General features: G+C 68.6%; 90 protein-coding genes. 61 read left to right on the forward strand and 29 right to left on the reverse strand.

The window, feature by feature from the left end; genetic code table 11:
- From D7X99_RS17400 to rplQ, 31 genes are all read left to right on the forward strand, one after another.
- A partial coding sequence (locus D7X99_RS17400; protein WP_249347450.1) for an EF-Tu/IF-2/RF-3 family GTPase occupies positions 1-443 on the forward strand: 443 nt, incomplete at its 5' end.
- Between the two features lie 195 nt (positions 444-638).
- Positions 639-947 (forward strand): 30S ribosomal protein S10, encoded by a 309-nt coding sequence (gene rpsJ / locus D7X99_RS17405; RefSeq protein ID WP_002633608.1) that lies wholly within the window; start codon positions 639-641, stop codon positions 945-947.
- A gap of 51 nt (positions 948-998) precedes the next feature.
- Complete coding sequence (gene rplD, locus D7X99_RS17410; protein ID WP_120574790.1) at positions 999-1,622, forward strand: 50S ribosomal protein L4; 624 nt, start codon at positions 999-1,001, stop codon at positions 1,620-1,622.
- Positions 1,619-1,912, forward strand: a complete 294-nt coding sequence (locus tag D7X99_RS17415) for a 50S ribosomal protein L23 (RefSeq protein WP_120574789.1) — start codon at positions 1,619-1,621, stop codon at positions 1,910-1,912. Before rplD ends, D7X99_RS17415 begins: the two co-directional genes overlap by 4 nt.
- A 37-nt stretch (positions 1,913-1,949) precedes the next feature.
- Positions 1,950-2,795 (forward strand): 50S ribosomal protein L2, encoded by an 846-nt coding sequence (gene rplB, locus D7X99_RS17420; RefSeq protein WP_120574788.1) that lies wholly within the window; start codon positions 1,950-1,952, stop codon positions 2,793-2,795.
- 13 nt (positions 2,796-2,808) lie between these two features.
- The gene (gene rpsS / locus D7X99_RS17425; protein ID WP_014395864.1) at positions 2,809-3,096 is read left to right on the forward strand and encodes a 30S ribosomal protein S19; all 288 of its coding nucleotides are present in this window, start codon (positions 2,809-2,811) and stop codon (positions 3,094-3,096) included.
- 35 nt (positions 3,097-3,131) lie between these two features.
- Positions 3,132-3,476: a 50S ribosomal protein L22 gene (gene rplV / locus D7X99_RS17430; protein ID WP_014395865.1), complete on the forward strand. Its 345-nt coding sequence runs from the start codon at positions 3,132-3,134 to the stop codon at positions 3,474-3,476.
- Between the two features lie 41 nt (positions 3,477-3,517).
- Positions 3,518-4,180 carry a 30S ribosomal protein S3 gene (rpsC, locus tag D7X99_RS17435; RefSeq protein WP_120523546.1) on the forward strand — a complete coding sequence of 221 codons (663 nt, stop codon included), beginning with the start codon at positions 3,518-3,520 and terminating at the stop codon, positions 4,178-4,180.
- A 64-nt stretch (positions 4,181-4,244) separates the two neighbouring features.
- Complete coding sequence (gene rplP / locus D7X99_RS17440) at positions 4,245-4,664, forward strand: 50S ribosomal protein L16 (protein WP_014395867.1); 420 nt, start codon at positions 4,245-4,247, stop codon at positions 4,662-4,664.
- A 73-nt stretch (positions 4,665-4,737) separates the two neighbouring features.
- Positions 4,738-4,944, forward strand: coding sequence for a 50S ribosomal protein L29 (gene rpmC, locus D7X99_RS17445; protein ID WP_014395868.1), 207 nt, complete (start codon positions 4,738-4,740; stop codon positions 4,942-4,944).
- A gap of 83 nt (positions 4,945-5,027) precedes the next feature.
- Positions 5,028-5,354, forward strand: a complete 327-nt coding sequence (gene rpsQ / locus D7X99_RS17450; protein WP_169821648.1) for a 30S ribosomal protein S17 — start codon at positions 5,028-5,030, stop codon at positions 5,352-5,354.
- A 65-nt stretch (positions 5,355-5,419) separates the two neighbouring features.
- The gene (gene rplN, locus D7X99_RS17455; RefSeq protein WP_014395870.1) at positions 5,420-5,788 is read left to right on the forward strand and encodes a 50S ribosomal protein L14; all 369 of its coding nucleotides are present in this window, start codon (positions 5,420-5,422) and stop codon (positions 5,786-5,788) included.
- 42 nt (positions 5,789-5,830) lie between these two features.
- Positions 5,831-6,160 carry a 50S ribosomal protein L24 gene (rplX, locus tag D7X99_RS17460; RefSeq protein ID WP_120523543.1) on the forward strand — a complete coding sequence of 110 codons (330 nt, stop codon included), beginning with the start codon at positions 5,831-5,833 and terminating at the stop codon, positions 6,158-6,160.
- Between the two features lie 176 nt (positions 6,161-6,336).
- Entirely contained in the window at positions 6,337-6,990 is a 654-nt protein-coding gene (gene rplE / locus D7X99_RS17465) for a 50S ribosomal protein L5 (RefSeq protein WP_014395872.1), read from the forward strand.
- A gap of 24 nt (positions 6,991-7,014) precedes the next feature.
- A complete protein-coding gene (locus tag D7X99_RS17470) occupies positions 7,015-7,200 on the forward strand; it encodes a type Z 30S ribosomal protein S14 (protein WP_014395873.1) in 186 nt (61 codons plus the stop codon).
- Positions 7,201-7,368: 168 nt separating this feature from the next.
- Entirely contained in the window at positions 7,369-7,767 is a 399-nt protein-coding gene (gene rpsH, locus D7X99_RS17475) for a 30S ribosomal protein S8 (protein WP_120552131.1), read from the forward strand.
- Positions 7,768-7,831: 64 nt separating this feature from the next.
- Positions 7,832-8,398, forward strand: a complete 567-nt coding sequence (rplF, locus tag D7X99_RS17480; RefSeq protein WP_120574786.1) for a 50S ribosomal protein L6 — start codon at positions 7,832-7,834, stop codon at positions 8,396-8,398.
- Between the two features lie 108 nt (positions 8,399-8,506).
- On the forward strand, positions 8,507-8,863 hold the full coding sequence (gene rplR / locus D7X99_RS17485) for a 50S ribosomal protein L18 (protein WP_120567151.1): 357 nt from the start codon (positions 8,507-8,509) through the stop codon (positions 8,861-8,863).
- Between the two features lie 22 nt (positions 8,864-8,885).
- Positions 8,886-9,407, forward strand: coding sequence for a 30S ribosomal protein S5 (gene rpsE / locus D7X99_RS17490; RefSeq protein ID WP_014395877.1), 522 nt, complete (start codon positions 8,886-8,888; stop codon positions 9,405-9,407).
- A 2-nt stretch (positions 9,408-9,409) separates the two neighbouring features.
- On the forward strand, positions 9,410-9,679 hold the full coding sequence (gene rpmD, locus D7X99_RS17495) for a 50S ribosomal protein L30 (protein ID WP_120532358.1): 270 nt from the start codon (positions 9,410-9,412) through the stop codon (positions 9,677-9,679).
- 16 nt (positions 9,680-9,695) lie between these two features.
- Positions 9,696-10,223, forward strand: coding sequence for a 50S ribosomal protein L15 (rplO, locus tag D7X99_RS17500; RefSeq protein WP_014395879.1), 528 nt, complete (start codon positions 9,696-9,698; stop codon positions 10,221-10,223).
- Between the two features lie 131 nt (positions 10,224-10,354).
- Positions 10,355-11,701, forward strand: a complete 1,347-nt coding sequence (secY, locus tag D7X99_RS17505; RefSeq protein ID WP_121778770.1) for a preprotein translocase subunit SecY — start codon at positions 10,355-10,357, stop codon at positions 11,699-11,701.
- Between the two features lie 90 nt (positions 11,702-11,791).
- Positions 11,792-12,442, forward strand: coding sequence for an adenylate kinase (locus D7X99_RS17510; RefSeq protein WP_121778771.1), 651 nt, complete (start codon positions 11,792-11,794; stop codon positions 12,440-12,442).
- A 101-nt stretch (positions 12,443-12,543) separates the two neighbouring features.
- On the forward strand, positions 12,544-13,302 hold the full coding sequence (gene map / locus D7X99_RS17515) for a type I methionyl aminopeptidase (protein WP_121778772.1): 759 nt from the start codon (positions 12,544-12,546) through the stop codon (positions 13,300-13,302).
- 150 nt (positions 13,303-13,452) lie between these two features.
- Positions 13,453-13,671, forward strand: coding sequence for a translation initiation factor IF-1 (gene infA, locus D7X99_RS17520; protein ID WP_002614803.1), 219 nt, complete (start codon positions 13,453-13,455; stop codon positions 13,669-13,671).
- Positions 13,672-13,738: 67 nt separating this feature from the next.
- The gene (gene rpmJ / locus D7X99_RS17525) at positions 13,739-13,855 is read left to right on the forward strand and encodes a 50S ribosomal protein L36 (RefSeq protein ID WP_002633586.1); all 117 of its coding nucleotides are present in this window, start codon (positions 13,739-13,741) and stop codon (positions 13,853-13,855) included.
- Positions 13,856-13,910: 55 nt separating this feature from the next.
- Entirely contained in the window at positions 13,911-14,294 is a 384-nt protein-coding gene (gene rpsM, locus D7X99_RS17530) for a 30S ribosomal protein S13 (RefSeq protein ID WP_120621643.1), read from the forward strand.
- Between the two features lie 75 nt (positions 14,295-14,369).
- Positions 14,370-14,810 carry a 30S ribosomal protein S11 gene (gene rpsK, locus D7X99_RS17535; protein WP_014395884.1) on the forward strand — a complete coding sequence of 147 codons (441 nt, stop codon included), beginning with the start codon at positions 14,370-14,372 and terminating at the stop codon, positions 14,808-14,810.
- 69 nt (positions 14,811-14,879) lie between these two features.
- The gene (rpsD, locus tag D7X99_RS17540) at positions 14,880-15,506 is read left to right on the forward strand and encodes a 30S ribosomal protein S4 (RefSeq protein WP_120574782.1); all 627 of its coding nucleotides are present in this window, start codon (positions 14,880-14,882) and stop codon (positions 15,504-15,506) included.
- Positions 15,507-15,723: 217 nt separating this feature from the next.
- A complete protein-coding gene (locus D7X99_RS17545) occupies positions 15,724-16,746 on the forward strand; it encodes a DNA-directed RNA polymerase subunit alpha (RefSeq protein ID WP_120574781.1) in 1,023 nt (340 codons plus the stop codon).
- A gap of 192 nt (positions 16,747-16,938) precedes the next feature.
- Positions 16,939-17,358, forward strand: a complete 420-nt coding sequence (gene rplQ, locus D7X99_RS17550; protein ID WP_120567144.1) for a 50S ribosomal protein L17 — start codon at positions 16,939-16,941, stop codon at positions 17,356-17,358.
- Between the two features lie 128 nt (positions 17,359-17,486).
- Here rplQ and D7X99_RS17555 read toward each other — a convergent pair whose 3' ends face one another.
- The 3 genes from D7X99_RS17555 to D7X99_RS17565 form a co-directional block, all read right to left on the reverse strand.
- Positions 17,487-18,047 (reverse strand): hypothetical protein, encoded by a 561-nt coding sequence (locus D7X99_RS17555; protein ID WP_169831930.1) that lies wholly within the window; start codon positions 18,045-18,047, stop codon positions 17,487-17,489.
- A gap of 132 nt (positions 18,048-18,179) precedes the next feature.
- Positions 18,180-19,544: a lipopolysaccharide assembly protein LapB gene (locus tag D7X99_RS17560; protein ID WP_216671851.1), complete on the reverse strand. Its 1,365-nt coding sequence runs from the start codon at positions 19,542-19,544 to the stop codon at positions 18,180-18,182.
- A gap of 25 nt (positions 19,545-19,569) precedes the next feature.
- Positions 19,570-20,367: a 1-acyl-sn-glycerol-3-phosphate acyltransferase gene (locus D7X99_RS17565; protein WP_121778820.1), complete on the reverse strand. Its 798-nt coding sequence runs from the start codon at positions 20,365-20,367 to the stop codon at positions 19,570-19,572.
- A gap of 208 nt (positions 20,368-20,575) precedes the next feature.
- Here D7X99_RS17565 and D7X99_RS17570 point away from each other — a divergent pair, with 208 nt between their 5' ends.
- The 3 genes from D7X99_RS17570 to D7X99_RS17580 all read left to right on the forward strand — a co-directional run bounded on the left by D7X99_RS17570 (position 20,576) and on the right by D7X99_RS17580 (position 24,165).
- Positions 20,576-21,190, forward strand: coding sequence for a deoxynucleoside kinase (locus D7X99_RS17570; protein WP_121778775.1), 615 nt, complete (start codon positions 20,576-20,578; stop codon positions 21,188-21,190).
- A complete protein-coding gene (locus tag D7X99_RS17575; RefSeq protein ID WP_121778776.1) occupies positions 21,187-22,362 on the forward strand; it encodes a DUF2314 domain-containing protein in 1,176 nt (391 codons plus the stop codon). The genes D7X99_RS17570 and D7X99_RS17575 overlap by 4 nt, the downstream gene beginning before the upstream one ends.
- Before the next feature lie 66 nt (positions 22,363-22,428).
- Positions 22,429-24,165: an FHA domain-containing protein gene (locus D7X99_RS17580; protein WP_121751550.1), complete on the forward strand. Its 1,737-nt coding sequence runs from the start codon at positions 22,429-22,431 to the stop codon at positions 24,163-24,165.
- A gap of 6 nt (positions 24,166-24,171) precedes the next feature.
- Here the strand turns inward: D7X99_RS17580 and D7X99_RS17585 are convergent, their stop codons facing one another.
- Positions 24,172-25,098 carry a DMT family transporter gene (locus D7X99_RS17585; RefSeq protein WP_121778777.1) on the reverse strand — a complete coding sequence of 309 codons (927 nt, stop codon included), beginning with the start codon at positions 25,096-25,098 and terminating at the stop codon, positions 24,172-24,174.
- 192 nt (positions 25,099-25,290) lie between these two features.
- On the opposite strand from D7X99_RS17585, the gene D7X99_RS17590 reads away from it, so the two are divergent.
- Positions 25,291-26,208 (forward strand): pseudouridine-5'-phosphate glycosidase, encoded by a 918-nt coding sequence (locus tag D7X99_RS17590; RefSeq protein ID WP_121778778.1) that lies wholly within the window; start codon positions 25,291-25,293, stop codon positions 26,206-26,208.
- A gap of 13 nt (positions 26,209-26,221) precedes the next feature.
- Here the strand turns inward: D7X99_RS17590 and D7X99_RS17595 are convergent, their stop codons facing one another.
- Positions 26,222-26,716, reverse strand: coding sequence for a GAF domain-containing protein (locus D7X99_RS17595; protein WP_121778779.1), 495 nt, complete (start codon positions 26,714-26,716; stop codon positions 26,222-26,224).
- A gap of 73 nt (positions 26,717-26,789) precedes the next feature.
- On the opposite strand from D7X99_RS17595, the gene D7X99_RS17600 reads away from it, so the two are divergent.
- The gene (locus tag D7X99_RS17600; RefSeq protein ID WP_121778780.1) at positions 26,790-27,521 is read left to right on the forward strand and encodes an NAD-dependent deacylase; all 732 of its coding nucleotides are present in this window, start codon (positions 26,790-26,792) and stop codon (positions 27,519-27,521) included.
- A gap of 10 nt (positions 27,522-27,531) precedes the next feature.
- On the opposite strand, the gene D7X99_RS17605 is transcribed toward D7X99_RS17600, so the two are convergent.
- A complete protein-coding gene (locus D7X99_RS17605) occupies positions 27,532-28,713 on the reverse strand; it encodes a two-component regulator propeller domain-containing protein (RefSeq protein ID WP_233613472.1) in 1,182 nt (393 codons plus the stop codon).
- Between the two features lie 444 nt (positions 28,714-29,157).
- Between D7X99_RS17605 and D7X99_RS17610 the strand changes: the two genes are divergently transcribed.
- Positions 29,158-32,211, forward strand: coding sequence for a poly(A) polymerase (locus D7X99_RS17610; RefSeq protein ID WP_121778782.1), 3,054 nt, complete (start codon positions 29,158-29,160; stop codon positions 32,209-32,211).
- A 15-nt stretch (positions 32,212-32,226) separates the two neighbouring features.
- Here the strand turns inward: D7X99_RS17610 and D7X99_RS17615 are convergent, their stop codons facing one another.
- Positions 32,227-33,408 (reverse strand): DUF6068 family protein, encoded by a 1,182-nt coding sequence (locus D7X99_RS17615; protein ID WP_121778783.1) that lies wholly within the window; start codon positions 33,406-33,408, stop codon positions 32,227-32,229.
- A 375-nt stretch (positions 33,409-33,783) separates the two neighbouring features.
- Between D7X99_RS17615 and D7X99_RS17620 the strand changes: the two genes are divergently transcribed.
- Genes D7X99_RS17620 through D7X99_RS17630 form a run of 3 tightly spaced genes read left to right on the forward strand, consistent with a single transcriptional unit; the run spans position 33,784 to position 36,161 of the window.
- A complete protein-coding gene (locus D7X99_RS17620; protein WP_121778784.1) occupies positions 33,784-34,557 on the forward strand; it encodes a zinc-dependent metalloprotease in 774 nt (257 codons plus the stop codon).
- A 3-nt stretch (positions 34,558-34,560) separates the two neighbouring features.
- A complete protein-coding gene (locus D7X99_RS17625) occupies positions 34,561-35,361 on the forward strand; it encodes a serine protease (RefSeq protein ID WP_121778785.1) in 801 nt (266 codons plus the stop codon).
- Between the two features lie 23 nt (positions 35,362-35,384).
- Positions 35,385-36,161 (forward strand): zinc-dependent metalloprotease, encoded by a 777-nt coding sequence (locus D7X99_RS17630; protein ID WP_121778786.1) that lies wholly within the window; start codon positions 35,385-35,387, stop codon positions 36,159-36,161.
- 30 nt (positions 36,162-36,191) lie between these two features.
- Here the strand turns inward: D7X99_RS17630 and D7X99_RS17635 are convergent, their stop codons facing one another.
- Positions 36,192-36,824, reverse strand: a complete 633-nt coding sequence (locus tag D7X99_RS17635; RefSeq protein ID WP_120593986.1) for a TetR/AcrR family transcriptional regulator — start codon at positions 36,822-36,824, stop codon at positions 36,192-36,194.
- Positions 36,825-36,920: 96 nt separating this feature from the next.
- Between D7X99_RS17635 and D7X99_RS17640 the strand changes: the two genes are divergently transcribed.
- The 9 genes from D7X99_RS17640 to D7X99_RS17680 are packed head-to-tail and all read left to right on the forward strand — an operon-like array spanning position 36,921 to position 49,289.
- Positions 36,921-38,615: an acyclic terpene utilization AtuA family protein gene (locus tag D7X99_RS17640; RefSeq protein WP_121778787.1), complete on the forward strand. Its 1,695-nt coding sequence runs from the start codon at positions 36,921-36,923 to the stop codon at positions 38,613-38,615.
- 36 nt (positions 38,616-38,651) lie between these two features.
- On the forward strand, positions 38,652-39,818 hold the full coding sequence (locus D7X99_RS17645; RefSeq protein WP_121778788.1) for an acyl-CoA dehydrogenase family protein: 1,167 nt from the start codon (positions 38,652-38,654) through the stop codon (positions 39,816-39,818).
- 11 nt (positions 39,819-39,829) lie between these two features.
- A complete protein-coding gene (locus tag D7X99_RS17650; RefSeq protein ID WP_120589271.1) occupies positions 39,830-40,708 on the forward strand; it encodes an SDR family oxidoreductase in 879 nt (292 codons plus the stop codon).
- A 1-nt stretch (position 40,709) separates the two neighbouring features.
- Complete coding sequence (locus tag D7X99_RS17655) at positions 40,710-42,326, forward strand: acyl-CoA carboxylase subunit beta (protein ID WP_121778789.1); 1,617 nt, start codon at positions 40,710-40,712, stop codon at positions 42,324-42,326.
- A gap of 11 nt (positions 42,327-42,337) precedes the next feature.
- Entirely contained in the window at positions 42,338-44,350 is a 2,013-nt protein-coding gene (locus D7X99_RS17660) for an acetyl-CoA carboxylase biotin carboxylase subunit (protein WP_121778790.1), read from the forward strand.
- Complete coding sequence (locus D7X99_RS17665; RefSeq protein ID WP_121778791.1) at positions 44,347-45,120, forward strand: enoyl-CoA hydratase family protein; 774 nt, start codon at positions 44,347-44,349, stop codon at positions 45,118-45,120. The genes D7X99_RS17660 and D7X99_RS17665 overlap by 4 nt, the downstream gene beginning before the upstream one ends.
- Before the next feature lie 55 nt (positions 45,121-45,175).
- A complete protein-coding gene (locus tag D7X99_RS17670; RefSeq protein ID WP_121778822.1) occupies positions 45,176-46,786 on the forward strand; it encodes an AMP-binding protein in 1,611 nt (536 codons plus the stop codon).
- Positions 46,755-47,450, forward strand: a complete 696-nt coding sequence (locus D7X99_RS17675) for a pilin (RefSeq protein WP_121778821.1) — start codon at positions 46,755-46,757, stop codon at positions 47,448-47,450. The genes D7X99_RS17670 and D7X99_RS17675 overlap by 32 nt, the downstream gene beginning before the upstream one ends.
- 45 nt (positions 47,451-47,495) lie before the next feature.
- Positions 47,496-49,289, forward strand: a complete 1,794-nt coding sequence (locus D7X99_RS17680; RefSeq protein ID WP_171805222.1) for a Vps62-related protein — start codon at positions 47,496-47,498, stop codon at positions 49,287-49,289.
- Positions 49,290-49,291: 2 nt separating this feature from the next.
- Here D7X99_RS17680 and D7X99_RS17685 read toward each other — a convergent pair whose 3' ends face one another.
- Together D7X99_RS17685 and D7X99_RS17690 are read right to left on the reverse strand one after the other, a co-directional pair.
- Positions 49,292-50,719: a hypothetical protein gene (locus D7X99_RS17685; protein WP_121778792.1), complete on the reverse strand. Its 1,428-nt coding sequence runs from the start codon at positions 50,717-50,719 to the stop codon at positions 49,292-49,294.
- 188 nt (positions 50,720-50,907) lie between these two features.
- A complete protein-coding gene (locus tag D7X99_RS17690) occupies positions 50,908-51,108 on the reverse strand; it encodes a hypothetical protein (protein ID WP_121778793.1) in 201 nt (66 codons plus the stop codon).
- 905 nt (positions 51,109-52,013) lie between these two features.
- Here D7X99_RS17690 and D7X99_RS17700 point away from each other — a divergent pair.
- Positions 52,014-54,611 (forward strand): DEAD/DEAH box helicase, encoded by a 2,598-nt coding sequence (locus D7X99_RS17700; RefSeq protein ID WP_216671850.1) that lies wholly within the window; start codon positions 52,014-52,016, stop codon positions 54,609-54,611.
- 23 nt (positions 54,612-54,634) lie between these two features.
- On the opposite strand, the gene D7X99_RS17705 is transcribed toward D7X99_RS17700, so the two are convergent.
- Entirely contained in the window at positions 54,635-55,495 is an 861-nt protein-coding gene (locus D7X99_RS17705; protein WP_121778795.1) for a haloalkane dehalogenase, read from the reverse strand.
- Between the two features lie 151 nt (positions 55,496-55,646).
- On the opposite strand from D7X99_RS17705, the gene D7X99_RS17710 reads away from it, so the two are divergent.
- Entirely contained in the window at positions 55,647-56,555 is a 909-nt protein-coding gene (locus D7X99_RS17710) for a LysR family transcriptional regulator (RefSeq protein ID WP_121778796.1), read from the forward strand.
- A 3-nt stretch (positions 56,556-56,558) separates the two neighbouring features.
- On the opposite strand, the gene D7X99_RS17715 is transcribed toward D7X99_RS17710, so the two are convergent.
- The 3 genes from D7X99_RS17715 to D7X99_RS17725 form a co-directional block, all read right to left on the reverse strand.
- The gene (locus D7X99_RS17715; RefSeq protein ID WP_121778797.1) at positions 56,559-57,242 is read right to left on the reverse strand and encodes a hypothetical protein; all 684 of its coding nucleotides are present in this window, start codon (positions 57,240-57,242) and stop codon (positions 56,559-56,561) included.
- Positions 57,243-57,388: 146 nt separating this feature from the next.
- Positions 57,389-57,877, reverse strand: a complete 489-nt coding sequence (locus tag D7X99_RS17720) for an SRPBCC family protein (RefSeq protein ID WP_121778798.1) — start codon at positions 57,875-57,877, stop codon at positions 57,389-57,391.
- Between the two features lie 5 nt (positions 57,878-57,882).
- Entirely contained in the window at positions 57,883-58,218 is a 336-nt protein-coding gene (locus D7X99_RS17725) for a helix-turn-helix transcriptional regulator (RefSeq protein WP_121778799.1), read from the reverse strand.
- A gap of 148 nt (positions 58,219-58,366) precedes the next feature.
- Between D7X99_RS17725 and D7X99_RS17730 the strand changes: the two genes are divergently transcribed.
- Positions 58,367-59,956: an endo alpha-1,4 polygalactosaminidase gene (locus D7X99_RS17730; RefSeq protein WP_158627023.1), complete on the forward strand. Its 1,590-nt coding sequence runs from the start codon at positions 58,367-58,369 to the stop codon at positions 59,954-59,956.
- Between the two features lie 40 nt (positions 59,957-59,996).
- Here D7X99_RS17730 and D7X99_RS17735 read toward each other — a convergent pair whose 3' ends face one another.
- The gene (locus D7X99_RS17735; RefSeq protein ID WP_121778801.1) at positions 59,997-60,737 is read right to left on the reverse strand and encodes an endonuclease/exonuclease/phosphatase family protein; all 741 of its coding nucleotides are present in this window, start codon (positions 60,735-60,737) and stop codon (positions 59,997-59,999) included.
- 96 nt (positions 60,738-60,833) lie between these two features.
- Positions 60,834-61,769: a bestrophin family protein gene (locus tag D7X99_RS17740; protein ID WP_121778802.1), complete on the reverse strand. Its 936-nt coding sequence runs from the start codon at positions 61,767-61,769 to the stop codon at positions 60,834-60,836.
- Positions 61,770-61,891: 122 nt separating this feature from the next.
- Here D7X99_RS17740 and D7X99_RS17745 point away from each other — a divergent pair, with 122 nt between their 5' ends.
- Entirely contained in the window at positions 61,892-63,022 is a 1,131-nt protein-coding gene (locus D7X99_RS17745; RefSeq protein WP_121778803.1) for a hypothetical protein, read from the forward strand.
- Positions 63,023-63,028: 6 nt separating this feature from the next.
- Here the strand turns inward: D7X99_RS17745 and D7X99_RS17750 are convergent, their stop codons facing one another.
- Both D7X99_RS17750 and D7X99_RS17755 read right to left on the reverse strand, forming a co-directional pair.
- Positions 63,029-63,931, reverse strand: a complete 903-nt coding sequence (locus D7X99_RS17750) for a nucleotidyl transferase AbiEii/AbiGii toxin family protein (protein WP_121778804.1) — start codon at positions 63,929-63,931, stop codon at positions 63,029-63,031.
- Positions 63,928-64,518, reverse strand: a complete 591-nt coding sequence (locus D7X99_RS17755) for a hypothetical protein (RefSeq protein ID WP_169824891.1) — start codon at positions 64,516-64,518, stop codon at positions 63,928-63,930. The genes D7X99_RS17750 and D7X99_RS17755 overlap by 4 nt, the downstream gene beginning before the upstream one ends.
- 221 nt (positions 64,519-64,739) lie before the next feature.
- Here D7X99_RS17755 and D7X99_RS17760 point away from each other — a divergent pair, with 221 nt between their 5' ends.
- Both D7X99_RS17760 and D7X99_RS17765 read left to right on the forward strand, forming a co-directional pair.
- A complete protein-coding gene (locus tag D7X99_RS17760; RefSeq protein ID WP_121778806.1) occupies positions 64,740-65,084 on the forward strand; it encodes a hypothetical protein in 345 nt (114 codons plus the stop codon).
- A gap of 62 nt (positions 65,085-65,146) precedes the next feature.
- Positions 65,147-66,271 carry a YgcG family protein gene (locus D7X99_RS17765; protein WP_233613473.1) on the forward strand — a complete coding sequence of 375 codons (1,125 nt, stop codon included), beginning with the start codon at positions 65,147-65,149 and terminating at the stop codon, positions 66,269-66,271.
- Positions 66,272-66,285: 14 nt separating this feature from the next.
- Here the strand turns inward: D7X99_RS17765 and D7X99_RS17770 are convergent, their stop codons facing one another.
- Positions 66,286-67,044, reverse strand: coding sequence for a 2OG-Fe(II) oxygenase (locus D7X99_RS17770; RefSeq protein WP_121778808.1), 759 nt, complete (start codon positions 67,042-67,044; stop codon positions 66,286-66,288).
- 71 nt (positions 67,045-67,115) lie between these two features.
- Positions 67,116-67,484 (reverse strand): hypothetical protein, encoded by a 369-nt coding sequence (locus tag D7X99_RS17775; protein ID WP_120574737.1) that lies wholly within the window; start codon positions 67,482-67,484, stop codon positions 67,116-67,118.
- A gap of 132 nt (positions 67,485-67,616) precedes the next feature.
- On the opposite strand from D7X99_RS17775, the gene D7X99_RS44280 reads away from it, so the two are divergent.
- Positions 67,617-67,745, forward strand: a complete 129-nt coding sequence (locus D7X99_RS44280; RefSeq protein WP_255429414.1) for a hypothetical protein — start codon at positions 67,617-67,619, stop codon at positions 67,743-67,745.
- A gap of 98 nt (positions 67,746-67,843) precedes the next feature.
- The gene (locus D7X99_RS17785) at positions 67,844-71,521 is read left to right on the forward strand and encodes an ELWxxDGT repeat protein (protein WP_121778810.1); all 3,678 of its coding nucleotides are present in this window, start codon (positions 67,844-67,846) and stop codon (positions 71,519-71,521) included.
- 7 nt (positions 71,522-71,528) lie between these two features.
- Here the strand turns inward: D7X99_RS17785 and D7X99_RS17790 are convergent, their stop codons facing one another.
- Positions 71,529-72,356, reverse strand: coding sequence for a macrolide family glycosyltransferase (locus tag D7X99_RS17790; RefSeq protein ID WP_233613475.1), 828 nt, complete (start codon positions 72,354-72,356; stop codon positions 71,529-71,531).
- 31 nt (positions 72,357-72,387) lie between these two features.
- Here D7X99_RS17790 and D7X99_RS17795 point away from each other — a divergent pair, with 31 nt between their 5' ends.
- Positions 72,388-72,561, forward strand: coding sequence for a hypothetical protein (locus D7X99_RS17795; protein ID WP_121778811.1), 174 nt, complete (start codon positions 72,388-72,390; stop codon positions 72,559-72,561).
- A gap of 27 nt (positions 72,562-72,588) precedes the next feature.
- Here D7X99_RS17795 and D7X99_RS17800 read toward each other — a convergent pair whose 3' ends face one another.
- Positions 72,589-72,960: a hypothetical protein gene (locus tag D7X99_RS17800; protein ID WP_121778812.1), complete on the reverse strand. Its 372-nt coding sequence runs from the start codon at positions 72,958-72,960 to the stop codon at positions 72,589-72,591.
- 2 nt (positions 72,961-72,962) lie between these two features.
- Positions 72,963-73,670 carry a hypothetical protein gene (locus D7X99_RS17805; RefSeq protein WP_121778813.1) on the reverse strand — a complete coding sequence of 236 codons (708 nt, stop codon included), beginning with the start codon at positions 73,668-73,670 and terminating at the stop codon, positions 72,963-72,965.
- A gap of 519 nt (positions 73,671-74,189) precedes the next feature.
- Here D7X99_RS17805 and D7X99_RS17810 point away from each other — a divergent pair.
- A complete protein-coding gene (locus D7X99_RS17810) occupies positions 74,190-75,293 on the forward strand; it encodes a hypothetical protein (RefSeq protein ID WP_233613478.1) in 1,104 nt (367 codons plus the stop codon).
- A 54-nt stretch (positions 75,294-75,347) separates the two neighbouring features.
- Here D7X99_RS17810 and D7X99_RS17815 read toward each other — a convergent pair whose 3' ends face one another.
- Positions 75,348-76,598, reverse strand: coding sequence for an MFS transporter (locus D7X99_RS17815; RefSeq protein WP_121778824.1), 1,251 nt, complete (start codon positions 76,596-76,598; stop codon positions 75,348-75,350).
- 103 nt (positions 76,599-76,701) lie between these two features.
- Here D7X99_RS17815 and D7X99_RS17820 point away from each other — a divergent pair, with 103 nt between their 5' ends.
- On the forward strand, positions 76,702-77,682 hold the full coding sequence (locus D7X99_RS17820; RefSeq protein WP_233613480.1) for a LysR family transcriptional regulator: 981 nt from the start codon (positions 76,702-76,704) through the stop codon (positions 77,680-77,682).
- A gap of 8 nt (positions 77,683-77,690) precedes the next feature.
- On the opposite strand, the gene D7X99_RS17825 is transcribed toward D7X99_RS17820, so the two are convergent.
- Positions 77,691-78,821 carry a class I SAM-dependent methyltransferase gene (locus D7X99_RS17825; protein ID WP_121778816.1) on the reverse strand — a complete coding sequence of 377 codons (1,131 nt, stop codon included), beginning with the start codon at positions 78,819-78,821 and terminating at the stop codon, positions 77,691-77,693.
- An 18-nt stretch (positions 78,822-78,839) separates the two neighbouring features.
- Complete coding sequence (locus tag D7X99_RS17830) at positions 78,840-79,352, reverse strand: endonuclease V (RefSeq protein ID WP_233613481.1); 513 nt, start codon at positions 79,350-79,352, stop codon at positions 78,840-78,842.
- 183 nt (positions 79,353-79,535) lie between these two features.
- On the opposite strand from D7X99_RS17830, the gene D7X99_RS17835 reads away from it, so the two are divergent.
- A complete protein-coding gene (locus D7X99_RS17835) occupies positions 79,536-79,994 on the forward strand; it encodes a hypothetical protein (RefSeq protein WP_233613482.1) in 459 nt (152 codons plus the stop codon).
- A gap of 34 nt (positions 79,995-80,028) precedes the next feature.
- Here D7X99_RS17835 and D7X99_RS17840 read toward each other — a convergent pair whose 3' ends face one another.
- From D7X99_RS17840 to D7X99_RS17850, 3 genes are all read right to left on the reverse strand, one after another.
- Positions 80,029-81,264 carry a hypothetical protein gene (locus D7X99_RS17840; protein WP_121778818.1) on the reverse strand — a complete coding sequence of 412 codons (1,236 nt, stop codon included), beginning with the start codon at positions 81,262-81,264 and terminating at the stop codon, positions 80,029-80,031.
- Between the two features lie 58 nt (positions 81,265-81,322).
- On the reverse strand, positions 81,323-81,613 hold the full coding sequence (locus D7X99_RS17845) for a hypothetical protein (protein ID WP_147476173.1): 291 nt from the start codon (positions 81,611-81,613) through the stop codon (positions 81,323-81,325).
- A gap of 165 nt (positions 81,614-81,778) precedes the next feature.
- Positions 81,779-86,358: non-ribosomal peptide synthetase (locus tag D7X99_RS17850; RefSeq protein WP_147476174.1), on the reverse strand; the 4,580-nt coding region annotated here is incomplete at its 5' end.

Genomic DNA, 86,358 nt, shown 5'->3' on the forward strand with positions numbered 1-86,358 from the left:
TGCGCGCGACGCAGAAGACGGTGGTGACGGGCGTGGAGATGTTCCGCAAGCTGCTGGACGAGGGCCGGGCGGGCGACAACATCGGCGCGCTGGTCCGTGGCCTCAAGCGCGAGGACATGGAGCGCGGTCAGGTGCTGGCGAAGCCGGGCAGCATCACGCCGCACACGAAGTTCAAGGCGCAGATTTACGTGCTGTCGAAGGAAGAGGGCGGCCGTCACACCCCGTTCTTCAAGGGGTACCGTCCGCAGTTCTACTTCCGCACCACGGACGTGACGGGCACGGTGAAGCTGCCGGACAATGTCGAGATGGTCATGCCGGGCGACAACATCGCCATCGAGGTGGAGCTCATCACCCCGGTCGCGATGGAGAAGGAGCTCCGGTTCGCTGTTCGTGAAGGCGGCCGCACGGTGGGCGCGGGCGTTGTGGCGGAAATCATCGCGTAGTATTCAGCCCACCAGCTCTCCGGAAGGCCTCTTGTGGGTGCTTCCGGGGAGCCGGTGGAAATCCAGTTGCAACCCATGGGGTGTGGTGGTACACACCGCGCCCCTTCGTTCCGAAGAAACGGTTCTCTGAAATCCAGGCGTTGACGGGCGTACCGCCTCACGGTTCCCAGAGGTCGTTCAAAGAGGTTCTTGCGAATGGCGACACAGAAGATCCGCATCCGGCTGAAGGCGTACGACTCGAAGCTCCTGGACCAGAGTGCTGGGGAGATCGTCGAGACGGCCAAGCGCACGGGCGCCAAGGTGGCCGGTCCGATCCCCCTGCCGACGCGCATCAACAAGTTCACCGTGTTGCGTTCGCCGCACGTGGACAAGAAGAGCCGCGAGCAGTTTGAGATCCGCACGCACAAGCGCCTGCTCGATATCCTCGAGCCGACCCAGCAGACGCTGGACGCGCTGATGAAGCTGGATCTGTCTGCCGGCGTTGACGTCGAGATCAAGTCCTAGGAAGCGGGATGGCGTCGGAGTGGTTTCACTCTGACCCCCGAGGAAAGTGCCATGGCGAAGTTTGACGTAGTCGACCTGGATTTGAAGAAGGTGTCGGAGATCGAGCTCTCCGACGAGATCTTCGGCGCCGAGCCGAACACCCACCTGTTCTACGAGGTGGCGAAGATGCAGCAGATCAACCGGCGCCGCGGCACGGTCGGGGTGAAGAACACCTCGCTCGTCAGCGGCGGCGGCAAGAAGCCCTGGAAGCAGAAGGGCACCGGCCGTGCCCGCCAGGGCTCGATCCGCGCTTCCCACTGGGTGGGCGGCGGCAAGGCGATGGCCCCCAAGGCCCGTGACTACTTCTACCGGCCGCCCCGCAAGGTCCGTCGCGGTGCCCTGCGCGCCGTGCTGTCTCTGCGCGCCCGGGAGAAGCAGCTCATCATCCTGGACGGCTTCAAGCTGGACGCCCCGAAGTCCAAGCAGGCCTTCGAGGTGCTCACCCGCCGCCTGAAGCTCCAGAACGCGCTGATCATCGACGAGCGCGGCAACACGAACCTGCACCGCAGCGTGCGCAACCTGGCGAAGTTCGACGTGCTGCCGCCCGAGGGTCTCAACCTCGAGTCCGTGCTCAAGCACTCGCACGTCGTCCTGACTTCCGCCGCCGCGAAGGCGCTTGAGGGGTCCCTGTCATGAATCTGAACGACGTCATCAAGGGCCCGCTCATCACGGAGAAGCTGGACAAGGCCCGTGAGAAGTTCCGCCAGTACTCGTTCATCGTGGACCGCAAGGCCACGAAGCACGACGTGTCCCGCGCGGTCCAGTCCCTGTTCAAGGTCACGGTGGAGGCTGTTCGCACCAACATCGTGCGTGGCAAGACGAAGCGGGTGGGCAAGAGCATCGGCCAGCGCCCCAACTTCAAGAAGGCGGTCGTCACCCTCAAGGAAGGTGACAAGATCGAACTCTTCGAAGGGGGAGCGGTCTGACGCCACTGGCGACAGATCCGCCTGAGAGGAACACACCATGGGCATCAAGAAGTACAAGCCGACAAGCGCCGCCCGCCGTCTGATGACGGTGTCCGACTTCGCGGACATCACCAAGGACTCGCCGGAGAAGGCCCTTACCGAGCCGCTCAAGCGTTCGGGTGGCCGCAACGTTCACGGCCACATCACCCGTCGTCACCAAGGTGGCGGTCACAAGCGTCGCTACCGCACCATCGACTTCAAGCGTCGTGACAAGGACGGCGTGCCGGCCAAGGTGGTCGCGGTTGAGTACGACCCGAACCGCACGGCCAACATCGCCCTCCTGCACTACGCGGACGGCGACAAGCGCTACATCCTGGCCCCCGTGGGCTTGGCCGTGGGCGACACCGTGTTCGCCGGTTCCACCGCCGACATCCGGCCGGGCAACAGCCTGCCGCTGCAGAACATCCCGGTGGGTACGGTCATCCACAACGTGGAGCTGAAGCCGGGCCGTGGCGCCCAGGTCATCCGCTCCGCGGGCACCTCCGGCCAGCTGATGGCCAAGGAAGACCGTTACGCTCAGGTCCGCATGCCTTCCGGCGCTGTGCGCAAGGTGCTCATCGAGTGCCGTGCCACCGTCGGCCAGGTGGGCAACATCGAGCACGAAATCATTCGCATCGGTAAGGCGGGTAAGAGCCGCTGGCTGGGCATTCGTCCCACCGTCCGCGGTCTGGCCATGAACCCTGTCGACCACCCGCACGGTGGTGGTGAGGGTAAGTCCGGCCAGGGTAATCCGCACCCGGTGTCTCCGTGGGGCAAGAAGACCAAGGGCCTCACCACGCGCACCAACAAGCGCACCGACAAGTTCATCGTGAGCGGCCGCCGCCAGGGCGCGCGCAGCCAGTAAGAGGATTTGAAACATGGCTCGTTCGATCAAGAAGGGTCCGTTCGTCGACGATCACCTCCTCAAGAAGATCGAGGGGATGATTGCGGCGAACAAGAAGGCGGTCGTCAAGACCTGGTCCCGGCGCTCCACGATTCTCCCTGAGTTCGTGGGTCACACCTTCGCCGTGCACAACGGCAAGAAGTTCATTCCGGTGTTCGTGACGGAGAACATGGTGGGCCACAAGCTCGGCGAGTTCGCTCCTACGCGCACCTTCGGCGGGCACTCGGCGGAGAAGAAGGTCGCCAAGGCCCCGGGCAAGTAGCCCGTACCTACGCCTGAGAGCCTGAGGAGATGACCATGGAGTCGACTGCACATCTGCGTCACCTGCGCATGAGCCCGCGCAAGCTGTCCCTCGTCGCGGCGCTCATCCGGGGCAAGCCCGTCGAGGCCGCCCTGAACATCCTGAAGTTCACCCCGCGCGCTGCTGCGCGGCCGGTGGAGAAGCTCATCAAGAGCGCCGTTGCCAACGCGACGGACCTGTCCAAGGGCCAGGTCGACGTGGATACCCTCTACGTCAAGACCATCTCCGTGGACCAGGCCGCGACCCAGCGTCGGTTCATGCCGCGCGCCATGGGGCGCGCGACGCCCATCCAGAAGAAGTCTGCCCACGTCCACGTCGTGCTGGCCGAGGCCAAGAAGTAGGACCCGTCGGGCCCTGCCCGGACGCACCAAGGAGATTCAGTTTGGGACAGAAAGTACATCCGATTGGGTTCCGGCTCGGCGTCATCAAGACCTGGGACTCCAAGTGGTTTGAGCACAAGAACTACGCTCAGTGGCTCCACGAAGACATCCGCATCCGCGAGTTCGTCAAGAAGTCGCTGAACCACGCGGGCGTGTCGAAGGTGGAGATTGAGCGCGCCGCCAACAAGGTGAAGGTCAACGTCCACACCGCGCGTCCGGGCATCGTCATCGGCAAGCGTGGTGCTGGCATCGAGACCGTCAAGAAGGACCTCCAGCAGTTCACCAAGAACGAGGTCTTCCTGAACATCGTCGAGGTCCGCAAGGCCGAGACCGACGCGCAGCTCGTGGCGGAGAACATCGCCACGCAGCTCGAGCGCCGCATCGCCTTCCGCCGCGCCATGAAGAAGGCGCTGCAGACCGCGATGAAGTTCGGGGCCAAGGGCATCCGCGTGGCCTGCTCTGGCCGCCTGGGTGGCGCCGAGATGGCCCGCTACGAGTGGTACCGCGAGGGCCGCGTGCCCCTGCACACCCTCCGTGCGGACATCGACTTCGGCTTCGCCGAGGCCAAGACGACCTACGGCAAGATTGGCTGCAAGGTCTGGATCTGCAAGGGCGAGGTCCTCCCCGGCAAGGGCGGCCAGGCCCCCATGCCCACCAACCGGTAAGACGCCCCTGTGGGGCGGGCCCTAAGAAGCCCGCCCTGCACGGAAGGCACGAAGGACATCGACCATGCTTCAGCCTGCTCGAACCAAATACCGCAAGATGCAGAAGGGCCGCATGTTCGGCTCGGCCCACCGCGGCAGCGATCTCACCTACGGTGAGTTCGGCCTGGTGAGCCTCCAGCCGGGCTGGATCACCTCGCGCCAGATCGAGGCGGCCCGTATCGCGATGACCCGCCACGTGAAGCGCGGCGGCAAGATCTGGATCCGGATCTTCCCGGACAAGCCCATCACGAAGAAGCCCGCCGAAACCCGTATGGGTACCGGTAAGGGCGGCGTGGAGTACTACGTCGCGGTCGTCAAGCCGGGACGCGTGCTCTACGAGATGGAGGGCATGACGCAGGAGATCGCCACCGGTGCGCTGAAGCTGGCGCAGGCGAAGCTGCCGGTGCTCACCAAGATCGTGCGCCGCAGCGAGCTCTCGCTGTAGTCACGCACCGCCGGGACGGGCGCTCCACCTGGTGACAGGGGAGGGCGCCCGCATCCCGCGCCGAGGAGACCAAATGGCGACTGCGAAGGAATTGAAGGAACTGTCGACGGACGACCTGCAGAACCGCGCGAAGGAACTGCGCGATACGCTGGTCCAGGATCGGCTCAAGCGTCGGACCGGCTCGCTGGACAGCCCCGCTGAGGGCGTGCAGCACCGCCGTGATCTGGCCCGCATCCTCACCGTCCTGGGCGAAAAGGCCCGGGCCGCGAAGGCGGGGTAGTAGTAGCAGTGCATCCGCGGGCATCCGGGCTCACCCGGGTGTCCGTGGCCATCCGGGCAGAGGGCCCGGGTGCATGACAGACAGTGAGAACCAACATGGCTGAAGCGACCGAAACGCCCGCTGCCGAGACCTCCACCCGGGGTCGTCCCAAGACCCGCGTGGGCATCGTCACCTCCAACAAGATGCAGAAGACGGTGGTCGTCACCGTCCAGCGTCGTGCTCCCCACCCGAAGTACGGGAAGATCATGAGCCTGCGCGAGAAGTACAAGGCGCACGTCGAGGATCACGACTACCCGAAGAAGGTCACCATCAACGAGGGTGACCGGGTGCGCATCGCCGAGACCAAGCCCGCTTCGAAGGACAAGCGTTGGCGCGTGGTCGAGGTGTTGGAGAAGAGCAAGAACGTCTAGGTAGGTCACACCGCGTCCGTGCGCCATGAAGCGCGTGGACGGGTTCGAGCAAGAGGAGACTTCACATGATTCAGATGCAGAGTGTGCTCGATGTGGCCGACAACTCGGGCGCCAAGAAGGTGTTTTGCATCAAGGTTCTCGGCGGCTCCAAGCGCAAGTACGCCTCCATCGGCGACGTCATCGTCGTGTCGATCCGCGAGGCCCTGCCCAACTCCAAGGTGAAGAAGGGTGACGTGGCCAAGGCCGTCATCGTCCGCACCCGTCGCGAGGTGGGTCGTGCGGATGGCAGCTACATCAAGTTCGACGGCAACTCGGCGGTCCTCATCAACAAGGACCTGGAGCCCATCGGGACGCGCATCTTTGGGCCGGTGGCCCGTGAGCTGCGTGCCCGCAAGTTCATGAAGATCATCTCGCTGGCGCCCGAGGTCCTCTAAGAGGACGCAGGCCTGACGGCGAACAGCCAGAGTGAGGAAGCCATGCAGAAGCTGAAAGTCGGTGACACCATCCAGGTCATCTCCGGGTCTGAGCGCTCGGAGAAGACGCCGGCGACGAAGCGCGGCAAGGTGCTGAAGGTTGACCGGGAGGCGGGCCGCGTGACGGTCGAGGGCCTGCGCCTGGTCAAGCGCCACATGCGCAAGACGCCGCAGAGCCCCGAGGGCGGCATCATCGAGAAGCCGGGCACCATCGCGCTCTCGAACGTCCAGGTGGTCTGCGCCAAGTGTGACAAGCCGACCCGCGTCGGCATCCGCAAGGAGGGGGAGTCCTCCAAGCGGTTCTGCAAGCAGTGTGACGCCCTGATTGACTAGGGGGCGGTGTTCGGGCATGTATGCGCGCCCCTTGCCCCACCTAGTGGTGGGGCAGGCGGGCGTGCACGTCCAGGGAGCTGAAATGGTTGAGCTCTCCGGGTGTTTCCACGTTCTAGACGCAGGACTGATCGGACGCGCTGGGTCCATGACGGCGCCCCGAAGCAGGGGAATGAAAGATGGCTGACGAGAAGAAGGCCGACTCGAAGGAAAAGAAGAGCAAGAAGCGCGGCAAAGAAGAAGCCAAGAAGGTCGGCTTCGCCGCGAACATCGAGGAGGGCCTGAAGGCCCGCTCGGCGCGACTCAAGGACCGCTTCCGCGCGGAAGGCGTTCCTGCGCTGATGAAGGAACTGGGGCTCGGAAACCCCATGGAAGTGCCGCGGCTGGAGAAGATCGTCGTCAACATGGGTCTGGGCGAGGCGCTCGCCAACAACAAGATCCTGGAGTCGGCGGTGGACCAGTTGGCTGCCATCACCGGTCAGAAGCCGGTCGTGACGCGTGCGCGCAAGTCCATCGCGAACTTCAAGCTGCGCCAGGGCCAGGCCATCGGTGCCGCCGTCACGCTGCGCGGCGACCGCATGTTCGAGTTCATGGACCGCCTCATCACCGTTGCGCTGCCTCGCGTGCGTGACTTCAAGGGCGTGTCCCCCAAGGCCTTTGACGGGAAGGGTAACTACACGCTCGGCGTGCGTGAGCAGATCATCTTCCCGGAAATCAACTACGATCAGATCGAAAAGGTGAAGGGGCTCAACATCAGCTTCGTCACCACCGCCCGGAACGACGAGCAGGGCCTCGCGCTGATGCGTCACTTCGGCATGCCGTTCCGTCAGTAACCGAGCCCAGGACTCCCATCGATCATGGCCAAGCTCTCCAAGATTGCCCAGGCAAAGCGCAAGCTGAAGTTCCCCGTGCGTCAGTACAACCGCTGCGGTCTCTGCGGTCGTCCTCGCGCCTTCCTGCGCAAGTTCAAGATGTGCCGTATCTGCCTGCGTCACCGCGCCCTGCGTGGTGAGATTACCGGCGTCACCAAGTCGTCCTGGTAGGCGTCGGATCCGGAGCACCGTCCCTGTCCTGAAGAGGGCAGGGCGGTACCCGATTGAAGTGGAAGAGAAGTAGCGGTCGTCGCGAACCCCCGGGATGGGCCCGGCAGGCGCGGTGGTCGCGAACGCGGTGTGTCCCAAGGGGACCGCTGCTTTGCTTGAAGGTGCTTCATGCCGGTCAATGATCCCGTCGGCGACATGCTGACCCGCCTGCGCAACGCCTCGCGTGCGCGGCACGACAAGGTCGTCATCCCCCACTCGAAGCTCAAGGTGGAGATCGTCAAGGTCCTCAAGGACGAGGGCTACATCGGGGATTTCGCCATCCACGAGGTCGCGCCCCAGAACGAGATCACCGTCCAGTTGAAGTACGGCCCGGACCGCAGCCCGGCCATCACCGGCATTCGCCGCGTGTCGAAGCCCGGCCTGCGTCGCTACGTCGCGGTGCGCGACATCCAGCCGGTGCTCGGCGGCATGGGCATCTCCATCCTCTCCACCTCGCGCGGCATCCTGGTGGACACCGAGGCCCGGAAGCAGAAGGTCGGCGGCGAGCTGCTCTGCACGGTCTACTAGCCAGGAGCCTGGGTGAGGCGCCCCGTGAGGAGCGCGCCCCGGGCGACGACAGCACGAGGCAATCATGAGTCGGATTGGAAAACTGGCGATCAAGCTTGGTGACAAGACGAAGGTCAATGTCGCCAACCAGCAGGTCAACTTCGAAGGCCCCAAGGGCAAGCTGTCCGTCAAGCTCCCCGCCAAGGTGAAGGTGGAGGTCAAGGACGGCCAGGTGACGGTGCAGCGCGAGGATGACTCGCGTGAGGCCCGCAGCCTGCACGGCCTGACGCGGACCATCCTCGCCAATGCGGCGAAGGGCGTGTCCGCAGGCTTCGAGCGGCGTCTGGACATCCGCGGCGTTGGTTTCCGCGCGGAAGTGAAGGGCAAGGCCATTCACTTCTCGCTCGGTTACTCCCACCCGGTGGTGTTCAACCTGCCGGAGGGCGTGACGGCGGAAGTCGACAAGACCTCCCGTACCGAGGACAGCCTTCCCACGGTAGGGCTGACGCTCCGCTCGGCGGACAAGGAAGCCCTGGGCGCCACGGCGGTGAATATCCGCTCGCTGCGTCCGCCGGAGCCCTACAAGGGCAAGGGCATCAAGTACGCCGAGGAGCGCATCCGTCGCAAGGAGGGCAAGACCGGTACGACCTAGTCGTCGCCGCGTCTTCGCCGAGCATTCAACCCCGCCGGGCCTTGAGGTCTGGCGGAATCATCCGGCGGCGGAAGGCCGCATCGCCGCCGGACGGAAAAGGAAGCAGCCATGTCCAAGACTGTCGAGCAGCGCCTCAAGAGGAAGAACCGCATCCGCAAGAAGCTCTCCGGAACCACGGAGCGTCCGCGGCTGTCGGTCTACAAGAGCCTCAAGCACATCTACGCGCAGGTGGTGGACGACTCCACCGGCCGCACGCTGGCGTTCGCGTCGTCCCTGTCCAAGGAGCTGAAGGGCAAGGACGAGGGCGACAAGAAGGCCGACGCGAAGCGCGTGGGCTCCCTCATCGCGGAGAAGTGCAAGGCCGCCAACGTCGATGCGGTGGTGTTCGACCGCAACGGCTTCCCTTACCATGGGCGCATCGCTGCCGTGGCTGACGCCGCGCGCGAGGCCGGCCTGAAGTTCTAGGTACCAGAAAGGAATTCCTCAAGTGGCAACTCCGATCAATCCGAACGATCTGGACCTGACCGACCGCGTGGTGAACATCAACCGCGTGGCCAAGGTGGTGAAGGGTGGCCGCCGGTTCTCGTTCGCCGCGCTTGTCGTGGTGGGCGATGGCAACGGGCACGTGGGCGTGGGCCTGGGCAAGGCCAACGAAGTCCCCGAGGCCATCCGCAAGGGCGGCGAAAACGCGAAGAAGAACCTGTTCCGCGTTCCTCGCATGGGCCACACCATCCCGCACGAGATCCTGGGGCACTTCGGTGCCGGCTGGGTGCTCCTGAAACCGGCCTCCGAAGGTACGGGCGTCATCGCCGGTGGCGCGGTGCGCGCGGTGCTGGAGGCGGCGGGCATCCGCAACATCCTGACCAAGAGCCAGGGTTCGCGGAATCCGCACAACGTGCTGAAGGCCACGGTTGCGGGCCTGAAGCTGCTGCGTAGCGCGGAGCAGGTCGCGCGGCTGCGTGGCAAGGACGTCGAGACCCAGAAGCTCGCGGGCGAGGCGAGGGGCTAGTCATGGCGCTCAAGGTTAAGCTGACGAAGAGCTTCTCGGGGTCTTCCGAGGACATGCTGGCCACCATCAAGGGCCTCGGTCTGAAGAAGTTCGGCGACGAGCGACTGTTGAAGGACACCCCGGCGGTGCGCGGCATGGTGTTCAAGGTGAAGCACCTGGTCTCCCTGGAGACGGTCAGCCAGGAGGCCCCGGCGCCCAAGCGCCGCAAGCCCCGGAAGATTGTCGCCCGGGACCGCGCCCTGGAGCGCCTGGCCGCCAAGGCCAAGGCCTGAGAACTGAGGATCCAACATGAGCATCCTGACCAATCTGAAGCGCCCTGAGGGCTCCTGGCACCGCAAGAAGCGCGTGGGCCGTGGCCAGGGTAGCGGCCTGGGCAAGACGGCCGGCCGCGGTGGCAAGGGCCAGAAGGCCCGCTCCGGCAACATGCGGTTCGAGGGCTTCGAAGGTGGCCAGAGCCCGCTGCAGCGCCGCCTGCCGAAGTTCGGCTTCAACCCGCCCAACCGCACCACCTACGCGGTGGTGAACCTGGGCGACTTGGAGCACACGTTCGACGCTGGCGCCACGGTGGACGAGGCCGCGCTGAAGCAGGCGGGCCTGGTCAAGGGCCGTTATGATGGCGTGAAGGTCCTGGCTCACGGCGAGCTCGCCAAGAAGCTCACCGTGAAGGTGAACAAGGTGTCCGCGGCAGCTCGCGAGAACATCGAGAAGGCGGGCGGCTCCGTCGAGGAGCTCCCCCTGGTGGCGCACAAGCCGGAGTCGGCCGCCAAGGCCCACGCCGGCAAGGGCGTCAAGGCTCCTCGCCAGCCTCGGGCGTAGGCGTGACCGGCGCGCATCACGCTGTTGTGGTGCGCGCCCCCAGCCTTGTGTAGGCTTCCGCGCCCCTTTCCGGAACCGGAGAGGGGCGTTTGTTGTTGCTGGCAGAACCTCTTGAAGAGGATGGCATTACCGTGGCCCTGAACGCCTTCGCCAACGTCTTCCGCATCGCGGAGCTGCGCAGCCGGCTTGCGTACACGCTCGTGCTGCTGTCCGTCTACCGGATCGGCATCTTCATCAACACGCCGGGCGTGGACCGCTCGGCGATGAACGCGTTCATGGACGCCCAGAAGCAATCGGGCGGCCTCGTGTCGCTGTTCAACCTCTTCTCCGGCGGCGCGCTGGAGCAGATGTCCATCTTCGGTCTGGGCATCATGCCGTACGTGAGCGCCTCCATCATCATCCAGCTCCTGGCTGTGGTGGTGCCCAGCCTTGAGCGCCTGCAGAAGGAAGGCGCGGCAGGCCGCCAGAAGATCAACCAGTACACGCGCTACGGCAGCATCGCGCTGTCCATCGTGCAGGGCGTGGGCATCTCGCGGTGGCTGGCCTCGCTGGGCCGCTCCGACGCGGGGCAGGGCGGCTTCAACCAGGTGGTGGTGCCCAACGACAACCTCTGGTTCACCTTCATGACGGTGGTGAGCCTCACGGCGGGCACGGCCTTCATCATGTGGCTGGGCGAGCGCATCACCGAGCGCGGCATCGGCAACGGCATCTCGCTCATCATCTTCGCGGGCATCGTGGCGCGCGTGCTGCCCGGAGCGAAGACGCTGCTGGACCTGACGACGCAGGAAGTGGTGAACGTGGCCGCGGTGCTGGGCCTGCTCTTCTTCATGCTCCTCATCATCGGCGTGGTGGTCTACGTGGAGCGGGGCATGCGGCGGGTGCCCATCCAGTACGCCAAGCGCATGGCGGGCCGTCGCATGTTCGCGGGCCAGGCCACGTACTTCCCCATGAAGGTGAACGCCTCGGGCGTGATTCCCCCCATCTTCGCGGGCGCGGTGCTGTCCTTCCCGGCGACGCTGGGTGCGTGGTTCCCCTTCCTGCAGGGCTTCCAGCGCAGCATCGAGGGCAACCTCTGGGTCTACAACGGCCTGTTCGTGCTGCTGGTGGTGTTCTTCTCCTACTTCTACACGGCGCTCACCTTCCGGCCGGATGACGTGGCGGACAACATCAAGAAGCAGGGTGGCTACATCCCCGGCATCCGCCCGGGCCGTCAGACGGCGGAGTTCATCGAGCGCACGCTCAACCGCCTCACGTTCGGTGGCGCCATCTACCTGGCCATCATCTGCGTGATTCCGTCCGTCATCAGCAGCGTGCTCGGGGTTCGGTTCACCTTCGGCGGCACGGCGCTCCTCATCGTTGTGGGCGTGGCGCTGGACACGGTGCAGCAGATCGAGGGCCACCTCATCAGCCGCAACTACGAAGGCTTCGCGGGTCCGCGCGGTCCGCGCATCCGCGGCCGGGTTCGCGTGGCGGCCTGACAGCGGTCGGTTGTGTTCCGGGCGCCTCTCCCCAATGGTGGGGAGGGGCGTCTCGTCGTTCAAGGGTGGACGTAGGTACAAAGGAGCGACATGAACCTCATCCTCTTGGGGCCGCCGAACGCCGGGAAGGGAACCCAGGCGAAGAAGCTCTACGCGGACTTCCAGATCCCGCAGATCTCCACCGGCGACATCCTCCGCAAGGCCGTGAAGGATGGCACGCCGCTGGGCAAGGTGGCCGGGCCGCTGATGGCCGCTGGGCAGTACGTCCCGGACGATGTCGTCATCGGCATCGTGGAGGAGCGGCTGAAGGAGTCGGACGTGGCCCAGGGCTTCGTGCTCGACGGCTTTCCCCGCACCCCGGGACAGGCGGACGCGCTGGACCGGATGCTGGAGCGGTTGGGCAAGCAGCTGAACGCGGTCGTGTCGCTCGAGGTCCCTCACTCGACGCTGGTCGAGCGTGGCTCCGGCCGGCGCGTGTGCCCCAATGACGGGTCCGTCTTCCACGTCACCCAGAGCCCGCCGAAGCGCGCGGGCCTGTGCGACAAGTGCAGCACGGAGCTCGTGCAGCGTCCGGATGACACTCCAGAGGTCATCGAGAAGCGCCTGCAGAAGTACGACGCGGAGACCTCCCCTCTGAAGAACTTCTACGCGAAGAAGGGGCTGCTCAAGAGCGTGGACGGCGTCGGGTCTCCAGAGGGCATCTACGAGGAGATCAAGAAGGCCGCTGGCCGTCCTGCCTGAGCCTTGGGCAGCCAGCGAGGCATAGGCAGGGCCGGTCCGGACTGCCGCCCCTCCGGTCACGGGTTCCCGACAGAGCAGCAGGCCGGTAGGGAAAGGGGCGAATGAACCCCGTGGAGATCAAAAGCCTGGATGAGATCGCCCTGATGCGGGAAGCGGGGCGGATCGTCTGTGAGATCCTGGACGAATTGGAGAAGGCGGTGGCTCCCGGTGTCTCCACCTGGGAGTTGGATGCCCTGGCGGAGCAGCTCATCGCCAAGAAGGGCGCCCGGCCGGCGTTCAAGGGCTACCATGGCTTCCCGGGTGTCCTCTGCGCCTCCGTGAACCAGGAGGTCGTCCACGGCATCCCCAACCGGAAGCGGCGGCTGGTTGCGGGGGACCTGATGAAGTTGGACTTCGGGGTGGTCTACCGCGGCTTCTTCGGGGACTCGGCGCGGACGGTGCCGGTGGGGAAGGTGACGCCACAGGCCCAGTCCCTGGTGGACGCCACCCGACAGTCCCTGGAGAAGGCCATCCAGGTGATGCGGCCGGGCAACCGGATTGGTGACATTGGTCATGCGGTGCAGAGCCACGTGGAGGCGCGGGGGTTCTCCGTGGTCCGGGACTTCACGGGGCACGGGATTGGCCGGAAGCTGCACGAGCCGCCGCAGGTGCCCAACTACGGGCAGGCGGGATCAGGGATGAAGCTGCGGCCAGGCATGGTCCTGGCGGTGGAGCCGATGGTGAACCAGGGGACTCCCGACGTGGAGGTCCTGGAGGACGAGTGGACGGCCGTCACCGTGGACGGCAAGTTGTCCGCCCACTTCGAGCACACCATCCTGATCTCAGAGCGGGGGCCGGAAGTGCTGACCCGGCTTCGATGAGGGCCCCCTGCCCCAGGGTGAAATAGGGTGATGTCAGAAGGTGTTGATAGAGGTCCAGATTTCAGATCGCGCGGCGCTTGCTACTTACGGACCAAAGTGTTATCCCGCCGCGCTTCCAGAAGGTTCGTGGTCCGGGAAGAAGGTTGACGCTTGCCGAAGGATGATTCCATCGAAGTCGAGGGGACCGTTATGGAGCCCCTACCGAACGCGATGTTCCGCGTGGTGCTGGACAACGGCCACAAGGTGCTCGCGCACATCTCGGGCAAGATGCGGATGCATTTCATCCGCATTCTCCCGGGCGACAAGGTGAAGGTCGAGTTGTCGCCGTATGACCTGACCCGTGGACGGATCACGTACCGGGCCAAGTAATTCGCGCCGGCCGCCTGTGCGGACCGGCTGTTGTGCTTTTCTCCGCTGAAGGAAGGAAGTTCGCTCCATGAAGGTTCGGGCGTCCGTCAAGAAGATCTGCGACAAGTGCAAGGTTGTTCGCCGCAAGGGCATCGTGCGCGTCATTTGCGCCTCCAACCCCCGGCACAAGCAGCGCCAGGGCTAAGAGTCCTTAAGGGACTCTTGCCTCAGACCAACTCCACAACGAAGGAAGACCGAAGATGGCTCGTATCGCCGGCATCGATCTGCCGCCCAACAAGCGTGCGGTGATCTCGCTTCAGTACATCTACGGGATCGGTAACAAGACCGCGCACGACATCATCGAGGCGGCGGGCATCGATCTCACCACCCGGACCAAGGACCTCACCGAGGACCAGGCTCGAAAGATCCGAGAGATCATCGAGGCCAACTACAAGGTCGAGGGTGACCTCCGGCGCGAGGTGACCATGAACATCAAGCGGCTGATGGACCTAGGTTGCTACCGGGGTCTGCGTCACCGCAAGGGTCTTCCGGTCCGCGGCCAGCGCACCCACACCAACGCGCGCACCCGCAAGGGTCCCAAGCGCGGCATCGTTCGCGCGAAGCCGTCCGCTCCGGCCCGCTAAACCCTCTGGCGCCCGCTGCCTCGCTTCGTGTGAGGCGCGGGCGTTGATCACCTACTCCCAGGAGCAGCGATTCACATGGCTGACGAGATCAATACCGCCGCCGCGCCGGCCGGTGCCGAGGGTGGCGAGACCCCTGCGGCGAAGAAGAGCAAGCGCAAGGGCAAGAAGAACATCCTCAACGGCGTGGTCCACATCCAGTCCACGTTCAACAACACCATCATCACGATCACGGACGTGTCCGGGAACGTGATCTCCTGGTCGTCGGCCGGGGCGCGCGGCTTCAAGGGCAGCCGCAAGTCCACGCCGTTCGCGGCGCAGGTGGCCGCTGGCGACGCCGCGGCGAAGGCGATGGAGCACGGCCTGAAGACCGTGACGGTGTTCGTGAAGGGTCCGGGCGCGGGCCGTGAGTCGGCACTGCGCGCGCTGGCCGCCGCCGGCCTGAAGATCAGCCTCATCCGCGACGTGACGCCCATTCCGCACAACGGCTGCCGTCAGCCCAAGCGCCGCCGCGTCTAATTACCGCTTCGGGCCGGGGACCCGCCTCGCGGCGGGCCCGGCTCCAGACCATCTGCAAGGAGAGTTTCCGTGGCTCGTTATACCGCGAGCGCCTGCCGTATCTGCCGGCGCGAGAACCTGAAGATGTACCTCAAGGGCGACCGTTGCTACACGGACAAGTGCGCCATTGAGCGCCGCCCCTATCCCCCCGGTCAGCACGGCCAGGGCCGCGTGAAGTTCTCCGGCTACGGCGTGCAGCTGCGCGAGAAGCAGAAGGTCAAGCGCATGTACGGCCTGCTCGAGAACCAGTTCCGCGGGTACTACCACCGCGCGTCCGCGGCCAAGGGCAAGACGGGTGAGAACCTGCTGCAGCAGCTGGAACTCCGCCTGGACAACGTGGTGTTCCGCATGGGCTTCGCGGACACGCGCAACGAGGCGCGCCAGCTGGTGCGTCACGGTCACTTCCAGGTCAACGGCCGCCGGGTGAACATCCCGTCGTTCTCCGTGAAGCCGGGCAGCGCCGTGGAAGTGGTGGAGAAGAGCCGCAAGGTGCTCCGCATCTCCGAGGCGCTGGAGACGGTGGACCGCCGTGGCGTTCCCCAGTGGATTGACCTGGACAAGAAGTCGTTCAAGGGCACGGTCAAGACGGTCCCGAACCGCGAGGACCTGACCATGCCCATCCAGGAGCAGCTCATCGTCGAACTGTACTCGAAGTAAGCAGGGGTGCAGGGCCCGCTTCGGTGGGCCCCTCCCGCGGTGGACGCCCTGGCCGACGAGGCCGGGGCGTTGTCGCTTTGTCGCCTGTCGTTTCGTCGCCTGGAGGCCGCGTTCTGCGCGCGCCGGGCGAGGTTGTTAGCAGTCCCCCCGCGTGCCCGTCCTCCCGTCAATCTGGCGGGGAAGTGGGTGATGGCGCACGACCAGAGGAGCCGTCCCCATGGCCGACACGTTTGTTGCGAAGAACTGGCGCGACCTCATCAAGCCGCGCCGCATGGAAGTGGACCAGGACTCGCTGAGCCCCACGTACGGCAAGTTCGTGGCGGAGCCGCTGGAGCGCGGCTTCGGGACGACGCTGGGCAACTCGCTGCGGCGGGTGCTGCTGTCGTCGCTGCAGGGCGCGGCCATCACCTCCGTGAAGATTGAGGGCGTGGACCACGAGTTCACGACCATCCCCGAGGTGGCCGAGGACGTCACGGACGTCGTGTTGAATCTGAAGGAGGTCCTCCTCCGGATGCACACGAACGAGACGAAGACGCTGCGCATCGAGGTGGAAGGCCCCAAGGAAGTGAAGGCGGGCGACCTCATCGCGGACCAGGACGTCGAAATCCTGAACCCGGGTCACCACATCTGCACCGTGTCCGAGGGTGGCAAGGTGCGCATGGAGCTGATGTGCCGCCGCGGCCGTGGCTACGTGCCGGCGTCCACGAACAAGGTGGCGGGCGCGCCCATCGGGACCATCCCCATCGACTCGCTCTTCTCGCCCATCCGCAAGGTGAACTACCAGGTCACCAACGCGCGCGTCGGTCAGGTCACGGACTTCGACAAGCTGTCGCTCGAGGTCTGGACGGACGGCTCCGTGGTGCCGCAGGACGCGGTGGCGTACGCGGCGAAGATCATCAAGGAGCAGCTCACGGTGTTCGTGAACTTCGACGAGACCGAGGAGCCGGTCGTCGCCGAGGCGCCGAAGGAAGAGGCCAAGCTCAACGAGAACCTGTTCCGCTCGGTGGACGAGCTGGAGCTGTCGGTGCGTTCGGCCAACTGCCTGCAGCAGGCGAACATCAAGTCCATCGGTGACCTGGTCCAGCGCACCGAGGCGGAGATGCTCAAGACGAAGAACTTCGGCCGCAAGTCTCTGAAGGAGATCAAGGAGATCCTCGCGGAGATGGGTCTGTCCCTGGGCATGAAGCTGGAGAACTGGCCGCCGAAGAACGCGCCGGCTCCCGCGGCTCCCAAGGCCTGAAGCGTCGTTGTTTCCTGAAGCACCTGCCTTGGCTTCCCACCGACACGGCTTCACGGTGGCGCGAAGGCAGGGGGCCCTGGTACACAGGGCCCGATTCAACGGCGGCCCCCGGTGTCGGGGCCGTCCTTCCCACCCGGTACCTGATACGGCCGGAGTGGTGGGGTTCTCAAGACGAGGCCCCGGAGCACGCGCATGCGCCACAAGGTCGGACAAAGGAAGCTGCACCGCACCACGAGCCACCGTCTCGCGATGCTGAACAACATGGTCACGTCCCTGCTGGAGCACGGGGCCATCCGCACCACCGTTCCCAAGGCGAAGGAAGTCCGTCCGCTGGCCGAGCGCATCATCACGCTCGCCAAGCGTGGTGGCCTGTCCAACGTGCGCCTTGCTGCCCGCACCGTGAAGGACCGCACGGTCCTCCAGAAGGTGTTCAGCGAGTACAAGGAGCGTTACGCCTCCCGTCCGGGTGGCTACACCCGCATCGTGCGCCTGGGCTTCCGCCGGGGCGACGCCGCGGAGATGGCCCTCATCGAGCTGGTGGATCGTCCCGCGAAGGCCCCGGCCGCCGCTGAGACGACCGAGGCTCCCGCCGAGGCGAAGACCGAGGGTTGAGCCGTTCCCCGCCGCCCGGGTCTCACGTGAGTGAGGCCTGGACGGGCTGAAGAAGCACCGAGGGCGCCTTCCTGCTTCAGGAGGGCGCCCTTCGTGTTTCCGGCGTCTGGAGGGGCGCCCGGGGCGGGCTACTTCTTCGGCGCGAGGAGGCGCTGCCACTCTTCCTGGAGGGAAGGCGTGAGGTCGGCCTTGTCGTCCGCGCTCTTCATCGTCAGCGCCTGGAAGCGCAGGTCCGCGGGCGCGGCGCCGCCGGTCTTCCCCAGGAGCTGCTTGGGCGTGATGGTGACGAAGTTGCCGGGCTGCACTTCCGCCACCACCGCCTTGTACTCGTTGTTCACGGTGATGATGACGTCGCGCCAGACGTCCTTGCTCTCGTTCCAGATGGTGACGGAGGGCCGGTCCAACTTGTCGCTGAGCACCAGGCGCGCGTCCATGTCACCCGTGTCCAGGGATCTGCCCGGGCACGCGATGCCGAAGCTGGCGACGGACAGGATGAGCCAGCCCGCGACGATGCCGGCCTTGTACTTGAAGAAGCGGTTGCTCGCGCGGAAGTCCGCGAACTGCTCCTTCAGGATGGAGAAGGCGTTGAGGACGACGTTGGACGTCTCCGCGGCGACGCGCTTGCCCAGGGGGCCTTCCGGCTTCGGCTTCTCCAGCGGGGCCATGCGGGCGGCGCTCACGGCGCGCATGCCGGGGCTGGTGGCCGCACGGGGCTGGGTGCCGGGATTGGACGGCGTCCGGGGCGGCGGGGTGCTGGGAGGGGCGGGTTTGCGCGCGTCGCTCATCGGAGGCGGAGTGTAGAGGGGCCGGTGCGCCGGTGGCTACTGGCCCTTGAGCACCTGCAGCGCCTTGCTGGCCACCGCGTTGTCGGGCTGGGTCTCCAGCACCTTCCCCAGCCAGCGCTCCGCTTCGCTCGCGGCCTTCTGGCGGTCCTCGGGGCGGCGGGCCTTCTGGGCCTCCTCGGTGTAGAGCAGGCCCAGGCGCAGGGCGAACTCGGTGTTCTCCGGGTCCTTGTCCGCCACGGCCTTCAGCTCGCGCTGCGCGGCCGTGTAGTCCCCCTGCAACTGGTACACGAGCGACAGCTTGCCGCGCGCGGCCGCCGAGTCCGGCGCCAGCGTCACGGCCACCTGGAAGGCCTCCTTCGCGGTGTCCAGGTCCCGGGCCTCCAGGCGCATGTCGCCCAGGCGGAACCAGGCCAGGTCCAGCAGCGGGTTGAGCGCCGCGGCCTTCTCGAAGGCGGTGCGCGCCGCTTCCGTGCGCTGGCGCGACAGGTACAGCTCCCCCAGGTAGAGCTGGTTCTTGCCGTCCTGGGGGGCGCGCTCGATGGCCTGTTTGAATTCGTCCACGGCGCGGCCGGCGTCATCCAGGCGCTGGTAGGCCAGCCCCAGGAGGGCGTGCACCACGGCCAGGTCCGGGTAGTCGTGGAGGATCTCCTCGAAGGCGATGAGGGCGTGCTGGGGCGCGTCCAGCTCGTGCAGGTAGCGCATGCCCTCCTCGAGCTTCGCCTCCGCCGCCTTGGGGAAGTTCTGGAATGGGTCCGCCAGCGGGTTCATCAGCGCCCGTGCGGTGGCGACCTCCGCGGGGGTGGGGCTGCCGCGCACGACGGTGCCCAGGGCCTCCACGGCGCCCGTCGTGTCGCCTGTGCGGGCCAGGGCCTTGGCCAAGGGCAGCTTCCAGCCCGCGCGCTCCGGGGCCATCTCCACGGCCTTGCGCAGCGGGCCCAGGGCGGCGGCGTACTGCTCCGACTCCAGGCGCGCCACGCCCAGGCGGTAATGGAACTCCGCGGTGGTGGGGGACAGCGCGATGGCGCGCTCGAAGGCGGCCACGGTGGGGGCCCCCGCGTCCCGGGCCCGCGAGAAGAGCGTCAGGCCCAGCATGTACTGGTCCACCGCGCGCTCGTCCTTCGCGATGGCCTGGCGCAGCTCCTCCGCCCAGGCGTCCGCGCGGCCGGCCTTTACCTGGGCCTCGGTGAGGGCGCGAGCGACGTCCACGTCGTCCGGCGTGCGCGCGTGCAACTCCCGCAGGAGCTTCACCGCCTCATCCGGCTGGTTGCCGTCCAGGTAGGCGCGCGCCTGGGCCTGGGGAGACAGCGCGGGGGCCTGGGACTGGCCATGGCCGCAGCCGGTGGCGAGCAGCCCCAGCCCCAGGAGGGCGGCGGGCCAGCGGAGCGTGCGGAGGCGGTTCAAGGGAAGCGTCTGGGGCACGGGGAGCTCAGGAGGCCTTGGTGGTGACGGAGGAGGTGCGTTGGGCGACGCCCTCGCGGTTCGGCGCGGCGACGGCGGTGTCCGGGTCACCGCCCTTGCCGCCCAGGGAGAGGCTGTCGGCGATGATCTGTTCGCGCACGGCGCGGGCCAGGCCCTCGCGGTCGTTGTCCGCGAAGCCGCTGGTGTCGATGGGGCGGCCAATCTTCACGCGCACCGGGCCGGGGGTGATGTTCCACGAGTTCTTGGGCATCACGTCGTCGGTGCCCTCGATGGTGACGGGGCAGATGGGCACGCGGGCCTTGAGCGCGAGCGCGAAGGGGCCCTTCTTGAAGGGCAGCACGCGGCCGTCCGGGGAGCGGGTGCCCTCCGGGTACAGGAAGATGCTGGTGCCCGCGCGGATCTTCCGGGCTGCTTTTTCAAGCGACGCGATGGCGGACGAACGGTCTCCGCGGTTGATGAAGACGTGGCCCGCGAGCCAGAGGTACCAGCCGATGAACGGCACGAAGCGCAGCTGCGACTTGGCGACGAAACGGAAGTCTACCGGCACGGCGAAGAAGTGGGCCGGGATGTCGAGTGAGGACATGTGGTTGCCGACGTAGATGGTGGGCCGCTTCGGGTCCACGTTCTCCCCGCCAATGACCTCCAGCTTCGCGCCACCGGCCCACAGGAGCACGGGCGACCAGATCCATCGGGCGACCCATACCGAGCGCGACGGGTTGAGCGTCACCAGCATCGCGAGGCATGCGAGGGTGAAGCTGATCGGGGACCACACCATGACCACCAGGATGCACCACAGCTTGCGCAACATGCGTCGCCTTTCCTCCTACCGGGGGGCCTGAGCGCCGGAAGGGCCCCGGGGGTGCCGCTCACCGGTCGGGCAGCCAGGCGGCGCGGCGCAGGCGCCGGCTCCTGGACGTGCGGAACGGGGCGGGGGCATGCACTTTATCTACCATGGCTCCCCCTGCCATTGTTTCTGGTGAATGCCGCTCGCCGGGGTTACAAGCAAGGGTGGCGTGGCCAGGAAAAAGTTCATCGCCATCGCGGGCAACATCGGAGCCGGAAAGACGGAGCTCACGTCCTTCCTGTGCCGGAAGTACGGCCTCACGCCGTCCTTCGAGCCCAATGACCAGAACCCCTATCTCGCGGATTTCTACAAGGACATGAAGACGTGGGCGTTCCGCTCACAGCTCTTCTTCCTGACGCACAAGTTCCGCCTGCACCGGGAACTGGAGCGCACGCCGGGCACCGTGCTCCAGGACCGGACCCTCTATGAGGACGCGGAGATCTTCGCCAAGAACCTGCACCGGCAGCGGCTCATCGACAAGCGCGACTGGTCCACCTACTGGGAGCTGTACCAGAGCATCTCCCAGTCGCTCCGGCCGCCCGACCTGATGATCTACCTGCGCTGCCCGGTGATCACCCTGAAGGAGCGCATCCGCCTGCGCGGGCGGACCATGGAGAAGGACATCCCGACCGCCTACCTGAAGCGCCTCAACGCCCTCTACGAGGAGTGGTTCGAGGGCTATTCGCTGTCACCGGTGCTGGTGCTGGGGACGGACAAGCTGGACTACCTCACCAACCTGGTGGACCGCGTGGACCTCTTCCGACAGATAGAGAAGCACCTGTGAAGGAGGTCTACGTCCTGGCCACCGAGCAGTCCGTGCCGCCAGCCCTGGACGCATTGCGCGCGGCGTTCGCGACGGACGAGGTAGAGTTCGTGCCGCACGAGGGCGACTGGGGCTTCACCGTGCGGGCGGATGGCTCGGAGGTGAAGGTGGTCCTCAAGCCCCTGAGCGACGGCCGGCCTCGCGTCCCCCAGGAGCTGTTCAGCGGCAGCCCGGAGGCCTTCGCGCGCGTGGAGAAGTCGCAGGCCTGCTACGCGTTCCTCCTGGAGCCGGGCGGCGCGCAGCCCACGCTGCCCGTCTTCGAGGCGCTGTGGACCGTGCGCACGCTGATGGAGCAGGCGCCGGGCGTGCTCGTGGACCTGACGGCGTTCAAGCTGCACGAGCCCGAGGACGTGGTCGAAATCACCGAGCTGGACTTCGACATCCGCGACCACGTGCACCTGCACGCCATCGAGCTGGCGGAAGGGGACACGCCGCTGTGGGTGCACTCGCACGGGATGGAGAAGTTCGGCGCGCGCGACGTGGAGATCTTCCACCTGGGCGAGGGCGACCTGCTGGCCGCGGAGAGCTTCCTCCACGAGCTGTGCACGGACCTGGCGTTCGCGCAGGGGCCGGCGCTGCGCTCGGAGGTGGCCACCAGCGAGGGCCAGAGCTTCACCCTGGTGCCGTCGGAAGAGGCCCGCGCGAACCTGCTGGGGGTGCCCCTGGATGCCTTCGATGGCCACGAGGGGCTGTTCCTCACGGTGGTGTCGCTCCTGGGCCGGCACAACACGGCGGAGCTCCTGTCGACGTACCGGGAGCGCTTCGCCAAGGAGCCGGCCGAGCAGACCCAGGCCATGCACGAGGAGGCGCAGGCGCTGTTGCCCGCGTTCCTGGCGCGCTTCCAGCGCAAGGGGTTGATGGAGCCCCTCACGTTCCTGGTGCGGGCCCCCTTCGAGACACACCCGGAGGGCGAGGTGGTGGTGGAGAACCTGTGGCTGGAGGCGGTGGCCCGGGACGAGGGCTCCGTCGTGGGCCGGCTGGTGGATGGCGCGGTGCACACCACGGAGTGGCGCAAGGGGGCCCACGTGGAGGTGGAGGAGAAGCAGATCAACGCCCTGGCCATCGCCCGAGAGGGCCGCGCGCTCAACGAGTCCGAGCTGCGCGCTCTTTTGAACGCCGAACGTCCCATGTAGCGCTGCGCGTCCAACCCGACGCGTCTTGCGGGCGCCCCGAGGGGCGCTGCTAGGCTGCCCGTCCGCATGCCGGCATTGCTGCTGCTCACAGGCCCGTCAGCGGGGCGCCGGTACGAGGTCGTCTCCCAGCTGACCCTCGGCCGCAGTCCCTCCTGCGACATCCCGCTGGAAGACGACCAGGTGTCGCGCCGCCACGCGCAGCTGTTCCTGGACACCGTCGCGGGACAGGTGCGGCTGCGCGACCTGGGCTCCACCAACGGCACGCTCCTCAACGGGCAGCGGCTGGCGCTCCAGGAAGAGGCGGTGCTGCGGCCGGGTGACCGGATGCGCGTGGGCGCCACCATCGCGGTGTACGAGCCGCCGCCGGTGTCCATTGTCGACGAGCCCTCCGGCGTGGTCGCTCCGGAGCCGGCGCACGTGCCCATCGAAGAGGTGCTGCCGCACGTGGGCGCGGCAGCGGCGATGTACTCGGCGGGGACGGCGCTGCTGGGGGCCACCAGCGAGGCCATGGTGCTGCGGCGGCTGTCGGAGGAGATGGCGCACGCGCTCAACGCGGACCGCGCCGCGGCGCTCCTGAGCGGGCCGGAGGGGCTGCGCACGGCGGCGGTGTCCGGCGCGGCTTCCGTGGAGGTGCCTCGCGCGCTGGTGCAGGCGGCGCTGGAGCGCAAGGAATTGGGGCGCACGGACACGGCGCTGTGCTCGCCGCTGGTGGCTTCGGGCGGGATGCCCTTCGGGGTGCTGTACGTGGAGCGCGAGGAGTCGCCGTTCACCGAGGGCGAGGGCCAGTTGCTCGCGTCGCTGGGACGGCTGGGTGGCGAGGCCTATACGGCGGTGCGCTCTCGCGGCGAGGCGGAGGCCGCGGAGACGCCGTGGGTGACGCCGCTGGGGACGTCGCGGGCGTTCCGGGGCGTGGTGGAGGAGGCTCGGCGGGCGGCGGGCAGCGCCGCTCCGGTGGTGCTGCATGGCGAGCCGGGCACGGGCAAGGCGCTGCTGGCGCACTTCCTCCATGGGAAGTCTCCGCGTGCGCTGGGGCCGTGGGTGACGGTGGAGTGCCGGCAGTCCCTGGAGGCGGTGGAGGTGGCGCTCTTCGGCCGAGCGGGCGCGCCCGGCCAGCCTCCGGTCACCTCCGCGGTGCTTCGCGCGGACGCGGGCACGCTGCTTTTGCGCCACGTGGAGGCGCTTCCCCGGCCGGCGGCGGAGCGGCTGGCGCGGATGCTGGCCCGGCGCGCGGCTCCGGCGCGGCAGGGCGGAGAGGAGCCCGTGGACGTGCGCATCGTCGCCACCAGTGGCTCGCCGGTGTCGCGGCTCGCTTCCCGGGGAGAGTTCGACGCGGCGCTGGCCCGGGGGCTTACGGGCTTCGAGCTGGAGGTCCCGCCCCTTCGCGAGCGGCGGGGGGACGTGCCGGTGCTGCTGGAGCACTTCGCGTTGCGCGGTGCCCGGCAGGGCGGGCGGGAGGCTCCAGTGCTGGGACCCGAGGCCCGGCGCCTGCTGGCGGAGTATCCGTGGCCGCAGAACGTGCGCGAGCTGGAGTTGGTCGCGGAGCGGCTGGGACGCGTGTACGCGGCGGGCCACGTGGGCATCCCGCAGCTGCCTCCAGAGGTGCGCGAGGGCGCGGTGGGGCAGGCGCCTCGCACGTTGCAGGAGCAGGTGGCCCGCCTGGAGCGCGACGCCATCGCGGAGGCGCTTCGCGAATCCGGATGGAAGAAGGTCCGCGCGGCCGAGTTGCTGGGCATCAGCCGGCCCACGCTCGACCGGAAGATGGAGGAGTATGGGCTGACGCTCGAGCGGGGGACTCGCGGCTGAGCGCGGTCAGGCCTTGGTGATGACGCTGTCCTTGCGGCGGCTGATCAACACGCCCGTGAGGATGAGCGCCGCGCCGAGCATCTGGAACAGGGTGGGGCGTTCACCGCGGACGGCCCAGGCGGTGAGGGCGGCGACCACGGGGATGCCGGTGCCGTAGAGCGTCGTGCGGTTGGTGCCCACCTGCTGCACGCTGCGGAACCACACGAAGTACGCGAGCACCAGCGGCACCAGCGCCGAGTACACGAGCGCCACCCAGCCCGCGGCACTCACTCGCGACGCGTCCATCGCGACGACCTGGGACGCGCCGGCCAGCACAACGCCCGGAGCTCCCGTGAGCATGGTGATGGCGGTGACGCGCAGCGCGGAGATGCCTTCTCCCACGGCTCGCGTGCCCACCGTGTAGATGGACCAGCACAGCGAGCTGCCGACAATCAGCGCGTCACCTGTCCAGGTCTCCGCGCCCAGGTTCGGACCTCGCGCGCCGACGACCAGCAGCGTGCCCACCACCGCGAGCGAGAGCCCCGCGACGACCGGGCGCCGCAGCCGCTCGATGCCCAGCGCGGCACCCAATGCCGCCGTCACCACCGGGCTCACCGCCGTGAGCATGCCGCTGTTGGCCGCCGTGGTGCGCGAGAGGCCTTCGATGAAGCACAGTTGGTACAGCGTGTTGCCCACGAACCCCAGCGCGGTGAGCCGCAGGAACGTCTTCCACGGCATCGGCTTGTGGCCTTCCACCGCAAGCAGCACGAGCCCCATCGCGAGCGCCGCGAGCCCGAAGCGCAGCGACATGAAGGCCCGCGCCGGCATGCCCTCCAGCGCGTCCTTCACCAGGGTGTAGTTCGTCCCCCAGACGACCACGACGGCGATCATCGCCAGGTCGGAGGCGGAGAGGAGACGGGCAGGCGCTGCGACCGCGGGCGACGAGGTGCTCACGGCGGCGGGGCATAGGGCGGCGCGAGCCCGGATGCAACCGACGGAGCTGCAACGAACACGCGGGGCCGCGCCGCTTCCCTGTCCGGTGACACGCACGCGCGGTGCTCCGGGCCGCGTGAGGCGATGTCACGCCGACGTTTCCCCACGCCCGTGCTTGTCCGGCCGCCCGGGCCATGGCGTAAATGCCCGTCCATGGACTTCCGCTATTCGGACGAGGTGCGGCGCGCGAAGGACTCCGGGCAGCCGCTGGTGGCACTGGAGACGAGCGTCGTCGCGCAGGGCCTTCCGTACCCTGACAACCTGGCTGCTGCTCGCGCGTGCGAGGAGGCCATCCGCCGCGCCGGCGCCGTGCCCGCGCCCATCGCGCTCGTGGACGGCGAGGTGTGGATTGGCCTGGAGGACGCCACGCTGCGCCGCCTGGCCGAGGGCAAGGAGAAGCTCCTCAAGGTGGGCTCGCGCGACCTGGCCGTGGCGGTGGCCACCCGCGCCAGTGGCGGCACCACCGTGAGCGCCACGTGCGAGCTGGCCGCGGCGGCGGGCATCCGCATCTTCTCCACCGGTGGCATCGGCGGCGTGCACCGGGGCGCTTCCGAGCACTGGGACATCTCGCAGGACATCGCGGCCTTGTCTCGCTACCCCGTCGCCGTGGTGTGCGCGGGGGCCAAGTCCGTGTTGGACCTGCCCAAGACGATGGAGCTTCTGGAGACCGCGGGCGTGCCCGTCATCGGTGTGGGCACGAACGAACTGCCGTCCTTCTACAGCCGCGAGTCCGGCCTCTCCCTGGAGCACCGCGCGGACGACGCGGAGACCGCCGCGCGCATCGCCCATGCACGCTTCGAGATGCTGGGGCAGGGCGGAGTGCTCTACACCGTGCCGCCTCCGGTGGAGGCCGCGCTGCCTCGCAATGACGTGGAGCTGCACATCGCGTCGACGCTGGCGGATGCGGACCGGCAGGGCGTTCGCGGCAAGGCCGTGACGCCGTTCCTCCTGGGCGAGATGGCGAAGCGCACCGGGGGCAAGACCCTCAAGACGAACCTGGCGCTCCTGGAGAACAACGCGCGCTTCGCGGGGGCGCTGGCCGTGGCCTACGCCCGTCTCTCGAAGCGCTGAACGCCGCGCGGAATCAGGCCGTGCGGTGCTGGAACCAGGACATCAGGTCCTCCAGCGCCGCGCGGTCCACGTCGTCGAAGGTGTTCTTGTGCTCGGAGTCGATGTCGAGCACGGCGAGCAGCTCGCGGTTGCGCCCGTACACCGGCACCACGATTTCAGACGCGGAGCGGCCGTCGCAGGTGATGTGACCTGGGAAGGCGTGCACGTCCGCCACCACCACCGTCTCGCCCTTCGCCGCGGACGTGCCGCACACGCCCTTTCCGAAGGTGATCTCCAGGCACCCGAGCGTCCCCTGGTAGGGGCCCACGCGCAGCAGCTTCCCGGGCGTCACGACCCGGTAGAAGCCGGTCCACAGGTGGCCGAAGGCGTTGTGCAGCAGGCAGCTCATCGTCGCCATCGCGCAGATGTCGTCATCCACGCCTTCGAGGATGGCGAGCGCGTGGGTCTTCAGCTCTGCGTATGCCTCTGTCTTGGGCTGACCGCGCAGATCCAGGGTGACTTCGGCCATGATGGGGTCCTCTGTCAGGAATTCCGACCCGCCCCTTCTAACAACCCTCGTGCCGGCTGGCACTGGAGGTCGTGTGGAACCGCTCGTCCTGGATTCGAAAACCCGCCTGCTCGTGCTCACCGGTGCCGGAGTCTCCGCGGAGAGCGGGGTGCCCACCTTCCGGGGCATGAACGGGCTGTGGGAGAACCACCCCGTGGAGGCGGTGGCGTCCCCGCAGGGCTTCGAGACGAACCCCGCGCTCGTCTGGCGTTTCTACTCGCAGCGTCGGACGGGGGCGGCGGACGTGAAGCCCAACCCGGGCCACGACGCGCTGGTGCGCTGGGAGCAGCACCTGGGTGACCGCTTCCTCCTGACCACGCAGAACGTGGACGGCCTGCACACCAAGGCGGGCAGCCAGCGCGTGGTGGACATGCACGGCAACCTCTTCCGCACGAAGTGCGCGGACTGCCAGCGTGCGCCTTTCGCAGACACCTCCGTGCACCCGTCGGGCACGGTGCCGAAGTGCGACGGCTGCGGAGGCCGGCTGCGGCCGGACATCGTCTGGTTCGGGGAGATGCTGGACCCCAAGGACCTGGCTCGCATTGGCGAGTTCATCACGCGCAACGACGGCACGCGGCTGGTGTTCCTGGCCGCGGGCACGTCCGGAGCGGTGTGGCCCGCGGCGGGCATCGTGGACGAGGTGCGCTCCGTGCGCGGGGACACGTGGCTCGTGAACTACGAGTCCGCCGCGAACACGGAGCGCTTCCACCACTTCGTGCAGGGACAGAGCGGACAGGTGCTGCCCACCCTGGCGAAGCTCGCCTGAGGGCCTGGGCTTACGGTCCCCGGAGGACCTTGAGCCCCTTGTCGGTGAGGACGAGCAGCATGCTCGGCGTCACGGTGGGTTCGTAGACCATCTGCAGCACGCGCTGGCCGGACACATCCCGCACCTGGGCCAGCGTGGTGCCGTCCGCTTCCAGTCGCCAGAGGCCGGTGCCGTCCGTGCCGATGTAGAGCGCGCCGTCGTCCGTCGCCTTGAGCGAGCGGATGCGGTTGGTCGGCAGCCCCGCGAGCTTCGACCAGCTTCCCGTGGAGCGGTTCTTCGGCGTCAGCGCCCAGACGCCGTACTGCTCGCTGCCCAGGTAGTAGCGGCCCGAGCGGACCTGTTCGAAGGCGCGCCAGTAGTCGTCGGTGGTCTGACCGTTGAGCGCGTCGTTGTAGCTCTTGAACGACCAGGGTGTGGGGCCTTCCCAGGTTTGCTCGCGGTCCCAGTCCTCCAGCTTGGGGCTGGGCACGAGCACGCCGACCATCTGCTCGTTGGCGACGAGGACGTCACCGTTCTGCCCGATGCCCAGGCCGTGCATGTAGGGGCACTGCAGCGAGCCCCATTCCGAGCCGTCCTCGAAGAGGTACCAGCCCGGGTGGCGGTGGCTGTTGTACGTGAGCCCCTGGACGCGCGTCACGCCGTGGTTGGTGGTGATGTAGAGGTCGCCACGGTCGCGGCCGCGAGTCACGCGAGCGCAGTTGAGGACGGAGCGGTCCTCCTCGTAGTGGAAGTCATTGGTGTTGTGGATGCCCGCCTCGCGGCCCGCGTTCGACGCGCCGGTGGTGCGCCAGAGGTGCTCCTCGAGTTTGACGCTGCCGTCAGTCTGGAGGCGGACCGCGTCGAGGTCTCCCTTCCGGTACTCGGCGAAGCGCTCGGCGGAGTAGCCCGCCTCGCCTCTCCAGGGGATGTACGTGCGTTGCTCGATGCCCTCGGCGCGCTTCATCTCGTTGGCGGAGTAGCCCACGTACGCGCGTCCGGCTTCACCGCCGCAGATGACGGTGGAACCCGTCGCGAGCGTGTCCGGGCCGAATGGCTCCGCCGCCTGCCCGACGTTGGAGCTCCACGTGGGCCGGGTGTCGCCCGGGCGCAGCACGCCGATGCGGCGGCCGTCCAGGAGCCAGATGTTGAGGCCTTCATCAACGCCGACGCTCTGGGGAGTGCCGGCGCCGAACGAGCGCGTGTAGTCGAGCACCGCGTCCGTGGGCCAGGGCCCTGCGTCGGGCGTCTCGCCGGTGCCGGCATCGGGATCTGGCGGCGTCCCCGCGTCGGGAGTTTCTCCGGCATCAGGTGTCCCGCCATCTTCATCTGGAGGGAGCGTGCCGGCGTCCGGAAGGGAACCCGGAGGGGGGAGCGAGGGAACTTCGTTTCCATCGGACGGATCCGTGACGGGCCCCTCCTGCGGATCGATTGTCGGGGATTGGTCGCTGCAACCCACCGATAGCAAAGACATGAACACCAACCCCGCCCCCACCACGCCTGCGCGAATACCCATTCCGTGTCTTCCTCCATGAGGGCTTCATGGCAAGACATGGGCCAGCGTGTTTCGCGTCAGGCTCGTTCAATTCCTCGCGTCAACGCGGCGCGTGCGCGGCCCATCTTGGCGTGCCTTCCAGTACCCTTCGCCACGAGCCCCGCCATGTCCCAGGAACGCTTCACGACCAGCCGCGAGGTGTATCACCGGATCCGGTGGGACTCGCGGCATGACGCCCGCGAGTTCGTCGTCGGTTACGACGCTCACCGCGGCGCGCTGGAGGAGATGCCCTTCGAGGCGTTCGTCCCCGACGGCGAGATTCCGTGGCACCGCGTCTGGTACTTCAAGCGGGGGACCCTGGTGGTGTGGGACCGCAAGGCGCGCATTGATCTCCTGAGCAACGCCCGTCCCACAGAAGAGACCGCGCCACCCCAGCCCGTCACGGTGCCGGGGTTCACGCCCTTGCCCTCATGGCGGTACGACGCGCGCTCGGGAGCGTGGACCCAGGCCTCTCGTGAGCCGGGCCACGCGCTTCCCACCGCGGCGGCGCTCACCGTCGCCACCTTCAACGTCCTCTTCGACCTGTACGACGCGCAGTTGCTGGCGACCGAACGCAGGATCCCGGCGGCGCTCGCGCTGCTCCGTGAGACCAACGCGGACGTCATCGCGCTCCAGGAAGTCACCCCGTCGTTCCTCAAAGCGCTGCTCTCCGAACCCAGGGTGCGCGAGCACTATTGGATGTCTGAAGGGCCCGGCGCGCAGACCGTGACGCCCTACGGACAGGTGCTCCTGTCGCGCGTGCCGATCGCCTCCTTGTGGCAGCGCGTCTTCTCCCGCGACAAGCGCATCATCGCCGCCGAGCTGCACCTGTCGGGCGGAGCGCTGTGGGTGGCCACTCCGCACCTGACGAGCGACCGGGATGCGTCCGGAGCCTCCGCGCGCGCCGTCCAGGTCGAGGCCCTCCTCGAATGGGCCCGCGTGCTCGGCTCCACGAGCGAGACCGAGGCCTCGGACCTGGTGCTGGCCGGTGACTTCAACTTCGGTGACGGAGCTCCAGAAGCGGAGTCCTTCGCGCGCGCCGGATTCGTGGATGCGTGGTCCTCGCTGAGACCTTCGGAAGCGGGGGAGACGTTCAACCCCCGGTTGAACAGCCTGGCGGCGCTCACCACCGTCTCGGGAACGTTGCGACGGTTGGACCGGGTGCTGGTGGCGTCTGCTTCAGGCCGACTCGCTCCTGAGTCCGTTGAACTCTTCGGCGAAGCACCCCTGGCGGGACTTCCCGGGCCTGGCGGACAGGCCCTCTTCGCTTCGGATCACTTCGGCCTGCGCTGTGTCCTGCGCCGTAAGGCTATCGAGTCTCGCGAGGCGCCCTCCACGGCGCTGGTCCATCACACGGCCCTGGTGCTCATCCCTCCTGACGACGTCTGGGGCCCCATCCAGGCGCTGCGCAAGAAGCACGACGCGAAGTTCCAGCGGTGGATGCCTCACATCACGCTGCTGTATCCCTTCGTTCCGGAAGAGGACTTCGAGACGGCGGAAGCCATCCTCCTGGATGCCCTCCAAGGCGTCGAACCCTTCGACGTGACGCTCTCCACGTTCGGCCACTTCGAGCACCGCGCCAATGCGACAGCGTGGCTCCGCCCTGACGACCAGCCCTCCGACGCGCTGGCGGCCCTGCACGCGAAGCTCGTGGCGGCCCTTCCCGAATGCGCCTCGTCCGCTCACGGTGGCTTCACGCCCCATCTCTCCGTGGGACAGCTCCCGCTCTCCGCGGACATCGTCCGCACGCTCGGCGAGTGGCAGCGCGCATGGCGGCCGCTGAAGTTCCGCGTGGGCGAGCTCTGCCTCATCCGGAGGAAGGGTGACACGCCCTTCGAGGTCATCCGGCGCATTCCCCTGGCACAGGCGCCCCGCGCAATCCCGGAGCACGAAGACGCTCCGCTGCGCGATGCACTGGCTTCCATCGGCGCCGCCGAGTCACACGAAGGACACGCCGCCAGGACCGCGGCGGTGGAGCAACTGCGTCAGCATTGCGAACGGATCGGCGCCACGTTGCATCCGTATGGCTCCTATCTCCTGGGTACGGATGGCGCGGGCAGTGACGTGGACGCGGTCGCCATCGGACCGGCGAGCCTGTCCCGCGATGACTTCGCGCGAGCGCTCCTCCAGGAACTGGCACCGGGCACTGCCCGCTATGTGGCGGACGCCGCCATCCCACTGGTGAAGCTGTCCCTCGGAGGCGTGAGCTTCGACCTGGCCTATGCGAGCCGTCCGGAGGGCGTGCCCCCGGAGGATCCCCTGACGCTGATCGAGCAGCACGGCGAGCGGCTCGACCCCGCGGGCCTCCGCGCAGTGCTGGGCCTGGCGGACACGTTGGGCCTGATGGACGCCGTCGCCCGTGACGCCGAACGGACCGCGCGGTTCCGGACCCTGATGCGCGCGGTGAAGACCTGGGCCCGGGCCCGGGGCATCTACTCGCACGCGCTGGGCTACCTCGGCGGGTTGTCGTGGACGCTGCTCGCGGCCTGGGCCTGCACCCGCGCGACTCCGGATGCCATGCGGTCCGACGCGGCGCTGCTCGCGCACTTCTTCGGAACCTTCGCCTCCTGGCCTTGGCCGCAGCCCGTGACGCTCACTCCCGAAACGGCGCGCTACCGGCCCGAAGGAAAGCGCGACCTCCTGCCCGTCATCGCCCCCGCGCTCCCTGCTCGAAACACCGCGCGCAACGTGTCGCGGTCCACCTACCGCGTCATCCGGGAGGAACTGCTCCGTGCTCGCGAGCTCGTGGCCAAGGCCCGGGCCTCACGCACGCCTTCCGCCTGGGCGGCGCTCTTCCAGCCTCTGAGCGCCAACGAGGCTCCACCCGTCGCGTTGCGCCTGTCCGTCGATGCGCCCACCGCCGAGGACCGGGAGGTCGTCGCGGGGTGGATCCTCGGACACGTCACGGCCCTGGTGTATCGGCTGGAAGGAGACCGTCGTCTCTCCGTGCGCCCGCTGCAACCCGCACAGGCTTCAGGAGCGCTGCTCATCGGTCTGGAGGTGCGTGAAGCGCGGGACGCGGCTGCGTTGTCCTGGCATCCGTCCAGTCCGTTGTTCGCGGCCGTGGAGGCCTTCCGCGCGTCGTTCCAGGAATGGACGCACCGCCCATCCGGCGCGGTGCTCCAGGTCGAATGGATACGTGGCAATGACAGCGCACGGAGCGACACTCCCGCTCCGTGACGCGTGTCACCTGCGTTACTTCTGTCCCGCGAGCCACGAGCCCCAGCGCACGATCTTCGTGCCGCCCTCGGGCACGTTCTTACCGCCCGGCACCACGCGCTCGGTGGTGTTGGCGAGCGGCTGGAAGCGCGCTTCATACGGCAGGCCCGCGAGCCCCGGCGCCCACGGGTCGGCCGCGTAGGTCTCGGAGAAGGCGCGCTGGGTGCCTTCGACGTCCTCGCTGCTCTGGGTGATGAGCGCCGGCACGCCGTGGCCCTCCGCGCTGAACGTGCCCCGGGTGCCGTTGGCCGCGGCAGCAGGCGGCCAGTCCTCCGTGAACACCACCTCCGAAGGGATGCCCATCAGCAGCTCCTCCAGGGGCTCCGGCTCGGCCTGGGAGAAGTCGGAGCAGGGGACGGCATTGGCTTCGACGGGGCCCTCGGTGCGCAGGAGGTAGCCGCGCTCCGCGGTGAAGCACACGCGCTGCACGCCGGGGCCAGGACCCACGTCCACGTATCGCTCGTAGTACGCGCCCGGGCCCAGGGGCCGCTCCAGCGCGGGCACCGGGGCGCTGGCATCGGCCGAGCCCTCACGGACCTCTTTCAGCTTCAGCTGGTGTCCGCCCGGCACTCGGAAGCCGGCGGACTCCGTGCCTGCTTCAATCAAGCCGCGGGTGAGGTACAGCGGGCCCGGCGCATTGGCATACACGCGCGTGCGCAGGGGACCATCGAAGGAGCGTTGGTCGGTGACGTAGCGCACGGCCTCCCAGTTGCGTCCCGCGCTGGAGGCGACCTCCGCGGTGGCCGTGCCTCCGTGCGGCACGTCGAGCGCGCGAGTCATGTCCGCGCGCACGGGGATGATCAGATCCTTCGCCAGCTTCGCCTGGGGCAGCGGCTTTCCGCCCTCATCGCTGTAGGCCGCGCGCACCCAGACCCAGGGTTGCTGCACGGCCACCACTTCCAGCGTCAGCTGTCCCTGGACCGTGCGCGCGGTGCCGCCACCGCGAGGCTCGGGACCCCGCGTCGCACTGAAGGAATAGGTGACGCGGTCTCCCACGCGTGCTCGCGACCAGGCCTCGGAGGCCTGCACGGACGCCGTGTCATGGGATCGCGTGTCGGATGCGGAAGGGCCGCTCGACTTCGTGCTCTCGCAGCCGGGGAGGAACGACAGGGCCGCACCCAACAGCGCGGCAAGGGGAAGGGAAGGGCGCATGGTCATGGGGACGGGAAATACCGGGAGTGGATTCAATTCGCAGCTATCGCACGTTCAGTGAGGATTTCCGGAATAGTGGGAGTAAATCCGACCCCGGGGAGGGTGACTGATGAGAAGACACCCCTGTCCGAAAATCAGTGAATCCCAGGGTGACGCGTAAAAACTCTGTCACAACAGTCACTTGGCGTTCCAAGCGTCACGTAACGTTACGCTCACATTCTTGGAAGCTGGAGTGCTGGCGCTCCAAGCAATTCAACAAAACCGGGTTATTCCCTCTGGAGCACGGCTGGCCCGGCAGTTGCTCAGTGGCTGGGCAAGCTGTCCGCGGCTGACGGGAAGGTCAGGCGGCAGCGGATCTCCCCCGAACCAGAGGAACGACGAATGTTCAAGAAGGCGGCAGTCCTCGTGGCGAGCTGTGGTGCGATGCTGTCTGGCTGCGGTACCGACCTGGAGACCGAGAACCAGGAGATCATCTCCAACCTGGTCGAGGCCGGTTTCCCCGCGGACGACATCATGGTCGCCGAGGGTCAGGTGTACGTGGGCCGTGACGCGCACGTCACCCTGGAGGCGTCCCGCGAGATGCTCCAGCCGGCGAGCAAGGAGACCCAGGAGCAGTACCGCACGACGAACGTCGTCAGCTCCACCAAGACGAAGATCTGCATCAACCCCACGTCCACGTTCAACAGCTACACCCGCCTGAGCCAGGGTCTGGATCTCGCGATCCAGAACTACAACCAGCGCGGTCTGAGCTTCACGATGGCGCGTGGCCCCACCACGGGCTGCAGCGCGAACATCACCGCGACGGTGACCTCCGGCGCCGGCGGCTCCGCGGGCTTCCCGTCGGGCGGCAACCCCTACGGCACCATCAACATCGGCACCAGCCTGAACACCTACAGCGTGGACGTGAACGAGCACGTCATCACGCACGAGCTCGGCCACTGCGTCGGCTTCCGTCACTCGGACTACTACAACCGCGCCATCAGCTGCGGCGGCGCCGCCAGCAACGAGGGCACGGCGGGCGTGGGCGCCATCCTCATCACCGGCACCCCGAGCACCGCGACGGTCGGCGGCTCCATCATGAACTCCTGCTTCCGCTCGACGGAGACGGGCGAGTGGACCAGCTCCGACATCACGGCGCTGAACGCCATCTACTAAGCAATGGCGTTGCGACCCCTTGAGTCCTTCATGAGTCCGAGGGGTCGCATCCTCGCGGGCACCTTCATCCTCCTGGGCCTTACGGCCTGTGGAAAGGAAGAGGTGCCCGCGGATTCCCATCCGGTGGTGTGTGAGAGCCCCGCGGCGTCGCGGGTGCGCCAGCCTCCGGAGGTTCGTGGCCAGACGCAGTGTGGCCCGACCGAGAACTTCACTCCCATCAACAGCTACCAGGGCGAGTTCGCGGACGTCGCGCAGACGGTCGAGGACGCGGTCGTCCTGATTGACGGGCGCTGCACCGGAACACTGATTGAAGCGAGCGCGGGTCCCGTGGTGGTGACGGCGGGACATTGTGCCTCTCTCGGTGACCGGCCGCTGCTCGTCTTCAACTTCGAGGACCAGGCCGACGGAGACCCGCTCATCACCGAGGGCACCGTCATCGAGCAGTCGCTCGAACCCGACTACGCGCTCATCCAACTGGACGTGATTCCCCAGGTGACGCCGGTCCTGCTTTCAGCCGTTCCCAGCGAGCGGCTGGCCATCATCCAGCACCCCCGGGGCAAGCCCAAGGTCATCGCCGAAGGCGACTACCTGGATGCCTGCGACTCGCTGGTCTACTACGTGGACCTTGACACCCTGGTCGGAAGCTCCGGCGCGGGCGTGCTCAACCGTCAGGGCCACCTGGTGGGCGTCCACACCGACGGCGATTGCGACGCGACCGGCCGCGGCGCCAACCGGGGTTGGACGATGGAAGCGATTGTCGCTGCGTCCCCGTACCTGGTGGACGCCGACATCGTCGCGCGCTGAAGCCAGACCGAGGGGAGACGACCATGTTCAAGAGAGCGGCGGTGCTCGTGGTGGGCTGTGGTGCGGTGCTGTCCGGTTGCGGGACCGACCTGGGGCAGGAGCACCAGGAGACCATCTCCAACCTGATCGAGGCGGGGTTCCAGGCCCGCGACATCAAGGTCGTGGACGCGTCCGTCTACGTGGGCGGCGATGCGCAGGTGAGCGTCGAAGCGTCCCGCGAGATGCTCCAGTCCGGTGGGGACAGCGAGGAGCAGTACCGGACGACGAACGTCATCAACAAGGCGGTCGTGAGGAAGATCTGCATCAACCCCACGTCCGCGTTCAACACCTACAGCCGCCTCAGCCAGGGCCTCGACCTGGCCATCCAGAACTACAACGCCCTGGGCCTCTGCTTCACGATGGTGCGGGGCCCGACCACCGGCTGCAACGCGAACATCACCGCGGCGACCGCGGCGGGCATGGCCTACAACTCGGGCTACCCCTCCGGCGGCCTTCCCTACGGGACCATCAACATCGGTACGGGGTGGAACACCTCGCCGCTCGACACGGTCGAGCACATCATCACCCACGAACTGGGGCACGCGGTCGGCATGCGCCACTCGGACTACTACTCCCAGGTCATCAGCTGCGGAACGGGCGGCAGCGAGGGCACGGCGGGCGTGGGGGCCATCCTCATCCCCGGCACGCCCTCCACGTCCTACGTGAACGGGTCCATCTTCAACGCCTGTCTCCCGGCGAACCCGACCGGTGAGTTCACCAGCACGGACATCACCGCGCTGAGCTACCTCTACCGCTGCTGAGCCTGACAGGACGTCAGCGCGAGACGAGGCTCAGTCCGCCTGCGTCGCGCGCTTGGGCGTGAGCTGCGCTTCGAGCGTCCGCGCCCAGTGGGCCAACACCTTGCGGCGCCGGGCCGTGTCGTCGTGGAGCAGGTTCGCCAACGCGAGGCCGCGGAGGAGGTCCAGCGTCGCACGCACGGCGTCGCGGACGTCGCGGTCGCGCTCATCGAGCCCCAGCAATTCGACGGTGAGCCGGTGCACCTCGCGGCCGACGTGCGTCTCCAACGGCAGCAGGATGGCCTTCAGCTCTTCATCCGCCACGGCCGCCACCCAGAGGTGCGTCGCGGCGGTGAAGAGCGGGCCGGCATAGACGTCGTGGAGCAGGTTCAGCAGCGGCTCGACGCGCCGCCGGCTCTCCGGCAGGCCCTTCGCGCGCCGCACCAGCTCCTCGACCTGCTGGCGGAAGACGTGCTCGACGGCGGCCGTGACCAGGGCCGCGCGCGTCGGGAAGTGGTGCTGGCAGGCGCCGCGTGACACTCCCGCGCGCTCCGCGATGGCGCCCATGGTCGCCCCCGCCCAGCCCTTCTCCACCAGCACTTCGATGGCGGCCGTCATCAGCTTCTGCCGCGTCACCCGGCTGCGCTCCTGCTCCTGCCGTGTCGTTCCGCTCGCCGTGCCGCTCATGCGGCCACAGTGTTGCGACGGGAAGAAAAAAGCAATCGTGATTGCTTTATTCGGAGGTGGGGGACAGACTCGCCGCTCCCTGGCTCAGGAGGTGCGATGGACGCGCGTTCGCTGCGTATCGGCAATGCATCCGGCTTCTACGGCGACCGCTTCTCCGCGTTCCGGGAGATGTTGGAGGGCGGTCCGCTGGACGTCCTCACCGGCGACTACCTGGCGGAGCTGACCATGCTCATCCTGGGCCGGGATCGGCTGAAGAACCCGTCCAGCGGGTACGCGAAGACGTTCCTGCGCCAGTTGGAGGGGACGCTCGGCCTCGCGGTGGAGCGCAAGGTCCGCATCGTCGCCAACGCCGGGGGCCTCAACCCGGAGGGGCTCGCGAACGACCTGCGCTCGCTCGCCACGAAGCTCGGGTTGACCGTCAACGTCGCGCACGTCGAAGGCGATGACCTCGTCGGACGCGCGGACGAGCTGGGCTTCGATCAGCCCCTCACCGCGAATGCGTACCTCGGTGGATGGGGCATCGCCGCGTGCCTGGAAGCAGGCGCGGACATCGTCGTCACGGGGCGCGTGACAGACGCATCGCTGGTCGTCGGCCCCGCGGCCGCCCACTTTGGATGGAAGCGCGACGACTGGGACCGCCTCGCGGGCGCGATGGTCGCGGGCCACGTCCTGGAGTGCGGAGCCCAGGCGACCGGCGGCAACTTCGCGCGCTTCGGTGAAGTCGACGTGCGCCGGCCCGGCTTCCCGCTCGCGGAGATCTTCGCGGATGGCTCCAGCATCATCACCAAGCATCCGCACACCGGCGGCGCCGTCACCGTCGACACCGTGAAGGCCCAGCTCGTCTATGAGATTGGCGGTGCCCGCTACGCAGGCCCGGACGCGACGGCGCGCTTCGACACCATCGTGGTGGACGCCGACGGCACGGACCGGGTGCGCCTGTCTGGCGTGCGCGGTGAGCCGCCTCCTCCGGACGTGAAGGTGTGCCTGAATCGGCTCGGCGGCTTCCGCGGCGAGGCCCAGTTCATGCTCGTTGGCCTCGACATCGAGGAGAAGGCCGCGCTCGTGCGCGCGCAGCTCGACGCGACGCTCAAGCCCCGGCCCGCCGAGGTCCTCTACACGCTCGCGCGCACCGACCACGCCGACGCTCCGAGCGAGGAGCAGGCGTCGGCGACGCTGCGGGTCACCGTGAAGGATGCCGACCCCAAGGTCGCCGGCCGGTCCTTCAGCGGCGCCGTGGTGGAGCTCGCCCTGTCCAGCTACCCCGGCTTCTTCCTGCCCGCGCTGCCCGGCGACGCTTCGCCCTTCGGCGTCTACACCCCGGCCTATGTGGATGCGCGCAAGGTGCCGCACGTCGCGGTGCTCCCGGATGGCCGGCGCATCGACGTGCTGCCGACGGAGGCGACGCGGGGGCTCGAAGCAGTCTCCGCGCCGTCGCTGCCCGCGCCGCTTCTGGCGGGCCCCACCCGGCGGGTGCCGCTCGGTCAGGTAGCCCTGGCGCGCAGCGGAGACAAGGGCGGGGACGCGAACATCGGCGTCTGGGTCCGCACCGACGAGGCCTGGAGCTGGCTGGTGCACACGCTCACGGAGGAGCTGCTGCGCACGCTGCTTCCGGAGGCTCGCGAGCTCAAGGTCCAGCGCCACGTGCTCCCGAACCTGCGCGCCCTGAACTTCGTCGTCGAAGGCCTGCTCGGCGAGGGCGTCTCGTCGTCCACCCGCTTCGACCCGCAGGCCAAGGCGCTCGGCGAGTGGCTTCGCTCGCGCCACGTCGACGTCCCTGAATCGCTTCTGTAGCGCCTTCGCCCGCGCCCGCGCCCACCGAGGAAGCCCATGCAGCAGACCCAGGAACACCGCGCCATCCGCCAGACCGTCCGCAAGTTCGTGGAACAGGAGCTGAACCCGCACATCGACGCCTGGGAGGCGGCGGAGATCTTCCCGGCGCGGGAGGTCTTCAAGAAGCTGGGCGAGCTCGGGCTGCTCGGCATCACCAAGCCCACGGAGTTCGGCGGGCTGGGGCTGGACGCGTCGTTCTCCGTCGCCTTCGCGGAGGAGCTGGGCCACTGCACCTGCGGCGCGCTGCCCATGGCCATCGGCGTCGTGACGGACATGGCGACGCCCGCGCTCGCGCGCTTCGGCAGCGATGCGCTGCGACGGGAGTTCCTGGCGCCCACGCTGACGGGCGAGCGCGTCTGCTCCATCGCGGTGAGCGAGCCCGGTGCCGGCTCCGACGTGGCGAGCGTGACGACCACGGCGCGCCGTGATGGCGACGACTACGTCATCGACGGCAGCAAGATGTGGATCACCAACGGCATGCAGGCCGACTGGGTTTGCCTGCTCGCCAACACGGGGGACGGGCCCGCGCACGCGAACAAGTCGCTCATCATCGTGCCCATGGACTGCCCCGGCATCACGCGGTCGAAGATCCGCAAGCTCGGCATGTGGGCGTCAGACACGGCGCAGCTCTTCTTCGACGGCGTGCGCGTCCCGGCGCGCTTCCGCATTGGGGACGAGGGGCGCGGCTTCGCGATGCAGATGCAGCAGTTCCAGGAGGAGCGGCTGTTCGTGTCGGCGAGCACGCTGGTCACCTTCGACCGGCTCATCGCGCAGACGGCGGAGTACACGCGGCAGCGCAAGGCCTTTGGCCAGTCCATCCTCGACAACCAGAGCGTGCACTTCCGGCTCGCTGAGTTGCAGACGGAGGTGGAGTCGCTCCGCGCGCTCATCTACCGGACCGTCGCCATGTACATCGAGAACAAGGACGACCCGGAGGTCGTGAAGCTCGCCTCGATGTGCAAGCTCAAGTCGGGCCGGCTTGCTCGCGAGCTCGTCGATGGCTGCCTCCAGTACTGGGGCGGCATGGGCTTCACCTGGGACAACCCCGTCGCCCGCGCCTACCGGGACCTGCGTCTGGGGTCCATCGGCGGCGGCGCCGACGAGGTGATGCTCGGAATCATCAGCAAGGCCATGGGAACGCTGCCCCGCAAGGCGCGCGGCTGAGGAGCAATACGATGGGATACCGTTCAGTCTTCGCCCCGAACTCCTTCGCGGGCCGCACCATCATCGTCACCGGCGCCGGCAGCGGCATTGGCCGGTGCACCGCGCATGAGCTGGCGTCGCTCGGCGCGCACATCGTCCTCGTGGGCCGCAAGACGGAGAAGCTCGAGAAGGTCGCTGGCGAGCTCTCCGCCGAGGGCCACGCGTCCACGCAGCACGCCGTGGACATCCGGGACGAGGCCGCGGTGCGCGACATGGTCGCCGCCGTCGTCCAGAAGCACGGCCGCATCCACGGGCTCGTGAACAACGCGGGCGGGCAGTTCCCGTCGCCGCTGTCGCAGATCTCCAAGAAGGGCTTCGAGGCGGTCGTCTCCACGAACCTCACCGGCGGCTTCCTGGTCGCGCGCGAGGTGTTCACGCAGTCCATGAGCGAACACGGCGGCGCCATCGTGAACATGCTCGCGGATGCCTGGAACGGCATGCCGGGCATGGGGCACTCGGGCGCGGCGCGCGCCGGCATGTTCAACCTGACGCAGACGGCCGCCGTCGAGTGGGCCGCCTCCGGCGTGCGAGTGAACGCCGTCGCGCCCGGCTGGGTGGCCTCCAGTGGCCTGGACACCTACGAGGACCCCTTCGTCCGCGAGATGATCCCCTTCCTGCGCAAGCAGGTGCCCCTGCACCGGCTGGCCACCGAGGCGGAGGTGAGCGGCGCCATCGTGTTCCTGCTCTCCGACGTGGCGGCGTTCATCACCGGCGAGGTCATCCGCATCGACGGCGGAGCGTCCTGCAACACCAAGGCGTTTCCGCTGTCGGAGCACGACAACTCGAAGCCTTACGACGGGTTCCACCTGGCCAAGGGGCCCGCCATCCTCGACGGCCCGAAGGAGAAGTGACGTGCCCACGCTCGTCTCCCAGGTCGAACCGGCCTCCGCCACCTTCACCACGCAGCGTCAGGAGATGCTCGCCCGCGTCGCGGAGCTGCGCGCTATCGAGCAGAAGTCGCGCGACACCGAGCAGCTGGCTCGGGACAAGTTCAAGCAGCGCGGGCAGCTGCTCCCGCGTGAGCGACTGGCGCTGCTGCTCGACCGGGGCTCGCCCTTCCTGGAGCTCTCCACGCTCTGTGGCTACAAGCACCACGACGACAGCGATGGCTCGCTGGCCGGTGGGAACACCCTCATCGGCATCGGCTTCGTGTCTGGCGTGCGCTGTCTGGTGTTCGTGAGCAACTCCGCCGTGAAGGGTGGCACGGCGACGCCCTGGGGTGTCCAGAAGGCGCTGCGTGCGCAGGAGATTGCCCTGCAGAACCGGCTGCCCGTGGTGTCGCTCGTGGAGAGCGGCGGGGCGAACCTGCTCTACCAGCAGGAGATCTTCATCCCGGGCGGGGAGACCTTCTACAACCAGGCGAAGCTCTCCGCTGCCGGCATCCCCCAGGTCACCGTCGTCCACGGTTCGAGCACGGCGGGCGGCGCGTACATTCCGGGCCTGTCCGACCACGTCGTCATGGTGCGCGGCAAGGCGAAGGTGTTCCTCGCTGGCCCGCCGCTGCTGCTCGCGGCCACGGGCGAGGTCGCCACGGACGAGGACCTGGGCGGCGCGGAGATGCACACCACCGTTGCTGGAACCTCCGACCACCTCGCGGAGGACGACGCCGACGGCATCCGCATCGCGCGGGAGATTGTCGCGTCGCTCGGGTGGAATGACGCCCTGCCGGCGTCCGCGCGCCCCGCCTTCGAGTCGCCCCGCTACGCGGTGGAGGAGCTGTGCGGCGTCGTGCCCATGGATCACCGCAAGCCCTACGACTGCCGCGAGGTGATTGCGCGGCTCGTGGATGGCTCGGACTTCTCGCCGTTCAAGGACGACTACGACGCGCTCACTGTCTGCGGCTGGGCGCGCATCGAGGGTCGGGCGGTGGGCCTCATTGGCAACAATGGGCCCATCACCGCGAAGGGCGCGACGAAGGCGGGGCAGTTCATCCAGCTCTGCTGCCAGGCGCGCACGCCCATCATCTACCTGCAGAACACCACGGGCTACATGGTGGGCACGCAGTCGGAGCAGGGCGGCATCGTGAAGCACGGCGCGAAGATGCTTCAGGCCGTGGCCAACGCGACCGTGCCGCAGATGACGCTCCTGCTGGGCGGTGCGTTCGGCGCGGGCAACTACGGCATGTGTGGACGCGCGTTCCACCCGCGCTTCATCTTCGCCTGGCCCAACGCGCGCACGGCCGTGATGGGCGGTGAGCAGGCGGCGAAGGTGCTGACCATCGTCGCCACGGAGAAGGCCCGGCGCGCGGGGCTGCCGCCTGACCAGGAGTTCCTGGACGGGATGGCGAAGCCACTCATCGAGCAGTTCGACCGCGAGTCGGATGCCTTCCAATGCAGCGCGCGGCTGTTCGACGACGGCGTCATCGACCCCCGGGACACGCGGCGGGTGCTCGGGTTCATCCTGGCCACGTGCGACGAGGCTTCGCGCCGCACGCTGTCGCCCAACTCCTTCGGCGTCGCTCGGCTGTAGCGAGGGGAATCATGAAACGCATCCACAAGGTGCTGGTGGCGAACCGGGGTGAGATCGCCGTGCGCGTGCTGCGCACGTGCCGCCGCCTCGGACTGCGCACGGTCGCGGTCTTCTCCGACGCGGACCGCGATTCCCCGCACGTGCGGCTCGCCGACGAGGCCATGCACCTGGGGCCTCCGCCCGCGAAGGAGTCCTATCTCTCCATCGAGCGGGTCCTCGCCGCGGCGAAGGCATCCGGCGCGGACGCCATCCATCCCGGGTACGGCTTCCTGTCGGAGAACGAGGACTTCGCGCGTGCATGCGCGGGGGCCGACTTCGTGTTCGTCGGGCCGCCCGCGGAAGCCATCGAGCTGATGGGGAACAAGCGGCAGGCGAAGCTGCGCATGCAGGCCGCGGACGTGCCCTGCATCCCCGGCTATGAGGCGGCACGCCCTGGCGAGTCCCTCGAAGACGAGGCCCTGGTCCGCGAGGGTCAGCGCGTCGGGTTCCCCATCATGGTGAAGGCGGCGGCGGGCGGTGGCGGGCGTGGCATGCGGCTCGTCCGCGAGCCGGGCGCGCTGCTCGACGCCATCCGCTCGGCGCGTTCGGAGGCGACGAATGCCTTTGGCAGCGGCGAGCTCATCCTGGAGCGGGCCATTGAAGGCGCGCGTCACGTGGAGGTGCAGGTCTTCGCGGACGCGCACGGCAACGCGGTGCACCTGGGTGAGCGCGACTGCTCCGTCCAGCGCCGGCACCAGAAGGTGATTGAAGAGAGCCCGTCTCCAGCAGTCACGCCCGAACTGCGCGAGCGCATGGGGTCCGTGGCGGTGCAGGCCATCCGCGCCATCGGGTATCGCGGCGCGGGGACCATCGAGTTCCTCCTGGCGCCGAACGGCGACTTCTTCTTCATGGAGATGAACACGCGCCTCCAGGTGGAGCACCCGGTGACGGAGCTCATCACCGGGCTCGACCTGGTCGAGTGGCAGCTGCGCGTCGCGGACGGCGAGCCGCTCCCGCTGATGCAGTCGGAGGTCACCTGGCGCGGGCATGCCATCGAGGCGCGCCTGTGCGCGGAGGACCCGTCCAAGGGCTTCCTTCCACAGACGGGCCGGCTCCTCGCTTGGGAGCCACCGGCGGGGGAGGGCATCCGCGTGGACCATGGCGTGCGTGAAGGCCAGGACATCACGCCGTTCTATGACTCCATGCAGGCGAAGCTCATCGCGTACGGACCGGACCGCGAGACGGCGCGTGAGCGACTGGCCGCGGCGCTGCGCGAGCTGACGGTGTTCGGCGTCACGACGAACAGTGCGTTCATCCAGCACGTCCTCGGACACGAGGCCTTCCGCTCCGGCCGGTACGATACGGGCTTCGTCGGCGCGCACACGCCGCCGGAGACGCTGCAAGCGCTTGGGAAGGTCTCCCTGGAGGACCAGGCCATCCTGGCCGCCTTGCTCTTCCACGACGACGCGCAGGCGCTCGCGCGGAAGGGGGGCTTCGACGCGACGCTCACGGGCTGGAGCAGCTCCTATTCCCTTCCGGTGCCGGTCAGCCTGCATGACGGTGCTTCTGAGTTCCGCGCCTCGGTGCGCCCCGTCGCTCCGGAGGCCTACGAGGTCCGCGTTGGCGACACCTCGTTCGCGCTCTCCCTGCGCGGCCTCGGTGCCGAACGTGCGGAGGTGGAAGTGTCGGGACGCCGTCGCGCGGTCCGCTACCGCCGCGCGGGTGGCACGTTGTGGTGCTCGCTGGACGGCATCACGCGCCAGCTGCGTGACGTCTCCTTCCGGCTGCCCTCCGAACGCGAGCGCGCCAGCGACGGCCGCCTGCGCGCGCCCATGGATGGCCGCATCATCCGGGTGAGCACCGAGGTTGGCGCGACCGTGAAGAAGGGCGACGTGCTGGTGGTGCTCGAAGCGATGAAGATGGAGTCGTCCCTCATCGCGCCCACGGATGGCGTGGTCACGGCGGTGAACGTCACGGTCGGGGCGCAGGTGCCGGCACGGCATGTCGTCGCGGTCGTCTCCCCCGCAGCGAAGGAGGCAGCATGAGTGAAGCACCGCTCGTCCGGTACGAAGTCTCTCGTGGCGTCGCGACCCTGACGCTCGACTCGCCGCGCAACCGCAACGCGCTGTCGCGGGCGCTCGTCACGCAGTTGCTGGAGCGGCTGAACGCCGTGGGCGCCGACCCGGAGGTGCGCGCGGTCGTCCTCGCGGCCACCGGTCCCGCGTTCTGCGCTGGGGCGGACCTCTCGGAGATGGCGGACGGAGGCGCCGCGAAGGCGCCGGGCGTGCTGCTCGACGTGCTGCGCACGATCGTGACGCTGCCCCAGCCTGTCGTCGCGAAGGTGGCGGGGCAGGTGAGGGCGGGCGGTATCGGCATCGTGGGCGCGTGTGATGTGGCGGTCGTCGCGGAGTCCGTGAAGTTCGCCTTCACGGAGGCGCGCATTGGTGTCACGCCCGCGGTCATCTCCCTCACCACCCTGCCGCACCTGACCAGCCGGGCGGCGAGCCGCTACTTCCTCACCGGTGAGGCCTTCGACGCGACCGAGGCCGCGCGCATCGGGCTCGTCACCACCGCGGTGCCCGACGCGTCACTGGATGGCGCCGTCGAGCAGATCCTGGAGACCTTCCGGGTGTCGTCTCCGCAGGGCCTGCGCGAGACCAAGCAGTTGGTGGCCTCTGGCCTGCGCGCGCGCATCGATGCCGGGGGCGCCGAGATGGTCGCGCTCTCCGGCCGGCTGTTCGCCTCCGAGGAGGCCCAGGAGGGGATGCTCGCCTTCCTGGAGCGCCGGCCTCCCGCCTGGGCCGCGCCGAAATAGGCTGCGGGGGCACCCGGTTCGACCCGACGCCCGAACGGGCGGAATGGAGCACACGATGTCCGCGATCCAGGCACCTCGGTCCCCCCGCATCAGCCGCGTCTCGCTGGGAGACGTCGTCCACCGGTCTGCATTGCGGTGGCCGGAGCGGACGGCGCTTGTCGACGGGGACCTCGAGTTCTCCTACGCGGAGCTCGACCGGCGCTCGAACGCGTTCGCGCACTACCTGCTCTCGCAAGGGCTGCCCCAGGGCGCGCGCATCGCGACGCTCTGCGGCAATTCGGCGCAGATGCTCACCGCGTTCGTGGGCATCTACAAGGCAGGGCTCGTCTGGGTGCCCATCAACACCGGCCTCTCCGTGGAGGCCGTCCAGTACATCGTCGAACACGCCGAGGCGACGCACGCCGTCGTCGACGCCGAGCTCCTCGCGAAGCCCGGGCTGCGGGCGATGCTCGATGCACTGGGCACCCGCATCATCGTCTGCGTGCCGGAAGGTCAGGCGGCGCCGGGCGGAGACACGGTCGCGTTCCTGGACACGCTGGAGGGGCAGCACGGCACGCTGCCAGAGGTGGACATCCAGAGCGGCCAGCTCGCGCAGATCATGTACACCAGTGGGACCACCGGCCAGCAGAAGGGCGTCATGCATTCGCATGCGTCGGTGCACGCGGCGCTGAGCGGGAACCTGTTCGAGCTGGGCATGCGGCCGACGGATTCCACGATCTGCGTGCTCCCGATGTTCCACTGCGCGCAGCACGCCATCGTGATGACGTTCCTGCTGGCCGGGGCGACCGTCGTCGTGCGGCGGGCCTTCGACCCGGGCGCGATGCTCGCGACCGTCGAGCGGCGCGGCATCACGTTCCTGCTGGGCCTGCCGGTGATGTACGGCGCGATGCTGGCGCACCCGGCGCGTCCGGCCACGAAGCTGTCCAGCCTGCGCCTGTGTCTTTACGTGATGGCGCCCATGGCGCGCACGATGCTCGTGGAGCTCATCGAGCACTTCTGCCCGGGCGGCTTCGCGCTCGCGTCGGGGCAGACGGAGATGTACCCGGCGACGACCATGTTCAAGCCGGAGCAGCAGCTCAAGCGGTTCGGCTCGTACTGGGGCGACTCGGTCGTGACGAACGAGACGGCCATCATGGACGACGAGGGCCGGCTGCTCGGGCGCGGCGAGGTGGGGGAGATCGTCCACCGCGGGCCCAACGTGATGCTCGGCTACTACAAGGACCCGGAGGCGACCGCGCGGGCGAGCGCCTTCGGTTGGCACCACACCGGCGACCTGGGCATGTTCGACGCCGATGGCCAATTGCTCTTCGTGGACCGCAAGAAGGACATGATCAAGACGGGCGGAGAGAACGTCCCGTCCATCAAGGTCGAGGAGGTCCTCCTGCGTCACCCCGCGGTGCTTCAGGTCGCGGTGGTGGGTCTGCCGCACTCACGCTGGGCGGAGGCGGTGACGGGCTTCGTCGTGCTCAAGCCTGGCGTTTCCGCCACGGAGGCGGAGATCAACGCCCACTGCCGCCAGCACCTGGGTGGGTTCGAGGTGCCGAAGGCCATCGTCCTGCTCCCGGCCATGCCGCAGACCAGCACGGGCAAGGCCCAGAAGTTCGTGCTCCGTCAGCAGTACGCCCGGCACTACGATGCGGGGCGTGACGACCCACAGACCCCCTGAGTCCGCCGCGCCGAAGAAGACCGTCCTGCCCGGAGTCGCACTGGGCTTCACCATCGCAGGCCTGTGCGTCGTCTGTCTGTGGCCGGTAGGGCTCGTGCTGGCCATCCTGGCGATGGTGAAGACAGGCAAGCCGGAGCACGCCGGGCGCAGGGGGCTCGCCATCGCAGCACTCTGCGTGGCGGGGTTGGGGCTATTCACCATCGGCATCCAGGCAGCCATCGCCATCCCCAACTTCATCCAGTTCCAGGCGCGCTCGAAGCAGGCGGAGTGCAAGATGAACCTTAGGTCGATCTTCACCGCTGCGAGGGTGAGCATGGTGGACGAGCAGCCCCTGGGCAGCTTCGAGGCGATGGGCTTCGAGCCGGGACCGCGCAATCGCTATGCCTATGTGCTGCGGATGCCGGAGGACGTCTTCCCCGTGGCAGGAGACTTCCCCGCGATCGATCCGGCTGAAATCCAGGCGGCGCTTGCGCGGGCGGGAGTGAAGCCCGGCGTGGAGGGGACCTGTCCCGACTGCGTCGTGACGGCCGCGTGCGTGGGCAACGTGGACAACGATGACACGCTGGACGTGTGGAGCGTCTCCACCGTCAACCGCACGGCCGCCAACGGCGAAGCCATTCCCCTCGGAGCCCCGTACAACCACGTGAACGACGTCCGGCAATAGCAGTCCCGGAGTAGGGTCCTGGGTTTCCTCCTTCCCCAGGTATCCATGGACCTCCGGCGATTCCTATCCCTCGTCGCGTTCGCCACGTCTTCGCTCGTGGCGAACGCAGCCCACGCGAACACCGTCTACGGCTTCTGGCAGGGCTCGGGAGGACAGAGCCCCTCCAGTCCGGGCAACCGGGTGTTCCTGCTGGATGCACAGACGTCCAGCAACCCGGTGACGTTCACGCTGACGTCGTCCGCGGATGCCTGGCTGTACCTGCTGGATGCGAACGGCACCGTCCTCGCGCAGGACAACAACGGCGGTGGCGGTACGAACTCGCGCCTGGTCGTCACGCTGGCCCCGGGCAGCTACCAACTCGTCGCCGCGACCGCGCTGTCGGGCCAGAGCGCCGAGTTCACCCTGGCGTCGGACTCCGGGGTGCTGCGCCATCCCAAGGCGCTGGAGGTCCGGCCCACGAGCCGCTTCAGCTGGATCTACGACGATCACGGCACCGGCGCGACGAACGACATCGCCGTCTGGCGCCCGGACCTCTCCCAGACGCCGGGCTTCTTCTCGCTGGGCGACGTGGCCATGCCGAACCGGGGACAGGCGCCCGCGACGACGTTCGTGGTTCGCGGCGAGGGGGACCTGCTCGCGCGTCCGTCCAACTACAACTGGATCTGGGACGACTCCGGCTCCGGTGGAACGCACGACGTCTCCTTCTGGGAGCCGGTCGCGCCCGCGGGCTACACCTGCCTGGGCCACGTCGCGGTGCTGGGCTACTCCAAGCCCTCCACGGACCTCATCCGCTGCGTGCGGAGCGAATACGTGCTGCCCGCCAATCCCGCCTGGGTGTGGGACGACAGGGGCTCCGGCGCGGACGACGACATCGGCGTGTGGCAGGCGGCGGCGCGCGACCACCGAGGCCTGCCCGCGTCCACCTTCGTCTCCCGCCCCAGCCACGGCGACACGGGTGGCAACCGCTACTGGGTCCTCAACAAGAGCGCCACGTCCAACGCGGAGCTGCGGGGCCTGCCCGTGGACGCGCAGATGGTGGCGGCGTTCGCGCCGCGCGTGTGGCTGCATCCGGACGAGGCCTACTTCCCGTCCTCCACTCAGTTCCACCTGGCCAACGTCCACGAGGAGAACGGCCACCTGGTGACGAACCAGGCGCTGGGCTGTGACTCCTGCACGGATCCGCAGTTCCTGGACGGCCAGCGCCCCAACCAGACGCCGGTGCCCGTCTACGCGCAGGTCATCACGCGCACCCAGGGCGGTCTGCCGACGAACGTGACGGACGTGCTGTATTGGAGCTTCTACCCCTACAACAATGGCAAGCGCGTGTGCATTGGCTGGTATTCGCCCTGGGGCTGCGTGGGCGGCTACTCCACCTTCGGCAACCACGTGGGGGACTGGGAGCACCTCACCGTGCGCTTCATCGACGGGCGCCCCGCGCAGGTCTACCTGAGCCAGCACGCGAACGGGCAGACCTTCACGTTCGGCGACAAGGCCGTGTTCCTCAGCGGCTGGCATCCAGAGGTGTTCTCCGCCAATGGCTCGCATGGCCTCTACCCGGACGCCGCGCGGCACATCTACGAAACCATCTTCAACGGCGACTTCCTGGCGGACGACACCGGCGCCGGGCTCGCGTGGGACACCTGGAGCAACGTGGTGATCATTCCATGGCAGCCGGCGGGGACGTACACGGGGTCGCTCGCCTGGATGAACCTCACGGAGTACTGGGGCAACCCCGAGTCCGGCTGCGACAACCCGACCGGCTACTGCGTGAACAGCGGTGGCCCCTCGCCGCTGCGCAACCGGTCGGTGTACCAGCCGGACTACATGACCCTGGAGTAGTCCTAGCGTCTGCCCAGGAGGCCGAAGGGCTTCCACTCCAGGATCTTCAGGTCGAACCCCGCCTGGCGCTTCTCGGCGATCCAATCCTCGAGGGCGCTCAGGGCGGAGGCCTCGTCATCGAAGTCCTGGCGCTCGTCGTCGCGGGTGACCAGCGTGGTGCCGTCCACGATGGCCGACGTGTACTCGTTCTTCGGTCCGCCGTACTTCGCGAACTCCCGTTCGAGCGGGCCCCGGCCGGGAACCACGGTCGTGACGCGCAGGAAGTCTCCTTCGTAGCGGGCCTCCAGCCGCCGCACCTCCTGTGCGGCGGCGTCGGAGGTCTCGAAGGCGAAGCGGAACGTGCGCATCGACCCGTTGTTGAGTCCCGCGTGGAACTGCACGATGGCGCCGAAGCGTTCGATCTCAATGAAGAGGTCGCCCCGCTTGCGCCAGAAGGTGACGCGCTCCGAAGCCCGCTGCTTCACGTCGAGCTCCGGGGGCGTCCCCTGTCCGAGGAACTGCTTCCCGTCGAAGATGTGCAGGGGCAGGCTGCTTGGACGCATCAGCCACACCTCGCCCGTCTTGCGCTGGGCGTAGACGACGTCCCTCGCGCGCGCGTTCTTCGACGCCTGGGCCGCGATGCCTGCGATGTCCAGGCCTTCGAGCTCCTCGGCGGTGGGTTCATCCGGCTCGCGGACCTGCTGGGGCTGGAGCGTGTCCGTGAAGACGGGCTCGCCCTCGTGGATGCGCTTGAACAAGGCGTTGTGGTGGATCTCCCCCAGATCGAGGTTCCACAGCTCGGGGCGCAGGAAGGTGGACGCGAGCGAGGCGGCCTCCTCGCCGGGGCGGCCGTTCTCCAGGTGCTGCTCGGTGTGGGTCTCGCCGTAGCAGGTGACGTCGTGATCGTTCTCGTCGAGGAAGCGCGTGGTGAGGTCACCCGCCACGACGAGGCTGTCGTCGTTGTAGATGCCCTGGATGGCGTCCCGGACCACGAGGTCGCCGAGCACCAGGAAGTTCCCAGACGTCTGGAGCCCCCATGCCGTGCAACGGCCCACGACCACCACCGTCGAATCCGGTCCGCAGTCCTCCAGCACGCCCGCCACCTCCAGGTCCCCGAGGACGACGAGGGGCGCGGTGACACGCAGCAAGCCGGCGGCCCGCGCGTTGCCCGTGATGACCCGGACCTCGGAGAGGGTCCCTTCGAGCACCGAGTCCTCGGGCGCCAGCAGCTCGCGCATCACCAGGGCCGCGAAGCCGATGGGCGACAGGGGGCCGGGACATAGCGCCTCCGCGACCTGGGACGGAGACCGCTGCGCGTCCTTCCGAAAGACAGCGGCGAGGTCCGAGACCGAAGGCTCACCGTGATGGGAGAGCGCTTCGAGGACGGCGCCTTCGAGCCGGGCGCGCACGGCCTCCGCGCGGGAGACGAACTCATTCTGGCACAGGCTCATGGCCGCGCATGCTACCCAGGTGCCCGGCCGGATGCCGCGCGAGAAGTTGCTTCGGTGAGTTCTCGCGACAGGGCGTGGTGGTGCACGGCCTTCGCTGTTTTCATGCGGGGCTCTGGCCGTTTGTAACCGGGCGAGGCGGGTACGTCCGGGCCCCGTGATGGGCCCGGACGCGGTTCATCCGCTGCGGCCTACTGGCAGATGGTTTCGTCCGAACACACGCACTGCCCACCGCCCGCGCCGCCACACTGGCGGAAGCACGAGCAGTCTTCGTTCATGCAGATGTTGGAGCAGAGGCCAATGGCCTCGGAGTTGGTGGGCATCAGCGCCCCGACGGCGCCACCAGCCACGACGCCCATCATGAACACGAACTTCGCGATTCCCTTGCGCATGTACGACCTCCCGGGTTGAACGGCCCGTCCATTCTAGAGACGAGTCCTCGATTGGACGAGGCTCGACACCCAGGGCCGGGAGCCGGTGCCTACGCCCCTTCGATGAAGCCTCCCCGTCTCATCCGAGGTGTGCCTTCCCGACCTCGCACCCATCCCCAAGGTCAGTGGCTCCCGAGGAGCTGTTTCTCGACCTTCCCCCGGGCCGGTGAGGGAGGTGCATGCAATGAAGGCATTCAAGGCGGTACTGCTGGGAACGCTCGTGTCGGCGCTGCTCGTTGGCGCGGGGTGCAAGACCACGAAAAGTGAGGGGATCGGCACGGGTGGCTCCGGAACGATGGAGCCAGGAATCGGAGGCAGGACGAACGTCGGAAGCTCCAAGGAAACGGAGGGATCCGAGACGGGCTCTGGCGACGTTGGCGGATCAGGTGCAGGGACGAACCAGGGGACGGGTGGTTCCAGCACGGGCGGCAGCTCCACCACCGGAGGTACCTCTAGCGGAGGTGGTACGAGCAGCGGCTCAAGCACTGGCAGCTCGGGTGATTGTGGCCCCGGTGGGAGTGGTTCGAGCACTGGCGGCTCGGGCTCGGGCTCGGGTGGCTCGGGCTCGGGTGGCTCGGGCTCGGGTGGCTCGGGCTCGGGTGGAGGCGACATGAGCCGCTGACCCTGACGCGCCGGGGACGCGCGATTCGCGTCCTCGGCTCTCATGTGGGTTGAGGGCATTGCCATGGGGCCAGGCGCCCGTGTGATGCCTGAAGCCCTGGCGTGCGCGGCTGCCTGCCTCGTTCTGACCGGTCCCGGACGCATCTAACGCTTCCCCGGGACACCTCCCGTGCGTATCACTGGCCTTCGTGCGCACGCCCACCGACCGTTACCTGCCACCTCCCGTTGACGCTTCCTCCTCCACGATGCTCCCTCGCGGGCGGGTGGTGGTCATCGCGCCCACGCGCGCCGCGTGCGAGACCATCGAGCTGGCGCTCGGGCTGGAGCTGCGCACGTACCTGGGAGAGCACCACGGCGAGCACCTCCTCGCGCTGGCCCGGAGCGGGCAGGGGTTCGGCATCGTCGCGGGCACCGGCACGGGCAAGACGCTCGCCATCCGCCCCATCGCGGAGGAACTCACGGGCCGGCGGCCCCTTCGGGTGGCGGTGGTCAACCGCGAGCGGGAGGCCACCGCGGAGACGCCGCTCGCGGACGTGGCCATCGTCACCACCGGCATCGCGCGGCGCTGGTTCCAGGGAGGCGCCATCCGGCGTGAGGACACGCTCATCGTGGATGAGATCCACCAGACCTCCGCGGAGCTGGAGCTGTGCCTGGCCCTGGGCAAGCGCTTGGGCTGCCGCTTCATCTGGCTGTCCGCCACGGTGGACCCGGCCTTCTACGCGCGCTACCTGGACAGCGCGGACGTGCTCCAGGTGTCCACCTTCGATCCGGGCAAGGGGGCCCAGGTGGAGGTGGAGCGCCGCAAGCCGCTGTCCTTCCTCGACGACGCCTTCCTCCAGGACGTGCAGCGGCAGGGGCGTGGCGTGGGCGTGTTCCTGGCCACGCGCGCCGGAGTGGAGGAGGCGGCGGCCCACGTGCGTGCACGCACAGCCGACGTCCATGCCGCGCACTACCACGGCGGCGAGCCGCTGCGGGCCATCCGCCCCTTCCTGGAGGGCACTGCGCCCCGGCCGTTCGTGCTCACGATGACGGCGGCGGGGCAGAGCGCGCTCAACGTGCCCGGACTGGACACCGTCGTCATCGACGACCTGCGCTTCACGAACGTGGTGGAGGGCGGGCGCAACGTCCTCACCCGCGTGCACCTGGGCAACAACGAGCTGCTGCAAATGGCGGGGCGCGTGCACGGACGCGTGGCGGGCGGGCGCGTCTTCATCCTCAGCGACCGGCTGATCCACTTCGCCTCGCTGCGGCCCACCGAGCCTGAGTTCCAGCTCGCGGGCGAGCCGGAGCGGGTGGCGCTCACCGCGGCGGCCTTGGGTGTGCGGGCGGATGAGCTGGACCTGCCCGTGCCGTTGGACCGCGCCGCCTATCGGAGGGCGCTCGCGAAGCTGGAGGCTCGCGGCATCGTGGACGCGGACGGACGGTTGTCCGCCTATGGCCGGGCGGTGGAGGCCCTGCCCGTGGAGCGTCCGTGGGCGGAGCTCATCGTCAACGCGGAGGACGCGCTGCTGCCGTTCCTCGCGGTGTGCAGCGCGGTGGAGTCCCTGCACCGGATGACGCGCGAGGAGCGGAATCTGGAAGAGGTGCTCGTGCAGGGCAGTGACCACCTGACCGCGTACAACCTGTACGCCGAGGCCTTCCGGGTGGCGGGCACGGTGGGGGAGGTGCAGGGGCTGCCGCGCCACGTCTTCGACCCGGAGAAGCTCGCGGCGTGGGCGGAGGGGAGAGGCGTGCTGGTGAAGGCCCTGGAGGACGCGGCGCTCGCGATGGCGAGCGTGTACCGGAGCGTGGGACTGGCGCTGCCCGCACGCATGCCGTTCGCGAGCTCCAGCATCCACCATCGCTTCTGCGACCTGCTCGCGCGCTTCATGCCCTTCGACCTGGTCATCGACGAGCGCACGTCCTGGGGTGAGCTCACCCGCGTGTCGAAGACGAGCGTGTGCGGCAACCTGGGCGCGGTGGCGGGCACGCTGCGCTACTTCGCCGACCGCAATGGCGAGTCGCAGGGCGCCATCGAAGGCACCCAGCTGCCCCAGTCGCTGCTGCGCCGCTACGCCCAACGTCACGCGGTGGCGCCCGTGTATGACGTGCGCTTCCGCTCGGTCGTGCTCGTCAAGCGGCTGGACTACTTCGGCTTCACGCTGGAGCAGGAAGTGGACGTGCTGCGCGCCTGGGGGCCGGAGCTGGCCACGGCGGCCCGGCACGCGCTCGCGGAGGCACTGGCGCGGGGCGAGGCGCCGCATCCCGCGGTGGACCGGCATCGGGTCGCCATCGCCGAGGTGCGCGAGCTGTGGCGGCGCTCGGGGGGAATCACCGCGCCGCTGGGGCATCCCGAGCTCACCGCGCTCTACGAGGCGCAGCTCGATGGCGTGGACACGCTCGATGACTTCCGGGAGCGCCCGCTGCGGCTGGACCTGGACGCGCTCGTGCCGCCCGCGACGCGCCGGGCACTCCTGGCGCTCCCGGACAACGTGGAGGTCCGCGAGCAGGCGGTGCCGCTGGAGTACGACGTAGAGGAGCTGTCGGACGGGGCCCTGCGGGGCGTGGTGCGGCTGCTCCTGCCGGAGAAGCTCGCCCGCACGTTGGTGGAGGAGGAACTGCCGGTGCTCGACCGCCCCCAGCGCTTCAGCGTGGCCCGGGGCCGGCGGGGCGTGCTCCAGGCCCGCTCGCTTCTGGAGCTCCAGGACCGGCTCGACCAGCCCTGGATGCCGGACGAAATCGCCGAGGCCACCCGCGAGCGTCGGCCCCAGGTGCAGGCCCCGGAGCGTGAGGGCAACCGGGGCCATCACGGCAAGGGCTCAACGTACGGAGGGCGGCGGGGAGGCGGCAGGCGGAGGCGCTGACCAGTCGCACGAGCCCGGGTTGCTCACAAAGCGGAGCGGTCCATCCAGGCCTGGAGTGCGCGCACGATGTCCTCCGGCGCGTCCTCCGGCGCATGGTGCCCCGCGCGATGGAGCGGGACGATTTCGAGGGACTGGAGATTGGCTCGCGCCCACTCGACGATGCTCGGCGCGTTGAGCCCCGTGTCGCCGAACGTCAGCAGGAGCACCGGCTTCACGGACGGCTGCGCGAGCCACGCGTCATAGTTCTCAACCACCGCGGCGACGTCAGCGGGCTCACCATCGATTGGAATCTCCCGAGGCCACTGCAGCACCGGGCGTCGCGACGCCGCGTCTGGATACGGGGCTTGGTAGATGGCCCGATCACCCTCCGCGAGCCCGCGCTGGACGCCGTTCGCGAAGGACTTCTCGAGGAACGCGTTCTGTTCGAGCACGAGCTGCTCACCGGCCCCTGGCGTGCGCAGGGCGCGGAACAGCTGCTCGCCCTGGGGAGGCCAGTCGCTCCAGCGCATGGGGCGGAGGAACGTCTCGAACACGGCTACGCCCCGCACGCGGTCCGGATGCCGCCGCGCCCAATCCAGGGCCAGCACACCGCCCCAGTCGTAGCCGACGAGCACCACGTCCCGCAGGTCGAGCGCGTCGAACCACGCATCGAGGTACCTCGCGTGGTCCTCGAACCGGTACGGGATGTCTGGCTTGCCCGAATCCCCCATGCCGATGAGGTCGGGCGCGAGGCAACGGCCCCGGCCGGCGAGCGGCGGAATGACGTTCCGCCACACGTGTGAGGACGTGGGGTTGCCGTGAAGGAACACGATGGGCGAGCCCGTCCCGGCCTCGCGGTAGGAGATGAACGAATCCAGGACCTGGATCTGGTGAACCATGGGCATGGGAGTGCTCCGGGAAGGAAGCGGTGGAGAGGCGTGGCATGCGATGAGCACGCCCGCGACGAGACAGCCGAGCAGTCTGTGCATGCACCCATGATGGGGAAGGGGACACCTCCCTGGTAGTGATGGTTCGTGAGGTCTAGGCTCACCAACCGTGAGCATTTCGATCGCCGCCCTCGACCTCAACCTCCTCCTGGTGCTCCACACCGTCCTCACCGAGCGCAGCGTGGTGCGCGCGGCCGAGCGGCTCCACGTCACGCCCTCCGCCATCAGCAACAGCCTGGCGCGCCTCAGGTCCGTGGTGGGCGACCCGCTGGTCACGCGCAAGGGCCGTGGCATCGTCCCCACGCCCCGCGCGCTCGCGCTGGCTCCCGCCATCGCCCGAGGCCTGCGCGAACTGGAGTCCGGGCTGCAAGAGGCCCCCTTCGAGCCGGCCCGCTGCACGCGCACCTTCACGCTCGCCGTCGCCGATGCGGGGCAGGTCACATGGGGACCGCGAATCGCCGCCCGGATGGCTGGAGAGATGCCGAACGCGCGCCTCTCCGTGGTCGGCATCGCTTCGCTCGTGGCGCTCGGGGACCTGACCTCGTCACAGGTCGACCTGCACATCGGCCTCGCCGGGCGGGGCGCGGGTCTGCACATCGAACCGCTGCTGGACGAGCGCACCGTCCTCGTGGCCCGCGACCACCCTGGACTCACGAAGCGCCTGTCCGCGCGTGCGCTCGGTGCGCTCCGTCACGTGGGCGTGGAGATGGTCCCGGGCAAGGGCTTCCGGGACCTCGTTGGCGCCGCGTACGCACGCGCGGGCATCCGCCGCGAGGTCGCCATGACGGTGCCCTCGTTCCTGACGGCGGCGGCAATCGTGGCCGCGACCGACCTGGTCGTGACGTTGCCGGCGTCACTCGTCGCGGCGCAGGGAGCGCGCCTGGGCGTTCGCTGTGTCAACGCGCCGGTCCCCGCGCACACCGTCAAGATGGCCCTGTGCTGGCACGACCGAACGCATGCGGACCCAGCGGCGAGGTACTTCCGTGAGCTGGTCCGGCTCGCGGTCCTGGCCGCGTGAGCATCAGAAGCTGAAGCCCACCCGCAGGATGTCCATGTTGATGTCCACGATGCGCCCGTTCCTGCGCGTATCACCCCACGGCAGGCTGTACTGGCCGCCGAGGTCCAGCTCCTTGCGCTGCTGGTTCCAGCTGTAGCCCACCGCCGCGCCGAGCACCGCGGCGAGATAGAAGTTCGTGCGTGCGAACGTCTTCCGGTAGCCCAGGTCCAGGCCCAGGGTGAGCTGGCCTCCCGTCGTGCTTCGATTGGCGGGCTCGCCCTTGTCTGCGTCGGGCCGGTCCTTCTCGTTGCTCACCATGCCGCTCAGCTTGGGCTGGAGGAAGAAGCCGTCGCCCCGTGCGCGGGGCCATGGCGTCCAGGCCACGCCCGTGGAGACCGTGAGCGCCCGGCCCGTGCCGCAGTTGCCGATGTCATCCGTGCAGCGGCGGCGCGCGTACCGGGGCGTGACTTCAATGACCAGGTCGGTCTGGTCCGACAGCTGGAGGTTCGTGCCGACAGGGAGCGCCACGTGGAGCGTGCCGCCCACGAGTGGCCCCGTCAGCAGGAGGGAACCGGTCACCAGCGGCGAGATCCAGAGCGCGTGCGCGGGCCGCTCTCCCACGGAGGGCCGCGGCCCCGGCGGCTCCACGGCCTGGGCCTGGGTCGCGGTGAGGAGAAGGAGCACCGGAATCAGCATCGCCTTGTTCAACGCATGCCTCCTGCTGCGAATGGGGACGGATCCTTGCTGGAGCAAGGGTCGTTCCACCCGCGTGGATGAGGCCCGCTCAGAGTGCCTTCGCGCCCGCGCACGACAAGGTTGTCAGAGCTCGCGCCCGCGGATGCCGGACACAGGTGTCACACGCGCCGTTCGGCGATCGCCGCGAGCTGCGCCGTGACGGTGCCCCATCCTTCGTGGAAGCCCAGGTCGTGGTGCATGTTTCTGTCCGCGCTGTTCTTGTGCATCACGTGGGCGCTGTAGTCGGTGCCCTGCGGATGATCCTTCAGCGTGATGATCGCGGTCATGAGCGGCATGCCGGACACGTCCGCGGGCCGCCAGCCGGCGACCATCACGTTCGTGAACACGATGCGCTCGAGCGAGTCGACGGCGAGGAAGCACGCGCTGAGGTGAGGCCCGAAGTCGCTGGTGGCCGTCTCGCTGAAGTGCGTCACCAGCGCGCCGCCGGGCCGCAGGTCCATCTCCAACACCTTGCACCGGGACGGCGCGGGCACCCACCACTGCTCGAAGCTGGCGGGGTCCGTCCAGGCCTTCCAGACGACAGCGCGCGGCGCCTTGATGATGCGCGAGATGCTCAGGTCGAGCTCGGGATTCAGGGCAGGGGCCATTCGATTCACTCCTTGGATGATGCGCCGGTGACGAACTGCTCGAGCCGGTCCGTGCGGGCCTCCCAGAGGGCCCGCTGAGCGGACAGCCACGACTCCACGGTGGCGAAGGGCTTCTTCTCCAGTGCGCACGTCCGCACACGCCCTTCCTTGTGCGTGCGGATGAGCCCGCTGTCCTCCAGGAAGTGGATGTGCTTCATGAAGGACGGCAAGGCCATGTCGAAGGGCTTCGCCAGGTCACTGATGCTGGCGGGGCCCTTTCCCAGACGCGCAATCACCGCCCGGCGGGTCGGATCCGCGAGCGCCTGGAAAATTCCATTCAGCGTTTCCGGATGCTTTTCCACGAGGCTAAGTAACGTCTTCAGACACTTAGCGCAAGAGCTAAGTGATGAAGTGGCCTTTTGTGATAGCCGGGCCCAAACCCCTGGAGGCGCAATGTCGAACTGGAGTACCTGGCTGTTCCCCTGCCTTGCCTTGCTGACACCTGGATGCATGCCATTGGAGGCGGACGACGCGCGGGAGCCGGAAGCTCAACAGCAGTCGTTGCCGGGCTCGGAGGTCATCGACTTCGCTTCCGCGAGCACGCAGGCGAACACGGACGCGTCGGGCAAGAGCGGTGGCATGGTCGTGCTCAAGACGAACAGCGCGAACTGCACGGTCGGCGCGTACGCGGACTGCTATGCGCAGTACATCGAGTTCAGCCCCAGCTACACGGGCTATCTGTCCTTCAATCTCTCCAGCCTCACCCAGGCCGCGCCCACCCCGGCCCAGGTCACCCAGCTCAGCCTGCTGACGAAGTACCAGGGGCCCGGCGTCGCCGCGTCCTACTACCAGTGGCAGCTCTACAGGTTCTCCACCTCCAGCTGGGTCAGCATCGCCAACTCGCAGGGGCGCGGTGACTGGGTGTGGACGCCGGCCCTGACGCTCGCGCTCCCCACCCCCGAGGTCGCGTCGAACTTCGTGTCGGGCACCGGCGAGGTCCGCGCGCGCATCCTCAAGGGCGCGGGGACGGACGCGGCGCAACTGGACAGCCTCCGGCTCCAGGTGGCGTGGGACATCTCCACGACGTGCACCGCTGAAACGGACGCGGCCTTCTGCGCGCGGCAGGGCGCGAGCTGCGGTCAGGCGAGCGGCACCGACAACTGTGGCCAGGCCCGCACGGTCGCGAGCTGTGGCGCCTGCCAGAGTCCTCAGACGTGCGGCGGTGGCGGCACTCCGAACGTCTGTGGTGAGGCTTCCGCCTGCACGGTGGCGGCCTTCCCCAAGGGCACCACCTGGATGTGGGACCTGGAGCACGACGCCATTCCCACCAACCTCAACGCCCAGGTCTACGTCGTGGACCTCTTCAATACGAGCATCGCGAAGATCCAGGAGTACAAGACCGCCGGCAAGAAGGTGGTCTGCTACTTCAGCGCGGGCTCCTATGAGGACTGGCGGGAAGACGCGAACCAGTTCCCGCAGGACACGTACTGCACCCCCGGGGAGAACTGCGCGCAGTCCGTGCACATCATGGGCGACTGGTGCACGGCTGGCGGCGGCTGTGAGTGGTGGTTGGATCACCGCAAGCAGGGAGTGCGGACGGTGATGACGTCGCGCATGCAGCTGGCGAAGAACAAGGGCTGCGACGCGGTGGAGCCGGACAACATCGACGGCTATTCGCACGACGACGAAATCAACTGCACCGACCAGGCCTGCTGGGGCCTGACGGCGGCGAACCAGCTCGAATACAACCGCTGGTTGGCTACCACCGCCCACTCCCTGTGCCTGGGCATCGCGCTCAAGAACGACGTGGACCAGGTCCCCGCGCTCGCGGACTCCTTCGACTTCGCCATCAACGAGGAGTGCCAGAGGTTCAACGAGTGCGGCGCGTACAAGACCTGGTTCACGAACAAGAACAAGGCGGTCTTCAACGCCGAGTACCGCAAGGACTCGAGCGGGGACCTCACCAACTGGACGTCGTGCACGGGCACCGGCGCGACCTGTGCCTGCGGTGAGAGCGGCTTCGCCCAGGGGGACATGCGCACCCTGGTCTTCAGCACCGCGTCGGTCCGTTACGACAACCTCCAGTTCACCTGCTGGTAACAGGGCGGGCCGGGGCGGTCCCTCCGCCCCGGCCTTCTCCTCAGTACTGGACGGTCGCGGTATAGGCGAAGTGGTCGGAGCCGTACTTCTCCAGGCGCTCGGCGGGACCGGTGCCGATGCCCACGCTGACGTAGATCTGATCAATGGGCACGCCGCTGACGCCCGCCGTGTTCAGGTGGTTCATCCCGGGGATGTCCTGCGACAGCGCGCGGTTGAAGTCGCCCACCAGGACGACGGGCAGCCCCCGGCCCCGCAGCTCCGCGACGACCTCGCGCACCACGGTGTTGTGCGTCCGCCAGCGCTCCTGCCGCTCCGGGTGCTCGCCGCTCCAGGCGCCGGAGATGTAGTGGGTGTTGACGAACGCCAGCTTCGCGCCGGTCGCGAGGTTCTTCAGCACGACCCAGTTCACGAAGCGCGACGGCGTCACGTCGGCCTCACCGCCGTGCGTGAGGCGGGAGCCGTCGCCTGTCTTCTCGAACTTGTTCTTGCGCCAGGAGATGGCGATGGAATTGCGCGCGTCCAGCCGGCCGTCACCGGGCCGGAAGTGGGCGTAGGCATCCATCGCATCGAGCTTGGAGTGGCCCTCCGCGGTGTCCACCTCCTGCCAGCCGATGATGTCCGCGAGCGGCCTCGTGTTCGCCTGCCCGTGCCACGTGTTGTGCGTCGCGACCGTGGTCGTCGTGGCGGCGAGCGCCGCCGGTGCTGTCTCCTCGGATGGAGCGGGCACGAGCCCCAGCGACAGCAGCAGGCTGAGGACGGCCGACGACAAGAGCTTGAGCATGGTTCCCTCGGAATGCGCGCCAGGGTCATTCCTGGCGCTTCCGTGGGAAGCTAGCTAAAGCAGTATTCGCTGAAAATACTGAGAAGAATGTTTCCGTCAGCCGAGGACGAAGTCCTTGGGGCGCAGCGGCTCCGGCTGGGGCTCGCCCAGCGATTCCAGCATGTTGATCTCCGCCGTGCGGGACATCGCGAGCAGGGGCAGATCGTTGGGAGCTTCTCCGAAGGGCTCCTCCAGCTCCTCGCTCAGGAGGTCCAGGCCGAAGAAGGTGTAGGCGATCATGGCCGTGAGCACCGGCGCGAACCAACCCATCGACTCGGCGAGGCCGAAGGGCAGCAGCAGACAGAAGAGGTAGGCCGTGCGGTGCAGGAGCACCGTGTAGGCGAAGGGCAGGGGCGTGAGGCGGATGCGCTCGCAGGCGGTGAAGATGCTCATCATGGAGTGCACCCGTTCGTTCAAGGCGGCCCAGGTGATGTCGGTGAGCCGGCCCTCACGGAGCAGGTGGGCAAGCTCCAGCTGGTGCTCGCGCAGGAGGGCATTCGGGCGGTTGCCGCTGCCCAGGACACGCGAGCGCTCGGGCTCCTCCAGGTGGCGGCCAATGGCCTCACCGGCGTCTTGCGAGCGGAGGTGCGCGGCGAGCGCGTAGGGGAAGGCGATGGTGCGGTGCACCAGCCTCCGCGCCGCCTGCCGACCCACGTCGGGCAGCTCGGCGCGTCCGTCGTCCAGCAGCGCGATGGTCGCGTGGGTGAAGGCGCGCACCTCGATGATGAGCGCGCCCCACTGCTTCCGTCCCTCCCACCACCGGTCGTAGCAAGCGTTGTTGCGGAAGCCGAGGAAGATGGAGAGCGCGATGCCGAGCAGCGACAGCGGCGCGGGCGAGGTGATGGGAAGCCGGATGTAGCCCTGCTTGAGCGTCAGGACGACCAACGTGGCGAGCGCCGCGACCCCCAACACATGAGGAAGGACGCGCGGGAGGATGGTGCCGCGCACGACGAACAGAAGCTTGAAGAAGCCAGGGCGGGGACGGACGATCACGAGGCGTGCCTCGTGCCCCAAATCCCCGGCTGCCGCAAGCGCTCCTCGCTGTGACGCCGGGAATGACCCTGGTTCATCCCGGGTGCACCGCCGCCCTAGACTGCCTCCCTCCTGGAGGCTGAATGCACCCGAAGAGACTTCACCGGTTCCCCATGTCCACGTTGCGCTCCCTGACCGTGGGGGTCGCGCTGGTGTGCGCCGCTGGCTGCTCGGACGATGAGGGCGTGGACGTACCCAACCCGCTGACCAACCCGAAGGACGGGCCTCCGGCCGGCAACCCGAACGCCGAGGCGACGTGCACCGTTCCCGCCGAGGCGGGGCTCGCGGACGTGTCCCGGCCCACCACCGTCGTCGGGACGGGGACGCCAGCCAGCTGTACCTCGGACGCCTTCGTCAGTGCCGTGGCGAAGGGTGGGGTCATCACCTTCGACTGCGGCCCGGAGCCTGTCGTCATCACGCTGGACCGGACGGCGAAGGTCTTCAACGACAAGGGGCCGGAGATCGTCATCGACGGCAAGGGGCTGGTGACGCTCAGTGGCGCGGGCAAGCACCGCATCCTGTACATGAACACCTGCGACCAGGCCCAGGTGTGGACGACCTCTCACTGCCAGGACCAGGACCACCCGCGGCTGACGATCCAGAACCTCACCTTCGTGGACGCCAGCTCCAAGAGTGAGAAGGAGTACGACGGAGGCGGCGCGGTCTGGGTGCGCGGTGGGCGGGTGAAGGTCATCAACTCCCGCTTCTTCAACAACCTGTGCGCGGACACCGGCCCGGACGTCGGAGGCGCGGCGCTGCGGGTGTTCGACCAGTACGACGACCGGCCTGTCTACGTGGTGAACACGACCTTCGGCGGCAAGGAGGGCTACGGCGGGGTCGGCTCCAACGGCGGCGGCATCAGCAGCATTGGCGTGTCGTGGACCCTCATCAACAGCCTCTTCTCCCACAACCGGGCCATCGGCAACGGCGCCAATCCCGCGCAGCCGGGCACCCCGGGCGGTGGCAGCGGCGGGGCCATCTACAACGACGGCAACACGATGATGCTGTCGCTCTGTGGCACGCGAATCGAACACAACGAGGTCAATGCGCACGGCAGCGCCATCTTCTTCGTGACCAATGACCACTCGGGCGACATCCGCATCGACCGTTCGGTCATCCAGAACAACAAGGGCGGCTCCTGGTACGTGACCTATCCGCAGATCTCGAACCACTCGGACACGCCCATCCGGGTGACGAACTCCACCATCGAGTGATGGGGTTCAGACGCTCCTCCGGAGAGCCCGCACCAACCGTGCCTGGAACTCCTCGAGCGTTGCTCCGGCGAGCGAGGGGTGCTCGAGCACGAAGTTGGGCCAGTCCAGCCTGCCATCGAATTCGAACGCCTCCGGATGGACGGGATCGATCCACGAATCCTGCTTTGCCTCGAACACGCGCTGGAGAAGGCCCGGTGGCAGGTCGGTGTCTTCCGCGAGGAGGACCGCGTCGTAGAGGTCCTTGCCCTGGGGCCAGAGATCATTTCCGAGCCAGAGCAGCTTCCACGCCAGGGACTCCTCTGGCGTGGCGACCTGGACCGGCACTCCCTCCACCGTGTGCCGGAGCGGAGACGAGAGCAGCTGTTCGTTGAACACGACGTCGACCTGGACCGAGTCACGGACGCGCCCCTCCCAGCTCCACGGGAACGTGAGCCGTCGGCCCTCGGCGCGCTCGTAGGTCCAGATGCCGTCCACTGGGATGCTCGCCGGATCCAGGTGGATGCCTTCAAGCCGCAGCGCATCCGTGACGGCCCGGGTCAGGTCCGACATGAGCTGTATTCCGTCGCTCGACTTCGGGCTCAAGGACGCGGGCGTGACGACGAAGTCGAGATCCTTGGCCGGCCGGGCGCGCCCGCCGTACCAGAGCTCGAGGACGACGCTTCCACGCGCGACGACCTGCTCACCCACGCGCATGCGGCCAATGCCCGCCAGGCACCGCCGCAGGAGCCGGGCACGGGCCTCACGGAAGCGGGCCGCCTCCGTGGGGTCCTCGAAGCGAGGGGGGCCCTTGATGAAGGCCGCGTCGTGGTGCTTGAGGGCCGGATCGAACACGTCTGGCCGGTTGTCGTCCTTCTCATAGCCCGCGGGAAGAACGCGCCGCGGCGATACAGGCTTCGTGGGGCCGCTCATCGGGATGTCTCCTCCAGCCAGCCCTCGTCGAGGGCGATGTTGTCGTCGAAGAGCACGCGCTCGCGCTCCACCTTCGTCACCGGGAGCCCTGCGTCCGCCAGGCGCGCCAGGAGCGAGTCGAAAGCCGCACCCATGGCGGCATCGTCCGAGGGACCGAACCGCTGGGTGAGGAACCGCTCCTGGACCCCGTCCGGTGACACCTTGTACGCGCTGCGGGACAGGTGGGCAGCCTGCGAGGCCGCGAGCTGCCCCAGGGCCTCCAGGTCGCGGGTGGCCACCCGGACGTGGTGTTCCAGGTAGACCGGTGCGGAAACCGCGAACGGGCCCTGGGACCACTGCGCTTCGACCTTGAGGCGGCACCGCCGTGCCCCGCAGGTGGAGAGGGCCTCGAAGGCCAGCGCCTCGGCGTGCTGTCGCGCCTCCACCACCGACGTGCCGCTGTGCAGGGTCAGCATGACCTGCCGGGGCGCCACTCCGCGCACGAGCTCGATGCACAGCACCTTCACCCCACGGCGCACCGCCCACGCGCGGAGCTCCGGCTCTGCTCCAGGAGGCAGGGCGATGGTGAGATGTGTTTCCAGGTGCATGGCGCGCAGTGGCTCGCGGAACGGGTTCTGGCCGGGACCGGAGCGTACCGCTGCGACGGCGCGGCGGTGGAGCCCCTGACACATGGAGGGCGCCGCACCGCGTGTCAACGCGTTTCAGTATGCTTCGCCCCGGTCTGTGTATCCGACCGGGGGGACTCATGACGGAACGACGTGAGTGGGTATTCGGAACGCATCGGGTGCATCTCGAGGAGCCCGATGTCTTGTGGGTCGACTTCCAGGGCTCCACGGGACTGGAGGATGCGAAGCGGCTGCTGTCCATCGTGCAGGAGGTGGCGGTCCAGGGGCCCGTGTTCGTCGTCGTGGACATCGACGGGTCCGTCATCGACAAGCCGGCTCGCGAGTACTTCAGCAAGGAGTCCAGCCCGGAGTGGCTGCGAGGCGTCGTCTACGTCGGAACCCAGCGACTGCAGATGGCGAGCGCCAAGGCCGTCGCCTTCGCGCTCTACCTCACGGGAAGGCTGAAGGGAGACGTCGAGTTCGTCACGAGCGGGCAGGCCGCGCGCGAGCTCATTGAACGCAAGCGCGCGAAGGCGGCGGCCCGCTAGCCGCGCTTCGAGGCATGGTGCCATCTGTTACATTCGGTGCCATGCGTGCATGGCTGTGCTTCTTGGTCCTGTTCTGCGCCCTCGGCACTCCGGCCCTGGGCGTCACGGTGGAAAGGGTGCCCCGGCCCGCCGTGGGCTCCTGGACGGTGGACCTCACTCCGTCGCACGTCCTCAGGCCAGAGGTGCGGGCGGAGGTCGACGAGATGGCCCGCTCGCTCAATGACCGTGGGCTGGGCCAGCTCATGGTGGTGATGGTGGACACCACGTCGCCCCAACGCTCGCGTGAGTTCGCGATGGAGCTCTTCAACCGCTGGGGCATCGGTCATCCCGGGAGGGACGACGGCGCGCTGCTCTTCATCGCGTACGCGGACCGCAAGGCGGAGATCATCCTCGGAGATGGAGTCGATGAGCCCGACGACCAGGTGGCCAGCGACGTGGTGATGGCGCAGGAGATCGTGCCTGCCTTCAAGCGTGGCGACCCGAACGACGCCGTGCGCGGGGGCGCTCAAGGCCTGAAGGAACTCATCGAGAACTCGCGGCTCAACAACCCCGTCGCCGTCGCCGACGCCCCGAGCGCCGCCAGTGACGACGTCGAGCTCACGGACTGGGACCGGGAGGCGTTCCTGAGCACTCCGCACATGGAAGTGATCACGGTGGAGGAGTCCTCCTCTTCGCCGAACGTCGGCCTCTTCGCGGGCGCCGCGGGCGTGCTCGGCGCGGCGGGGCTCGCGGGCAGTGCCTGGCTCCGCCGTCGTCCGCGCAAGTGCCGGACGTGCGGCACCCCTCGAGTGCGGCTCAGCGAGGCGGAGGATGATGCGCACCTCGACCCGGGCCAGCGGCACGAGGAGCAGCTGGGCTCCATGGACTACGACGTCTGGTGGTGCGCGCCGTGCGAGGACGCGGCCGTCGAGCGCTATGGCCGGTTCTTCTCTCGCTTCAAGCGCTGCAAGAAGTGCAGCTACGTGACGGGCAAGCAGACCTCGCGGACGCTGCGGAGCGCGACCTACGACCACGGCGGCGAAGTGATGGTGACCGTGCGTTGTGGACACTGCGAACACGTCTCCACCTCGCGCCACAGCACGCCCCGGCGCACTCGGTCCTCGTCGTCGAGTTCCTCGAGCTCCTCCCGCTCCTCATCGTCCGGAGGTGGGCGCTCGTCGGGAGGAGGCTCCAGCGGAAGCTGGTAGGACCCCCTGGCCGCTCAGGGCCGCGTCGGCGCCCAGAGGGCGCTGTGGGCCTCCGGCGCGTCCGGGGATTCCTCCGCCGTGTAGAAGTAGGCCGCGACCGTGGCCCGGCCCCGTCCTTCGGGACACGTCAGCGCGGCGGGGTGGCCGTGCCAGTGGGTGTCGCCGTGCGCCATCACGACCAGCCGATCGAGCACCGGCGCAATGCGGGCCTCGCACCGGGAGAGGTCGGCGTTCCACAGCTCCAGGTCGCCGCCCCACTCGGGCTCCCAGCCCGGGTTCAGGTAGTACAGCACCGTGAGCCGCCGTGTGAGCGCACGCATGCGATCGCGGTTGAAGTCGGCGTGGAGCGCCAGATGGCCCCCGCGCAGCGTGAGGTGCAGCCCGGCGCCCCGGAAGTGCGGATCCGCGATGAGCCCCTTGATGCCGGTGATCGTCTCCAGGAAGTCGAGGAACGACAAGCCCGAGAACTCCGCGAGCAGGTGCCGGAGCGCGCCGTGCACGCCCTCGAAGGCCTTGCGCTGAAGCTGCCCCAGGCGGGCCGCCTGCTCCGGATGATCACGGCGCAGCCAGGGGGCCCCGGTCGCGCCTGGGAAGACGCCGGCCAGCTCCGTCGCCAGCCGCTCTCCCAGGAATCCGTCGATGACGACGTGCGGATGGGGCCGGGCGGCGCCGTAGGTGTCGCGATGCGCCAACCCGAGCGAACGGAGCGCCGTCCGGCTGAGGAAGAAGCTCGGACCCAGCAACGGGCCTTCATCGACGGTTGCGACGCTCACGGGATCTCTTCCTCTGGGGGTTGCTGGCCGCCGATGATGCCATGCGCACGAAACGCACGTCTCTTCCGGCCTCACCCGGGGGCGTCGCCTTCGGTCTCGAGGAGTGCCGCGAGGAACAACGCATACGTCAGCTCGGCGACGGGCCGACGCTCCCGCCGGGCCTGGAGGCGCAGCGCCTTGGGCAGGGAGCAGGACTGGCCCCGTTCACCGTCGCGCATCTGGACATAGCCTCGCGGGGAGTAGCCCATCACCTGCCAGCCCATTTGACACAGCGCCCGGCTGAGGTCGTCGGTGAGCTGGTGATGGAGGGCGCGAGCGATGGGGACGGGGCGGAAACGCTCGCTCGACCAGCCTTCCGTGTCCTCGTGCCAGCCGCGCGCGCGCAGGTAGTTCACCTTGCGCGCGAGCGACAGTCCGCCGACGTGGCGCTCGAGCTTCATGGGGCCTCTGGGGAGCGGGCGCCGAGTATCCGCGGGGAAGGGCTCCCTTGTCTGGCGCTGCCATCTTCCACATACAAGTGTGCGACGCCAACAGGGTCTACGTCGAGGACCCTCTGGACGAAGCCGGCGACGTTGCAGCTCACGGTGATGCCGAAGGCGAAGGGCGCCTCCCTCCACGTGCACATGGAGAAGCTTCCAGACGCGGAGGTCCGCGAGGCCATGCGCGAGCGCTGGTCGAAGGTCCTCGCCGGGGTTTCCTGATGTCCATCGGGGCGGGGATTGACGTTGCGTCCACCCACCCTGTACCTCCGAGCCTTCACTGAAGAGACACCGCCTCGGCGGTGGAAGAGGGGGAGCACATGCAAGCCATGGCGAAGTGGGGGACCCTCCTGGTGGCCCTGGGGGTGGCCTTGGGAGCGTGCTCGGACGCGGGGCGTCCGGAGGCCGGAGCGTCCGCGAAGCAGGGCTCACGCGCGAAGGCGCTCGCGGCGGGGGAGGTCCGGCTCCTTCGCGACATCGACTCGAGAAAGGCCACGGCCAGCCCGTCCTACACCGAGTCCGCGTACCAGGCACTGCGCGTGGGGCGCACGCTCTTCTATGCGGCATCCGATGTGCGCAACGGGCTTGAGCTGTGGAAGAGCGATGGCACCCCCGAGGGCACGTCGCTGGTCATGGACATCCGGCCGGGGTTCAGCGACGGGAACCCGGACAACTTCGTGGAGCTGGACGGCCTCCTCTACTTCACCGCCACTGATCACTTCGGCAACGAGCTGTGGCGCAGTGACGGCACCTCCGAGGGGACCTGGCGGGTCAAGGACCTGCTCCCGGGGCCCAACAGCGGCGCGCCGCGCTTCCTCACCCGGGTGGGCCACCTGCTGATCTTCGCCCGCGAACGCGAGCTGTGGAGGAGCGATGGCACCGAGGCGGGCACCGTGCGCGTGCGCTCCTTCGAGGGCTCCATCTGGGGCACCGTGGGGGAGCTCACCCTCTCTGGCGGGACGCTCTTCTTCGCCGCGAACGAGCCGGGCTATGGCACCGAGCTGTGGAAGAGCGACGGCACCCTCGAGGGCACGGTCCTGGTGAAGGACATCATGCCCGGCACGGGACATTCCCAGCCCACGAACCTGCGGGATGTGAACGGGACGCTCTTCTTCACCGCGAATGACGGGGTGCACGGCAACGAGCTGTGGAAGAGCGACGGCACTCCCGGGGGCACGGTGCTCATCGCGGACGCGAACCCCGGGGCCAATGGCGGTCTGTACATCAGCTCGCCAGCGGTCGTGGGCGGGACGTACTACTTCGCGAACGACGGGCTGAACGGCGAGGGGAGCGAGCTGTGGAAGAGCGACGGCACTCCCGAGGGCACGGGGATGGTCAAGGACCTCATGGCGTATGACCACGGCAGCCCCGACTCCTTCATCGACGTGAACGGGGTGGCCCTCTTCACGGCCCAGGGAAATGGGATCGGGCGCGAGCTGTGGCGGACCGATGGCACGCCCGAGGGCACGGTGCTGGTGAAGGACATCCATCCCGGAGGGGCCTACTCCTTCCCCAACTTCCGGGTGGTGCTGGACGGGGTCCTCTACTTCGCCGCGGAGGACGGCGTGTCCGGCAACGAGCTGTGGCGGAGCGATGGCACGCCCGAGGGCACCTGGCGGGTGAAGGACATCAATCCCGGTTCCGCGGGCAGCGGCTTCAGCAAGATGCTGGTGCTGGACGGCCGCCTCTATTTCTTCGCCTACGACAGCGCGGTGGGCATGGAGCTGTGGACGAGTGATGGCACCGAGGCCGGCACCGTGCGGCTGACGGACCGGGGCCCCGGGACGTTCGACTCCACTCCCCAGTACTTCGTGGACGTGGGCGGCACGGTCTTCTTCTCCGCGAATGATGGCGTGCACGGCACCGAGCTGTGGAAGAGCGACGGCACGCCCGAGGGCACGGTGCTGGTGAAGGATGTGTCTCCGGGCCCGGCCACCTCGGGGGTGGGCGGGATCAGCCGGGTAGGGGAGACGCTCTTCTTCATCGCCCACACGCCGGCCACTGGCTACGAGTTGTGGAAGAGCGACGGCTCCGAGGCCGGCACGGTGATGGTGAAGGAGATCCGCGCCGGGACGGAGTGGTGTTCCTGCAACGTGCTCGGGGCCTACCAGGGGATGCTCTACTTCATCGCCAACGATGGCGCGTCTGGCGTGGACCTCTGGCGCAGCGACGGCACCGCCGAGGGCACGGTGAAGGTGAAGGACTGGCCCTACGACCTGTCCAGCGGCGCCATCCGCGAGCCCGTCCAGATGGATGGCATCCTGTACTTCATCCGCCTCACCGCGCTGTGGCGCACGGACGGTACAGACGCGGGGACGTGGATGGTGAAGCAGCTCATCGGTGATTCGAGCAGTGATTCCAACCTGCTCACCGTCGTGGGGAACCGGCTCTTCTTCCGCTCCTTCGACTACAGCAACGGCTCCGAGCTGTGGATGAGCGACGGCACGCCCGAGGGCACCGCGCGGGTGAAGGACATCTTGCCCGGTGTGAATGGCTCCAAGCCCTCATCGCTGGTGGGCATGAACGGACGCGTCTACTTCGCCGCGAATGACGGCGCGTCCGGCATCGAGCTGTGGACGAGCGATGGCACGCCCGAGGGCACGGTGAAGGTGAAGGACCTGGTGCCAGGGTTTGGCGGCTCCGCGCCCACGTTGCTGACGCGCGTGGGCGGGACGCTCTACTTCGCCGCCACCGACGCCTCGGGTGCCCCCGAGCTGTGGAAGAGCGATGGCACCGAGGCGGGCACCGTGCGCGTCAGGGCACCTGAACCGGGTCTCGTGGGCACCGGAGAAACGGTGCCGTTTCTCGCGCTCGAGCCCGAAGGCGTGTTGCTGTTCACCGCCGCGGAGGCAGCGTCCGGCGTCGAGGTGTGGAAGACGGACGGGACGGAGGCGGGTACCGTGCGCGTCACGGACATCGCGCCGGGGCCAGGCTCTTCGCGCCCGCGCATGCTCACGCGCAGCGGCAACCGCATCTTCCTCTCCGCGAATGACGGCTGGACGGGCTTGGAGCCTTGGCTCATCCCCCTGCGGGCGGTGACCGGCCCCGTACCGCCGACCGTCACCTGCCCCGAGGACGTCACCGCGGAGGCCACCCGTGCCGAGGGCGCGGACGTGAGCCTGCCGGAGGCTCGGGCCTCGGACGACACCGCCCCGCCGCGGGTGACGTACAGCCCTGCGTCGGGCAGCACCTTCCCGCCAGGCGACAACCAGGTGTCGGTCACGGCGCAGGATGAGGAGGGGCTCACTGCCACGTGTACCTTCCACGTGCTCGTCCGCGACACCACCGCGCCCCAGCTGACGTGTCCGGAGGACGTCTCCGTCACCGTCGAGGACGAGGCTGGGCACACCGTGGAGTTCCCTCCCGCCACCGCCGTGGATCTCGTCACGGCCTCCCCCGTTCTGACGTACAGCAGGGCCTCGGGCAGCACCTTCCCGCCCGGGACGACTCCCGTCACCGTCACGGCCGAGGACGCCGCGGGCAACCGCGCCACGTGTGATTTCCAGGTGTCGGTGAACGTGATGCCGTCCCCCTTCGATGCGGGGACGGAGCCGGACGCGGGGATGGAGTTCGACGCAGGGACGGAGCCGGACGCTGGCCCGCAGACGCCGGACGCAGGGACGGAGCTGGACGCGGGGACGGAGCTGGACGCGGGGACGGAGCTGGACGCAGGGACGGAGCCGGACGCTGGCCCGCAGACGCCGGACGCAGGGACGGAGCTGGACGCAGGGACGGAGCCGGACGCTGGCCCGCAGACGCCGGACGCAGGGACGGAGCTGGACGCAGGGACGGAGCCGGACGCTGGCCCGCAGACGCCGGACGCGGGGACGCAGCCGCCGGACGCTGGGACGAAGCCGGACGCGGGTGTGCCACCCCTCTCGGATCCAGAGGGCACGGGGTGCGGATGCGCGGCGGGCAGTGGTGCGCCCGTGAGCGCTGTCTGGGGGCTGCTGGGGCTCCTCGGCGCGATGGCCGCCCGGCGGCGCTCCATCTCCTGAGCGACCTCTACAGGCGGAACTCCTTCTCCAGCAGCTCCGCCGCGCGCGCCGCTCCAGCCTCCGCGCGCAGCTCCTCCCGAAGGGCCGCGAGCCGGGTCGCGACGGCCGGGTCCTCCGTGAGCTGAAGCAGCGCGGAGCGCAACGCGTCGGGCGTGGCGTCCTCCGTGTCGATCCGCCTCGCGATGCCGATCGCGACGAGCTGGTCGGCATTGGCGAACTGGTCCGTCGCCTGAGGCACGGCAATCATGGGCACCCCGCAGAACAGGCCCTCCTGCGAGCCGCCCATGCCCGCGTGGGTGATGAACGCATCCGCCTGCTCGAGTACCGCCAACTGCGGCACCCAGCGGTGGACCTCGACATTGTCTGGAATTGTTCCCAGGTCCTCCATCACCACGTGCTTGCCGATCTGCAGCACGACGTGCCAGCCGGGAAGCCCTCCGAAGGCAGCGAGGCACGCGCGGTAGAATCCGGGCTGGCGAGTGAAGGTCGAGCCGAGCGACACCAGCAGCACCTTCCGCGTGCCTGGGGGACGCTGCCACGAGCCCTGTGCCGAGCGATCCCCGAAACACGGCCCCACGAAGGTGAAGCGCTTGCGGTCCACCCGGTCCGCCTGGGGTTGGAGCGCTCGCGGAATGAGCACCAGCCCGCGCGCCGGCTTCCCGACGAAGAGCATGGCATCCGTCTCCGCCACGCCGCACTCCTTCAGCCAGGCGGAGTAGCGCTGGCAATGCGCCACGGCGCGCGGCTCGGTGCGCAGCATCTCCACCATGGCGGCCATGTGCTGGAACCACCAGTGCATCCGGTCCTGAGGCGGCCGCATCCAGATCGAGCGCATCGACGCCCGTCATGCGAAGGCACGAACGTCGATGCAGGAATGGGGGCGCTTCGAAGACGGCTCGTCGATGCGTGTCGCGGGGACCTACTTCGACGAGCTCGTGAACACCGGCGACGGGCGCTGGCGCTTCACGCACCGGCGCTTCGTCGCGCACTACGCGGATACGGAGCCCGTGCCGGGCACGGTCTTCCCCGTGGGCCGCTGAGGTCCCCTGCCGGGTCCCGCGCCCCCGTCAGCGCGTCTTCTGCTGGTACGCCTTCACCAGCGCGTTCATGCGCCGCCCGCTCGGGTCCTCCTTGCGAGGGTCGGCGACGACGAGCACCCACTTGCCCGAGACCACCGTGGAGCCGACGGCGTCGCCGATGAGCGCCCAGCCGGCCTCCTCCGCTTTCCTGGCCTGCTCCGCGCCATTGAAGTGGCACACCGTGGCCTCGAGGCCGCTCACCTTTCCGGCGTGACACCTGCCGCCGGGCAGCTTCTCGCCGACGTCGGTGAAACCGGAGGGCGACTCACCCGCCGCCCTCCATGCGTCCAGCACCTCGTTCACATTGCTGGAGCAACCCGTCAGCAGCATCGCTCCCAGCACGAAGCTGATGCGCCGCATGCTCAGTCCCACCCCTTGTGCTTGTGTTTGTGCTTCTTGTGTTTGCCATGGCCATGGTGGTGGTCATCATCGTCGTCCTCCCGGATGATGATGACCTCGCGAGAGGGCGGAGGCGGCCTGCCTCCGACCTTCACGTCCACGTCCACGTTCACGCCCACCTGGATGATGGGGCCGTGGTACTGGGGCGGCGGCGCGAACGTCACCACCGGACGCGGCACGTTCCAGCCGCGATAGACCGTGTTGACCCGCACCCGCTTCGGGTTCTCCCGCTGGTACGCCTCGGGGTACTCACCGGCGTAGTAGTGGACGTCCTCCTTGTCCACGAACTCCTGGTGCGGCGGTGGCTCGTAGGCGTGGTAGTGCGGCCCGTCGTGATAGCAGTACTCCACCACGTCCACGTCCACCTGGATGTCGACGAGCACGTTGAGCACCACCGGATGGTGCCCGTAGTAGGAGTGCCGGGGGCCCTCGTAGCCAAAGGGCGTGGGGTCGCCGATGAAGACGTAGACGTTGTCGCGCGTGCGGTAGAGCGTGTCCGCGTACAACGGCGCGGCGGAGTGCACGTGCATGGATTCGAGGTGGCACAGCCCGTCCCCGGGCTGCCCGGTGCGCGGGTGCATTCCCGCGTATCTCCACTGCTTCGCCTCGGCCGTGCTGGCGGCCAGGAACAGCAGCGCAGTGGCCAGAGGGGCCAGATTCCTGTGTGACATGGTGAGGGTCTCCCTGGAGACGGGCACGCTCCAGCCACTCCCTGACCCGGACCACCCGAGGGCGATCACATCCAGGCGCGTGGCCCGCCTCCGCTGTGTCCGGAGAGGTACTCCACGCGCATTCCGGCGACAGCGGGCACGAAATTTTTCGGTGCCGCGATATCGCTGTTGATCAAGAGGCTGTCTCGACTTTCGAACCTGCCCTGGCGTGCGCGGCCGGGGCTGGACACTTCGTCTGTCCAATCCCAGACGGCACGATGGAAGGAGGCAAGCGTCCAGGGCACGCGGGGGTCCGGTCCTGGATGGGCGGCCATTCCCGTGGGGGCATTGGGAGGGTCCGCTTGCGCCCATACCCTTTCAGGCCACATCGACCTGAAGCGAGGACCCCCGATGTCAAACCCCCGCTGCTCGTGCCGCTCTCGTTGGATCCGTCTCCCGGTCTTGATGCTTTCGCTGCTGCTGTGCAGTGCATGTGAGGCCGTGGGCCGGATCGAGTCCCCTGAAGTTCAGGCCCTTCCCATGGAGCCTGCGTCCGCCCCCGAAGAGGATGCGCTTCCCCCGACGCCCCCCACGCTGCCTCCGACTCCCGCGGGGCTTCGGCCCGTCGCGGTCTGGGAGGGGATGTTCGTGGAGGAGTGGGGCCGCGAGCACATGCAGACCTTCCTGCCCTGGAGCAACTCACGCGACAGCTGGGACTTCTACAACCTCGCCTACGGCCTGGACGCCAACACCTCGATGTACCGGGCCACCGGGAAGCGGGCGTACCTGGACCGGGCCCTGCTCTACGTCAACAACCTGGTGGCCTCCGCCCGCGTCTCCTCGGCGCTTCCCCAAAGCCAGTTCAAGGACGGGTACCTGGGCTGGTCCTCGTCCCTGTCAGCTCCCGCCGGGCAGGAGGTGCCGCTCTATGAGAGCTATTGCTGGCGCTATGTGACGCGCATGCTGCGCATCATCCGCGAGACGCCGGACCTCTACGGCTCTGGCAACTACCGCAGGCAGTACGACCGGCTGCTGGCGTTCACGGAGCGGAACATCTTCGACAAGTGGTTCCTGCGCGGGGCGAACGACTTCGTCTACCGCAACCGCACGCACATGGCCGCGCACTGGGCCTTCATCGCCATGGACCTGTCGCGGATGACCACCGACCCGGAGCGGAAGGCCCGCTACCTGGAGGTCTTCAGCAACATCAACCACGGCATGCCGAACTTCCCGTCCTCGCTGCGCGACAAGATCGCGCCCAACCCCGACCACCCGGCGGCCTGGTTCTGGAATGACAAGTGGGACACGAACGCCCAGCCCGGCCAGGACGTGGCGCACGCGAACAACGTGCTGGCCTTCATCGTCGAGGCCCACGACGCGGGCATGGAGTGGACGGACGCGGACATCCGCAGGTTCGTCGCGACGCTCAACACCGTCATCTGGCCCTCGCCCAAGGTGTATGCGGAGTTCGTGGATGGCACCGGGCCGGGGGATGGCTGGTTCAACGACGGGCTGATGAAGCTGGGCCGTTACGACGTCAACCTCCAGCGCCGGCTGGAGCAGCACCGCGTGGGCCAGAACAGTCAGTTCTTCGCCAACGGCGCGCTCAACGTGCGGATGCTGTCCGAACAGGCTGTGCAGTAGGTGGGGGAGGGGGCCCCGTCCTCGGACAGAGGACGGGGCGCGGTTTCGGCACTGTCAGCGGGTCGCGCGGGCCGCCGGGAACATGCGGACCAGCAGGGCCGCCAGCGCGGAAGCCGTCGCCAGCAGCGTCACGCCCACCCAGCCCCAGTGGGCCAGCACCAGGCTGCCGCTCGCCGCGCCCACGGACATGCCGATGAACACGCCGGCGAACAGCAGGGCGTTGAGGCGGCTGCGGGCGGCGGGCTCGATGCCGAAGACGAGCGTCTGGTGCGCCACCAGCGTCACCTGCGCACCCAGGTCGAAGCCAATCGCGCTGGCGCCAATCAGCCACAGCCGGTGATGGGGCTCGAGCCACGGCGCCGCGAACATCGTGGCGAAGGAGAGGACGGTCAGTCCGGCGCCCAGGCGCGTGACGACCTCCGGCCCGTAGCGATCCGCGATGCGGCCCGCCACCGGAGCGCCCAACGCCCCCGCCGCGCCCGCCAGACCGAAGGCACCCGCGGCCGCGCTCCCCAGGTGGAACGGGGCACCATGCAGCATCACGGCGAGGGTGGACCAGAACGCGCTGAAGCCAATGGAGATGAGTCCCTGGGCCAGCGCCGCCCGGCGCAGGGCGCCATGCTTGCGCCACAAGCCGGCCAGCGAGCCGAGCAGGGCGCCGTAGGAGAGCGTGTTGGTCGGATGGAAGCGGGGCAGGCCGCGCCAGGCCGCCACTCCGACGAAGGCCACGCTGGCGGCGGCGACCATGAACATGGCGCGCCAGCCGAAGCGCTCGGCGACCACGCCGCTGATGACGCGGGACAGGAGGATGCCGAGCAGCAGGCCCGTCATCACCGTGCCCACCACCTTGCCTCGCTCTTGCTCGGGGGCCAGGGTCGCCGCGGCCGGCACGATGTCCTGCGCCACGGTCGCCGTCAGGCCCACGGTGAAGCTGACCACCAGCAGCAGCTGGATGTCCGGAGCCAGTCCGCCCAGCAGCAGGGCCACGCTCAGCAGCGCGGCCTTGATGAGGATGATGCGGCGCCGGTCGAAGCGGTCACCCAGCGGCGTCAGCAGCAGGATGCCCAGCGCGTAGCCCAACTGCGTGAGCATGGGCACCAGCCCCACCGCGGTGTCGGAGGCGCCGAGCGTGGCCCCCATCACCCCCAGCATCGGCTGGCTGTAATAGATCGCCGCCACCGACAGGCCGGCGCTCGCGGCCAGCAGCAGGCGCAGCCCGTGCGACAGGGAGCCACTGGCGGCGGAGACCGGTGAGGGGAGGGCGCCGTTTCCGGCGGTTCCATGTACGGCGCGAATGAAGGACATGATGGTCACCTCGGGTGATGCGCGATGAGGTGACAGTGCGCCAGAGGAGGAGGGGACGGTAGACGCCTGCTCCGTACAGCGGTTATACGCTTTGCGTATCACCATGCCCAACCCATTGAAGCCTGCCCGTCGGCGTGGGTCGCCGCCGAAGATTCCCGCGTCCGCCAGCGCCGACCGGCTGGAGCTGATGCAGACGTTCATCCGCATCGTGGACGCCGGGAGCCTGTCCTCCGCCGCCGCGCAGCTGGGCACCACGCAACCGACGGTGAGCCGCCGGCTCCAGGCGCTGGAGCGTTCACTGGGGCTGCGGCTGCTCCAGCGCTCCACCCACGCGATGAAGCTCACCGAGGACGGGACGCGCTGCTACGAACGGGCGAAGGAGCTGCTGGCCAGCTGGGACATGTTCGAGTCCGACCTGCGCGGCGCGAGCGACGAACCCGAGGGCACCCTGCGCGTCGTGGTGCCTCACGCCTTCGGTCAGGAACTGCTGGTGGACCCGCTGACGGAATACCTGGGCCGCTACACGCGGGTCTCCGTCGAATGGCTGCTGCATGACCGGCCGGTGGACTTCATCGCGGACGGCATCGATTGCGCGCTCCACGTCGGCGAGGTGAAGGACCCCAGCGTGGTGGCGATCCGCGTGGCCGAGGTGCCTCGCATCGTCGTGGCCGCGCCCTCGGTGCTGACAGGGGGACGCGTACCGGTGCATCCCGACGAGCTCGCGAGGCTGCCCTGGCTGTCCCTGCGCACGTTCTATCGCAACGAAATCTCACTCACCCAGGTGGCCACCGGTGAGGTCCAGCCCATCGTCTTCCAGCCGCGCGTGAGCACGGACAGCCTCTACGCCATGCGCAGCGCCGCGGTGAAAGGCCTGGGCGTCTGCGTGGGCTCGTCCTGGGTGCTCCGGGAGGACCTCCAGCGCGGCCGGCTCGTGCACCTGGTGCCGCGATGGCAGGCGGCTCCGCTGCCCATGTACCTGCTCTATCCCGCCGCGCGCTTCCATCCGGCGAGGCTGCGCAGGTTCGTGGAGTGGATGCGGGAAAGGATTCCGGCGGCCCTGGCGGTGGCCACTCGCACGGGATGATGCGGCGTCTATCTGGCGGTGGGCACGAGGCCGTAGAGGGTGGTGACCTCCTGGGAGCGCGCGGCGTGCAGGGGGTCCGCCTTGTCCTTCGCCTTGGAGTGCCGTGCCGGGGTGGACTTCCGCCACGCCACCGTCAGGCCGCAGCGCTCGAACTGCTCCTCGATCCACCCGGCCGGACGCAGGCCCAGCAGCACGGCCAGGTCCGAGAGGATCAGCAATCCCTCTCCCCCCGAGTTCAGCGCGGCGGGGAGCCCTTCGAGGAAGCGGCGCAGGAACTGGCTGTCCTCGTCGAACACCGCGCGGTCCACCCGGTTCTTGGGAGGCTCGGGAATCCACGGCGGGTTGCAGACGACGAGGTCCGCCTTGCCTTCCGGGAACAGGTCCGCCTCCGTCACCTGGAAGCGCTGCGAGAGGCCAAGCCGCTCCGCGTTCTCCCGTGCGCACGCCACCGCGCGGGAGTCGCAGTCCGTGGCCTGCGCGGACGCCGCTCCGCGCTGCAGAAGGAGGAAGGACAGCACGCCGGTGCCGGTGCCCACGTCGAACACGCGCTTGCCCTTCACGTCCGGTACCGCCGCCAGCAGCTCCACGTAGTCCGTGCGCGTGGGCAGGTAGACGCCGTAATGCGGATGGAGCAGCCCCTTCAGCCCCGGGACCTCCAGGCCCTTGCGTCGCCACTCCGCGGCCCCGAGCATGCCGAGCAGCTGCTTGAGCGGGACGACGGTGAAGTCCTCCGTGGGCTCCCCCCAGACCTGCCGGCACGCCTCCGCGACGTCCGGCGCGCGCGCGAGGTCCAGGCGGTAGCCTCGGTCCAGCGCGACGACGATGCGCGACAGCGTCGCATGCTCCAGCTGCCGCGCGCGGCGTTCGGCCCGGAATGCCTCCAGCGGTGAGCGGGCCTGCCAGGGCCGTTCGAGCCGCCGGCCCAACGCGCCCAGCAGCTGCTTCGCGTTGTGGAAGTCGCCGGAGTAGCGCAGGAACTCGCCCCGGCGGACGCGCTTGAGCGCGGTGTCGGCGCTGAGGCCGTCGTCCACGGGCGACAGGCGAGTGGGCGCGGGCTCGTCACTCTCCGAATGCCAGGTGAACGCGGCTTCGGGCGGAAACTCGAACGGCGAGGCGGTGGGGCGGCGGGGGCGATCCATGCCCCTGGGGTAGCACGGTCAGGACTCACGGCACAGCCGGTCCACGAACTTCAGCATCGTCGGCAGGCGCGAACTCCCGTGCATCCGCCGGATGTGCTCCGCGGCGGTCGCGGTCTCCATTCCAATGGCCGTGACGAGCAGGGGCCGCAGGCTCCCTCCCCGCACGATGGGCAGCGCGGGCCCGGTGGTGACATAGGGTGTCTTGGCCACGCCGATGACGGGCACCGTGCGACAGAGCGCCTCGTACAGGTGCGCTCCCAGTCCGGGTACGTTCTCCCCGAGCCACACGTAGCCGTCCACGACGATGGCCTCCAGCGGTTCCTGCACGTCGGCGAGCACCCGCAGCAGGTGCGGCAGCTCGCGGCGGTAGAACTGACCGGGCTCGTAGGGGGCCGCGATGGGGCCCCGGTCCACCAGGTGCCCGGCCTCCTTGGCGTCCGTCCACCCTCGGAAGAGGACACACGCGGCCACGGTGACGTCGGGGCGGTAGTCCACGTCCACGCAGGCGAGCATCCGGGTCTCCTTGGGCACCCCAAGCTACAGCTGATCCACCGGACACTGGAGTCCTCAAATCAAGGTTGGGTATTTCTTGATTTAGAGCTTTTGCTGTTAATGCAAATTCCTTGCCGGAGGGGTCCAGATGATGAGGCGTGCGGTGGTGTTTCAGGCGGCGCGTGGGCGGACGCGGGCGACACCTGGGCTCAGTTGGATGACGTGAGCCTCACGCGGGGCGCGAACCTGGTGGCGCAGGGTGGCTTCGAACAGCAGTCGTCCTCCACCGCGACCTCGCCCTGGTACGTGCAGGGCAACGGCGGGGTCGACCGGGGGTTGGGCTTCGCGCGCACGGGCGCCAACAACGGCTTCGTGCGCAACAACACCGGCTGGAACGCCCTCAAGCAGGAGGTCGCGGTGACGCCCAACACCGTCTACACGCTGACGGGTTGGGTGAAGACGTCCTCCAACCAGAATGACGGCTACTTCGGCGCGCGCATGCTCAACGGTGGCCCCGTCCTCAACGAGGTGCACCTGACGCAGCCGTTGGGCGGCTACGCGCTCCAGTCCGTCACCTTCAACTCGGGCGCCAACCACAGCGTGGAGGTGTACGCCGGAACCTGGGCGAACGCGGGCGACACCTGGCTGCAGGTGGACGACGTGGCGGTGGTCCGCGACTGAAGCCTCGGGATGCAGGGCACCCCCGTGCCCTGCATCAGCGGGTGCGCTTCCGGACCAGCAACTTGTCGAACATCTTGTTGCTGGCGCTGTTCGAGAAGTCGAACTCCAGCGAGTCCGTCACGCTGCTGTTGCTCTCGATCGTCGTGAATCCATGTTCGAGGCTGCCGCTGCTCTTGGTCGACATGTTGGTGTCGCCGAAGAGCGCCGCGACCTTGCCCTTCTTCAAGAAGGCGCCCACGCTCTTGTTATTGGCCTGGCTGTTCAGGATGTGGCACCCCAACAGGGTGCACTCTGAATCCGTGCCGGATCCGCTGACGATCTTCGCGGCGTTGCCCAGGTCGGTCTTCCCGACCGAAAACGCGTAGTGGGCCGACAGGGAAGGGTCGTGGATCAGGGTGATGTCATTTATCCCCGACTCCTTGTTCGTGTTGTTGGTGTGGCGGAGCCAGCTGGAGTCGACGCTCTGCGCAATCAGCCGATTGGTTTCTTGCAGGCCCGTCTCGGCGAGGATGATGACGTTGATGCCGGGCTCGTTGATGACCAGCTTGGCCAGCTGCTCCGTGAACCCCACCGCGTTTCGCAGGGAGAAGCTGCGGATCGGCTCCGTGAAGGGCAGCATTCCCCCCGAGGACCGAACGGCGGTCGAGCCGGAGAACTGGCTCGTGGCATCGAGGGACTGATAGTAGATCTTGAGGTCCGGTTTGCCGTTGACCTTCGCATGGATGAGCAGTCCATGGTGGTCGCTGAAGACGGCGCTGGAGAATCGGTTGACGAGGCCGCTGAGCGCGACCTCGCCCACCTTCGTGTCCTTCTTGCTCAGCAGCGAGTGGTAGCCGTCAGGGCTCTGCTCGAAGGTCCACTCGGCGTAGGTCCGCGTGACCGGGAACGTGATGGGCAGCTGCCTCACGTCGTCCAGGTCCAGGTGGAACTGCATCGTGACGATCATCTCCCGCAGCTCGTACAAGCAGTCCAGCAGCTCGTCGTCCCGGGAGGGCGCATCCGTGACGGTGCCGAACCCGGTGGGAGGTGATTTGGTGAGCAGCTGCTCCCTCAGGCCGGCGTTGAGCGTCCTCAACTGACTCTTGACAAGCTGGATGCCGAGCGCGGTCGCCTGGCCACGCTTGACGAGGGTGTCACGGGACCGGAGCCGCTTGATCCACTCCTGACGGTAGTCGGGGTCACTCGACTTGGACTGCTTGTCGATCTTCTTGGTGACGTTCCCCTTGGTGTCCAGCGTGTACGTGCGCTTATCGGATTTTTGCTTGGGCATGAGGTCCTCCCTTGCAAGCCTATCGCGCTTCCGGGGGCTGGCCGCGTCGGGGTGACGATCAGCCCTCGGCGGTCTGGGGCTGCTCGCCGTCCGGGCGCCCGTCGCGACACACCTGGGGGGCTTCTTCGGTGGACATCACCGAGGTCGTGGGCTCGGAGTTCACGCCGACCGTTTCGACGCAGCGGTAGTTCGCCGCACCGCAGTTCGTGTCCTCGCCGTTGACGCTGCAGGCGGTCTCGCAGAGCGGGAACCTCTGCGCACAGACGATGCTGCACGGGGTCTCCGCGGCGAGGGCCGTCGCGGAGGTGAGCAGGAGGAGGGCGGCGGCGAACGGGGTGGGGATGCGCATGCGGAAGCTCCGGTGGAGAAGGGGAGCGTGGATGCTCGCCCCGGACATGCCGCGTGGGGAATCGTGGCAATCCGCTACTCGGCGGAAGCGCGGACGAGGGGCGCCTTGCGGCGGCCCCGTCCTCAGCGAGGTGCACCTGACGCAGCCTTTGGGCGGCGACACGCTTCAGTCGCTGTCCAGGGCGCGCAGGCGTTTCGTGAGCTGCTCCGCCAGCGTGGGGACCTGGGGCTCCTCCAGGAGGGTGAGGTGCGTTCCCGGTACGTGGCACACCGAGATGCCTCCCGGGAGCCACGCCTTCCAGCCTTCGTCCTCGGCCCGGGTGGGATCGTTCGCGCGGACCGCGGCGCGGAAGAGCTCGACGGGACCTTCGTAGGGGCCGGCGGGGATGTAGCCGCGGTTGGCTTCACCGAGCCGTTCGTGGACGGCGAAGAGGCGCTCAATCTGTCCCGGCTCCAGTCCGCCCGCGGCGGGCAGGTTGCGCAGCAGATGGATCATCCGCGAGAGCAACGCTTCGCCATGGAGGCTTTCCAGTTGCTCGAGTTCAGAGGCGGGGACTTCATGGACGGGGAGCCCGACCATCTTGCCGAACGCGGCCAGTCGGATGAGCGGCGGCGGCTCCGGATCCGGTTCGCCCGAGGGCGCGATGCTGTCGAGCAGCGCCAGGAACTCCACCTGTTCGCCCAGGGCCTGGAACTGTCGCGCCATCTCGTAGACCACGAGGCCGCCGAAGGACCAGCCCACGAGCCGGTAGGGGCCGTGGGGCTGCACGCCGCGCACCTGCTCCAGGTAGAGCCGGGCCAGGGGCTCCATGGAGGTCGGCGGAAGGTCTCCGTCCTCCAGTCCGGGCGCGAACAGGCCATACACGGGCCGCTCGTTGCCCAGGTGGCGCACGAGGTCCGCGTAGCTGAGCACGCCACCGCCACCGCCATGGACGAGGAACAGCGGCCGGCGCTGGGAGTCTCCCGTGTCGAGCCGCGCCAGGTTGGGGCCCAGGACCTGGGCTTCCTCGGAGGGTGACAGCCGTGCGGCGAGCCGCTCGACGGTGGAGCCCTGGAAGAGCGCGGACAGGGGCAGTGCCCGGCCCGTGCGCTCCCGCAGGAGGGCCATGAGGTGCACGGCGAGCAGGGAGTGGCCGCCCAGGTCGAAGAAGTCCGCGTCGGCGCTGACGCGCTCCAGGCGAAGCACCTCCGCGAAGGCCTGGGCGATGAGCTGCTCCAGGTTCGTGCGCGGCGCGACGTAGCGGCCGTGTGTCGCGGCGACGTCCGGAGCGGGCAGGGCCTTGCGGTCCACCTTGCCGTTGGCGGTGAGGGGCAGGTCCTCCAGGGCGACGAAGGCGGAGGGCACCATGTAGCCGGGCAGCTGTTGCTGGAGCTGGGTTCTCAGCGTCTCCGTCAGCGCTTCGGACACAGGCGCGGACGGGACGAAGTAGGCGACGAGGCGCCTGTCGCCGGGCAGGTCCTCGCGGAGGAGGACGAGGGCCTCGGAGATGGCGGGGAGCCGGCGCAGCGCGGCTTCGATTTCGCCGGGCTCGATGCGGAAGCCGCGCAGCTTCACCTGGAAGTCCGTGCGGCCGAGGAAGTCGAGCGTGCCGTCGGAGCGCCAGCGGGCCTTGTCTCCGGTGCGGTAGAGGCGCTGGCCCGGGAGGGTGGCGAAGGGGTGCGGGATGAAGCGCTCGGCGGTGAGGTCGGAGCGGTGGAGGTAGCCCCAGGCGAGGCCGTCGCCTCCGACGAAGAGTTCGCCGGGGACGCCCACGGGCACCGGGCGCAGCTGCGCGTCGAGCACATAGGCCGTGGCATTGGAGATGGGACGGCCAATGGACACGGTGCCTTCCACGCGCGTGTCGGGGCGGAGCGTCAGCGTGGTGGAGAACGTCGTGTTCTCGGTGGGACCGTAGCCGTTGACGAGGACGGCGCCCGGAGACAGGCGGGAGAGGTGCTGGCGCACGCGCTCGGCGGGCAGCACGTCGCCACCGGCGAGGACCTGACGGACCTGCGCGAGGGCTTCGCCCTGGTGCAGCGCCATCTGCTCGAAGAGGGCCGCGGTCAGCCACAGCGTCGTCACGCGGTGGTCGCGAAGCAGGGCCGCGAGCTCCTCGGTGGAGAGGGCATGCGGCGGAGCGAGGACGAGCTTCGCGCCGTGCAGCAGCGCGCCCCAGATTTCGAGGGTGGACGCGTCGAACGCGACAGGGGCGAACTGGAGGAAGACCTCATCTGCGCCGAAGCGGATGAAGTCGCTGCCGAGCACCAGTCGGGTGATGCCCCGGTGGGGCACGAGAACGCCCTTGGGCTGGCCGGTGGAGCCGGACGTGAACAGTGCGTAGGCGAGGCTGTCCGCGGATGCAGGCACGGCGGTCGCGTGCGTGGGCTGACGCGCGAGCAGTGAGGCTTCGGCGTCCAGCAGAAGCGTGCGTCCTGGGAAGGACGGCAGGCGCGTGGCCAGGGAGGAATGGGACAGGAGCAGGGGTGCGGCGCAGTCCTGCATCAAGAGGGCGAGGCGCTCGCGGGGGTGGGCCAGCTCCAGCGGCACGTAGGCCGCGCCGGCCTTGAGGATGGCGAGGAGGGAGACGATGAGGTCGAAGGAGCGCTCGAGGCCCAGGGCGACAGGTGTGCCCGGAGTGACGCCCAGGTCGATGAGGGCATGGGCGAGTTGGTTGGAGCGCTCATCCAACTGCCGGTACGTGAGGCGGTCGTCGCCGAAGACCAGGGCCACCGCGTCTGGCGTCTCGCGTGCCTGGGACGCGAAGCGCTGGTGGATGGAGGCTTCGGCGGGGAAGGACGACCGCGTGTCGTTCCAGTCGAGCAGCACCTGACGCTGCTCTTCGTGAGAGAGCATGGAGGCGGATGCGAGCGGTGCTTCAGGATGGGCGACGAGGGCTTCGACGAGGACGCCGAAATGCCGCGCCATGCGCTGTGCGGTGGTGGGAGCGAAGAGGGCGGTGTTGTAGCCGAGCGAGCCGTCGAAGCCGTCCGGTGTCTCGAAGAGGAACAGCTCCAGCTCTGCCTTGACGGTGTGGCCTTCTACCTCCAGCGGGCGCAGGGCGAGGCCCGGCAGTTGGACCGCGGGCATGGAGGTGTTCTGCAGCGAGAAGAGGGCCTGGAAGAGCGGCGGCCGCGTCAGGTCACGTTGAGGCCTCAGGTCCTCGACGAGGCGTTCGAAGGGGACGTCCTGGTGGGCGTAGGCACCGAGGGCGGTCTCGCGCACCTGCTTGAGCAACTGGTGGAAGGACGCACGGAGGGACACGCGGGTTCGCAGCACGAGGGTGTTGACGAAGAAGCCGATGAGGCTCTCGGTCTCCGCGTACGTGCGGCCCGCGATGGGCGTGCCGACGCTGATGTCCTCCTGGCCCGAGTAGAGCGAGAGGAGCACCTGGAAGGCAGCCAGCAGGAACATGAAGGGAGTGACGCCTTCACGCCGTCCCAGGGCCTTGAGTGCGTTCGCGAGTGGCAGGGGCAATTGCAGCGGCTGCGTGGCACCGTGCGATGACTGCACTGCGGGGCGTGGGAAGTCGGTGGGCAGCTCCAGCGGAGCCGCGTCCGCGAGGCGCTGGCGCCAGTAGTCGAGCTGGGTGTCGAGGACAACGCCTTGCAGCCACGAGCGCTGCCACACGGCGTAGTCGGCGTATTGGATGGGCAGCTCGCGCAGGGGTGAAGGCCGGTCTTCGGAGAAGGCTGCGTAGAGGGCGGCCACCTCGCGGACGAGGACACCGCGGGACCATCCGTCGGAGACGATGTGGTGCAGGGTGAAGACGAGCACATGCTCGTTGGGGGCGAGCTTCAGCAGCAACGCGCGCACGAGGGGGCCGGTGGCCAGGTCGAAGGGACGATGGGCCTCGGAGGACGCCAGTCGCCGTGCTTCGTCGAGGGCGGCCTCGCCCAGGGGGCTGAGGTCCACCATGGGCAGAGGCAGGTCCGTGGGTGAAGCGATGCGCTGGAAGGGCTGACCCTGGTGGGAGGGGAAGCGGGTGCGCAGGGCTTCGTGGCGGCGCACCAGTTCGGTGAGGGCTCGGCGCAGGGCTTCGAGGTGCAGCCCTCCTTCCAACCGCAGGATGGACGGGACGTTGTAGGTGGATGCGCCGGGGACGAGCTGATCGATGAACCACAGGCGCTGCTGGGCGAAGGACAGGGGCAACGCCTCCGTACGCGGTGCAGGCAGCAGCGGGGGTGCTTGAATGCCGGAGGCCTGCTTCCCCGCGTCATCGATGCGGCGCGCGAGGTCCGCGAGGATCGGGGCTTCGAAGACGGAGCGCAGGGGTAGTTCCACGCTGAAAGCCGCGCGCACGCGGGCCACGAGCTGCGTGGCCAGGAGTGAGTGGCCACCCAGTTCGAAGAAGTGGTCCTGCGCGCCCACGCGAGGCAGGCCCAGCACTTCCGCCCAGAGGGACGCGAGCAGCTCCTCCGTGGGAGTGCGAGGCGCCACGTAGTCGGAGTTCGACGCGGAGGCGTCGGGAACGGGCAAGGCCTTACGGTCGACCTTGCCGTTGGGAGTGAGGGGCAGGGCGTCCAGGAAGACGAAAGCGGAGGGCACCATGTACTCGGGCAGCCGCTGCTTCAGTGCCTCCCGGAGCACGGATACGTCCTGGGTATCCGCGACGACGTAGGCGACGAGGCGGGCTTCACCAGGGGCGTCCTGGCGAGCCACGACGACGGCCTCGTGCACGGAGGGAAGCGTCCGCAGCACGGTGGCGACTTCCTCGGGCTCCACGCGGAAGCCACGCACCTTCACCTGGAAGTCGACGCGGCCGAGGA

The sequence above is a fragment of the Corallococcus sp. AB032C genome, assembly GCF_003668935.1.
Lineage (GTDB): Bacteria > Myxococcota > Myxococcia > Myxococcales > Myxococcaceae > Corallococcus > Corallococcus exiguus.

Excerpts from the sequence above, each read along its gene's own strand:
- rpsJ (WP_002633608.1), top strand. The coding sequence starts at position 639 with ATGGCGACACAGAAGATCCGCATCCGGCTGAAGGCGTACGACTCGAAG.
- rplD (WP_120574790.1), top strand. The coding sequence starts at position 999 with ATGGCGAAGTTTGACGTAGTCGACCTGGATTTGAAGAAGGTGTCGGAG.
- D7X99_RS17415 (WP_120574789.1), top strand. The coding sequence starts at position 1,619 with ATGAATCTGAACGACGTCATCAAGGGCCCGCTCATCACGGAGAAGCTG.
- rplB (WP_120574788.1), top strand. The coding sequence starts at position 1,950 with ATGGGCATCAAGAAGTACAAGCCGACAAGCGCCGCCCGCCGTCTGATG.
- rpsS (WP_014395864.1), top strand. The coding sequence starts at position 2,809 with ATGGCTCGTTCGATCAAGAAGGGTCCGTTCGTCGACGATCACCTCCTC.
- rplV (WP_014395865.1), top strand. The coding sequence starts at position 3,132 with ATGGAGTCGACTGCACATCTGCGTCACCTGCGCATGAGCCCGCGCAAG.
- rplP (WP_014395867.1), top strand. The coding sequence starts at position 4,245 with ATGCTTCAGCCTGCTCGAACCAAATACCGCAAGATGCAGAAGGGCCGC.
- rpmC (WP_014395868.1), top strand. The coding sequence starts at position 4,738 with ATGGCGACTGCGAAGGAATTGAAGGAACTGTCGACGGACGACCTGCAG.
- rplN (WP_014395870.1), top strand. The coding sequence starts at position 5,420 with ATGATTCAGATGCAGAGTGTGCTCGATGTGGCCGACAACTCGGGCGCC.
- rplX (WP_120523543.1), top strand. The coding sequence starts at position 5,831 with ATGCAGAAGCTGAAAGTCGGTGACACCATCCAGGTCATCTCCGGGTCT.
- rplE (WP_014395872.1), top strand. The coding sequence starts at position 6,337 with ATGGCTGACGAGAAGAAGGCCGACTCGAAGGAAAAGAAGAGCAAGAAG.
- D7X99_RS17470 (WP_014395873.1), top strand. The coding sequence starts at position 7,015 with ATGGCCAAGCTCTCCAAGATTGCCCAGGCAAAGCGCAAGCTGAAGTTC.
- rpsH (WP_120552131.1), top strand. The coding sequence starts at position 7,369 with ATGCCGGTCAATGATCCCGTCGGCGACATGCTGACCCGCCTGCGCAAC.
- rplF (WP_120574786.1), top strand. The coding sequence starts at position 7,832 with ATGAGTCGGATTGGAAAACTGGCGATCAAGCTTGGTGACAAGACGAAG.
- rplR (WP_120567151.1), top strand. The coding sequence starts at position 8,507 with ATGTCCAAGACTGTCGAGCAGCGCCTCAAGAGGAAGAACCGCATCCGC.
- rpmD (WP_120532358.1), top strand. The coding sequence starts at position 9,410 with ATGGCGCTCAAGGTTAAGCTGACGAAGAGCTTCTCGGGGTCTTCCGAG.
- rplO (WP_014395879.1), top strand. The coding sequence starts at position 9,696 with ATGAGCATCCTGACCAATCTGAAGCGCCCTGAGGGCTCCTGGCACCGC.
- D7X99_RS17510 (WP_121778771.1), top strand. The coding sequence starts at position 11,792 with ATGAACCTCATCCTCTTGGGGCCGCCGAACGCCGGGAAGGGAACCCAG.
- map (WP_121778772.1), top strand. The coding sequence starts at position 12,544 with ATGAACCCCGTGGAGATCAAAAGCCTGGATGAGATCGCCCTGATGCGG.
- rpmJ (WP_002633586.1), top strand. The coding sequence starts at position 13,739 with ATGAAGGTTCGGGCGTCCGTCAAGAAGATCTGCGACAAGTGCAAGGTT.
- rpsM (WP_120621643.1), top strand. The coding sequence starts at position 13,911 with ATGGCTCGTATCGCCGGCATCGATCTGCCGCCCAACAAGCGTGCGGTG.
- rpsK (WP_014395884.1), top strand. The coding sequence starts at position 14,370 with ATGGCTGACGAGATCAATACCGCCGCCGCGCCGGCCGGTGCCGAGGGT.
- D7X99_RS17545 (WP_120574781.1), top strand. The coding sequence starts at position 15,724 with ATGGCCGACACGTTTGTTGCGAAGAACTGGCGCGACCTCATCAAGCCG.
- rplQ (WP_120567144.1), top strand. The coding sequence starts at position 16,939 with ATGCGCCACAAGGTCGGACAAAGGAAGCTGCACCGCACCACGAGCCAC.
- D7X99_RS17555 (WP_169831930.1), bottom strand. The coding sequence starts at position 18,047 with ATGCGCGCCGTGAGCGCCGCCCGCATGGCCCCGCTGGAGAAGCCGAAG.
- D7X99_RS17580 (WP_121751550.1), top strand. The coding sequence starts at position 22,429 with ATGCCGGCATTGCTGCTGCTCACAGGCCCGTCAGCGGGGCGCCGGTAC.
- D7X99_RS17590 (WP_121778778.1), top strand. The coding sequence starts at position 25,291 with ATGGACTTCCGCTATTCGGACGAGGTGCGGCGCGCGAAGGACTCCGGG.
- D7X99_RS17595 (WP_121778779.1), bottom strand. The coding sequence starts at position 26,716 with ATGGCCGAAGTCACCCTGGATCTGCGCGGTCAGCCCAAGACAGAGGCA.
- D7X99_RS17610 (WP_121778782.1), top strand. The coding sequence starts at position 29,158 with ATGTCCCAGGAACGCTTCACGACCAGCCGCGAGGTGTATCACCGGATC.
- D7X99_RS17615 (WP_121778783.1), bottom strand. The coding sequence starts at position 33,408 with ATGACCATGCGCCCTTCCCTTCCCCTTGCCGCGCTGTTGGGTGCGGCC.
- D7X99_RS17620 (WP_121778784.1), top strand. The coding sequence starts at position 33,784 with ATGTTCAAGAAGGCGGCAGTCCTCGTGGCGAGCTGTGGTGCGATGCTG.
- D7X99_RS17625 (WP_121778785.1), top strand. The coding sequence starts at position 34,561 with ATGGCGTTGCGACCCCTTGAGTCCTTCATGAGTCCGAGGGGTCGCATC.
- D7X99_RS17630 (WP_121778786.1), top strand. The coding sequence starts at position 35,385 with ATGTTCAAGAGAGCGGCGGTGCTCGTGGTGGGCTGTGGTGCGGTGCTG.
- D7X99_RS17635 (WP_120593986.1), bottom strand. The coding sequence starts at position 36,824 with ATGAGCGGCACGGCGAGCGGAACGACACGGCAGGAGCAGGAGCGCAGC.
- D7X99_RS17640 (WP_121778787.1), top strand. The coding sequence starts at position 36,921 with ATGGACGCGCGTTCGCTGCGTATCGGCAATGCATCCGGCTTCTACGGC.
- D7X99_RS17645 (WP_121778788.1), top strand. The coding sequence starts at position 38,652 with ATGCAGCAGACCCAGGAACACCGCGCCATCCGCCAGACCGTCCGCAAG.
- D7X99_RS17650 (WP_120589271.1), top strand. The coding sequence starts at position 39,830 with ATGGGATACCGTTCAGTCTTCGCCCCGAACTCCTTCGCGGGCCGCACC.
- D7X99_RS17660 (WP_121778790.1), top strand. The coding sequence starts at position 42,338 with ATGAAACGCATCCACAAGGTGCTGGTGGCGAACCGGGGTGAGATCGCC.
- D7X99_RS17665 (WP_121778791.1), top strand. The coding sequence starts at position 44,347 with ATGAGTGAAGCACCGCTCGTCCGGTACGAAGTCTCTCGTGGCGTCGCG.
- D7X99_RS17670 (WP_121778822.1), top strand. The coding sequence starts at position 45,176 with ATGTCCGCGATCCAGGCACCTCGGTCCCCCCGCATCAGCCGCGTCTCG.
- D7X99_RS17675 (WP_121778821.1), top strand. The coding sequence starts at position 46,755 with ATGCGGGGCGTGACGACCCACAGACCCCCTGAGTCCGCCGCGCCGAAG.
- D7X99_RS17680 (WP_171805222.1), top strand. The coding sequence starts at position 47,496 with ATGGACCTCCGGCGATTCCTATCCCTCGTCGCGTTCGCCACGTCTTCG.
- D7X99_RS17685 (WP_121778792.1), bottom strand. The coding sequence starts at position 50,719 with ATGAGCCTGTGCCAGAATGAGTTCGTCTCCCGCGCGGAGGCCGTGCGC.
- D7X99_RS17690 (WP_121778793.1), bottom strand. The coding sequence starts at position 51,108 with ATGCGCAAGGGAATCGCGAAGTTCGTGTTCATGATGGGCGTCGTGGCT.
- D7X99_RS17700 (WP_216671850.1), top strand. The coding sequence starts at position 52,014 with ATGCTCCCTCGCGGGCGGGTGGTGGTCATCGCGCCCACGCGCGCCGCG.
- D7X99_RS17705 (WP_121778795.1), bottom strand. The coding sequence starts at position 55,495 with ATGCCCATGGTTCACCAGATCCAGGTCCTGGATTCGTTCATCTCCTAC.
- D7X99_RS17720 (WP_121778798.1), bottom strand. The coding sequence starts at position 57,877 with ATGGCCCCTGCCCTGAATCCCGAGCTCGACCTGAGCATCTCGCGCATC.
- D7X99_RS17730 (WP_158627023.1), top strand. The coding sequence starts at position 58,367 with ATGCCATTGGAGGCGGACGACGCGCGGGAGCCGGAAGCTCAACAGCAG.
- D7X99_RS17735 (WP_121778801.1), bottom strand. The coding sequence starts at position 60,737 with ATGCTCAAGCTCTTGTCGTCGGCCGTCCTCAGCCTGCTGCTGTCGCTG.
- D7X99_RS17745 (WP_121778803.1), top strand. The coding sequence starts at position 61,892 with ATGCACCCGAAGAGACTTCACCGGTTCCCCATGTCCACGTTGCGCTCC.
- D7X99_RS17750 (WP_121778804.1), bottom strand. The coding sequence starts at position 63,931 with ATGAGCGGCCCCACGAAGCCTGTATCGCCGCGGCGCGTTCTTCCCGCG.
- D7X99_RS17755 (WP_169824891.1), bottom strand. The coding sequence starts at position 64,518 with ATGCACCTGGAAACACATCTCACCATCGCCCTGCCTCCTGGAGCAGAG.
- D7X99_RS17775 (WP_120574737.1), bottom strand. The coding sequence starts at position 67,484 with ATGAAGCTCGAGCGCCACGTCGGCGGACTGTCGCTCGCGCGCAAGGTG.
- D7X99_RS17785 (WP_121778810.1), top strand. The coding sequence starts at position 67,844 with ATGCAAGCCATGGCGAAGTGGGGGACCCTCCTGGTGGCCCTGGGGGTG.
- D7X99_RS17790 (WP_233613475.1), bottom strand. The coding sequence starts at position 72,356 with ATGCGCTCGATCTGGATGCGGCCGCCTCAGGACCGGATGCACTGGTGG.
- D7X99_RS17795 (WP_121778811.1), top strand. The coding sequence starts at position 72,388 with ATGCAGGAATGGGGGCGCTTCGAAGACGGCTCGTCGATGCGTGTCGCG.
- D7X99_RS17800 (WP_121778812.1), bottom strand. The coding sequence starts at position 72,960 with ATGCGGCGCATCAGCTTCGTGCTGGGAGCGATGCTGCTGACGGGTTGC.
- D7X99_RS17805 (WP_121778813.1), bottom strand. The coding sequence starts at position 73,670 with ATGTCACACAGGAATCTGGCCCCTCTGGCCACTGCGCTGCTGTTCCTG.
- D7X99_RS17810 (WP_233613478.1), top strand. The coding sequence starts at position 74,190 with ATGGAGCCTGCGTCCGCCCCCGAAGAGGATGCGCTTCCCCCGACGCCC.
- D7X99_RS17815 (WP_121778824.1), bottom strand. The coding sequence starts at position 76,598 with ATGTCCTTCATTCGCGCCGTACATGGAACCGCCGGAAACGGCGCCCTC.
- D7X99_RS17820 (WP_233613480.1), top strand. The coding sequence starts at position 76,702 with ATGCCCAACCCATTGAAGCCTGCCCGTCGGCGTGGGTCGCCGCCGAAG.
- D7X99_RS17825 (WP_121778816.1), bottom strand. The coding sequence starts at position 78,821 with ATGGATCGCCCCCGCCGCCCCACCGCCTCGCCGTTCGAGTTTCCGCCC.
- D7X99_RS17840 (WP_121778818.1), bottom strand. The coding sequence starts at position 81,264 with ATGCCCAAGCAAAAATCCGATAAGCGCACGTACACGCTGGACACCAAG.
- D7X99_RS17845 (WP_147476173.1), bottom strand. The coding sequence starts at position 81,613 with ATGCGCATCCCCACCCCGTTCGCCGCCGCCCTCCTCCTGCTCACCTCC.